The following is a 115,343-nucleotide window of genomic DNA, read 5'->3' as shown; positions in this document are numbered from 1 at the left end:
AGCATCGATACGTTTTTTATCATTTGGACCACGAGTGGCTTGTGACCTTATTTATCTATGTACACACAAACATTTTCCTATCACAACACATTTTTTTGAAAAAACATCATTTATATAATAAATTTATATATTTTAGCTTCGAAAAGTATAATAAGACATATTATATATTACGAAGCAACACGATTTATCAGTATTTTCATCTTTTAGAAAAGCTAACGTTAAATTTAAGTCAACAATGAAAACCATAAAATTATATTTCTTAATCATTTCGGGATTACTATCAGGAGCATTAAATTGTAAAGCGATATCACCGTTTTATACAAATCATATAAATTTTAAGCAATTGACCATTCAAGATGGCCTTAAAGACAACACAGTTTTATCTATTCATAAAGATGCTAAAGGGATAATGTGGTTAGGCACAAGCACCGGATTAAGCAAATATGACGGCAATCGTTTTACTAACTACGCACTAAGCCAACGCTTCAGCATGAATGTGATAAAAATAGAAGAGGATCATCGACATATACTATATTTACAGACTAATGATTGGATCACATACATGGATTGCAAAAGTGAAAGTACAGGAAAACTTCAGACTCTCGTAAAAAACAAGGATTATCAAGTGGCCGATTTTCTTCTTCTTAATGATTCCACGCTTTTGGCTTGTGATAATCAAACGTTTAGCAGTTTCAATATCTCATTAACCCCAAACGGTCAACCTTCATCAAAATTAAAAAAGATTTATTCGTTCAAAATGGCGGAAAAAGAGCGATTCATGAAATTTTGCCTAACCAATAATCATAAAGAGGTTTATTTAGTGACCAATAATGCACGCGTACTTTTATTAGACATCAGTACGGGACGTATTTTAAAGGAGAAACGTTTATTAACCACAAAGCAAGAGTTTGGAGCTTCTTCGATTATATATCATAATGAAAAACTATTCATTTCTTCCATGCTACATGGCATTTTCATTATGGATACTTCATTGGAGAACCTTAGCCATATTGTCAATCAACAAAATAGGATTCCCACCCATTTGTCTCATAACGATGTTTATAACATTACTCCCATTTCAAATTCTTCTATTCTCGCTACAACATGGAACGGATATACCACGCTTTCGGCGGACAATAATGTTCCGGGCGGATGGACTACGAAAATAAGCACCGGTGAACCTACCTGGCAGTCATTAAACTTTGAGCCACGTATGATATCTTCTTATTACGATCCCCATGGATTCTTATGGATTGGAACACATGGAGGAGGAGTATTGGTTGCCGACTGGAAATGGAACTTTATCAAACAATACAATTTCAATGAAGACAATGAAGTAGAAAGCATTATTATTGATAACGATGAAAGGAGCTATTGGTCCACTTATGAACAAGGTGTTTTCTATAGTAATCCATTACACGACCCGGAAAATTTTACTTTACGCGAATTACCTCAAACAGATAGAAAGACAGTGTTATGCAGCATGAAAGATGAGAATGGAAATATCTGGTTCGGTTATCAGAATGGAATGATAGTTTGTTATTCTCCACTAAAAAAGGAAGTGCAAAAGTATCATGTAACCGATACGCCTGTCAATGTACTGTTTACAGACTCCAAAAAGAATTTCTGGATTGGAACAAGTAAGGGACTGTTTCTATACGATTGTGATAAAAAGGAGAAAAAGGAAGTAGCGTTGAAACAAGCTGTGAACTGTGTATTTGATATAGATGAAGATAATGAAGGTTATTTGTGGATAGCTACCAGTTTAGGACTGCTGAAACTGAGCTATACTAATAACAAACAACACATACAACATTTTACGACAGACAAACATACCTATACGGCCCAAACAGTATTAACAGCTAAAGACGGAACTGTATACGTAGGCTATCAAAATGGTTTAGGCATCGTTTATCATAGAGATAAAACAATTAAACAAGTATTTACAACTACGGATGGTTTGGCCAGCAATTGGATAAATTGCTTATTAGAAGACAAACAAGGGTATATCTGGATCGGAACAAATTCGGGATTTAGCTGCTATGACAAATCCATAAACCAATTTTATAATTATTATGCTTCCGGAAGTAGCCATTCTGTGACTTTTTGGGGCGATATGCTGTGCTGGGGAGGCAATAGACATCTGATTTTTTTCTCACCTCAACAAGCTATCAACGCTTTCCAGGCAAATACCGAGAACCCAATAATCATTACTGGTATTGAAATTAATAATAAGCCTCTCATTCCGGGGAAACTCATTAATGGACAAATGATATTGACAAAAACCGCTGAATATACAGATTACATCTCTCTGCCATACAAAAGCAGGGACTTTTCATTATCATTCAGCAACAGTCCTTATCCTACCACGCAAAAATACGTATACAGGCTGATACCCTATCAGAATGAATGGATAGAATGTAATGGTAAAGACAAAATTTCTTACGCCAACTTGTTGCCGGGAAACTATACATTTCAAATAAAAAACCAAAAAGCAGTCAAAGAAGATGTAACCTCTTTAGAAATCAACATACAACCACACTGGAGTCAAACTTGGACTTTCCGTATTTTTGTATTCCTGGTAATCATTGGAGCTATTTATTACTCAATATTCACATTTAAAAGGAAACATCAGCGTGATCAACTGATTACTGAATTAGAGCACGGCATTGCCATCTATAAACTACAACATGAACAAGAAATAAAGTTGAAAGAAGAGCAAGAAACCTTTTTCACCAAAGCAACCCATGAGCTACGTCCTCTATTGGCCTTAATACTGTCACCACTCGAAGAACTTTTATACTCAATGAAGCCGTGTGATGATTCCTACAGCAAACTGACATTAATAAAGAGAAATGTCCATTCACTATGTCAGCAAGTAGACCAATTGTCGCATGTACAAGAAACCAAAATCAACTGTAGCAAAGAAGAAAAAACAGACAACAGCTCACCGGAAGAAAAGGAGGACCGACCTCTTTCTGATCATCCGGAACCATCTGTTTTACAACAATCTAACATCAATAACGAGTTTAAGCAGTCTGATCAATACATATTCATGCAAAAAGTGCTTGTCGTTATAGAAGATAATATAGCGAATGAACAATTCAATGTGAAAATATTGGCCGATATGCTTTGCATGAGTCAACCCACATTATATAGAAAAGTAAAAGAGCATTTCCACCTAACTGTTACAGAGTTAATTCGAAAGATACGCATGAACAAAGCGATTTCTTTATTGGCAATGCACAAATATTCAATTTTAGAGATCGCCGAAATGGTAGGATATAATGATTATGAAACTTTTAGGAAACATTTCAAGAGTCAATTTGGTATTTCAGCTTCAAAATATGTAAATGGTAAGTAAAAGCAACTTTTCACTATACGCAACCTATTCATTTACATCATTTAACATACTTTGCTTTGTTTAGTTACGACCGTTTCGTAGCTTTGTGATATAAACGTAATTAAACATACTCCATGGAAAAGTTGACAATGCAAGAAGAAGAAGTGATGATTTACATCTGGGAACTGGAAAGTTGCTATGTAAAAGACATCGTTGCTAAATTTGAGCAACCTACTCCTCCCTACACCACGGTGGCCTCCATCGTAAAGAATCTCGAACGGAAAAAATATGTAAAGGCACAACGCGTAGGAAATACGTACCTGTACACTCCAGCTATTAAAGAAAGCGAATATAAACGAAGTTTCATGAGTGGAGTCGTAAGGAACTACTTTGAGAACTCTTACAAAGAAATGGTTTCTTTCTTCGCCAAAGATCAGAAGATATCGACCAACGACCTGAAAGAAATCATCGACATGATCGAGAAAGGAAAAGAAAACTAATCGCTAATACCCTGAAAAACATGACTCCCGAACTGGCATACTTCCTGAAGATAAACATAGCAATTGCTTTATTCTACGCCTTCTATCGGTTGTTTTTCTACAGAGACACCTTTTTTCAGTGGCGAAGGATTGTTTTGCTTTGCTTCTTTATCATTTCTCCACTCTACCCGGTGCTGAATATTCAGGAGTGGATCAGATCGCACGAACCTATGGTAGCAATGGCCGATTTATACGCAACCATTGTATTGCCCGAAATTGAAATAACTCCTGAAGTTGCGACTACGGATTGGCAAAACATCATTTTATCTACAGTGAATATCATCTATTGGGCAGGAGTCGTATTACTTTTAATACGCTTCGTTGCCCAGTTTGCCAGTATTTTGCGGTTGCGTTTTCATTGTCAGAAAGATCAGATAGAAGGAATTCCTGTCTATTTGCTTGACAAAGAAAGTGGTCCGTTCTCTTTTTTTCATTGGATCTTCATTCATCCGCAAGCACATCCGCACAATGAGTTAAGCGAGATCCTTACTCACGAAGGAACGCATGCCCGACAAAAGCACTCCATAGATGTTATCATCAGCGAACTGATGTGTATCGCCTGTTGGTTCAACCCGTTTGCATGGTTGATGAAACGGGAAGTACGGAACAACCTGGAGTATATGGCCGACAACCGTGTACTGGAAGCCGGACATGATTCAAAATCTTATCAGTATCACTTATTGGGATTGGCTCATCAGAAAAGTACTATCACTCTCTCCAACAGTTTCAATGTGCTGCCATTGAAGAATCGCATCACCATGATGAACAAAAAAAGAACCAAAGAGATAGGACGGACCAAATATCTGTTATTTCTCCCGCTGGCTCTCGCCCTAATGATAGTCAGCAACATCGAAGCCGTGGCACGTACTACTAAAAGTATCGCGCAGGAAGTGATACAAACAGTAGAAGAACAGATTGAACCGAAATCTCCGATTGAAGAAAACGCCCCATCCCATACGGCAGATGCTCCGCAATCTCAAGCGGACAACGCAGCCCGACAAACAACCCAAAGAAATCCGGAAGAACAAACTGTTTTTGAAGTAGTTGAGAAGATGCCGGAGTTTCCAGGAGGATTGACAGAAATGAATAGGTTCATCAACAGTCACCTCCGCTACCCCCCTATCGCTCAGGAAAACGGAATACACGGACAAGTCGTTGTTCAGTTTATAATCCGGGCAAACGGAACGATTACCGACTGCACAGTAGTGAAAAGTGCACATCCAACGCTGGACGCCGAAGCATTACGTGTAATAAAAGAGATGCCTAAGTGGCATCCCGGAAGACAAAGAGGAATAGCCGTAGCAACCAGAATGACCGTCCCGGTACGGTTTCGACTGATAGGTGAAGCGTCCGAAACGACAAGTAGTTCCGATAAGAATCTTGAAAATAAAGTTTTTGATGTAGTTGAACAAGCTGCCGAATTCCCCGGTGGAATGAAAGCTTGCTTAGCATATATGTACAAAAATATAAAATATCCTACAGTCGCAATGGAAGCGGGAATACAAGGACAGGTTGTCATACAAATGGTTATTGATAAGAACGGAAAAATAAGCAATCCCAAAATAGTTCGGGGGGTATCACCGGAACTGAATGCCGAGGCACTCCGTATAGTAAACAGTATGCCCCAATGGATACCCGGGAAACAAAAAGGCAAGAACGTAGCGACCCGATTCACACTCCCCATCCGGTTCCGTCTGGCCTAACCGTACTCCCAACCTGAAAATCACTTTAATAAAAATAGTATGAGAAAAATCACATTTATTGCCATTCTCTTGTTGTGCATCTGCAACCTTGCCAAAACCAAAGAAAAAGTCATAGAACAGCCGCCATTCATAGCTTGGAGCAGTACCTCGATTCAAGTAGATAAAGTCGTCCTCAGCGACACGGCTACAGTACTTTATATCAAAGCATTCTATCAACCCAAACAATGGATCCGGATTTCCGGACAAAGTTTCCTGAAAGACAATAACGGGGAAACCTACGTTTTACGTTCGGGGATCGGTATTAAACCCGACACGGAATTCTGGATGCCCGAATCCGGTGAAGCAGAATTCCGTTTAGTTTTTCCGCCAGTACCGGCCTCAGCCACTTCTATCGATTTCTCCGAAGGGGACAATGTTCAAGGGGCATTCAAGATATGGGGCATTCAACTTAAAGGAAAAGCTCTCCCCGAACTTTTGTTACCCCAAGAAGCCATTGTGCAGAAAGTAGACATAAACAATACATTGCCCGAACCGAAATTCGAATACAAAGAAGCCACTTTCAAAGGAAAGATTCTGGATTATCGCCCGGGGCTCATCTCCAAAATAGCACCGATTGTATTTGACCCGGTAAAAGGTGCCTACGAAGGAGCGGAAGTAAAAATAAACAATGACGGCACATTTGCCACTCAAATAAAAGTACCTGCCACTACTTCGGTCGCCCTCCGTATTTTCGGTAAAATGATTTCTTCCTACGTGGTACCGGGCGAAGAGAGCAGTATCATTATCAATACCCGCGAACTATGCCGGCAACAATCCAGGTTCCATAAGGATGACAAACCTTATGGCGAAGCTGTTTACTTTGGCGGCGCATTAGCCGGGCTGTCACAGGAATCTTTTAAATGTAACCTAAATCCTTCCGTTATGGATAATTACCGTCAACTATTCCGTGACATAGCAGGAATGGACGCCCAAGCCTATAAAGACTTTATTTATGGCAAACGGGCTACTATTCTTGAATCCATACAGAAAGCCTCAATCAGTCAAGCGCTCAAAACGGTATTAATCAATCAGGTAGACGCCGGTACTGCCCAGGCTATCTCTTTAACGGAAATGGCCATCAAGCAGGCTTATGCCATGGAGCATAAAATGAAAAACGAAGAAGTTAGGGAATACTTTAAAACGACTCAAATAAAACTGCCTGAAAACTATTACGCGGATGCTTTCAGACCACTTGGCTCCCTCAACACCATGGCATTACTTTACAATCCCCGGTTGACCGAACTGGTTCCGTATTACCTGCGTCATTGGAGAGATGAACTGGTTAAAGCATGGGGAACCGACAAAGGGGTTTATTTCGATATTAATAAAGCAAACGAACTCTATTCATCTATCAAAGACTTTACACCCCTGACCGCCGAACAGGAAGTCCTGCTTGCCACTCTTCCACCCGCTTGCCAAAATGAACTGCGGGAGGGCAATGAACAACTTCTGAAAACCATTGAAGCCAATAAAAAGAAAACCGGATATACTATTCATGAAGTAGGAGAAGTCAGTGATGAAAACCTGTTTACATCCATTATCTCTAAATTCCGGGGTAAAGTAATCCTGGCCGATTTCTGGGCAACCTGGTGTGGCCCGTGTCGCATGGCCAATAAAGCAATGCTGCCGCTAAAGGAAGAGTTGAAAGGAAAGGATATCGTTTACCTTTACATTACCGGCGAAACTTCACCCCTGAAAACATGGGAGAACATGATTCCGGATATCCACGGTGAGCATTTCCGTTTAACGGATGCCCAATGGAGTTTCTTAGGTGATAAATTCGACATAAGGGGCGTACCCACCTATCTCATCATCGATCGGGAAGGAAATGTCAAACACCAAAAGACAGGATTCCCGGGTGTAGCCCAAATAAAAGAGGAATTGATGAAAGTATATGATTAACCCTCCGGACAACAAACAATAAACAAAGAACGATCGGCTCCTGCCTATGGGACAAGGAACCGATCGTTCATCATTTAAAAGCGCTTATCGTTACTTATGTAACTCTACAATCTTTGTGGGAGCCATTTCCACATTCCGTTTGTCCACCTGTCGTACTACACTGGCAGCCAACGAAAGAAATGCACGGCCGGTAACCGTATTTTCATCCAAAGCAACAGGGGTACCGTTATCGCCGCCCTCGCAGATACTCTGTACAATCGGAATCTGTCCCAACAACGGAACATTCATCTCTTCAGCCAGCTTCTTGGCACCTTCTTTCCCGAAAAGATAATACTTGTTCTCCGGAAGTTCTGCCGGAGTGAACCAAGCCATATTTTCCACCAGACCAAGAATAGGAACATTCACCTTATCATTAGTGAACATGTTGATCCCTTTACGTGCATCGGCCAAAGCCACAGCCTGCGGAGTACTAACCACAACGGCACCGGTCAAGGCCAATGTCTGAACTACGGTCAGGTGAATGTCACTTGTTCCCGGTGGCAGATCGATCAGGAAATAGTCCAGATCTCCCCAGGCAGCATCTCCGATCAACTGCTTCAGCGCATTGCTCGCCATCCCCCCACGCCATAAAGTAGCTTGGTCAGGATCGACAAAGAAACCGATAGAAAGTAATTTTACACCATACTTTTCAACAGGAATAATCATATCGCGTCCGTCTATTTTTTCAGCGTACGGACGGGCATCTTCTACCTGAAACATTTTCGGCATGGAAGGACCGAAAACGTCGGCATCCAGTAAACCGACTTTATAACCCAACTTAGCCAACGCTACAGCCAGATTGGCCGACACGGTAGATTTGCCCACCCCTCCTTTACCGGAAGAGATACCTATGATATTCTTTACCCGGGGTAACAATTTACCGACTTCGGGACGTGCAGCCTGTACTGTTTTCACACTGATATTTCCTGCTATCTCCACGTCTTTGCTCACATGGGTAAGAATAGCTGTTTCAGCAGCCTTTATCACCGACTTCATAAACGGATCGGTCGGTTTTTCAAAAATCAGGGAGAATGAAACCTTCATTCCCTCTATACGAATGTTATCCTCCACCATACCGGCCTCCACAAGATTCTTTCCGGTTCCGGGATAACGCACTGTAGCCAGTGCATCGAGTATCAATTTAGGATAGATTGTCATAGTTTGTATTATTTAGATGTCTGCAATCCGCTCCGCTTGCTACGGTTATAGCTCCGGTACGAATCGAGTTCAATTTCAATATCCGGTTCTCTCAATTCTCCTTCCTGCGGTAACAGGAATTTGATGTATTTAATGCTTAAACCACGATCGAGCCATTGTTGTTCATAATAGGTCTTGATGCCCAGAATGTCATCAACGAGATCGGAGTGATAAAGATCTTCGGTGATAAACTCCACCGGCAGTTTGTTCTCCTCAATCATATATTTGGTATAGGTGAACATAAAGTTACTGTCTGTCTTCAGATGGATAATACCGTTGGACACCAAAAACTTACGATAACGTTCCATAAAATAGGTAGAAGTCAGGCGTTTGGTCGCTTTCTTCATTTGCGGATCAGAGAAAGTCAGCCAGATCTCACTCACTTCGCCTTCCGCAAAAAAACGGTCGATGATCTCAATGTTGGTACGCAGAAAAGCAACATTCTTCATGCCTGCCTGAAGAGATTCGGTGGCTCCCGTCCACATGCGGGCTCCCTTAATGTCTACCGCAATAAAATTCTTATCAGGGAACATCCGTCCCAGTCCGACGGTATATTCGCCGCGCCCGCAACCCAACTCAAGTACAATCGGGTTATCGTTCTTAAAAAACTCTTTGTGCCATTTTCCCTTCATGTCAAAAGGCACATTGTCCACTGCCGAGTAAGGATACTCAAAAACATGCGGATAACTTGCCATATCGGCAAACTTCTCTAATTTATTTTTTCCCATTCAAAAAAGTTAAATCGTTTCTACCCAACCGGTATAGTTATAAAACACCCGGTCGTTAAATTGCTGGCGGAACAACGCATATTTGTCAATGCCCGTACAATGGCAGACTCCCAGACGTTTGGGAAGCTTCATGCCCAGAAAAGCGGAAATCACATTGAACTTTTCTATGCCTGCGTTATGGATATGAAAGCCTCCCATCACCAGTTTCAGTCCCAATCCCGGAAATGCAGTCTGCACGGCACGAATAATATTTGTAATCCCCCGGTGCGAACAGGCACTCAGCACTGAAAGGGATTTTTCACTCTTCAATATCAATGCCAGTTCATCTTCAAAGGTATCGGGACGCATCTCGCCTCCTATCTCCACGAAGAAATGCTCAAAGTGCGTGTCGTTCCTGTCTACTATCCTGACATCCGCAAACGCAAATACACCCGGTACAATCTCCGTAGTTTCGTCGATCAGCCAAAAGCGGGACTTATCCAATGCTTCGGGATGCAACATTCCGTTTTCACGTTCATTCTTGAACTTCCTGCGGAACACTTCTTGTTTACATACCACCTTTGCCCTGCTGTTCATTTTCAGGAAAGTATGCAATCCACCTGTATGGTCACGATGTCCGTGGGACAGTATTACAAATTCCACATCGGTCAGATCGACTCCCATCAAACGGGCATTCCGGATAAACAAATCCGAAGCACCGGTATCAAACAGCACCTTGTGTTCCCCCGCTTCAACAAGCAGGGAAAGCCCATGCTCTCCCTGTAATCCCTTACCGTAAACACTGTTTTCTGCGAGGGTTGTTATTTTGTAGTTCATTTATCGAACGTTTATTCTACAATGGTCACCCATCCGTGAGTGTCGGGCTCGTCACCGTACTGGATACCACGCAGCTTGTTGTAGAGTTTCTCACAAACAGGACCCGGCTTTCCGTCTTTCGAAATTACGTATGATTTACCATTCTCAAGGTCATCGATACGTTCGATCGGACTGATGACAGCAGCAGTACCGCAAGCTCCTGCTTCTTCGAAAGTGCTCAGTTCTTCTTCGGGTACCGGACGGCGCTCTACTTTCATGCCCATATCTTCTGCCAACTGCATCAGGCTCTTATTGGTGATGGAAGGAAGGATAGAAGTAGACTTCGGTGTGATGTATGTATTGTCTTTGATACCAAAGAAGTTGGCTGCTCCGCATTCATCAATGTATTTCTTTTCTTTGGCATCCAGGTAGAACTCACAGGAGTAGCCCAGATCGTGCGCTTTCTTGTTGGCACGCAGGCTGGCTGCATAGTTACCACCAACTTTGTAGATACCGGTTCCGTGAGGAGCGGCACGGTCGTACTCGCGGATAATGACATAAGGATTGGTAGAAAAACCACCTTTGAAATAAGGGCCTACCGGTGTGACAAACACGACAAACATGTATTCATCTGCCGGATGAACCCCTACCTGGGCACTGGTTCCGATAAGCAACGGGCGAATGTACAAGGACGCCCCACTCTCATAAGGCGGGATGAAGCGTTCGTTTAATTTCACTACTTTCAGAATAGCTTCCTTAAAACGTTCGGTCGGCAATTCTGCCATCATGATGCCCTGACAGGTGGATTGCAGACGTGCGGCATTCTCTTCCAGACGGAAAATACGTACCTTACCGTCTTTACCACGGAAAGCTTTCAAGCCCTCGAAAGCCTCCTGGCCATAGTGAAGACAAGTGGCAGCCATATGCAGATTCAGCACTTCGCTACTGCTTATCTCAAGTTCGCCCCATTTGCCGTTACGGAAATTGATTCTCACATTGTAATCTGTCTTCATATAGCCGAATGACAGATTGGCCCAGTCTATTTCTTTCATATCGTTAGTTATTAGTTATTTTCGATTGAGCAACAAAAATAACCTTTATTCTTCAGATAGCCTCCTTTCTTGCAGTAATTTTTCAATTTCCCGATCCGCCTTTGTCAGCTTTCCGGCGCAGAAAGCTATTATTTCATTGGCTTCTTTTATTTTTTCACTCAGTTCGTCAATCTCCAGTTCGTTACTGTCAATCTGGCGAACGATCTTTTCCAGACGTTCCATGGCCTGTGAATAGGTTTCTTTTTTCTTTGCTGGCATATTTATCATTATAAAGGAATACTTTCTACTTTCGATTTCACTTCACCTCCGTAAAGACGGGTAATCAACTCGTCTCCCGGTCGCAGACAGGCAGCATTCTTCACCGCCTTCCCCTCTTTCAGCGTTATGCTGTATCCCCGTTTCAGTAGTTTTTGTGGTGAAGCATCCGCAATGCGGTTTTGTAAAAGTTCCAACCGATGATGCTGACGGGCCAATAAGGTCTCAGCAGCATGAGAGAGGTTGCTCTTTGCCATTTGCAACTTTATCCGCGATTCCGAAAGCTTGCGCATCACTTGTGAAGGAATGCGCGACTGTAACAGTGAAAGTCTCTTTCGCTCTTGCTCCAGACGGTAATAGATGCGGGCATGCAATTCTCCGGCCAACTCTTCAAGCCGATCCGCGGCCTCTTCCATCCGGTTGATTAACAATTCGGCCGCAGCTGTCGGAGTTTTCACCCGGGTATGTGCTACGGAATCGAGCACGGTATCGTCCCGTTCGTGCCCGATTCCGGTTATAACAGGCAGTGGAAACTGGGCACAGGCAGCGGCCAGCAGGTAGGTGTCGAATCCGGAAAGGTCGGAAGTTGCCCCTCCTCCACGAATAATGACAACTACGTCGAACTCTTCCATCCGGGCATTTACTGCATCGAGAGCGGCCAATACGGACTCTTCCACCTGATTGCCCTGCATCAGAGCGGGGAAAAGTTCCGTATTGAAGTAAAATCCACGGGAGTTGTGCTGCAATTGATGGCAGAAGTCACCATACCCCGCAGCCGTAGCCGAAGAGATAACCGCAATGCGTTGCGGCAGCAAAGGCATTTCCAGTTCTTTGTTCAGCGTCAACACTCCTTCTTCTGCAAGTTGCCTGAGTATTTCCCGGCGCCGGCGTGCCATATCCCCCAATGTATAGGTAGGATCGATGTCCTGCACAGCCAGGCTGTAACCGTACAATTCATGGAAAGCAACGGTCACTTTAACCAACACCTTAATGCCGGAAGTAAACGACTGCCCGGTGGCTTCTTCGAAATAGGGCTTCAGCAGCCGGTAGATATTGGCCCAGATCGTTCCCCTCGCTTTGGCTATCAGATTATTGCTGCGGGGATCTTTCTGGACAAACTCCAGATAGCAATGTCCCGTACTATTTGTACGGACATCGCTCAACTCCGCCTGTACCCAGTATTCATCGGGCAGGCACTGTTCCAGGCTCCGCCGGACCAAAGCATTCAGTTCGTGAAGAGAAAGGGTGTCTTGCATACTTTATTTTTTCTTAGAAGCAGATTGATAGGCCTTCCACAGATCGGGCACTCCGTATCCATAGATGTTATCGGGGAAATCCACCCGGTCGCCGGATTGACGCACCAGTTCGATGATTTCCTTAGCAGTCAGTTGCGGACAAGCTTGCCACAGGCAAGCCACCATGCCGCACAGGATCGGTGAAGCAAACGAAGTTCCGCTTGCTTTGCGCAAATTACCGTTTGTCCCCATCACATCCGAGTTCAGTCCCACGGCAACCACATCGGGTTTCACGCGATTATCGGCTGTGTTGCCGATAGAAGAAAACGAAGCCAACGCACCTCTACGGTCAATAGCACCTACCGTCAGCACATTCTCCGCATCACCCGGTGCCGTGATCTTCTTCCAGGAGGAGGCGCCCGAGTTACCGGCACTGCATACCAGTACGATTCCTTTATCTGCCATTTTCGACGCCTGGCGGGACATCAGTGCATGGTGTCCGTCCAGGTCACGATATTTATAGTTCTTGGTAGAATCATCGAAAGTGAAATATCCCAGCGAAGTATTCACCACATCCACTCCCACACTATCGGCAAACTCTACGGCCGCCGCCCAATAGTCTTGCTCTACCAGATGTTCGGACGCTTCATCTTCACTGCGAAGCAGCCAGTAGGAAGCTTCGGGAGCCGTACCCACCATCACGTAAGGTTCGTTCATTGCCATGCAAGACAAAACGGCCATCCCATGCGAGCCTTTGGCATAGATATCGCTTCCCGGTTCGACAAAGTCCTTTGTACCCAGGATACGGATATTCTTCATCGGATCAATCTTGTCTACGTTATGGTATCCGGCATCGATCACGGCGATGGTCATGCCTTGCCCCTTGAATCCGGCTTCATGCAGTTTGTCGCCATTGCTGGTCTCTATTTGCCGGAAAGCGGGGCCATAATAAGCTTCGCTCCTGGCCGGACTGTTCACCAGAGAGTCCCGTTTATCTTCCGCAGCAGGTTTCGACGGGGCAACCCACACCTTCTCCGTAGCGCGCACAAAAGGCAGCGCAGCTATTTCGCTTATCACAGTACTGTCGTTGCAAGATACGGTGACGAAATTATCCCATTTTCCGGTGACTACGATTTTCACTCCCTTGTCGCGGATGGCATCCACATACTGGCGGCATACCGGCAAATCAGTCGAATCGATGGGCAACTGTTGACGTTGGCGGCGGGCAATCGCCTTTTCTGACAGAAACTTCTCGGGGTGCTTCAGTGAGTAGGTTGTGGCAGCCTTATCTTTCAGGCTGATGCGATACTTCAACGTATCCTGTTGTGCCGATGCCTCCAAGGCTACGAAGGCTAAGGCAATAAGTGCTAATTTTTTCATTTCGTATTTTTATTTTTCCGTTTTTATTCCCAGTTTTTGTTTTGTTCTATCACCAATCCGATGCCGCGTTGCGAAGCGATAAATGCTCCACCTATCACTCGCCGTCCGTCATAGAACACGGCCGACTGTCCCGGAGCAATCGCCGAGGCTTCTGCAAGAAAACGAACCAAAAGGCGTCCGTCTTCAAGCCTTTTCACCCGGCAAGGAATCGGACGGCTGCGGTAACGGATACGTACTGCGAGTTCCGGGCACGAAAACAGTTCGTCCTCATCCACAATATTATCTTGTTCCGCCACCATATATCCGGCTTTCAACTGTTCGGCATCCCCCAGCATGACAGTGTTCTTCTGCGGATTAATTTTCAAGACATAAGCCGGTTTGCCCAGTGCGATCTCGAGTCCTTTACGCTGACCGATGGTATAATAAGGGAAACCCCTATGTTGCCCCAGCTTCACGCCTTCGGAACTGACAAACCATCCCGGACCGATCTCCGCATCAAGTTCCGGGCACTGTTCACGAAGAAAGTCCCGATAATCACCTTTAATGAAGCAGACTTCCATGCTTTCCCCCTCTTTCGACTTGGCTTCGTAACCTTTCTCACGCAGATAGTCGCGCACAGTCTGCTTGGTGTAGTTGCCCAAAGGAAAAATACAGCGTCGCAGGACGTCCTGCCCCAATCGCCAGAGGAAATAGGACTGGTCTTTCTTTTCATCATCACCGGCAACAATATAGATGTACCCGTTCCGTTCTTCCAACCGGGAGTAATGTCCGGTGGCTATCCAATCGCAGCCCAGTTTGTCAGCCCATTCTATCAACATGCGGAACTTAAATAACGGATTGCACATCACGCAAGGGTTCGGCGTACGTCCCTGTCGGTACTCGTCTATAAAGTTTTTGACAATAGTATCTTTAAAAGGAACACGTTCGTCGGCCACATAATGTTCTATCCCCATACGTACCGCCAACTCTCTGGCGTCCTGCGGCTCATCGCCCCAGACACGCATGGTGACACCTACTATCTCGTATCCCTGCTCTTGCAGCATCAGGCAAGTGGCGGTACTGTCTATTCCCCCGCTCATGCCGACAAGAACACGTTTATTGGATTCTTTCATATTCATTCTCTTTTTACGAAGAATGCAAATGTACGAGATTCCCGGCAGAATACAATCAATTGGACAAGTTAGTATACAAACTTTAAAACTAAAGGATGTATGATCGATGCGATACCATGAGGGTGTGTCGAAACTTCTTTCACCACGGAGTAACACAGAGTATCACAGAGTCTTTTTATTGATAATCAACAACCTAAAATCGTCTCTGTGTTACTCTGTGTACTCTGTGGTGAGTTTTGACACAGTCCCCTTTTGTCTGTTTGTCAAATTGATAACAGAACCTCTCTACGTTTCAGTTTTTCGAAGCTCCGGCAAGGTTCATGGAGAAAAACGGCTTATTTCCGGTTAGGAGATTATCCTTTTGGCAGGGAATCAGGAAAGAGATAAGCCGTGAGACAGAAAAAGAAACAAAACCGGAACATAGAGACAGTGCAACAAGAGAGAGAGGTTCTTTTTATTACTTCAGCAAGCTCTCTTTTCCACTGACAACCAGAGGAAATTCAAACACTTCGGAGATCAGATTCCGGCACAATAGGAGTTATTAGGAAAAACATATAGAGATATTTGGAAAACATATAAGCATTTTCGGAAAATGTAACCGTCTTTTGGAAGAAATGCTTCCTTCTTTTTCGGAAAACCAACCGTCTTTTACCCCCAAACCCCGGCTCTAATCTTTCAAAACCCCGGCTTTCCGTCATCAAAAGCACCGTTCTTCTGCCGCATCCCCTCCAGTTTGCAGTTCCGGAAGGAAAGGGCTGTTAGCGAAAACAGTATTATCATTACTTTTTGCACACAAAACAGGCTGAGATATATCAAAATCACAATTTCATTTAATCAGCGCAGACAATGGTTCTCTTCTCCGTCATTTCCATCTGTCATTGCCGGGAAGCTCCAAAATGTTATTACATTATCTTCACTCTTTCCGCAATAATAAAAGAGATACAAGAAATACGAAGAATAAAAAAAACAGCTAAAACCATTTGCTTTCTTCAAAAAGAATCTGTATATTTGAGTAATAAGAAACTCAGATATGGCAAACCCAAAACTACCGGGAATACCCGAAGCTGAACAAGCTCTGTTGTATGCCAAACTGAATGAATACAACCGGGGCCGCATGTCCTACAAAGAGGCAGGAGCCTACTTTGTGGTTCTGCCGAGACCGGGACATCCCACCTATTCGGTTTGGGTTTACTCTCCCTCACTTGAAAAGAACAGACTTCTGTTTATCCACGAGCTTTCTGCCGACATCAACGAATCATTACGGATGGCAAGTACGCTGTTTTTCTTCTCCAGACGCTGTCTGCTGATTGTGGAATACAATGAAAAGAGAATGCAAAACAATGGAGACGACATTATATCGTTCGGCAAATATCACGGACATTATTTACACGAAATCCTGAAAATCGATCCGGCTTACCTGAGTTGGATAGCCTACAAATACACTCCTAAAATCCCGAAACAGGAGCGTTTTGTTGCAATCGCACAAGTATACCACTCGGTGCATCTGGACATCATGCAACGAAAAGCACGCCAAAAGTGCGAAACCAGCCGCTTCCTGGGTAACGAAGGGGAAAAGTTAGAGAGTCTGAATCTCAAAGTAGTGAAAGTACGGCTTGAAGACGATCCATATAAAACAAGAGTCGTGGAAAGCGCCGTTCAGTTCTTTGTACGGCAGATAGTGACACTGACCGACCCATCGGGAAATCTGGTGATCATGAAAATTTCCTCAAAGATGCCCAGTCCTGTATCTTGTCAGCTCCCGGCCCTGGAACATGAATTCCGTCCGGGTGAAATAGTCCACATCGCCTCGGCAAGGGTAGCGCGCACTTACGAAAGTTATGGCTCAAAGTATACACGTTTGAGCCATGTGAAGTTTCGTCAGGTAAGTTAACGCTTTGTCCAGTCGTCTTTTACATAACTGGACGGATAGGAAGTAGAGTCTACTATCCCGCCTTTCTGGCGAATCCAGGTATCAAACGTACGGCTACCTTCGTTCAACACAATAATGCGCGCGCCATTAGGCAAATGATTGTACTCTGTATTACCACCGGTAAAACGACCGTAAGCCAAAAGGATGTTCTTCCACATCACAGCATAATCGTTATCGTGATCGTGTCCTACGAAAACACCCATCACATCACCCGCCTCTTTCATGGCAGCAAACATACCGGTATTCAATTTCGGTGCGCAGGCTTTCTCCATACGGGTACCACGAAGAATGGCATTTTCATTGGCAGCAGCTTCATTATACTCCGGAAGGGGAATATGGAAAAAGGCCAGTGCCGGATAAGGTTTGCCACCGTTCTGCGCTGTATAAGCGGCGCTTTGATCACGATACCACGAGATCTGACCGAAAGTCAGGCATGCATATCCGTCTACATCCTTGAGTGAAGAGTAAGAATGTGAGTCCATACAATAGAGCAATGCGGCATCCTTTACGGCATCGGCAGAGGACTTCACTGTCAGTACATAGTCGGGCGAAGGAGAAGCGCCACGATCGGGCAACAAATTGCCGGGTACACCACGAATCAGGTCATAGAGTTCGGCACGGGTCTTTCCCTGTTCATTATCATGGTTGCCAAAAGTAACAACGAACGGAAGCTTACGGCGTTCCACTTGTTCAAGTACCTGAAGCATACCTTTATCGGCAGGAGAAGAATAAACAACATCACCGGTGAAAATTACGAGATCGGGATGTTCGGCATCCAACACTTCCCCTATACGCTCAAGGGCTATATCTGAGGCCGGGTTGCCATACTTAAAATGTACATCGGTAAACTGGACGATTTTAAATTTACCGTCTTTATTGAATCGTAAGACGGAACTCTGGGCAACACCATCATTTATTGCCATGAAAGAAAACAAAACGGCCAATAAGGTCCCAAGAATCTTTTTCATACTATATACGTTTAGGAGTTGAATTTAATCACACGCGATTGATCAGCACGGTTGCATAAGCGGAAATACCTTCTTCCCGCCCGGTAAAACCGAGCTTCTCGGTAGTAGTGGCTTTAATCGAGATATCATCCGCATCAATGCCCATCACTTCGGCAAGCACCTGCTGCATAGAAGGGATATGGGCTTTTAGTTTAGGACGCTCCGCACAGATCGTTGCGTCGATATTACCTATTCGGTACCCCTTGGTGGCGATCAGTTCCACCGTTTTTTTCAATAAAATCTTGCTGTCTATATTCTTATACTCACCGGCATTGTCGGGGAAGTGATAACCGATATCGCGCATATTGGCAGCACCCAGCAAGGCATCGCAAATAGCATGTACCAGTACATCGGCATCCGAGTGTCCTAACAACCCTTTTTCATGTTCCAAAAGAATGCCCCCCAACCAAAGTTCACGCCCTTCTACCAGTTGGTGGACATCGAAACCAAAACCTACTTTTATTTTCATAAGAGTTATTTTTATAGATGAATAAAGGAATTCCCGGATTTACCGGATATAGAAATCGAGCAACTTCTCTGCTTCAAGATACCCCTCCAAGTGCTGGCCGATACTGACCGGACCCACTCCCACAGGAGTCCCGGTAAAGAGCAAATCGCCGATTTTCAGGGTCACAAAACGACTGACATAAGCAATAATATCATCTATCTTAAACAGCATATCAGCCGTATCTCCTTGCTGCACGGTGTTTCCGTCTATATCCAGATGAAAACGGAGATTCTGCACATCGGCAAAGCGTTCTACCGGTACAAATGTACCAATCGCAGCGGAACTATCAAAACCTTTGCACAACTCCCAAGGATTGCCGGCTGCACGGAACTGACGCTGCAAATCCCTCGCAGTGAAGTCGATACCGACCGTTAGTGCATCGTAGTAACGATGAGCGAAGCGCGGAGCAACATTCTTCCCCAAGCGGTTGATACGTACCACCAGCTCGGTTTCATAATGCACTTCATTTGAGAAATCGGGAATAAAGAAAGGCTTTCCGTCTTTGAGGATAGCCGAATCGGGTTTCATGAAGATTACCGGCTCTTTATTCTCCAACGTATGTCCCAGCTCTTCGTTGTGCCGGGCATAATTCATTCCAACAGCTATAATCTTCATGATCTATTCTGTTTCATTAAAGTTCAAACGGTTAAACATGACAGCAAGGTGGGCATAAAGTGACGTATTCTGCACCACAATATCTTCCGGGACGCGAATACGGAAGGGAGTAAAATTCCAGACGGCTTTAATACCACCGGCTACCATCGTATCCGTAATGCATTGGGCAATCTCGATGGGCACAGTCAGCACACCGATGTGTACACCATACTCTTTCATCTTCTCCTGAAAATCATCGGAATGGAAAATCGGAATACCATTAAGCGTAGTACCTACCAATGTCGGGTTCACATCAAAAGCTGCCACAATCTCCAGACCGAAATGGCTAAGACCGGAGTCACGTAGCAACGCTCCTCCCAGACTACCCACACCGAAAAGAAAAGCCTTGTGCATATTCGTAAAGCCAAGAAAATCTTCCAGAACAGCAATCAGCGCATCTACCTCATAACCCACACGAGTACGGCCGGAAATATTAACATACGACAAATCTTTCGCAATCTGTGAAGCATCGATGTTTATTTCTTTAGATATCTGAGTGGAAGAGACATAGCGTTCGCCTTTCTGCTTCAGCAACTTTACATTCGAAAGATACCAAGGCAACCTACGTAAAGTAGGCTCCGGAACCTTTGTACTGTCTTTATGCTGTATCTGATTATTCATAGTCACTTCATTCTGCTTTTACATTAGCGATTGACAAAATTACACTATTTTTTCCGAAATGCCATAAGGATGTCATAGAAGCTTAACATAATTTCTACATACAAAAACGCCCGGGGACACTTAAGAGTTTGCAAGGTTCGGAACAATATATTATTTTTGAGCTTAATTAATAGACTGGAAAAATGAAGAACAGCGATTGGAAAGACCGGCTGAACGTGGTTTACTCCACTAACCCGGATTATAATTACGAAATGGATGATGACGAAGAGCAAGTAACCCTGGAACCGCCACAACAGAACTTACGGGTACAGTTGGACCGGAAGAACCGGGGCGGTAAAGTCGTAACCCTGATTACCGGCTTTGTCGGCACCGAGAACGACCTGAAAGATTTAGGAAAACTCCTCAAGACGAAATGCGGAGTAGGCGGATCGGCCAAAGATGGAGAGATGATCATACAGGGAGACTTCAAACAAAAAATAGTAGAACTGCTGAAGAAAGAAGGGTATACGAAAACAAAAGCAGTAGGAGGATAAATCCATTCACTTTATGCACAAAAGCACTGTCCCGGATTCTGTATAAACAGAGAACCGCAACATTATGGACAGCCACAAAAAACGGCCGCTACAGAGTTTCTGTGCGGCCGTTTCTATATACTTGATTCCTTAAGATTATTCAGCTCTCAAAGTGAAACGTTTGAAGTCAACGACCTTCAATTCAGGATCAGCTTCTTTCAACACTTCTCTCACTGTCTTCTTGGCATCCATGATGTCTTCCTGATTCAGCAAGCAAACTTCCTTTAAGAACTTGCCCAAACGTCCTTTAGCAATATTCTGAATCATTTGTTCAGGCATATTTGCAGCCTTTTCAGCAGAAACAGTAGCAATGATTTCTTTTGCCTTCGCAACATCTTCGGCTGTAATCCAGCCTTTAGCCATATTGCTTTCCATGTGGTCTTCGCTGTCCACATGAGCCGGATTGATATTGGCTTTCTTCAGAGCAGCTTCTACAGCCTTCTGTACCTGTTCAACTTTTGTCTTCTCAATGGCAACTTCGATTTCCTTCTGCTTCACTTCTTCAGAAACACCATCCTCGTCAACTGCAATCGGATTCATAGCAGCAACCTGCATAGCCACTTGCTTAGCCAGCTGTTCGTCAACATTCTTATTGAAAGCAACCATAGTGCAAAGGCCGTTTCTGTTCATATGGTTGTAAGCAGAAATTGTAGCACCTTCCAGAACCATGTAGCCATCCAATTCCATCTTTTCACCGGTAATACCGCTTCTGTCTGTTACAGCCTGAGCAACAGTAGCGTCACCCATCGGAAGAGCCAAAACTTCTTCCAGAGTTTTGCACTTGTTAGCTACAGCAGCGTCCAGAATATCCTGAGTGAGTTTCACGAAATCAGCATTCTGAGCAACGAAGTCGGTTTCGCACTTCAAAGCGATGATAGCACCAAAGCCATTTTCAACTTTTACCAGAACACAACCTTCAGAAGCTTCACGGTCAGAACGTTTTGCAGCAACTGCCTGTCCTTTTTCGCGAATAATCTTCATTGCTTTGTCGAAATCGCCTTCAGCTTCAGTCAATGCGTTCTTGCAGTCCATCATACCAGCACCGGTCATTTTACGGAGCTTGGTTATATCAGCCATTGTTACAGCCATAATATCTTTTATATTTTAAAATGAATAATCGTTTGAATAAACAAAATGTGCCAATCTGCCAATCAAAATGCCAACACCCTTACAGGCGCACCGGCACATTAGCAAATTGGCACATTATTATATTAAGCCTCTTCGTCTTCCTTCAGGAAAGCAGCAGCTTTAGCTGCATTGATTGCTTCTTCGTCAGATTTATCGAGTCTTGCCTTAGCTGATTTCTTCTTGCCTTTGTTAGCAGGAGCTTCACCGGCAGCTTCCATATCGATCTTCTCAGCTTTTCTTTCTTCCAGACCTTCGATCATTGCAGCGCAGCAAGCATCGAGAATAACTTCTACTGATTTAGTAGCGTCATCATTTGCCGGAATAACGAAGTCGATATTTGTAGGATCTGAGTTAGTATCAACGATACCAAATACAGGGATACCCAAACGGTTAGCTTCGCGAACAGCGATATTTTCTTTCATTACGTCGATAACGAACAGTGCAGACGGCAGACGAGTCAGGTCAGCGATAGAGCCCAAAGTCTTGTCCAATTTAGCACGCTGACGAGAAATCTGAAGAACTTCTCTCTTAGACAAGTTTGAGTAAGTACCATCAGCTGTCAGCTTGTCGATTGTAGTCATCTTCTTCACTGCCTTACGGATAGTAGGGAAGTTAGTCAACATACCACCCGGCCAACGTTCGATAACATAAGGCATGTTTACAGATGCAGCTTTTTCAGCAACCACCTGTTTAGCTTGTTTTTTAGTAGCAACAAAAAGGACTTTCTTGCCTGATTTTGCAATCTGTTTCAAAGCTTCTGCAGCTTCGTCAACTTTTGCAACAGTTTTGTGGAGGTCAATGATATGAATACCATTGCGTTCCATGAAAATATAAGGAGCCATTGCAGGGTTCCACTTTCTTTTAAGGTGTCCGAAGTGGCAACCGGCTTCCAGTAATGTATCAAAATTTGTTCTTGACATCTTGTTTTTTCTTTAAATCGTTTACTTTCTTTTTTGTTTTTTCTAAACCAACCGCCGGGTAGCCTGTTTAAGAGTCCCGGTAGTTTAGATACTAAACATATTCCGCCAGGCAGCCCATTAACGCTTGCTGAACTGGAATCTTCTACGAGCTTTCGGCTGACCCGGTTTCTTACGTTCAACAGAACGCGGATCACGTGTCATGAAGCCTTCAGAACGAAGAGCCGGCTTATCTTCAGCGTTGATCTTAACCAGTGCACGGGCAATAGCTAAACGCAAAGCCTGAGACTGACCTGTAAAACCACCACCACACAAATTTACTTTGATGTCATACTTCTCAGCAACACCAAGTTTGTTCAATGGTTGTTTAACAACATACTGAAGAATAGTTGATGGAAAGTACTCTGCAAGGTCTCTCTTGTTAATAGTAATCTTTCCTGTACCTTCGCTTACGAATACGCGTGCAATCGCACGTTTACGTCTGCCTAATGCATTTACTACTTCCATTATATCTTATTTAAGTGAGTTTATATCAATTGCTTTCGGGTTCTGGGCATCGTGTTTGTGTTCGCTACCTGCGTAAACATACATATTGCTCAGCAACTTAGCTCCCAGTCTGTTCTTCGGAAGCATGCCCTTCACTACTTTTCTCAGTAATCTGTCTTCACCGTTAGGTTTGGCAATCAAACGAGCAGGAGTCATTTCTCTCTGACCACCCGGGTAGCCAGTATAAGACAAATAAACTCTGTCATTCCATTTATTACCACTTAATTTAACTTTGTCTGCATTGATGACAATAACGTTATCACCGCAGTCTACATGAGGAGTAAAGTTTGGTTTATACTTTCCTCTCAACAGTTTCGCAACTTTTGCTCCCAGACGACCTAATGTTTGGTCTGTAGCATCAACGATAACCCATTCTTTGGTTACAGTTGCCTTGTTTGCAGAAATGGTCTTGTAACTTAAAGTATCCACTCTTAATTTGTTTTTTAAATGTTACTACTAAAAATTTTCTTCACCACTTATCAACCTTCCCCGGACAAAGGAAGATTAACTTGCTATGAATTAATCTCTTATCCTTTTGAGATAATAATCGGCTTGCAAAAGTACGGCTTTTCTTTGAAATGGCAAACTATTTCTGCCTTTTTTTGGATTTATCCGATTGATAACGAGCACCAAGCTATCGACTATGAACAGCAGCCGGCAGACAAAAAAAGAGACTGCAAGTAACAATTCACCACTCAATCAACGCCACAAGGCATAATCGGCAGCTTGCTACCTGCAGTCCGTAAATCCGTTGTTATAATCAGAATTATCTTACAATATCATCCGGGAATTTATCAGGCATCTCAATGCGTTTCCAGGTTTCATTATACCAGCAGTTCAATTCATTACCATTCAGGTCCTTCTCTATAAAATATTTAAGATGCAAGATCTTATCATCGATAAGTTCAAAAGTAAGAACGTTATCCTGATTATCGAGCATCGGCAAATGAATATTCTTTTCAATACTTTCAGCATAAGTATGATCCGACAACTGTTCATAGCTGCCATAGCCGGTTATAATAGCATCCGATCCCGGACGAATCGTAAAGTTCACAATTCTTCCATCATCACTCAGCACTTTGAAAGTGTTACTCGGTTTAAGCACTCCCGGAGCATCCGGACTCTCTGAAACATAATGGCACAATTGCCAGATTCCTTTCAGATTAGCAGGCTTAAAGTTACCCTTTTGTGCCATCACATTCGTTACCGCAAACAGCATTGCCGCCAGCATGGTAAAAAAATAAAGTTTTTTCATATCTGTACGATTTTAGTTAACACTTTAATTCGTCTGTCTGTCACAAATATAAAGATTTCTTTTATAAAATAAGCAATCTTAAGACATAAAAAAGAGGTTGTGTCAAAACGTTGGCACAACCTTTTTTCTGCACAAAGCCCAGACTTTCTCAAGCCCGGGCTTTGTTATTACCCAAAGTTTTTGTAACTTTAGGCATAAAGTTTTCGTTATGGCAAAGTTACATTTTCGTCCTTACATTCCCAACCAAACCGTTCTTTTTCCACAAAGAATTGATGAAAACATAGCTGCGAACGCCCCGGTGCGCATTGTCAATGCTATTGTAGATAATCTCAATCTTGATAATTTCAAGAAGCTTTATAAGGCAACCGGTCGTTGTCCTTATCATCCTAAAATGATGCTTAAGGTGATTATCTACGCCTATATGAACAATATCTATTCGTGCCGTAAAATAGAGAGTCTTCTTTTGCGTGATATTCATTATATCTGGCTTTCCGGCAACGAGCATCCGGATTTTATTACCATCAACCGTTTCCGTAATCGTGTAAAAGAGGAAATAAATACCGTATTCACGCAATTGGTTCTTGTCCTTGCCGATAAAGGTTTCATCAGTCTTAACGTGGAGTATATCGATGGCACCAAGATTGAGTCCAAAGCCAACAAATATACTTTTGTCTGGCGCAAGACTGTCGAAAGGAACCGTCCAAAGCTGATGGATAAGATTCGCATCCTTCTGGAGCAGGTGAATGAGGCCATTGCACAGGAGAACTCCGTACAAGACACGCCCGTTCAATTCACTCCCTCCATGCTCTCAGACATAGTGGATGAACTTAAAGAAGCCCTGGAACACCACCCGATAACAAAGGATAAGGAACAAAAGAAAGCCCTGCGCGAAAAGAAGAAACAGATCAGGGAACTCGAGGGGTACCGTGATAAGCTGCTAGAATACGATAATCACCTTGATACCCTGGGGGAACGTAATTCCTATTCTAAAACCGATCCTGATGCCACATTCATGCGCATGAAAGAAGACGCCATGAGGAACGGGCAGACCAAGCCCGGATATAATCTGCAAACAGGTACCCAGAACCAATTCATCATAGACTTCCGGCTGTTTCCCAACCCTACCGATACACTGACCCTCATACCTTTTTTCCACTCCTTCCGGCACCGCTATAACCGCTTACCCAGTATCGGTGTGGCAGACTCCGGTTACGGCTCGGAAGAAAATTACCGGTTCATGCAGGAGAATGGGATAGAAGCCTTTGTCAAGTACAACTACTTTCATAAAGAACAGCGTCCCCATTATACTCCCAATCCATTCCAGGCGGAAAGTCTCCATTACAATGCGGAAGAGGATTATTACGTTTGCCCTATGGGACAGCACATGAACCGTATAGGAACCAAATGTGACAAAACAGCGGGCGGATACATCACCGAAAGTGCCCGGTATAAAGCAAAAAGATGCGAAGGTTGCCCTTTGCGTGGCAGTTGTTTTAAAGCCCGGGGGAACCGTATTATAGAAGTCAACCACCGGTTAAATCAATACAAACGGCAGGCGCGGGAAAGGCTGCTCTCAGAAGAAGGTATCAAGCATAGAGGCAGGAGGTGTGTAGAACCGGAGGCTGTGTTTGGACAAATGAAATACAACATGGCATACCGACGCTTCCGGCATGTTGGAGAAGACAAGGTTACAATGGACTTTGCTTTCTTTGCTATAGCCTTTAATATCAAAAAAATGTGTGCTAAACTGCTAAAAGCAGGGAAGGGGCTCATTACAGTTGTCAAATATATGTTTATCGGACTATTTATAACCCGGTATAATTGGAATATAGCAACTTGTTGCCAAATGGATGAAAAAAAGCAGCATAGGCAAAAGAAAATATAGCAGAACTGTAAACTATAAAAAAAGGTTGTGCCAACGTTTTGACACAACCCCTTCTTATCATTTGTATAAATATTCAGGTATGATTCATCAAAAATCGGCATTACGCGGAGTGCGCGGGAATGGAATTACATCACGGATATTAGACATCCCGGTTACAAAGAGCAATAAGCGCTCAAATCCCAGTCCGAATCCGGAGTGCGGACAAGTACCGAACTTACGGGTATCCAGATACCACCACATATCCTTCATCGGAATATGCATCTCTTCGATACGTGTCATCAACTTATTGTAATCCGACTCACGTTCCGAACCACCGATAATCTCTCCTATCTTCGGGAAAAGCACATCCATGGCGCGTACAGTTTTGCCGTCTTCATTCTGTTTCATATAGAATGCCTTTATTTCCTTTGGATAATCGGTCAAGATCACCGGACGTTTAAAGTGGTCTTCCACCAGATAACGTTCATGTTCAGAAGCCAAGTCAACTCCCCAATAAACCGGGAACTCGAACTTATGTCCTTTGGCAACAGCTTCTTCCAGGATCTTGATACCTTCCGTATATGGCAAACGCACAAAGTCTTCTTTCAGTACACCTTCCAGACGTTCTATCAGCCCCTTGTCGAACATGTCGTTCAGGAACTTCACATCGTCGGCACAGTTATCCAAAGCCCACTTCACACAATATTTAATGAACTCTTCAGCCAAATCCATATTCTCCTGAATTTCGTTGAAAGCCACTTCCGGTTCGATCATCCAGAACTCAGCCAAATGGCGCGGAGTGTTAGAATTTTCTGCACGGAAAGTAGGACCGAACGTATAGATAGCTCCGAGAGCAGTGGCAGCCAATTCGCCTTCAAGCTGACCGGAAACAGTCAAGCTGGCCTGTTTGCCAAAGAAGTCGTCATCGTATATGATAGAGCCATTTTCATCTTTTTTCAGGTCATACAAGTTCATGGTAGTCACTTGGAACATCTGTCCTGCACCTTCACAGTCAGATCCCGTAATGATGGGGGTATGAAAATAGAAGAATCCCTTTTCATGAAAGAATTTATGGATGGCAATAGCCATATTATGACGAATACGGAATACTGCTCCAAAAGTATTCGTACGTGGACGCAAATGAGCAATCTCACGCAAGAACTCCATTGAGTGGCCTTTCTTCTGTAGCGGATATGTATTGTCACAAGCACCCAGCACTTCAATCTCACGAGCTTGCACTTCAGCCTTCTGACCGGAACCTACCGACTCCGTCAATACACCGTTCACGCTCAGACAAGCGCCGGTAGTGATTTGCTTCAGCATCTCTTCATTAAAGTTTGCCAGATCGACTACGACCTGCACATTATTTATTGTAGAACCGTCATTCAGTGCGATAAAGTTAACTTGTTTGCTACCTCTGCGGGTGCGAACCCATCCTTTCACATTGACCATAGCGCCAAAATCTTCACGCTTTATCAGGTCGACAATTTTTGTTCTACTAATCTTTTCCATAAAACTATTTTATATACATTATTATATATAGTAGTCAGAAGCCAGTAGCTGGAGAACAACAAACACCAGGCTATCGGCTTCCGACTACCATCTTTTAAATTCCTTTATTATTCAAAAGATCCCATCCGGAGGAAGTTTACTTCCTGTTCCGTAAGGTAACGCCATTCACCGCGACGCAATCCTTTCTTAGTCAGTCCGGCAAAGAATACACGATCGAGTTTCACCACCTTGTAGCCTAATGATTCAAATATACGGCGTACAATACGGTTCTTTCCCGAGTGGATCTCGATACCCACCTGATCGCGTTTCACTTCATCGGAATAGCTGATAGCATCTGCATGAATCTCGCCGTCTTCCAACTGGATACCGGCTGCAATCTGATCCATATCCGCCTTTGTCAGGTTCTTGTCCAGATATACATGATAAATCTTCTTCTTCAGGTATTTCGGATGTGTCAACTTCGATGCCAAATCACCGTCATTGGTCAGCAGCAATACACCTGTTGTGTTACGGTCCAAACGTCCTACCGGATAAATACGTTCAGCACAAGCTCCTTTCACCAGATCCATAACGGTCAGACGAGCCTGAGGATCATCCGAAGTAGTCACACAATCTTTCGGTTTGTTCAGCAACACATACACTTTGCGTTCAATGCTGACTGTTTCGTCATGGAACTTCACCACATCGGCACGCTTGATCTTTGTACCCAATTCTGTAACAACCTCACCATTAACAGAAACCACACCTGCTGTGATAAACTCATCTGCTTCACGACGAGAACAAACTCCCGCATTGGCCAGAAACTTATTCAGACGGATCGGCTCATTCGGATCAACAAATTGCTCTTTGTATTCAATCTGTTTCTTCTTACTGTATTTAGCATTCGGATCGTAATCTCCTGTACGACGTATCGGACGTGAGAACCCTTGCGATCTGTTATCGTTATTGAATCTCGGACGATAAGGACGGTCGCCACCTTCACGATTGTATGAAGGACGTTGCGGACGGTCTCCATAAGAACGCTGAGGACGGTCACCACCTTCGCTGTTAAAACGCGGACGATAGGGACGGTCGCCACCTTCACGATTGTATGAAGGACGTTGAGGGCGGTCACCATAAGAACGCTGAGGACGGTCACCACCTTCGCTGTTAAAACGCGGACGGTAGGGACGGTCGCCACCTTCACGATTGTATGAAGGACGTTGCGGACGGTCGCCATAAGAACGCTGAGGACGGTCACCACCTTCGCTGTTAAAGCGCGGACGGTAGGGACGGTCACCACCTTCACGGTTGTATGAAGGACGTTGAGGGCGGTCGCCATAAGAACGCTGAGGACGATCTTCACTATTACTATTAAATCTCGGACGATAAGGACGGTCGCCACCTTCACGATTGTATGAAGGACGATTGTATCCACCTTCTCTGTTATAACTTCTGTTACCATCACGGCCGGCGTCTGTATTCTCGCTCTTGGAGTCTTCGCGCCATTCTTCGTTTTCTGTGCTCATTTTCTTATTCGAATAAAAATTAAACTTTTGGCCTCACGGCCTGATTTCAAACACTTATATTATATATAACAATAATCACCCTTAAATTCCCGTATACGAATGGGGAGTAATTACTCTTAATTCTTTTTTTATTTCTTCACTGACATCCAGTCCTTCGATAAACTCCTTGATCGAAGCTTCTGTGATAGCCTGATTGGTACGAGTCAATGCCTTCAGGGCTTCGTACGGATGCGGATAAGCCTCACGACGAAGAATAGTCTGAATAGCCTCAGCCACTACACTCCAACAGTTATCGAGGTCACGGCAGATTGCAGTCTCGTTCAGCAACAGCTTGCGCAATCCCTTCAACGAACTCTGGATAGCGATCACAATATGTCCGAACGGAGTGCCTACATTACGCAACACGGTAGAATCCGTCAAGTCACGCTGCAAACGTGATACGGGAAGTTTCACTGCGAGGTGTTCCAGAATAGCATTAGCCATACCCAAGTTACCCTCCGCATTTTCAAAGTCAATCGGATTCACTTTATGCGGCATTGCGCTCGATCCTACCTCTCCGGCTTTGATTTTCTGCTTGAAATATTCCATTGAGATATATTGCCAGAAGTCACGGTTCATATCAATCATCACCGTATTAATACGTTTCATGGCATCGAAGATAGCCGACAGGTTATCATAATTTGAAATCTGTGTTGTATATTCTTCGCGTTCCAATCCCAGTTTCTCTGCAACAAAGCGATTTCCGAATGCTTTCCAATCATATTCGGGATAAGCTACATGGTGTGCATTATAATTTCCGGTTGCACCACCGAACTTAGCTGTTACAGGACATGCTTTCAGAGTTGCCAACTGGCGTTCCAGCCGGTAAACAAAGACCATGACTTCTTTACCCAAGCGTGTCGGAGATGCCGGCTGACCGTGAGTTTTGGCAAGCATCGGAATAGTTTCCCATTCGGCAGCATATGTCTTCAACTGAGCAATCAGTTCCTCAAGCAGCGGATAATAGACCTGCTCCAACGCCTCTTTGATAGAGAGAGGAATTGAAGTGTTGTTAATATCCTGCGAGGTCAGTCCGAAATGGATAAATTCCTTGTATTCGTCCAACCCGCCTAACTTATCAAACTCTTCTTTCAGGAAATACTCTACGGCCTTCACATCATGATTGGTCACGCTTTCAATATCTTTAATGCGCTGTGCATCGGCTTCCGTAAAATTACGATAGATATTACGTAATGACTCGAACACACTCTTATCAATTCCTTTCAGTTGCGGCAACGGAAGTTCACACAAAGTAATAAAATACTCTACTTCTACCTGCACGCGGTATTTAATCAACGCATATTCGGAAAAATATGCCGCTAAAGCTTCAGCCTTGCCTCTATATCGGCCGTCAATCGGAGATATGGCCGTAAGTAAATCAAGTTTCATATTGTCGTTTAGATAATTATCAGGTTGCAAAATTAACTCTTTTTCCTGAGTTATAAGGCATAAGGAGTGAGAAAGTTTGTATAAAAGAGACTAAAATAACGGTAAGTGATCTATGACAAACGGTGAACAGCCCGCATTATAATATTGCCGCAAGCAGTTCACCGTTCCTCATTTATCGCAGATCACTTATTATTTCGTGTCGATCACAGTCCGTCAATCATTCATCATCAATTATTCAGTTTCATCAGCACCGGTGTCTTCACCGTCTTCACCTCGGCCTGAGGAACTTCATTCAATTGTTCAAAAATAACAATCTTATTTGTTCCTTTCTTCAACCATACTCCCGGGATATAAAGGGTTTGCTGCGGTCCCACCTTCCAATAGCGCCCGATGTTGACACCATTTACAAAGATGATACCTTTTCCCCAATTTTCCATATCGATAAATGTATCTCCGACGTTATCCAACGTAAAGGTCCCTTCATAAAGCACCGGACAACCTTTCAGTTTTGCGGCCTCAGCAGGCACATTCGCATGTGCATCAGCTTTCAGTTTTGCCAGGTCGGGCATTTCGCTCATCGGCAACTGATACATATCCCACTCACCTGTAATTTCCTTACCCGCTATCTTGACCGGACTAATGATACCCTTGGTATTATGCACAATTTCACTACCATAATTAATACGTCCCATATTTTCAACCAGTATCTGCAAAGTAGCGTTAAACGGCACCTCAATCTCCATTGAATAAGTCTTGGTATTCCGGTTCAACACACCTACCTGCTCTCCATCCACATACACAACCGCATAGTCACGCAGTCCCGGTATCTCAAGCGTTCCACTGATAGGTTGATTAAAATGACGGGTATATAACACATATCCATACCCTTGATTCAACTGCTCAAAAGTCAAAGGAGTATCGGCCGACACCGGCTTTTGTTTTTCGGCGAATGCCAATACATCAGCAACTTTGGTCAATTTGATAGAGGGGATCTCAATAACCGGATTTGGAGCCGGAGCCTCGGGGACCGTGTATTTAACATATTTTCTGATCACGTTACGGATTGAATCATACTTCGGAGTCACCCAACCAGCTTCGCTGATAGGAGCATCATAATCATAACTGGTCAGATCCGGCTGAATATCACGTTTCTTATCATAATTGGCACCACTTGTAAAACCGAAATTAGTTCCCCCATGCACCATATAGAAGTTGAAAGATACGTCATTCTGCAGATATTTCTCGGTCTGACGAGCAATTCCGGAAGCACCCACCTGTGGAAACGGTTCTGCCCAATGCGACAACCAACCCGGATAGAACTCAGCAACCATATACGGTCCCTTACCATCATGGTATTGATTAACCACCTTTTTCAGGTTCTCAATATCACTTTCGCCATTCGCTGTAGGCAAAGCACCCGGTGTAGCTCCGCCTTCGAAAAGCCAGCTGCCATCAGAGGTAAACAAGGGTACATTAAATCCTGCGTCAGCCAATTGCTGTTTAATTTTGGCATTATAAGCACGATGCTCTTCCAAAGGTATATCTTTTCGTTGGGCAACGTACGAACCAAACTCGTTCTCACACTGCACCATCACGATCGGACCACCTTTTGTGCACTGTAAATCGCCCACTTCCTTATAAAGCCGGTCAATATATGCCTTTGTATATTTCAGAAACTCCGGATTATCTCTCCTGATTTCCATTCCTTTCACATTCTGCAACCACCAGGGATAGCCGCCAAACTCCCACTCGGCACAAACATAAGGGCCGGGGCGTAAAATAACCATCATTCCCTCTTCACCGGCTGTTTTTATAAACTCGGCCAAATTTTTGTCACCGGTAAAATCCCACTTCCCCGGCTCCGGTTCATGAAGATTCCAGAAAACATAAGTAGCAACCGTATTCAACCCCATACCTTTCATCATCTGTAAACGATGACGCCAATATTGATGAGGAATCCGGGCATAGTGCATTTCACCGGAAAGAACAGGTGTCACTTTTCCGTTACGATAGAAATGCCCGTCTTTAATTTCAAATGTCGACTTTGACTGCGAGAATACGCATAATGGCATGATAGCCAATAGTAAAAGTAAATAAATTGATTTTGTTCGCATGGTAACATTAATAGGTTTATTGATAAAGCAAAGTAAAGAAATAAATCACTTTTCTACCAACTTTCCCGTCGTTTTCTTATAAAAAATAACTTGAATTAATACACTGTATACCAGACCAGCCATAAAAAAAGAAAGTCCTCACAGAAATATTCTGCAAGGACTTCATATTGTGGGCGTTGACGGATTCGAACCGCCGACCCTCTGCTTGTAAGGCAGATGCTCTGAACCAGCTGAGCTAAACGCCCGATGTCTCTTTCTCAAAGAATATATAGCAAAATTGAATCTCTTTTCAATGTGGGCGTTGACGGATTCGAACCGCCGACCCTCTGCTTGTAAGGCAGATGCTCTGAACCAGCTGAGCTAAACGCCCATATATTCTTCTTCGAAAGTGTTCGGCTGTGGGCGTTGACGGATTCGAACCGCCGACCCTCTGCTTGTAAGGCAGATGCTCTGAACCAGCTGAGCTAAACGCCCGTACACTTTCCTTTTAAAAGCGATGCAAAGGTATCGCTTTTCTCGAAATCTACAAATTATTTACGATCTTTTTTTTCAAAAAGTTTCCAACAGCACCAGTAAGACCCTGTTTTTCAAACAATAGAAGCTATTTTGTTTTACTTCGTTTGTTTTCTCAGCAACTTAGGTTATCCGTCCGATGCCTACCGCCGAATAACACGTGCGGGATTGCCTACCGCCACACAATCATCCGGTATATCTTTTGTAACCACGCTACCGGCTCCAATCACACAACGGTCACCTATCGTCACCCCAGGGCAAATGACTGCTCCGCCCCCAATCCAGCAATCTTCACCAATAGTAACCGGATAAGCATATTCCTTGGGATTACGGCGCTCCAGATAGTCCATCGGATGATGTGGAGTATAGATTTGCACACACGGACCTATCAGTGTATGACTTCCGATAGTGATGAATGCTCCGTCAAGGAAGGTACAATTGGCATTAACAAATACATGTTCGCCCAGACGGATGCCGTCACCATGGTCACAATGAAAAGGCGGGCAAATAACAGAGGTAGCCGGAAGGTCGGGCACCAGCTCCTCAAGTAACTCCCTGTAAGTATCGTCATACGTACTCAGTCCCCGCATCCGTGCCAATAACTTTTTGGCATGCTCAAACCGTACCTGCAACTCGGGTGCTGACATATCAGCCAGTTCGCCACTACGCATTTTTTCTATTTCAGTCATTTGGATTATTCTGTTTTTCCGTTCGTAAATACATATTTCTTTTCATCCGAAAGCTGTTCGTTGAACTCAAATCCTTCCCAGGCAAATGTTTTCAACTGGTCAACGGATTCTATCCGGTTTTTCAGGATGTAACGGGTCATCTCTCCCCTCGACATTTTAGTGTAGACCACTACTGTAACCAGTTTCCCGTTTTTCCAGACGTGAAACTCAGGAGTCACCACACGGACCTCTCTCTCCACCCGTTTCCAATCAAAAAGTCCCCGCATCTCGTCACTCGCCAGATTACAAAGTATCCCACCGGCTTTTTTAATATCTTCTATAAACAAGTCGGTAAGAACCGGCTTCCAATACTCAAACATGGTTCGGGTACCGGGTTCGGGCAATCGGACATCTCCTTCGAGCCTGTAAGGTCGAATCACGTCGAGAGGACGCAGCAGCCCATAGCAAAACGAAGTCAACCTCAAATGGTCCTGAGCATATCGGAAATCTTCATCCGAAAAATCTTTGGGAGAAAGTCTTTTAAAAACAATCCCGGTATAAGCCAACAGCGCAGGCAGCTCCCGAGTCGCTTCGGAGTGAAAATCCTGGTAGCGCTTATAATTCTCAACAGCAATCTTAGGATTTACCCGCAACAGGCGCTCCAACTCTCCGACAGAGAATTGAGACATTTGCAAAGCTACCTCCGCTGCCTCCTTCCGGAAGCGGGGAAATGTGGTGAGAGGCGTTTTCACTTTCGAAACGTCACTCATGGTTTTGGCGCAAGATAAAAGTATCAGCATAGGCTTCTTTCCTTATTTCAATGTTTCAAAGGAACAAAATTAATAGAAAAACGGGAGTATACACTTTTTTTCTTACTTTTGTACTGTCACTAAAACCTGAAAAACTAACATTTTACCTAAAATGAAGATTAAACGACTCTACTTACTGGGAGCCTGGCTCCTTTTGGGCGTCAGTGCTTCGGCCCAGAACACAAGTATTCAACCACAACCACAACAGATTCTTTCGGAAACGCAGGCTCTGAGTCTGCCGGATACCTATCTGATTGTCGGAGAAACAGAAGCAAATCCGCATGCCGTCAGTGCACTGAAAGCCTTACTTGCCGGAAAAAAGACAGATAAGGACGGAATTCGCATCTATATCGGTGAAAAAGGGGACAAAGCTATCCGTAAATTCGCCCGGCAAATTCCCAATCAGAAAGAAGGGTATTATTTGGCTGTCAACGACAAAGAAATCGTATTGGCCGGACAAGACGAACGGGGAACCTTCTATGCTTTGCAAACCCTCTCACAACTGCTGAACAATAACCAATTGCCTGTAGTTGAAATCAAGGACTATCCTTCCATCCGCTTCCGCGGTGTAGTCGAAGGATTCTATGGAACTCCATGGAGCCACGAAGCCCGTCTCCGTCAGTTGAAATTCTACGGAGAAAATAAGATGAATACCTATATCTATGGTCCTAAAGACGACCCGTATCACAGTTCCCCCAACTGGCGTTTGCCTTATCCAGAAAAAGAGGCGCTTCAGTTACAGGAGTTGGTAAAAGTGGCCAATGAAAACGAAGTGGACTTTGTATGGGCCATTCACCCAGGACAAGATATCAAATGGAATCAGGAAGACCGTGATCTGCTGCTGGCTAAATTCGAGAAGATGTATGATCTGGGAGTACGTTCGTTCGCAGTATTCTTCGATGATATTTCGGGGGAAGGAACCAACCCGAACAAACAGGCTGAACTACTGAACTACATTGACGAGAAATTTGTAAAGGCCAAACCGGACGTTACCCCGCTGGTCATGTGCCCTACCGAATATAACAAAAGCTGGTCGAACCCGAAAGGTAATTACCTGACTACTTTGGGTGAGAAACTGAACCCTTCTATCCAGATTATGTGGACGGGCGACCGTGTGATTTCCGATATAACCAAAGATGGTATTGCCTGGATCAACAAGCGCATCAAGCGCCCGGCGTATATCTGGTGGAATTTTCCGGTATCCGATTACGTACGCGACCATTTGCTGCTCGGACCGGTTTACGGCAACGACACCCAGATTGCCGATCAGATGTCAGGCTTCGTCACCAACCCGATGGAACATGCCGAAGCATCTAAAATAGCAATTTACAGTGTAGCCAGTTATGCATGGAATCCGGAAAAATATGACAGCGAACAGACATGGAAAGATGCCATACGCACCATTTTGCCGAGTGCTGCGGAGGAACTGGAATTCTTCGCAGCACACAACTCTGACCTGGGTCCGAACGGACATAAATACCGCCGGGACGAATCGGTTGAATTACAGCCTGTAGCTAAGCATTTTCTCGACAGCTATCTGAAAAACGGCTCGTATACCGAAGCAGATCTCAACTCTTTGAAAGCAACCTTCGGCAAGATGACAGAGTCCGGTGATATTCTGATGACCAACACCGAAAACCAACCTTTGATTGCAGAAATGATGCCTTGGCTCCGTCAATTCAAATTATTGGGTGAAACCGGACAAGAAGTATTGTCTATGGTCAAAGCTTATAAAGAAGGCGACAACTCACTTTTTATCCGGAAGTACCGCCATGTGAAAGCACTGCAACAACAGATGTTCCAGGTGGACCAGATTTATAACCAAAACCCTTACCAGCCGGGTGTAAAAACAGCAACTAAAGTGATCAAGCCACTGATCGACCAAACGTTCACTACGGTGACCGAACGCTATAACAAGCAAAACGGTACACAGCTGGATGCCGCAACGGACTACATGCCTCACAAACTGACGAGTGACGTAGAGCAACTACGCAATCAGCCGTTACAGATCAAAACAAACCGTATATTGGTATCGCCTGCCAACGAAGTAATCAAATGGGGAGCGGGAGGTACGTTGACCATCGAACTGGATCAAGCTTATCCGGGACAGAGCCTGGATATAGATTTCGGCAAACCGGATGTAGCCGCCTGGGGACGACTTGAAGTTTCAGCCGATGGCAAAGAATGGCAAAAAACTGACTTCAAACAGGAAAAGAACCGGATCACGCTTAACCTGAAACAAGCTCCGGTGAAAGCTGTCCGTTTCAGCAATACCGGCAATACGGAACAAGAAGTTTATCTTCGCCGTTTTATCATTACTCTGGACAAATAAAAACTTATTCAATCTGTGTAAAAAGCCCCTTCCGGTATTTTCGCTAAAATACGGAAGGGGCGCACACAAACAAAACAAACAATAATTCATCAACAGCCTTCACAGGCTATACCGATGAATATCACTAAAGATAGCATACAAAGAGTATGCTCGTGAAAAAGCTGCCTTTTCAAGGCTACAGAGGATAAGATTAATCATTCAGCATGTTCATTTACCTTCGTACAAGAGCTTTCTCTTTCCTGTAATACACGAAATTTCATTTGCTGCTGTTCCCGCCAGTAGTAAAAACCTCCACACGAAATTTTGCATAAAACAACATATTCAGTTTTACGCTTCCGCATCAGACGCAATAGAGGTGTACATAAAAACTTATCCGGTTCGGAAACACGCACCCTGATTGTTTTTCGTCCGGAAGTAGTTCCGTCCGGACAGGGCAACCAGTCTATATCAAGTATGCCCAGAAGAGAATAACAATAAAAGGCAGAATGTTCATAGGCATACCATGCTCCTTCTTCCTGATACAGGAAAATACAATCAACATTCTGTGCTTCTATTTGCAATATCTCTTCCAGGGTCATACTACCGCAACGTTCTATTGAATAACTACTATCTTACGGGCTACAGTTTCCCCGCCGGAGGCGGAAGTCATCAGTACAGTCCCTCTCCTGTTCGCTCCGAAAGCTACGTGCAAATAAGCATGCGAACTATATTTGCTATTGAGTTCCGACACCATACCGTCTCCCGGAAATGCTTCGGGAGATGCGGCGGATGGGTGCAGAAAGAGCCAGCCGGCAGACGTCGGATTCAATACCCGGACCGTCCAGTTACGGTCGGTTGAACCAACCAAATCGAAAACAAACGAATCGGTATCTTTCTGGTCCGATATAATGGGATTCCAACTGACACGAACCGGCTGAGACAGATTATCACACGTCATAGTCAAGGTTGTAGATACGGCACTATTGGCCGGTGAGGTAAAATCCCCTGTTATTTTATACTTATTACTTCCTAAAGCTTGTACAGACAGATTGGTCAGCCAATTACAATCGGCAGGTAGGGTCAGAACCGGCTGAACACCACGGCTGGAATATACGGTACAAATATCTACGCCCGTCGCCGATGTAGTCACACCTGTTTTTCCATATAGGCTGAATACATTATTAGACGATGCCATACGGTATTCACCGTCGGCCACAATACAGGGCAGATCCGTGTCTTCATCCGTCAACTCCACTTTCAGAGCATTCGAAGGTGCAGAAGCCACAGCAATATCCGGATTTTCATATCCCGGACCATTGACGCCCACCACCGTAACAATATAACGGTGGTTACGTACAATGTTCAGGGGAGCTCCGTTGTTACCCGTCATTACTACCTTATAATAGCCTTTTTTGCCTTTATACCGGGCTGCAATCACTACTCCCATATAGTCGGAAGCCGAACAATTGCGCTCGTATATGTATAAAGAAGGTTCAGCACTATTAACCCACCCCTTACGATAATCCAGATAGGTTCCACCGGTAACCGGATTTGCGGTAACGGGAGTGTTAACTTCTCCTGTGCAATCGGTCGGAGCCAGGAAGCCATGACAGGCTCCCTGATGTACGGTAATTCCTTCGATGACAAAATCATCCAGTCCGGTATTTACACCCCCACTACCCTTCTTCACTTGTATACAGGCAGTGGAACGCAACAGTTTCACACCCTCTGCTTTCGTCACGATATTGATTCCGTTGAGAGCAAAACGTCCCCACATAACCAAAGGCATCACATGGTTTAACAATGTGCTCTCTCCTTCATTCACATGTTCGAGCGAGGCTGTCTGCAAAGAAGAGATAGCCGCATTTTCTGCCATACCCGGAGTTATATCACCAAAGTTCAAGCGATCCGAAGTGCCATCAGCACTCCGCCCGTTTGCAACCAGATGAATGATACGCCGTTCCGAAGTGGCATCCAAACGGACTGTGAAATTAATCCCCGTTCCGGTAACAACCAACCTGTCATTCTCTACTTTGACACGCTCCATAAACTTTGCGTCTTTGTCGAATATCAGCAAGTCTACGTTCTTAATATCGGTATCCGTATACGGGCCACCGGCACGAGTAAGCGTATTCACTGACTCCGGTTGCGGCAAGGTTACCGAAACAGCAACATCTATCTTCCCATAAGCGGGTTTCTGTTCCTCTTCCTCATGACTGCACGAGACAAACAGAAAGGCAACCAGTATACCTATTATATATTGTATTTTCATACTATAGCGCATTTTCATTGTTTACACTAAAATCTATTTCCTCTCTCCCCGATAATCATCGGAATAGGTATTCACTACTACGGGAGTCCAGAGAGGCTTCTCTTCCGGTCGGAACGGCACCTTAACCGAACGAGATGAGCGAGTATTGGCAGGGGCAGCAGCAAGTACTGTTACAGATGCCGAATGTTTAATACGGTCATATACAATTGTTGCAACTTTTGTATAACCTCCTTGATCATACGTTCCATTACCTCCAGTAGTAGTAATAAGTACCCGATAAGTATCATTATACAACCTTTCACCACCTTCATTATAATAATTATATTTATTATAATCCCCGGTTTCAGCAGTTCCTTTAGACATTGTTCCTCCTTTATAGGCAGTCATTTCAAAAGTCATAGGAGCAGGTGCTATCCCTGAACTATACCATGTTGCATAAACATCCAATTTTATTTTTCGGGGAGAGTTTACATCGCCTTCCAATACAGGGGCATTAAAAAATGCAGTTTCTCCCTGTCCTTGACGTGCATCACCACCCCACTGTAGCAGCAGTTTGCCATTATAATTAACAGTCTGATTCTTGCTCCATCCAACAGGCTTTTTATCATAAGAAGAATTATTACTTCCATCACCAGATACATTATTACCTTGGAATTCAACCGCAATATCCACATCAGCCCTATCCCACATAAATTTAACAACAAAATAGTCAAAAGGAGGAATTGTTACAATAATATCCTGGTGTACTTTAACCGTAACCTGATAATCCGGGCAATCGGCATGATGGAAAGTTAACGATCCGTCACGGGCCTCATCGGAAGGTTCACGGTCTGTTGTCATAGTCAGCACTTGCGTTAACGGATTCCATCTCAAATCACTATGAATCCAAGACTCCCATGAATCGAAAATAATATTTCTACTACCACCCAACACAGTCACATCTTGTGAATTAGTGACTGCAGTCTGCGCTGAACCTGTTGGAGCAAGTGCATTTATTACCCCATCATCCACATGGATGTAGCAGTTCACTAACGAAATCGTATCCGTATCAAGCGTTGTTTTATTCTTCACAACAATCTGACCATCTCCATAATAAGTATCAAAATCATCCGGCTTAATCGTCGAAGTACGTGTAAAGTTGACTGTGGTGTTTCCTTTCACCCCATTCTGTATGTCCGAAGTCGCTTTGGGACTACTACCTAAGAATATCCAGTCACCTCCAATACTCTTAACCTCCACCGAGCGATTTTCATGTGCTTTAGGACAAAATATAAGTTTATGTTCACTAACTTTGATAGTACCTCTATCCGGTCTTTGTGTAACCGGTATTTTCTTGGTCACATTATTTGCTTTAATGGTAATATAAGAGGTACGCGGATGATTATCCACATAGCTATCCAGATCAGCAGTAATTTCCACCGCATTCCCATCCAACTTTTTCACCGAAGTAATCCACGTGGCCTCAGGTGCCTTCTCCACTGTATATTCCCGGACATTTGTATTTACATGTATCGTGTCTTTGAATGCCAGCCCAACGGAAGCTTTATCCGTATAGAGTTGGGTCTGTGACAAATCGGCTTCCAACTGTGTATCTTGCCAGTTTAATATCTCAGTAGAGACATCGAGCTTTCCACCAAGGAAAATGCGTACCAACAAAATTCCGTTAACTCGTGGAACCCGAGGAATTACCACATCCGTCTTCTCGAAACGTGTACCTCCTTCACTGGCCAGATCGACACTCAGTTTAAGATGGCTGGTAGTCGTGTCGGTCGGAAGCGCATTCAGATAATCAGTTCCTTTATGGGCCGGCACAATAAACCGAAGCGTATCACTATACTGATGACCCGCCATTGCAGTATTATTATGTATAGTAAAGGTACCGGTCATAGGTTCCGCACTCACAGTAGGGTTGTTTTTATTGGGGTATAACCCTCCTTCCCAATTAAGAGTCGTAGGCACATTACTCAATTTCATCGTGTGGGTGCCATTAATATCCAGTCCTCCGGCATCAGCTATCACGACTTTGACCAATGCAACGTTCCGTGAAAGCAATGCTGTTTCGGAAGCGACATTATCCTGACCGGCAATAACCTGCTGTCCGGTAATATAAGCCGTACGCAACTCAGGCATAGACGGCAAACTCCCACCGGCAGAACGTGTTTCCCACATTTTCAGTGATGAACGCCCCTGTCCACGGACAGGCTGAACCAATTCACTGTTTATATCCCTGTCGGCACTGACCAACGTAATATCCCACGTACCTGCCGCAACCGGCATGGTAAGGCGGTCTGCAGCGTAAGCCACATCCGGCACTTTCTGCCTGAACTGTCCGGCAGCAGCCCCATCTCCATCAAACAGATAGACTTGCGTATTATTGATAATATCAGCAGAAGCTCTCGTCATCCTGAAAACCAATGAAGGATTACCATTGGTTCCCCCTGGCGATTCCCTGTCATCCGTACAAGCAAACGCCAGAAAAAGCAGCAAGCCCATCAATCCTGTATATATTCTTTTTCCTGTCATAGTTCTTTTTTCATCCATTTTCTTCTGAGCAGACAAGAAGACCTTGCATTTGAAATGCAAGGCACTCTTATCCCTAAGAATCATTTTATTTCCGGATCGTAAACTCTGCCATACGTTCTGCGTCAGACACACTGATCGGCTGTGCACCTGTAGGCTGGTTTACAGATTTGATCTTCAGTTTCACCTGTTTTTCCAAAGCATCCGTACTGAACAATACCACTCCATTCACATTAGCCGAACTATGGTTGCCGTCTCCACTGATGCGTAGGTCATGCAGGTTGGTAAAGACAAAGTCTTTTCCTTCTTTTGCCGTAGCATCGGGCAATGTCACACAGTTAACAATGATATCACTACCTGTGGCATTAGTCAGTAAGGCTCCGTCTGAAGCACGCAACAGCGAAACGGTGAAGAAGCCCGACACCACATTATTATTTACTCTGTGGTCGCCAAGTGAAGTTATGGCCAGGCGTGCCGGCTGATCAACAACAATTCCGCTGCAACTCAACAATTCGCCATCAAAAGCGACATTGGAACCACTCAGGCTATGTACTTTATTGAAATTCACCACCACGGTTTTAGGAAGTTCATAGCGGGTATCCTCCAATGTTCTGACATTAAAAGATGACTTTTGCGAACCATTGGCAAATATCACTCTCGGTGTCAATCCCATATCGAAATCAAGCGCATCGGCTGTGCCTTCTCCATAAATGCCATCTACTATAATATTGGCTCCCGTTGCATTAGTCAAAGGAGTTCCGTCAGTTTTGAACAACCCAAGTTCATATAAGATATCTTTTGAGCCTTCTTCGCCGCGCTCCGTACGTACCAACTTTACAACCGCCTGCTGATCTTCGATAACCGCTTTTCCTACAGGCTTCACCAGATAGCTCTGCTGAACATCCGACAATAGCAATTCAAAGTCCTTCACACCTTCGATCAGATCATTCGCCTTTACCGGAACCTCAATATCCTGTTTCACCAGATAGCGGTCAGCCGTTCCGCGTGAGGGAGTGAAAGAGAGCTTTCCCTTCACCGGAGTAAAGTTATTGGCCGTTGTAGCCGATGCTTCGCGAGTGGCATAACCTACACTCACAGGAACAGGCGCTCCCTCTTTCGTGGTGGCATATCCGGTCAGTGTCACAGTAAACACAGCGGTAGCTGTTCCGTTTACCGGCTTGGTTATTTTCACGTCCGAGACATAGAGTCCATGTCCGAGCTTGACAAGACGGCTACCACTACCCAGAAAAAGTAACTCCCCGGATGATGCAGTCAAGGCCTGACGGTAAATGGTAGGTTTATTATCCGTCACATAACGGTCAAACTCTTTCTCACCCGTAGCAGAATACATACAAACCCGGCCCTCATCCGAAGACAGCAGCAACACTTCACCGTTGTTAGTCACCTTAATCTTATCAAAGTTACCATCAATCGTTCGGTCAAACTCAGCTTTTCCTGTCGGCAATATACGGACAAATGTTCCTCTGCGTGCGTTGACGTCATAAGTGGTTACCACTGATTCGCCGGTAGTCCGGTTCATACCCACACCTCTCACACTTCCGTTCGAGGTACCCGAGTACAAAGCTGTTCCGTCATTTCGCAATAAAGCGTAATATCCTTTATTACCACTGCCTCCTACTAATATATTACCATTGCGGGCCACCCGTAGATGGTTGAGCGTTGCCAATCCCTGGTTGGCAGGTATCAGTGTTTTAGCAAAAACAATATCACCTTCCGGACGAATCTTATAAATAATACCTCCATCTGTCGATGAATTACCGGTAACAATCACCGAACCGTCATTGATATTGGCGTTCAGGCCTGTCACTATAAATCGTTTAGCCGGAATGGCAGTCACATAATAAGGTTTCCCTTTATCATCTAACCGGACCACCACCGTCTGTTCTTTTTCTCTGTCTCCGGAGAAAGCCGCACAGATATATTCAGTCGTGTTGCCCAACACCTCAAACTGGTCACAATAGCCACTTCCGGTGTTCTTATACTGATAAATCACTCTACCCGATTTATCTACTTTCAAGAGAATACCTTGCCGACCGCTTCCTCCTTTCGGCTCCATACCGGAAAGTATCAATGATCCGCTTCGTAGCAAGGCACCTTTCAGAAGCTCGCTTCCTTGTCCTCCCGCATAAATATTGGTAACAATATGACCACTACGGTCTAATATGACCGCCCGTCCGCTCAGCGTCACATTATCCTTTCTGCCTTTTGTATTCATCACAGCAGATTGTCCGACAAGCAGGATATGATTGTCCTCCAACTCTGTCAGCTCATTAACAGCAGTAAACCCGGCCAACGGTAACGAAAAGAGTACCTCACCTTCTCTTCCTATCCAGGTCAGATTGTACTTCTGTCCCTCTTTGCCTACCATAGCCACTTCGTCACCGGCCAACGGGCATACCAGTTGTATCTGGTTCTTATCGCCATATTTCTTATCGAAAACCACCGGCATATATTGGGCTCTCACCTGCAGACAGGCTATGACGCTCAGCAGGAACAGTATCCACACTCTATGAATTCTTGTCTTCTTCATATATCGTTTACTTTTTTATATTTCTACCTCTTATTATATATTTCGACACGCCTTGCCCGACGGTTCACTTGTATCCAGTCGATACCTTCCTCCGGCCAGCGATGATACTCAATTTCCTCTTTCACCTCTTCCGGAGAAAGTTTTATCCTACCATGGGCCTGTATACCGAAACGTACATTTAAACCATGATTGCGCAGGAACTCTGCAACACTCTCTGCCCTTCGTTCTGACAATGAATAGTTATAACTGTCACTTCCTATCTCATCGGCAAAACCATCGAACCTCAGTTCCGAAAACTGGTAGGTACCCATTTCATTGATAAACTGCTCAAGCCTCCGTACAGATTCATCGGTCAGTTCATCCGAATCGAAATCAAAATAAAGAGTCATCAGCAAACCTTCAGGTGCATATTGCTTCAATGCAACAGACTCCGGAGAAACTGTTTCCGTAGCTCCGTTCAACAACAAAGCGCCACCCAAAATCGCATTCTCCTCACTCATCCCGTAAAAGGGCATCCCCTGCTGAGTACCTAAATCTTCTACCGTACGGAGGTAATAAATATCATCTCTTGAAGCCATCTCACGATCGGATACGAAATAAGCTGTTCGCAAATCGAGCGGACACATATAATAATCGTTGAAGACGGAATTTACCGGATGGGGAAAATGACTGATACTGCCCGGCACTACCCCATCCTTATCATAATAAGCACTGAACAGGTCATAACCACCGAATCCCGGCAGCCCGTTAGACGAAAAGATGAGACGTCCTTTATAGATTACAGGAAAGATCTCATCACCTTCCGTGTTGACATCCGGTCCCAGATTTACAGGGGTTCCCCATGTCCGGGCCTCGTCATCCCAATGAACAACATACAAGTCGAACCCTCCGTATCCTCCCGGCATGTCGGAAGTGAACAACAATGATTTACCTTCATTGAATAAGTAAGGATGGGCATATGAAGACATCTCCTCCTGCGGAAAAGCCGGAACATACTTCGTAAATCGTTTCTTCTTATTCTTTAGCACAGAGTAAAACAACTTTGTACGGAAAGGACGTAGCTTCCGGTTTGCCATCTCTACGGTTGTCTTCTCTTTATCATACTCGATAACCGTAGCTACCATCGACTTCATATCCGGCGAAAAGGTCACCGGACCATTCTGCAAGTCAGCAGGTATCTTCCGGAAATATCCATAATATCTCGGAGGTTTCTGAACCTCGGTACCGGGTTCACCGGATTCATCAAGTGCATAATAGTGGGTACGATGAAAGAACAACTTTCCCGGATCATTGAATTTACTGTAGCTAATGGCATAAAACGGCTGCTCACCATAATTTCCAACCCAAAATTCAGCATTCGATGTATTCAGTGATAAGCGTTTTGCCGAAAATCCGGGGTCTTCCAGAACCGAATGGCGCATGGCAAGTGCCTCCAATGTATTCTGATAGCGCTGATAGCGGCTATATATATCTTTATAGGCATTATCCAGGCAAATGGCTTCTGCTTTGCGGGCTTGTCCCTGAAAACGCAAAGCATCCACATAATCACAGACATCATCTACCCCGAGCAAATCCGGATGCAAGCCCATTGCTTTATCATAATGCTCCGAGGCACGACCATATTCCCTTACCATGAAATACAAACGCGCTGTTTTGAGATGAAGCGCAGCCTGACCGGCCTCATCTTTTTCACGCCTGATAGCCGTTTCGTACTGGGCCATCGCTTTATCAAATTTTTGCCTGATAAAATTACGGTCTGCCCGCCGTTCTATCCGCCCTATCTTCCGCTCCTGCGCAACGGAAGGCATAGTTCCTCCCATTAAAAAAAGGAATGCGGCAGCCGACAGGAGAATCTGTATCTTCTTCTTTCTCATTTCAGCAACTTTTTATCAGTAACATTAGCGGAATATATTATAAGTAAGATTTATACCGAACTTAGTCGGACCGATCCATCTCTTGGTTTTCTTACGTTCCAAAGGGAAATTTACATACTCTCCGCCCAAATAATATTTATTATATTGGAGGTGCGCATATCCCAGCCCAATATTCAGATCCAGCCCCCAACGAGAGTTGAAAGCAAATTTATATCCGGTTGAGATACCACCTGACACTCCCCAGCCTTTACGACGATAACTCTGTAACGGATCATTATGCTTCAACAAACCAATATTAAAGTTACCGTACATGGCATAAGGACCTATGTAAAATCCATCCCACGAATCGTTAGTATAGAAGTTACGCGGATTCACATAATAGCGCAATTCAACACTGCTCTGGAGTGCCCGAAACACTTCTTCATGTTTCTTGAATAAATACGGCATCCATAGCACTTCACCGTTCACCGTGAGTTGCCTCGTCAATGTATACTCAAAGCCGACATTAGGCGAACCGGTCAGCCAAAAAGGAATATTCACTTTGACACTTTGTGCCTGTACTCCGCTGATTAAGCAAAATAAAACGGCGACACTCAAAATATGTCGTATAACTGATTTCATTCTAATTCTCTTTTATATGTATATATGTATCATTCCATGTCCGTATCTCCACTCTCGATATCTTCGTTCCATCCTACAACCGATATCTTAATAACGGTATAAGATTCGATCTCAATAATTATACGTTTACCATGCAATAGCCGTAACGGCAACCCTGTCTCCCTTTCCGTAACTTCCACGGGCAGATGGTTGACAACTGCTCCATTTTCATCGAGAAATGTATAATTCAACCTCATCGGTTCATTCTCCACAGAAGGAATAAAACGATGATCTACCTCTAATACATCGGCTTTCTCCTGTACGGGTAATGTTCCGAAATGAAACATTTTATCCTCAGGAGTCAATCGGCCGGTCAGAGTATCATTTTTGAGGTATTGCATCACAGGTGCTCCTTCCGCAAGCAATTGTACCTTCTTTATATGCGATACATCACCGGGAAATTTCTTAAACCGAACCGTTATACGTCCGGTATAGCGTTCCAGTGCTGCGGTATCGGTCTGTAAAATGCCTGGATGTACAATTGCGGGTAAGAACTTCTGGAATAATATAGCCGAAGGCTGTACATATCTGTTCGGTCCGGTAGAACTGCTTTTCAGAATAAAAGCAGAAGCATCCAGATGTTGCCCGTCCACAAACGTAAGACTGTCCGTATTGGTATAACAGTATACTTTATATTCGCCGGGAGTTAACCTAAAACTAAACAAGCCCGCCTCCATGCGCGGATCTTTATCCCATGGAGAGGTTGCATAACGTGCGCCGACCAATGTTCCGGCATCGTTATAGACCAGCACTCGACAATCACTGACAGTCTTGTTCAGAACCTCGGGTACAAAAACCTGATAATTCGTTTCATCTTCAAAATAATCATATGTACACGACGCAAGCGAAAGTAAGACTGCTACACCAGTAAATAATACTATGAGAAGTCTGTTTTTTCTCATGTTCTATAGTTTATTTCATTAATCACCCCCGAGGCCCTCGGGAGCAGCAAGCGTTTCTGCTTATTCTCTGCTCCCGGACCATGATTCCGAGGGGAGTAAAAAGAAAGTTTTTACATTATAATATCTGAACTTACAATATTGCTATCCCAAGGTGTAGGAGCACTCACAGTGATTTCTAAACCACCATATTCCGTAGGAGTTACAGGTACAATCGTGCTTCCGCCGGTACGTAAAGTCAGATTTACTTCACGAATCACATTCGGTACAAAATTCTCTTTAACCACTCCGGACCAATAAACGGTAGCATCACCGGGAAGTGCAGTACCATCTCCCAAAATATGTCCGGCTTTGCCACGTCCTGATACCACTATAAAATACTGACGCTGTCTGTCAGCCGTACCGGTAGTTGCAGAATCATTAACGCGTCCACCATTATTGGGGAATACAACCACATCTCTCCACATCGTGAAGTTTCCGTTTAAAATCGTTCCTCCAGGGTTATAACCGGATCCGGGCTCAGCCGTTTTAAAGACTTCACCATCCGAAATAGACAATATATTAGTAGCAGTCGAGGTAGCACTTACTCCTCCGTCATTCCCTGCCATCACTTTCAGATAATCCGGCAAGCGATAAATCATAATAGAAGCGTCTTGTGTAAAGTCAACCCCTTTGGCGGTATTCTCATTATTCGTATTTCCTTCTTTATCCTTTACGTTCAGACGGACACGCATCAAAGAGACTTCACGTTTCAAAGCAATCGGAGATGGAGTTGCAGTAGCATCCGAAGAAATGACTACACCCGAAACAGCTCCCATAAAGATCTCGGCCGGTTCCGTATAGGCTGTATTGCCAGCCAAGGCAGTAGCACAAAAAGCAGGGAATGTACCCGTTTTATACTTCATCACCATGTTCTGTACCTGTTTCTGACGTACGTTCCACATCCCCCACTCTACAGGAGTTGTGCCTCCATCCAAATAGGTATTGATAGCATCCGCCGAACTCTTCGCATTTGCTATAGCAACCATCGTATATGTACCAGCAGGCACATCTGTATAAGTAAAAGTAGTATTCCCGTCTGTTGGATTAACTACATCTGAAAACCGCACGATATTGCTTGCGTCATACAGCAAAATCTGCACCTGACGGATTTTACTCCACGAAGTTTCCGGTACTGCAGTAGATTGTGCGGCTCTCGTTTTACCGCCCTGTTCCATACTTGTTCCTTCAAAGTTCAACTTAACTATAAAGTTAGCCTTCGAGTTCCCCCCGGGAACTTCTCCTGAAGGCAGTTCATTGTGCTCCGAACAAGCACTCATAGTCATTGCAGCAAGCAAAGACCATAAAAACATAGATTTTTTTCTCATAAACAATTCACTTTAGTTTCTACTTAATTGTTGATTCAGACAGAATGTTAATTTCTGATCCATTTGGCCTGCCCGTTACTTCGTAGGTAACGGGACTACACAAATTCCAAGATAAAGAAGTGTCTTTAAAGGAGTTGTTTTTACTAAAATGAATCTTTACGGTCTTAAAAACGACAATAAAGTCCTTTCCCATCTTTCAACCTGAAAAATGGAATTATTTTTTGTTGCCCTTTCCGAAAGGCAACCCGCTAAAAATGTTCAGTTATTTAATATCTATTGCAAAAATAATTGTTTTATTATGCGTAATTCAAAAAATATATTTAAATTTGCCGCCGATATCATCTCCCGTTACCTACGAAGTAACGGATATTTTTTCAATTAGTAATCAAGCTATTAGCTTCTCAAATTTTTATCTACTCCCTTTTTCTTCTTCGATAAAATATATGTAATAAGAGAGCTATTCATCCGATTTACCTCATCGTCTCTGTAGGGTTGAAAATAGGTTTCGGTTACTTTAACCGAAGAATGCCCCATAGCGTCACAAATCAAGCTTGAATTATAATTCTGTCGGAGGGCCGTTGTCGCCCAGGTATGGCGTGCGGTATAAGTACTTAATCGGTCTCTGATTCCCAATATGTGTGCCACTTGTGTCAACCGATAGTTCTGAAGGCGTAACATTCGGGCATATTGTCCATATTCATCTTTACCAGGATTCTGTATAATAGGGAAAAGATAAGGTGAGTCCGGATTTGCATACATATATTTCTGTATAATTTCCATGGCTTCCTTACCCACCACCACAGTCAGTTTACGACTGGTCTTGCGCCGATGATACGTGATCACATTTCCTTGTAAATCACACCTGCGCAAGAAAGCAAGATCCACAAACGGCATCCCTCGAAGCAGGAACAAAAGCACAAACAGATCACGGCTGAAAGCCAATTTTCCAGGCAACGGTTTTCGGTCCGTCATCAGTCTGCATATAACTTCCGGCGAAACAGCTCTTTTCACCGGGCAATCAATACCGGTATGTACTTTATTGAAAAGACGTGGCACGTAAGTTGCCACACCCCGCTCCAATGCTTGATTATATACAGATCTCAACATACGCATGTAAGTAGAAATGGTATTCCACTTAAGCTGGTCAGCCAATAGTTTCTGTTCAAACAAAGCCAACCATTCCGGAGTCAACTGGCTAAAGGTGATTTCACGTCCATTCATAAAATTTTTCAGTCGATTCAAAGTACTCTGATATACATGGGCAGTACCATTGCGTTGTTCTTTTTTCAGTTCGACTATTCGCTTCTCCATAAATCGAGTCAAAAGTTCTTTTTTCATTTTAAGTCTGTTTAGATTACAAATTAAATTATCGCATGCTTTTGCTTATCATTTCATATATCGGACTGATATTTCAACAAATCGCAAAAAGCGTAGTGCCATAACAAACCAACTGCATAATTATCTCTTTTTTTTAGATAACTTTGCAGCCTTCGAAAAACTTTTAACCACAATTGGAATAGACCGAGCCGGCTCTTCTCAAAACACCGCTTCAATCATTTCTCAGTATCCACAGTCTCAGGCTTCACAACCTGACTTGTCACAAGTGTATCTTTCTCAGTAGTATTACAAGTACCATTAAACCTGGCTTTCGATTCTATTTCAAGTTTACATGTATAAACATCACCATTCATTGTACATCCCGATTTCATTATCAAATCTTCTGCCACCTGAATATCTCCCTGCAACATCCCGTGTAACACAGCACCGGTACACGTCACATTCCCTTTGATCCTTCCTTGAGGACCAATCACCACTTTCCCTCTACAAGAAACATTTCCCTCTATTATTCCATCTAAACGTAAATCCCCTTCCACCGTGATCGTTCCTTTCACGATTGTTCCCAATGCTATTGTAGTCAGTTTATCAACACCGACTTTCACAGTCTTTACAGAATAATCTTCATTCTTCTTTTTTCCAAACATATTAAAATCTGAATTATGTAAATTAAAAAAAGGACGAACATTCTTCTGATACCAAATATTAAGTAGATTACAAATATAAGTTAATTATAAGACAGGCGGAAAAAAAGGCGGGAAAATGATCGTATATAATCATAAAAAAGGGGAAAAACCGTTTATCGGTTTCTCCCCTCTCTCTCCTATTATTAAATTGTTGCAAACAGAATTATTTATATTCCTGCCAGCTCTTTATCTGAATATCTTCCAGTTTCAGATCGCAGAATGCCTCGATAAACGCACTTGCCAGACGAGCATTGGTGATCAATGGAATATTGTGATCGATCGCTCCACGACGGATGCGATAACCATTTGTTAACTCACGTTTCGAATGATTCTTCGGAATATTCACAATCAAGTCGAACTTATGGTCGGCAATCATCTTCATCACATTATTCTCAGCTCCCGGTTTTTCATCCGGCCAGTAAACCGGAGTAGTATCTACCCCATGTGCATTCAGGAAAGCAGCAGTACCGGCTGTTGCATAAATCTTATACCCTTGGTTGAACAACATGCGACTTGCCTCCAACAAATCGACTTTCGACTTCATTGCACCTGAAGAGAACATCACTCCCTTCTCAGGAATTTTAAAACCGGTAGCAATCATCGCATTCAGCAATGCTTCAGAAAAGTCGTCACCAATGCAGCCCACCTCACCGGTAGACGACATATCTACACCTAAAACCGGATCGGCTTTGTGCAAACGTGAGAAAGAGAATTGAGAAGCTTTCACTCCAATCCAGTCGATATCAAATGCCGACTTATCGGGACGACTGTATGGAGCGTCGAGCATAATGCGGGTAGCTGTTTCGATAAAGTTACGTTTCAACACCTTCGAGACAAACGGGAAACTGCGTGAAGCACGCAAGTTACATTCGATTACTTTGACTTCGTTGTTGCGAGCCAGGAATTGAATATTGAACGGTCCCGAAATATTAAGCTCTCTCGCAATCTGGCGGCTGATTTTCTTAATGCGGCGCGCTGTTGCAAAATAGATTTTCTGTGCCGGGAATACCAGCGTAGCGTCACCCGAGTGCACTCCGGCAAACTCGATATGTTCTGAGATAGCATATTCTACCACTTCTCCATTCTGTGCCACCGCGTCGAATTCAATTTCCTTGGTATTCTCAAGGAACTGAGAAACAACTACCGGATACTCTTTCGATACCTCAGCAGCCATCTTCAGGAAGTTCTCCAACTCCTCGTCATCATAGCAAACATTCATTGCAGCACCCGACAATACATAAGACGGACGAACCAGCACCGGATAACCTACTTTCTCCACAAACCCTTTCACATCTTCCAAGCTGGTCAGCTCCTGCCATGCCGGCTGGTCGATACCCAACTGATCAAGCATTGCAGAGAACTTATTACGGTTTTCTGCCCGGTCGATAGAAACAGGAGAAGTACCCAATACCGGAACAGACTGACGATACAGTTTCATGGCAAGATTATTCGGAATCTGTCCACCTACGGATACGATCACACCGCGAGGTTGTTCCAGATCGATCACATCGAGCACACGTTCGAACGAAAGTTCATCAAAGTACAGACGGTCACACATATCATAGTCAGTAGACACCGTTTCGGGATTATAATTAATCATAATCGATTTATATCCCAGCTTGCGGGCAGTCTGCACAGCATTTACCGAGCACCAGTCAAACTCAACCGAGCTACCAATGCGATAAGCGCCCGATCCTAACACAACTACTGACTTTTCATTTTTATAATAGTTCACATCATATCCCTGAACCGCATAAGTCATATAAAGGTAGTTTGTCAGTTCCGGATGTTCGGAAGCAATGGTATTGATGCGTTTCACGGCCGGAAGGATACCCAGTTCTTTACGACGGGCACGTACCATCAGGTTCTCTTTCTCCATATTTCCTGCCGGATTCAACACAAAGCGCGCAATCTGGAAGTCAGAGAAGCCCAGCACTTTGGCTTCCCTCAATACGTCTGCAGGAATATCCTCTACCTTATCATAAGCAGACAACTTCGCTTTATAGTCAACGATATTTTTCAGTTTGCCCAAGAACCACGGGTCAATCTTTGTCAGTTCATGGATACGCTCTATCGTATAGCCATCTTCCATGGCCTGAGCCAGAGCGAAAACACGTAAATCCGTCGGGTGAGAAAGCTCCTTATCCAGATCCTCAAAATGCACATCGTCGTTACCGACAAACCCATGCATACCTTGACCGATCATGCGGAGACCTTTCTGGATAATCTCTTCAAACGAACGGCCTATCGACATAATCTCACCAACCGATTTCATGCTCGATCCGATCTCACGGGATACACCGGCAAATTTAGTCAAGTCCCAACGAGGAATTTTACAAATATAGTAATCGAGTTGCGGAGCCACATAAGCGGAATTCGGAGTTCCCATCTCACCAATCTGGTCGAGTGTGTAGCCCAATGCCACTTTCGCAGCCACAAATGCCAACGGATAGCCGGTTGCCTTCGAAGCCAAGGCCGACGAACGGCTCAAACGTGCATTCACCTCAATCACACGATAATCATCCGTATCCGAATTGAATGCATACTGAATGTTACATTCACCTACAATACCCAGATGGCGGATACATTTAGTTGAAAGTTCCTGCAACATTTTCAATTCTTTGTCGTCCAATGAGCAAGTCGGAGCTACCACGATCGATTCGCCGGTATGAATGCCCAGCGGATCAAAGTTTTCCATGCTTGCTACCGTAAAACAGTGGTCATTCGCATCACGGATCACCTCAAACTCAATTTCTTTCCATCCTTTCAACGACTCTTCCACCAGAATCTGTTTAGAGAAAGCAAATGAACTCTCAGCCAATTTGAGAAATTCCTCTTCATTGGCACAAATACCACTTCCGAGTCCTCCCAGCGCGTAAGCCGAACGAACCATCACCGGATAACCAATGCGACGTGCAGCAGCAATAGCATCTTCCATGCTTTCTACAGCCTGGCTGACCGGAGTTTTCATATTAATCTCGTTGAGTTTCTTCACAAACAGATCACGGTCTTCCGTATACATGATGGCCTCAACCGAAGTACCCAATACTTTCACGCCATATTTATCCAGAACACCTTGTGTATAAAGTTCTGCACCGCAGTTCAGGGCAGTCTGTCCGCCGAACGCAAGCAAAATGCCGTCGGGGCGTTCTTTCTTGATAATTTCCTCTACAAAATAAGTAGTCACGGGAAGGAAATACACCTTATCAGCAATTCCCTCGGAAGTCTGAATGGTTGCGATGTTCGGGTTAACCAATACCGAATTGATACCTTCTTCTTTCAAGGCCTTCAATGCCTGTGAACCGGAATAATCAAACTCTCCGGCTTGTCCGATTTTGAGTGCGCCTGAACCCAAAACAAGGACCTTTTTCATTTCCTTTTCCATTTCTTTTATTGTCATTATAAGTTGTTATTTCTAAGTGTCCGCATAAAAAAAATGCGTTGCCCTCAAAAAAGGACTAACGCATTACCAAAGAACTAAATATCGTTTTTGGAGAAAAGAGAAGAAGTAGACCGATTCCGGGTGAAATACACTCGAATGGAGATAATACTTACTTCTGATTTCCTGTTGATTCATTGTTGTTTCAAAGTTTGTGCAAAGTAACGACTTATTTCTATAATTACAAAGGAATCTGGTAAGAATATTCGTTTTATTTGTTACTTCAGCTGATTCTGACTATCTTTGTCCTTCGATTAAAAATAAAAATAATGGGAAAAGAAAAAATCATATTGACAGGTGACCGTCCTACCGGGAAACTCCATATCGGACACTACGTAGGCTCACTGAAACGAAGAGTCGAACTACAGAACTCCGGCTTGTTTGACAAAACTTTCATCTTCATCGCTGATGCACAGGCATTGACCGATAACATTGACAATCCCGAAAAAGTACGCCAAAACGTAATTGAAGTAGCCCTCGATTATCTGGCTTGCGGACTCGATCCGGAAAAGTCGACCATCTTCATCCAGTCCCAGATTCCGGAACTGTGTGAACTGACATTCTATTATATGGACCTCGTCACTGTATCACGCCTGCAACGTAACCCTACCGTGAAGACGGAAATACAGATGCGCAACTTCGAAACCAGCATTCCCGTAGGCTTCTTTACCTATCCCATCAGCCAAGCTGCCGATATCACTGCCTTCCGTGCCACAACCGTACCGGTAGGTGAAGATCAGGAGCCCATGATCGAGCAGGCCAGAGAAATTGTCCGCCGTTTCAATTATATCTATGGAGAAACATTAGTCGAGCCGGAAATCCTTCTACCGGACAACGCAGCCTGCCTGCGCCTACCGGGTACCGATGGAAAAGCCAAAATGAGTAAATCGTTAGGCAACTGCATTTACCTTTCCGAAGAAGCGGACGAGGTACAGAAGAAAGTAATGAGCATGTTCACCGACCCCGATCACTTACGGGTGCAAGACCCGGGCAAAATCGAAGGTAATACCGTATTTACATATTTGGATGCCTTCTGCCGTCCCGAACATTTCGAACGTTATCTGCCCGACTATCCGAGCCTCGATGAACTGAAAGCTCATTATCAACGCGGCGGCCTGGGAGATGTAAAGGTGAAACGCTTCCTCAACGCTATTATGCAAGAAGAACTGGAACCTATCCGTAATCGCCGGAAAGAATTTGAGAAAGACATTCCTGCCATCTACGAAATGTTGAGAAAAGGCTGTGAAGTGGCAAGAACTGCCGCTGCCGATACGTTATCCGATGTTCGTAAAGCCATGAAAATAAACTATTTCGATGATGCCGAGCTGATCAACGAACAAATTAAGCGATTCAATAAATAGAAATTAGATACATTAGTAAAATAAGAGATGCCCTGCTACCAGTCCGGTAACAGGGCGATTTCTTTTAAAGTAGTTTGAGTCTGAATTTATTTAGCAGACTCTACTAATACAACGCGGTTTAGGTAAATAGGTTTACCGAATTTATCCACACCACCTCCTGCATCAACTTTCAAGCGGCTGGAGTCTACTCCGTATTTCTTAATCAATGCATTGACAACAGCCTGAGCACGTTTCTGGCTCAACTCCTTATTGAATGCAGGAGTACCGGTTGCCGAGTCAGCATATCCGTATACGGTATATTGTGTATCCGGGAATTCTTTCATCTTAGCAGCCAGATAAGACAAGTTCATCTCTTCACGCGGAGACAGTTCAGAAGAACCTATTGTGAAGAATACAGTACGTGGAGCAATATTAGCGTCCGTAACGACTACCTGTTCGGCAACTTCTGCCACCGGCTGATTCTGTGCATCAACCAACTGCTGTTGCAGTGACTGGTTGGCAGCAGCCATTTCATTCATCTGGCGACGCATATTGGCCAATTCTATTTCAGAGATAATCTGTGGCATCGGACGGGCAAATCCACGGGCCGGGAAGCGGTAAGTCAGACCTGCAGTCAGGCTGGCAACGCCATCATACCCATGTTTTCCACCAATTTCTCCGTCAAACTTATCTTCAGCCAGCATACCACCGATTTCGATATTGATATCTACCGCACTCGATACGCGGAAACGGTTAATAATACCTGCGTTCATAGCAAATGCCTCACGATGAGGTTTAGAGTATGAATGAGTAAAACCGGCTCCCAAGTAAGGGATAATTTCATATATACGGTGAGAGTTGTATCCGCCAAACAGAGCATTCAAATTGAACATCACGTCACCGTGAAGATTCATATAGTTGAATTTCTGTTTATAATACCCATTGGCCAGTTTACCACTCTTCACGAAATCGGCTGTTTCCGAATGGGCAAAGCCACGTCCTTGCAAGCCGCTGTACTGCAATCGCAATCCCAACCCGGGAGTAAACCATTTACCGACAGCCACATTCAATGTCGGACTGATACGATCCCTGAACTTTCCGGCATGGTCATTGTCACCAAACATGGCTTCGGCACCACCACCGATAGAAAAGAACCAATTATCCCAAAAAGGGTTAGTGATCACTTGATATTTGTCTTGTACCTGGATAACTTCGTATCCCGTAATCGTAGTTTGTTGCGCTGAAGCAACAGATGTAACGCCGGCTAAAGCCAGCAGCATTAGAATCTTTTTCATATACCTTAATAGTTAAAGTGGTTATTACAAATCTTCCTATTTATTATTGAAACTATTTAAATAACACCAACGAAACTAAAAGGTTTTGGATAAATGAAAATTTCCGAAGCATTTTCTACAAAGATTCAAAGATACACCTTATTATATATAGCTCCAAAGCCACTTTAACCTATTTTTGTTCCATGAAAATTTTTCGTAACGGCATAATCAATCTTTCCAGCAGACGAAGATCGTCCGTGATAATTTCCGCACTTCCCTTCATCTCACGAGTCAAGGGCAGTATCTTTCCATAATTGGTTGTCAGCCCATCCGGCAAAGCAATATCGACCACATACATGCCTTCCGCCGTCGGCAGAGGCGAAACACTTCTCACCTCCCCCCTTACATAACCAAACTCCTGGTCCGGATAATTATTCAGACGCAAATTCACACGCTGTCCGGCCTTTACTTTACCCGATCCCTGTAAGGGCAGCAATGCCGTCCCTACAGGCAAGGATTCCTCTTTCGGGGCAACCACAAAAACGGTAGCCCCCGACTCCACATACTGATTCACGCTCCACACATTCAGGAAAGTAACTTTTCCTCCGACCGGACTTCGAAGCAGATAATGTTGTTCCCACGCCGCAAGCTGCCCCAACAACTGATCCGTAGCATTTCTCAGATTTACCTCCTGTGTCTGCTGTTCTTCAAACGCCTGTTTTTCCAGATCAAGCAATGTCTCTTCCGATTGCTCTATCTGCATATCTACCTGAGTCAACTGCATACGGGCCGATTCCTTTGACTGAAGGCTTTGCAAGTAGCGACTGCCGGACTGTTCAAACTCCGTAATAATCATCGCCTTACGATGATAAAGAATCGAATCTCTTGCATATGAGGCATGAGCTAAAGCATATTCTTTCTCTATCAGAAAATATTGCCTCCGAACCTGATCATAATATTTCTTCTGTGTAGCCAGCAATTCTTTCTGTGATTGCAACTTCTTTGCATAATATCCCAACTCCTTCATACGAACCACCTCGGAGAGGGTACTCACAAATCCTGCATAAGCCGACTGTATCTCACCCAGCCGCCAGCGGTCGGTCTCCGAAAGCAGAAAAAGGTTTTTCCCCGATTCCGGGGTATATCCTTCCAGCTTCCACTTCTGCATCTTCTCCTTCAAAGAAAACACATCCACCGCACGAGCCGTATTCTCTATTACACCCAGATTCATATCCGGCTTCACCTCCTGGCCGTTCTGTACATACAGGTCCGCCAATCTACCGGCCGAACGTGCCATTACATAAGATGGAGGCTCCTGTGTACTCACCGTCACCTCCGCAGTTATCACATCCGGATATTTAAACCAATAGCTGCCTGCCACCAACACCACTACGATGATAAACAATACCGTAATGCCACTACGCAGAATCCACGCCGGAACACGGTTCATCACCTCCTGTACCTCTTCACTGCGAAGCTCGATTTCTTTATGTGTGTGCTCCTTTTCCATACCTAACTTCCTAACTCCAGCTGATTCTTCACCAACTGATAATACAATCCTTTCTTCTCCGTCAGTTCACGGTGAGTGCCCTCTTCAGCCACAGCACCTTTATCCAGCACTACGATCTTATCCGCATCACGAACCGTACTCAAACGATGCGCCACCACTACGACCGTCTTACCCCGATAGAATGTATGGAGGTGCTCCATAATCTCACGCTCGTTATTGGCATCCAGTGCATTCGTCGCCTCATCGAAAAACAGGAACTCCGGATTCTTATAAACCGCACGGGCTATCAGCAGACGTTGACGTTGTCCCTGACTGATGCCGTTCCCTTCCATTCCGATCTTCGTATTATAGCCCAAAGGAAGAGAATCGATAAAATCACGGATATTGGCAACCGTCACAGCATGGCGCAAACGTTCCACATCCACCTGCTCCTCACCAACAGCAATGTTGTTCGCAATCGTATCAGAGAAAATAAAGCCATCCTGCATCACCGAACCACTCTTCGCACGCCAGAGATGCGGATTCACCACATCCAGAGGAGTCTCACCTATTTTGATATCCCCCTTATTCGGAGTATAAAAACCGAGCATCAACTTAATCAGTGTAGTCTTACCACTACCACTCGCCCCTACGATCGCTGTCACTTTATGTTCGGGTATATCCAGATTCACATCTTTCAGCACATAGTCACGGTCCGCCCCGTCATAGCTAAACGACAGATTTTCAATACGAATATCACGCCGATCCGGAAGAACCGTCAGTTTTGAAGTGATATCCTGTTCTTCATCTTTCTGACCGTGAATCTCGTTCAAGCGTTCCAGACTGATCTTTGCATCCTGAAGTTGTTGGGCAAAGCCGATAAAAGAGCCGATGGGGCCACTCAGCTGACCGATGATATACGTCAAAGACATCATCATACCCAGAGTCATATCCCCTTCCACAACCGATTTGGCAGCAATAAAGGAAATTACGATATTCGTTGTCTGATTAAAAAAGACAGAACCCACTTGCTGAACCTGTCCCAATGCCAGTCCCTTCACGCTGATCTTGAAAAGCTTCACCTGAATGCGTTCCCACTGCCAGCGCTTTTGCTTCTCGCAGTTATTCAGCTTGATTTCCTGCATGGCAGTCACCAGCTGAATCAAACTGCTCTGTTCGCCCGCCGCCTGGGCAAAACGCCGGATATCCAGTTCACGCCGGTACTTCATGAACACAAGAATCCAGCAGATATAGAGTGAATTGCCTACCAGAAAGATGGCAAGAATACCCAGATTATAATAAGCCAATACAAAAGCAAAAATAAAGAAGTTTACGAAAGAGAAAAGCGTACTGATGGACGAGCCTGTCAGAAAGCTCTCGATGCGTCCGTGGTCACCGATACGCTGCATAATGTCACCGATCATCTTCGTATCGAAATAATGGAGCGGTAGTTTCATCAACTTTGCCAGGAAGTCAGAGATCAGCGAGATGTTGATACGTGTGTTCATGTGAAGCATGATCCAGCTACGGATAAACTCAACCGAAAGTTGCGAAACGGAGATTACCAGCTGTGCGATCAGGATCAGAGTGATAAAGTTCAGGTTACCGTCACGGATACCCACATCCACCAACGACTGTGTCAGAAATGGGAAGATAAGTTGCAGCAAGCTCGCTGTCAGCATTCCCAGAACGAGCTGTATCAACTGTTTACGGTAAGGCGACAAATACTTAAGAAAAAAACGAAGGCTGCGACTGCCGGATTCTTCTTCGTCCCCCTGCCCTTGGAATTCCGGACCCGGTTCAAGCGCAAGTGCAGCCCCTTTCTCCTCTCCGTTCACCTTGGTAGACAACCAGCACTTTTTAAATTCCTCTTCACTGTACGAAATCAACTGACGGGCGGGGTCGGCGATATAGAAACGGTAGCCACTGCGCTTCTTCTTTATATCATAACAGACCACAAAGTGATTCTGGTTCCAATGCAGAATGCAAGGTAACGGTACATCCTTCTTCAGTTGCTCCAAAGAGATGCGCACCCCCGAAGTACGGAAACCGATGGATTCCGCCGCGTCACTGATGCCCAGCATGGAAACTCCTTCACGGGTAATAAAAGAACGTGCACGGAGGGTTTGCAGAGAATAACTCTTACCATAGTACTTCGCAATCATGCGAAGGCAGGAAGGGCCGCAATCCATAGCGTCCAACTGGAGATAGTGAGGAAAAGAGCTTAACTTCATTTATTCATAATATTAGTCTACGTCACAAAAATACATCACATATCCGGAATATAATGCGCTTCCCCCGGAATTTGTGAAAAAAATTCCCTGAAAGGATAATTTATCTGTTTCCCGTTCAGAAAATCCAGCAGCAAAAGCATGCCCTTATACTGCCTTTTCTTTAAAACTCTTTCGCAAGCATTGCTCAAATCAAACAAATAGGTTTCTTCTCTGATCCGTACACTTTTATCCCCCGAAGACAATCGAAGCAGGACATACCATGCAATGCCCTCCAGTCCCGTAACTAAAGAGTAGTCATCCAAACGCCTGACATCATATTCCATCACTTTCTTATCAATCTTATTCCGTTCTTCATTGCCGACATCTTCCACAAATCCCCTCCGGACAAGATATTCTACCCCCCAACCTATGCCAGCCCATCCGAAAGACAAACCGACCGGCATCCCTAAGCGGACACTCTCCACCACTTCATCCAGCAATTCTCCGGCCATTTCCTCAAACGCCCTCAATTCAGTGACACGTGAATAATCAAAAAAGAAAAGGCAACGTCCCATCTTTCCATAAAACAACCCCATGTCAGTTTGTCTGTGAGAGAAATAAAGCGATTTTGCGATCTGTTCTATATGTGCATCCATAACATTTCTTTTTTAATAACCGGCAGGTATTTCATAATCGAGGCGATAAAGTTCTTTTATCCTTGCTATCTGTTTTTCATCCTTCAGTTCAAACCGGACAGATGTTGCATTTGCCTTTTCCTCGGGCATATCTACCCCCCTTTCGGCTAAAAAACGGTTCAATTTACTGAGTGGTACGATACAGTCCACATCAGCAGAAGTATAAAAATCAGATTGCCTGCGTATATGTTCATCCTGCCACAACGGATTTGTCTTCCCCAATTCAAACTCAACAAACGAAAGAAAGCGTTCAAAAGAATGATCCTGATAAAGATTACACATATACATATAACGGTTAAAAGTGCGTTCAAGTATAAAATATTTATAAGCAGAAACCAATCTTTCCACCGGATCCCTCCAAACCGCTACCTTCAAATACGATTTATGCTCCCTTTCATAACCGGACATCTCAGAAACCGGTACCAAAAAACGTTCGGGTTTTACCCGGGCGATATAAAAATGAGTCTGATCTTCCGTATCAGGAATCATACCTATAGACGCATAGATAGCTATATTCTCCAAAAAAGTGAGTCCACATTTCGAGATAAGGACAAAAGCCATACGCTGCTTCTCTACAAGACAAAAATTACATCCGAAGAAGTCTAATGGTGGTTTGTTTAGCATTGCAATATCTTTCATGATATACTACGATTTTCGATGTCCAACATACATACAATAAAGTGATTCAGTTCCCTGCCATAGCCCCTTATCCTTCCATCGTCTGGAGCCGGTCATAGTACAGTTTCATCCTGTTCAGTATCTCCTCACTATACCATCTTCCAAGAGACTCTTGCCGACTGAGTTCCTCACAAACACGCAGCATTTCTCCCGCCCTATCGTACAAAGTAGTATAAGTTCCGTCCGGATGCAATGTACAGGCGGTAGAATATATTTGCAGCAACCTTACATAGAGCGCTTCTTTTGCCTCTCTATGTTTTTTCTCAAACAAATGTTTACGGCTATACTCCAGTAATTTTTCAATAATCAATTGAATGGAAGCAATCCGCCTACCCGCTGCTGTCGCTGTCATAATCGATCCTTCCCGTTGCCGGTAATAATAAAAATCAATATCGGCAACCGTCATTTTCTGAGCGGTTGTCAGCACCTGCGGAGTCCATAATTCATCCTCATGAATCAGCCCCGGCTCAAAGCGAAAACCGTTTTGCTCAATAAAATCTCTCCGATATAAATAGTTGTACACCATAGGGACATAACATCTGCAATCCATCACTCTTGAGAAATACGTACTTCCGGACACCACGGTTCCTGCTGCAAATAACTCCCTGCTCCTTCTTTCCCAACTTCGCACCTGCCCATCCGGATGTACCGCCAATGTATTTCCTGAGACAATGTCCGTCCGGGTCTTCATCGCTATAGCACAAAGCACCTGCAAAGCATCTTCCGCCAACCAGTCGTCACTATCCAGAAATGCCAGATAATGCCCGGATGCATGTTCTATTCCGGTATTCCGTGCAGCAGAAAGTCCTTGATTCGCCTGTTCCACATAAACGCAACGAGCATCCTTACCCGCATACTCCCGCAGCAACTCTCCGGAATTATCCGTCGATCCGTCGTTCACCAGAATGATCTCAATATCCGTCAAAGTCTGCTTCTCCAAAGAGTACAGACATTCCTCCAGAAAAAGTTCCGTATTATAGACCGGAACCACCACCGAAACTACCGGTCTTTTTACCTCCTTCATATCCCTCTCAATTTTAGTTCGTGTATTTTTGGGGAATCAATAAATCCACCATCTATCTTTTATCAAGCTGCGAAACACATTTATCTGCCACTATTCATTCTATCTCTTTCAACTTTTTCCACGGAATCCTTCCTTTACCCGCCATAAAGAAATAAGCGAATACCGGTTCCGCCCAACGTACGGCAACAAAAGGTTTATATCTCTGTTGTAAACTCCTGTACGACAGCTTCACAAAGGTCCCCAAAGGTATAAACCGCTCCGGATGTTTCCGGTAAGACTGCCGATAGCCCTCTTCATGCTCCTTCATCAGGGCACGCAAATGAAACCAACAAAAGCCGGCATCCAATATTTCATTCGGACAGCGCATCACTTCCAGTCCCCGATGACGGCCATCCGGCTTCGTTTCCGTCATATACCTGAATATCCGGTCCGCAGACACCTCAAAAAAGAAAGTATCACGCACGCCATTAAACGGAGGGAGTATCTCTTTGCAGTCAGGCTCCGGATGTTCCTGCCCCAACCCTACCATCCACTCCCGGTCTTTCCGGAACAAGTTAATGCCCGACATCGAGACAGGCACTTTATACCGGATGATCATCTTCTCCAGATAAGAAGCATACAACGCATGCGTCCACAACGCAATTCGTTCCAGCCACCTGAACGGTCGCATCTCTATACGGTTGAAAGAGTCCAGATAAGCCCGATACAGGTTGTAAGAGATACATTCCGCCACGTTGAACCGCACTTTTTTATCAGAACGGTAAGCATCACAGATATGTTTCAGCCGATCCGTAAAATAAACCTGATCGGCATCGATCTTCACTGCGTACCGATAGCTTGCTTTCGACAATGCATAGTTGCAATAGCCTGCCAGCGTATGGATAGAGTCGGGCGGCAACAGCTTTGCCTTCTCAAACTCCTCCTCATCCAGATCGATCGGATATACAGACGGCTGATACTCAAAGACCCTGATTTTATCCGGATATTGTGCCGCCTTCTGCCTGAGAATCTCCGGCGTACGATCCGTACAATCATGATAGACAGCTATCAACTCATCCAATCCGTCGATACACGAATCAATGCACATCTCCAAAAAATCCTCACAATTCTTACAGCGCAATAACCCCGATACCCCGACGGGCCGTTCGCGTGTCAACGTATCCGTATCAACCACATAAATCTCCTTCAACGTAACAGGAGGCATTTTTTCTTTAATAAACCCTACCATATTCCGGAGAGTTTCTTCTCCTGTTGCCTGAAACCACAGAGGTTGTTCCTTCTCTATCCTCTGTTTAAAATCTTCATAATTCCCCAATATCCGGGACAAACCGCCGGTCAACTCCTCTTTCGTTTTCGCTATCATCCCCAGTTCCTCGGCTTCCACATCCGGAGAATACCGCGATCCCTCGGTCGGATCGTACACCAACGGGACAGCACCGTGCGCCACTCCCTCCATCAAAGAAGAAGAATAGTGTGCCACCCCTACCCGTGTGCGGGCAAATACCTCTGCCAGCTTTTCATCCGTTACCATTTCTATATTGGGAATCTGCTCCCATTCCATGCGTACCTCCTCACCTATCCTGAACTCAGGATGTTCACGCACCAGAAACCGCCGGACGGGAAATTCCGCGGCTACCGTCCCTATCAGGCGGATCATCTCTTGAAGATACCTTTTGTCACTCAGAAAAAAAGGTCCCTGCAAGAAAAAAGTAACACACTCCTTTTTCGTCTCATTACGCGGTTCCACCTGATACATATAGCCCGTCGGGACAAAGTCCGGCAGAGGATTATGCTTCTCCCACAAAGTCCGGAAACCTTCCCCCCACATCAGATAGTACCGGTAAGGCATCCTCCTGAAAGCAGTGTGCATCAATGACGGCCATCCCTGCTGGATACACAAGGTCGGTATTCCATAATCACGCCCTATGGTGGCAAGCAATAACTGCTGGTAATGGCAGCCTTCCAGAAAAATCAATCCTTTAGGTTGCAAGATCCTCATCAATATATCAAATGTATTCGCATATTGAAAAATCAAGGGAAACCACTCTTTCAGGAATGGATTAACCAATGGAACTGTTTTGGTAAATTCAAGAGTAATGGCTGTTACAAAGTCCGGCAACTCCGTTTCATCCGGAATCTCATATTCCGACAAGAGCAACACCGGTTCTTCCAGACGTTCAATTAACGGAGTCAGATAAGCCAATTGACGGGCATTATAAATATAAATCACCAACTGCCCGCCATAAGGTGCCAGTGCTTCATACCATTCATGGTCGTAGATTTTGTATTCCTCTTCCTGTCGCTCCCATTCTTCCACCTGCTTATCGGCCAGTATCTCCTTTACGCTACCCAATGCTTCCCCACAGCTCTTTCCTTCTTTACGTAACCGGTCGTACTCCTCTCTATGCCATGTGAACTGCCAGAATAGTAAATTGATCAAAGGCACGCCCACATCATGCCTCCCCATTTTCAGCCAATACTCTTTCTCTTCCCTCAAATGGTTCACGTAGTCAGACAGCCCCCTATCCAGTACTTCATAATACTCCACATAATAATCCCGTCTATCCATATCTTTTTTTATTAAAGCCCAGTTTCAATATAATGTTCAGCCTGTCTCCAGTCCGCTTCTTCATCGATATCTATCATCCCTGCGGGACCGATCTCCACCACCTTCACAACTCCCGAAAGAAGCTGCCCGGAGTCCAGTATTCTCCCCACCGTAGAAGCATAGAAAGCTCCCGACTCTATCAGAAAACCTTTGTACTCCTGCCGGCGAGGTTTGGTTTCGAATGAATAGTCCAAAGGTCTCCCCTCATCACTCCAACGAAACTTCTTCAAACGGCAACAGGCAACATAGGAATCCGCCTCACCCCTTCCCATCTCTTCTGCAAGCCCCCTTAGTTCTTGTGCAGTCGTAAAAGGAGAAGTAGCCTGTAACAAAATAAAATCATCATTCCGGTCCGGCTTACAAAAATGGAAAAATTCCTGTACAACTTCCAGACTGGGAGCCTCATCCCTTGCACTCCACTCACTGCGCCTGAATATCCGTACAACTTCTTTGTAACGGCCTCGTATCAGACTCTCCATTTCATCACAATTTGTCGCTACACATACCTCGTCCGCTATGCCGGAAGCAAGGATGGTATCGATAATCCAACATACCAGAGGTTTGTCTCCCAGCATACGCAGGTTCTTACCGGGAATACCTCTACTCCCTTTGCGAACCGGAACAAAACAGAAAGTACGATTCATAAGCTATCATCATTTATGGTTTCACATGACAGAGGTTCGGTTTTCCAATAGCCAATTCATAATTAGAGGGCGAAGGACACAGCCATTGGTAAATGCAGTCACAGCAAGGATAATCATTTCGTATTTTCCGCCATGCTGTATTATCAAGCATTTCTTTGTTAACAATATCAATCAAACTATCTTTATAGATATTTCCCAAAACTAAACTATTCAAATTAGCATATACGTCTCCATTAACAGAGATTGATAACGAACCGAAAAAATGTGAATTCATTTTTTGATGAGCAAAAATTTGGCTCATTGAGTATTGAGATTGCAGGATATCCCCTTTATCCATATAAACATATTTTTCAAAATAATCCAAATTACATCCTACATAGGTAGAATGTATTGAATAGTCATTAATAGCATATTTATGTACAATCTCCTCCGCCTTAGCATATTCATCTATTTGCGTAACATAAAAATGAATCTTTATTTGTAAATCTCCTAATAAAAAGATACAATTTCGCAGTAATTCTTCTTCCATGGGAAAAGGAACAATTACATCATAAAAAAAATCTGAATCTAAGATTTTATTACCCACAAAATCAGCATAATGACTCCAAATATGAATTTGACCTTTAAAACCTGATAATAAAAAAGGAATATCATTATAATTAGGATACTTCCAAATATTTCCACCAAATAAATTCAACCGACCTACCACTCCATATCGAATTTGTGCTATAATAGACTTCAAAGCAGAGATATCAAGAACTTGAGACGTCTCTGTTTCTGCTACGCGACAGCACAAATTTTGCTGTGAATATTTACTGCAATATAAACAATGATGATCACAAACATTATAAAGAAAAACATTTATTTCTAACAAATTAAACAAAATATCTTCTCCTATACCCCTATCTTCTATTTGCTGTAATTTATCCACATCACATTGTAAATTAAGAATAGGCATCATTTGTATCGGTTTATCGGGAAAAGATACCACATCTATAACACCTCCCATTTCCTTTGACACAAAATCAGATATAAAATTTGAGTAACATGGCTCTGTCAACATTTTCCCTTCACAAAACACCGCACCAAGATTATCTCTTTTATGTAACTGTCGTAATAGCCCTATTACATTCTCATTTTCCACCTCTAAATACTCCCAATTCTTAGTATTATATAATAGAGCCTTCTTACCCTTTATACAACAATATACATAAGGCGCAATTACCAGCCAATAATTCTTATCTACTTGAAACATATTATACCCTTATTTTATTCAACCATCACATTTTCCATAATTCGATAATATTCTTCCGGATGCTTTCTTAGAAAATCTATTTGTTTTGTTTTATAGATTTCAAAAGCTTGTTTACTAGTAAATCCATAGCAAACAGGACAAGTATCCAAGTTATTAAGATTGAAAATACATTGTATACAAGATTCTGCTTTGTAACATTTACTACATTGATTTTCCATTTTAGCATAATAAGTATTATACTTATCTGCAATTGCTTCTAAATCAAGTTCAACACCGCTATCTGCCGTTACCTTTCCCAATGCAAATTGTTGTCCTATGCGTTCGCAAGGTAAAATCTTACCAGTAACAGTGACAAACATTCTTTTACCAAAAGGGATACAAGTACCGGTAGGAATTGTTTTTTTAGGTTTACCATATTGCAAATCAACATAACTTCGAAAAACAAACCCACTATACTGATGGAGAAAATTGGTAAGAGTCTGATAAGTAGCTGATTTTAGAAACATATCCTGCTCTATTTTTTCATAATTCTCTGCTTGGTGTAAACTTTCTTGTGAATTACGATACGTTTTTTGGAAAAGTTCTACCTTATCCGGTCGAATCCCCATATTATTCAACTCTCCAATACTGGGTACTTTATTGTAACGAGTTTTAAAGAAGTGATAAATAGAAGTAACCGAATTACGATTATGCAATACAGCATTAAAATTCACTTTTCTTTCAAAGAACTCAGGGTATTTATTTCGTAAAACATCTATATTTCTGATAATATTGGGATATGCAGGATCACCCACCTTATTCACTCTATAGGAAGTGCCATATTCATCACCATCCAAACTGATAAGCAAATTGAAATCATGTGCCACCAAAAAATCCATATGACGTTCAAGCAACAAAGCATTCGTTGTCATTGAAAAAGTAAAATTGCGATATTGGCAATGCAGTTTTTCAATATACGTCACCACCGATTCAATAAATGGCATATTTAATAAAGGTTCTCCCCCATAGAAACTGATATATACGTTACGTTTAGCTGACGTATTATATTCTGAACCCCATAAATCAACTAAATAATCAATTAATTTCAAAGAAGCGGGCAAACTAATTGTGCTATTTTCACGCTTATCATAATCATTATAAAATTCACCATACGCACAATACTTACAACACAGATTACAAGCATCTGTCACTTCAAAAGTCAGCTGACGCAGGTTAGCTAATTGATACTTAATATCATCAACTGTAATATATTTTTTTTTCATCGATTATATTAAATTTCTTTGTTTTGCCATTTCTATTACAAAAGAAGACAAACTGTATTCAACGTTATCATATACACAAGTAAGCTGTTTACAATTTATAAGTGCATCGTAATTTTTTTGTATACATGGTCCCATACACAAAGGTAAAACTCGACAATTTTCACAACGTTCATTCTCAAATGTAGCCTTTACAAACATCTTACTCAATATTCCATCGTTCCAATCAATTTCTCCAGATTTTAACAAATGGCCAAGAGTTAGTTCTTCCCCATAATCACGTGCTGTACATTTAAAAATTCTACCATCGTAATTGACAACATAATGATTGATACTATCCGCATAACAACACTTATATCTAAATGGCCTATATGCCCAAAAACGCGAACGAAAACCAGCCTTCTCAAATTCAACTTTTGCCTTCTCTAATAACTTTCGCATTTCTTCTGTACATGAAATCTGCCACACTCTCTGAAAATCTACAGTAATGCACTTTATACTTTTTTCCGTAAAATCATTTATTATATCTTTTATATTCTTCAAAGTTTGTTTATCATAATTAACACGCAAACAAATTGAAACATCTGGAATCACCTCAGAAAGCAAATTAATATTGTCAACCACATCTCTATAAGTACCATGTTTATCAGAATAACGTTTAATCAGGTTCTGGCGGCACTCATTACCATCAATAGATATCTGAAAGAAATCAAAGTTCATGTCCTTCATATATCGAATTCTATCTTCACTCAATAAAGTAGCATTAGTAGTAATTTGTTGCCTAAATTTCACATTATTCTGTAATAAAATTGGGAATACTGAATCTGATATCTTTTTGATTACTTCATCAAAATACATTAGGGGCTCTCCACCAAACCAATCCAATAAAATTGAATTTGCTTTTTTTTGTGTCACTAATAAATTAATGTGCTTAATCAAATTATCAACTATTTCATCGCTCATTCGTTCTCTATCATATTTTGCCCCAGCATAGGCAACAGAACAATACCAGCACTTTAAATTACAATCTAAAGTCGGATTTATTGTAAGATGATAATCCCGATTCATAAATATACATCGCTTATTTTGTAATTTCAAATACGCCAACTCATCAAAATCTGGACTTATAATAAATCCTGACCTCTGAAAAGCAGAATACAATTCAGGAAATTTCTGTCGAAATGTAGGCAAATGTTCCATCAAAGTCTCAATTATAGAATAATCCTTAAGACTAATTGGTAGTATCCTGTTAGTAAGCGAATTATAGAGCAGGATTCCATTATAGTATTCTATTTCAATATTGTATCTACTAGCTTTATCATTCATATCATTACCTATCTAATATTATTATTTCATTCAATCACCTTGAACCTCTTTTTTATCAATAACCACCGGTATCTTATAAGATTTACCTTGACGGACAATATCGTATATCAATGTGTCTTGCCGGCTTAGCTCCGCATCCTCTTCCAAAGAGATCATTTTAATAGGAATTTCATTTATAGCAATAATTTCATCACCTTCTAACAAACCAGATTCTTTAACATAATTCCCCTCATAATCGGCAATTTTAGTAATAATAATTTTTCCATGGCTATTCATACGGGATGACATGTGAAATCGTTTCTTCCGAGGGTTGACCACTCGTTCGTAGTTCTTTATTGGCTGCAAACCTAATCTTTGTGATTTCATGTCGAAAAAAACATTAAATCTTTTAAGTAAATTCAGACCAATAAGATAATCACAAGGTACTTGATTAGGTTGATCAAATATATAAATCCGCAAGGAATCGAGTTGTATGCCACCAAACAAAGTAGCATTTACATTATGATGACTATAATATCCAGATGGTGCCTGCGTCCAAACGGCATTCTTTTTCTTAGAAAAAAAGGACAATTCAGAAGCTTGAGCCATCAGAGCTATGTCTTGTGGCATACCTGTATCTACAAGATAAGTATGAGTAAGCATCAGTGTGTCTCCATCAGCACATCTAATATTTAAAGGCAGATTAACATAAAAAAGTGAGCTTTTATCATTTCCTCTTACAAAAGGAATCAGAATACAATTCTTAGGCATAATAAAATCTTGAAATGAATGGATAGCCATATAATTATGTTCAAAGTTAAACTCCCATATATTAACAGTATCATTTTGTGGAATATTAAACAAACCATCTGATTGAGTACCTCCCATGTAATCTCTCCAATTATAAACTAACATTTTATCATATATCAAATTGGAATTCCCTACTTTTATAGTCGGAACAATTGTATACATAGATGCGGGCATACGTAATACAGACCATGCACACCCATATGGAGCAATAGTGTCAGGAGACAAATTCGATAAGATAGAAGGGTGAGCTGAACAAAAAGTAGAGTCAACAATAAAAGCTCCCAAAGAAGCCCCACTATCAAATGCCAAATTTGAAACAATGCTATCATTAAATAACACGGGAAGCACTATCTTTCTATCTAAAGAATCAATTGTAAAGTAAGTTCTTGCATCTCTTTTATTCCCTTTGGATATTTTCGTACAACTACCTAAAACAGTAGCTTGCAAAAAAAGAAAAACAATACACTTTATCAGCCCATTGCCTATAATTAACTTCATATTCTTTAATTTAGCTTTCCACAAGAGTAATACTGCTGAAAGTTAATTTCAGCAGTATTACAAAATAAAGGACTACGCTCAATTGTTCATACAAACAAATATAAACGCCCAATCAATTATTTTCATATACCACACGAGTGTCCTTGAGTCGCCCCACAAAGAGCATCTTGAGGCATAACAGGAAAATCCGGAAATTTCGGAAATTCCGGTTTGGGGTCAGTAGTAGAACAACATGGATGAGAACCATCTGATGTATACCCATGAGCATTATTGGCACTATCATTAGCACTAGTACTAGAGCCACCGGGTTTACCTTCATAATTGCAACCACATTGGCAGCACCCAGGAGTACCACCTCCCAAAACACGACACATCTCACGCTCATTCAATTCAGCTTTTGAAGCTTCATTCAGTTTCAGTTTTCTTAATTTCATACTTTAATCATTTTAAAATCAATATTTAATGTTCTTCGTAAAAATCACATAGATTTCCAACGTTACAGGTATTTGTTAGAACGAAGAAAAAGAGCCAAACAAATACCTTAGTAACTCAAATTATTTTTCCCCAACATCCAGATTGTGATGGGAAAAATAAAGCGTAAAACATAAGTCAACTCTCTCATATACATTCTTTTTTAATTTCTATTTTGAATCTTCACAAGATCACCACATAATAGTATTCAAAAAACTAAATCAAAGACATCAATTTATTCTTAACTATAAAAAGACTCAAATGCCATCCTCATTTTTTCTAATGAAAAAGCATCTTTATATCGACACCTATTTAACTTACCAACCTCTCTCGCCCAACAATCATCCGTTACCATTTTCAATAAACATTTCGAAAGTTCTTCAACTGATAACCTTAATTCATTTTGATCTTCCTTTAATATCAATCTGCACTCTACATTTTGATGATGAATCATTTCACTCAATCCTGTGGTATTAGTGATAATTAATGGTAATCCATGCATCATCATTTCTATGGCTACATAACTGCATTGCTCATGAAAAGACGGCATCACTCCAACATCTGCAATTTGATAAAATTCATATAATTTCTGTTTACTAATTTTCCCTATAAAAGTAATCCTACTCCAAATGTCTGCAGACATCTGTAAATACCTACTATAATTCCCGTCTCCCACTATTAACAAACGAGTGTTCGAACTCTTTTTTATCACCTTTGCGAAGGCTTCTATCAAATAGTCAATCCCTTTTATATCATCCAAACGCCCTACAAATAGAATTAATTTCTCCCCTTCTCCAAAAAATAAATCTCTTTTTCTTTGCATTCTCTCCACTTCACCCAAGAAGATAGCCTGATCAATTAAACCGTTGTATATCAACGTTAGTTTACATTCTTCAATTCCATAAAATTCATTCAGCAACATTTTAGTATATTGAGCCAAGCATATTATTCTATCTACTTTTCTGTAAAGAGATACTTCTTGCTTATATTCGTCATATATGTATTTTTCTTCCTCAGTTCTATCGTTCTCAGCTTTATCCAAAACGGTTTGTAACCTCTTTATATTCCCTTTCAAAGTGAAGCACCAGTTCAAATAATGTAAAGTCAACACAAATTGGCTGGTAGGATATATTTTCTTCAACAAGTCAACCAATGGTTCATGATGTAAATAATTAAAATGAAATACATTATCTTCACTTGAATCAACATACAATGCCAACAAGAAAGCAACACTTCTATAATATCGTTGAATTTCTTTCTCACTCCTCCAATCATACACTTTAGGAAAAGTTAGATAACGAACATTATTATCTTTTTTTTCAGTCAGTATCCCATCCTCTGAGTTCATACTAACTACAGTCAAACGCAAAGAATCAATACTGCTAAGACAGTTTATAACTTGAATTATATATGTCCCAATACCATATTGTGCCGCACGGCTATCACTATTTATCAAATATATATGCCTCATCGCAATAAGTATTTTAATCCTTCAACCCACAACAAGGCTTCTTTCTTCTCTCCGTCAGTTCTCTGTGACGTTATCTTTCCCAGAACAACGAGATACCAATCATCTATTTGTTTACCCACTAAATAGTCTAACAATAAAGAAATTCCAGGATGGCAGACTTTATTCGGAACATTCTCACAAACACCTCTTAAATCATCCAAATACATCTTATCGAATGGTTTCTGCAAATATCTCTCAGATGACAATAAGCGTATTAACACGTACCACGCCAACCCTTCTATCCCCGTATCAAATGAATAGTCTTTTACACGTCGTAAGTCACGTTCAATTATTTTATTATCAAGTTCTGTTAAGATATCATTAGAATCGCATTCAACAAATCCTTTCTGCATAAAATACTCTAATCCCCATCCAATTCCTAATAAGCCATTTTGAATTCCCCATGGAGTATCTATTCTAATATCATCATACACATCCCCAATCAGTTCATTTGCATAGTCACTATAAAGCGAATCTCCACAAAAATGAGCATAATGAAAAAAGAAAAGTGAAATGCCTATTTTGCCACGCAATAGCCCTAAATCCTTACAACAGGCACTATGTAGTATCTGATAATTAGCTATTTGTCTCAATAATTGTCCATTCATCTCAACTATATTTTTACCAAGATTTAACATATGCACGTAATTCATTCTGACCCATGCTACAGACTTTTATAAATTCCATTCGATTAATAAAAGCTAACTTTTCTATAGAATATCTGGAGTTCTCTCCCCTAGGATGCCATAAGTGGTATAATGGTCCTCCATTTGTCCAATGTACAGATTCTCCCAATATTTCCATCCTTCGAATACGCTCAGCATCTTCAGGTCCCCAACTGATAAAACGTTCATTATCTCCCCCAGATCTCAAATACTTTTCACGATCTACAACAAAAACTCCCCCACAGGAAGGACGCCACATCAAACGAGCATACATATCATCATGCGAAACTAAATGATCATACCTTTGTCCAGAAAGTATATATGCTTCACTTTGTTTTTTTGAAAGCATTTTTACCACTCCATTATATGGTATACTCATCACATATTTTCGTTCTATAATTGCTTGTATTGAGACCTCCAACTGCGACAAAGAAAATATAATATCAGCATCCCAAATAGCAACTATAGGAGTAGAAATTTCTCTTAATAATAAGTTAACATACCTCGTTTTGTGATAAACTAAATTTTCATCACGTTCATAAGTATAAGTAATTTTACTACAGATATCATCAGGGAACTGACACTCTTCACTTCCTGCATCCCAAACATGTACCCTCATCCCAGACGAGGATATATAGTGTAATAAGGCTAAAAGATTTCTCTTCCTCTCCCAACTGTCTATCCTCACAGGAATTCCAATAGTAATTTGCTCCAAATAACTCATAGATTGTACCTATTCATACATTTTTCGATTAGAACTGATACTTTTGTCCGATAAAAACCTGTAGGGTATAAGTCAAACAAAAAATCAAGTAAATCATCAATAGATTCGTTTGTATATTCCAATCTTTCCTCCAACCAATCAATCAAATAAATAAGATACTCTTTCAGGAAAGCACTTGAAACCGTATCACCTTTCAAAAATGTTGGAATAATCCTAATTAGAATATATCGTCCTAAACCTACAATTCCGTTATTTAATGAAAGTCCCGACATACCATAGGCATGTATACAGCGTGCAGCACATTGATCTATATCCTTTAAGACTTCATCAGCATCACCTTCCATATAACCATTTTGAATCAGATATTCAATCCCCCAACCAATCCCCCATAAACCACTACCAAAAGAAATAGGTATAGACGAATCAAGATGTTCATAAATCTCATCAAGGAGTTCACAACCAACATCTCCACATGTCAACTCGCCGGAAAGGCGTGCATAGCGAAAAAGAGCAATGGCGATCCCCATTTTTCCGTTAATAAGTCCGAGGCAGGACGTTCTACGTCCTACCTGAATAAGATCCTCTATAGGTAAATACCCTTGACCAGATATAAATATCTGATTTTGCATATTTATATAGAGTTACTTAGGAGAATCTATGGGATCTTCTTCAGAAGCTTTTATACTAGCAATCCAAATCCATTCACCATTTATTTCAACCCATACTCCTCCACCTTTAATAACCTGCATTTCATCTGTTGTTAATTTATCCATAATATTTGTTTTTAAGATTTTTTCAAAGGTCACAAAAAGCAGACATATTTACATCACGTATCTCACGAAAAACAAACCATTATGTTAATAAATATAAATTTAAAAACAATTACTTAAAGTTTACAATAATTCTTTCCATAAAAATCAAATGCAAAAACTATCTTTACAATATGAGAAAAGCAAATATAAGATGAAGCAAAAAATAGTAATCTGCGTCGTAACCATTGGCACCTTGGCTATCCTAATATTACAAGGATTTTGGCTTATGAATATGTACACACAATATCGCAAAGATGTAAGCGAACAAATGCTATCAAAATACCAATTAGCTATAGAATTGGAACTAGGAATGCGTTCCTCTGCCAAAGCCAAAGAACAAATGTATGAATTTACTCCTAAAAAAGTAATTCCTACAAAAAAGCTACATGAATATACAGGGGATACCATTAAGCTAACAGATGCAATTCAGCAAAACGTCGGTAATAACTTTGCCGAAATATTCAGCCAAATTTATCAAACCGTATTAATAACAAAAGGAAAATTCATCAATATCAACGATTTAGATTCAATTTACGAACAAGAACTTAAAAAACAGAAGTTACAAACGCAACATGTATTCATACTTTACAATAACGAAGGACGCTGCATCTCCTTTTCAGGAGACACTTTACAATTTGCAGAAAATACCCATATCCTAAGCGCAATACAACCTATTGGAGCAAAATCACTACAGAGCCTAAAACTATTGGTAAACTTACCCCCCAACTTAATATTAGACCGAATGGCCAGTGCACTCATTATTTCTTTTCTATTGGCTATCCTTATTATAGCATGTCTACTATACCAATTAATTATCATTAGAAGAAGAGACAATTTATTATATAAACGCGCTGCCGCCATTAATGGGGTTATTCACGATTTAAAGTCACCTTTAAATGCCACTTACGCTATATTGCTTTACTTTGCACAAGTTGAAGAAAATAAAGATAAACTAGAATTATTAAAAAGCGGAAAAGCACGCATTAAGCGATTAGGAAATATTATTGAATCATTACTATTAGTGGCCAAAAGCCAGAAACAAGAGATAGTTATAAATAGAAAGGAAATAAATATAATCCAAATTATTTATAAGGTTATCGAAGATATCAAATTGTGCTTTATCAACAAACAATTCAATATCAAAGTCAACAATCACCTAAAAGAAACTAATATTTATGTCGATGAAATTGGAATTAGTAGTGTGTTTACCAATTTGATCGAAAATGCATTAAAATACTCCGATAATAATACTCAAATAGATATAACTCTATCAGCATCACTCAGCGAATTATACATTGACATTAGTGATGACGGATATGGAATACCCGCAAAAGAGCATAAAAAAATATTCAATCAATTCTATCAAACTCCGAATTCGCGGAAAAATGATGGTTATGGAATTGGCTTAGCATACGTAAAAAAGATAATTGAAGCACACCATGGAAGCATCAGTTTAAAGAATAATCCTCAGAAAGGAACTACTTTTCTAATCAAATTACCAATCAATTAATAATTAATATATGAAAAAGAAAATTCTATTAGTAGATGACGATGGACTTATAACCCAAACATATACTTATATACTGAAACAAAATGGATATGAGGCAGAATCTTTGAACTCTTTAAAAGAAATAAAGAGTTTAATAAATGAATGGACACCTGATATTATAATATTAGATGTGAAAATTGGCAATAAGAATAGCATCGACTTTTTGCCTGAACTTAAAAAGATACTTCCACAAGTCCCGGTGATATTCATTTCATCACATACACAAGGATCTGAAATAAAAAGAGCCATAGAAGCAGGAGGAGAATATTATATCAAGAAACCTCTCGATATTGATGAATTAGAAGCCTATATAAACAAACTACTACCAAATCCACAAGAATGGTTTCTGACCAAAGAAGGGTATAGACTAAATTTAATCACACGAGACTTTTTTTTCAAAACAGCAAAAATCGCCAGGTTCTCAAACAAAGAAGTTATCCTATTTAAGCTATTATACTTAAATAAAGGAAGAGTGCTAAGCCGTAATCAAATAATGGACGAACTATGGCCCAATGGTAACGGTGGTATAGACGGTAGCCTCAATAATCTAATCTCAAGTATTCGTAAGTATTTAACAACATACGGGTATCTTACAATAGAAACAATACCCAACGAAGGGTATTATATAAAATAATTCTAATATTATTATTTCATTCAATCACCTTGAAGCTCATTTCTATCAATCACCACCGGTATTTTATAAGATTTACCTTGACGGACAATATCGTATATCAATGTGTCTTGCCGGCTTAGCTCCGCATCCTCTTCCAAAGAGATCATTTTAATAGGAATTTCATTTATAGCAATAATTTCATCACCTTCTAACAAACCAGATTCTTTAACATAATTCCCCTCATAATCGGCAATTTTAGTAATAATAATTTTTCCATGGCTATTTATACGGGATGACATGTGGAATCGTTTCTTCCGAGGGTTGACCACTCGTTCGTAGTTCTTTATTGGCTGCAAACCTAATCTTTGTGATTTCATGTCGAAAAAGACATTAAATCTTTTAAGAAAAAGCATTAGTTTTTCAGTGGTTCTGCCAAAGGGCTATACTATAAATATTATTCCTTAAACTTAGCGATAAGCAACACCGGATTATCTTCGTCATTCAATTTTGAAGCAATCTCTTTCAACTCTCCTTTCAACTTTCCTTGCCCGTTAAGTTCGATGAGCTCCTCAGCCGGATAACATTGTATGGCATAGTTTTCAGGCACTACATGATAATTGGCGGACAATCGCATTTGGAATGCCGGAATATTGGTAGCGGACACTACATCCCTGTTTACCAGATCGACCCGGCAATATTCATTAGTAAACCTGTCATACAAATAAGTTACCGGATCAGACACATGATTATTTTTCACATCTATATCCTTTACTATCGTGTACCAAAGCAGATAACGGCCGGTCATCACATCAACCGTCGCTAAAATCGGAATATTGTTTTCGCTTGTATGGTTCCGCCGGACAGTCAATGGAATCAAATGGTCATCACGATATACATATGCCGTATCCAAAGAATAATCGGCAATCAGAATATCCGAACCCAAACGGGCTACGGGAGACATGAATAAACCTACATAGCCGCCAGACTCACCGTCCCCTACCGTATAAAGTCCATCCCTTATTCTCTCCTTGACCGTGATGGAAACCGACGTTAATTTCCCGTCTTTCTTGGAAATCTTGTAATAAGGCGTTTTATTGACAGGATACCTCTCATCCTGAGAGTCGACAAAGCGATAATCTTCGCCAAACAGGAAATTTTCATCATACTCAAATATCGAAAAAACAAACATGCGGTTTTTCGGCAGTTTAAGCGTGCGCCTGTATGCGCCGCCATAACCATACACCTGAATCCTGCTTTGTAACCCGTCATAGATGAATATCTCCCGGGCTTTTTCATCGATGCAATAACCGCTGACAATATCCCCATATTCTTCCCCGCTCATGCCTGTATGGTTAAAAGAATGAAGGTATTTTCCTGACTTGTCAAAGAAGATAACATCACTTTTCTTGTTTACGGTAACAAGAAAGCTGTCCGTCATAAGGATGGGACGGGTACCGACCAATGAGCTGTCGCCGGTTTCCAGCACGGCATATCTTACATCGGCGAGATCCTGAAGAATGATTTCTTTCTTGGGGTATTGCCCCTGCAAATCAAAAACAGGCAATCCGGTGAACGGCTCGACAGGAGTATTTACACATGCCGGCTTCTCTTTTTGAGAACTACCGGTACAGGCCACCAACGCACTAAGCACTAAAATCAAATATAGGTTTTTCATTATAAATCTATTAAAAAATGTATAAAGTATTTCTCAGATAGAATCTGCATGAACAGCTTTTTCCTCCTTCTCCACCTTCACTCCGACCTGCGGCAGATTTGTGCATGAATCCAAAAATATCCCAACAAACAGATAACTTGATTTCATTTATACTAATTTATAAGAATTAAATAGTATCACATGTCAGACCCCCGTAAATTAGAAGCAGGCAATCTAACAAATGGTTTAACACTATCAACACCATGAACCCATCCTCAAAAATACAATTATATTTTTAAAAATCAACAATAAGTCGAATAATTCCTGTTGGTGAAATTCAAAAAATATATCAAAATCTTTATTCAAATCAAGTTTTAATTGCAAAAGTCTAGTTAGTTCCACCTTTTGCGATAATAACAGCCCTTTCATACGCAACATCAATTCTATCTTTAATACTTTGAATACTAGGTTCTGCAATGCAATCAATACGTACTCCAACTCGTTGAGTTGGAGAAAAATCCGGATAATAAATCCCTATCCCAGAATAAGCAGTTAGCACCTTTCCAGGAAATGTAAAAAGTGAAACATTGCCATCAGACCCCGAAGTTGAATTGCCAACCGTTATTGAACGCGGATTAACTTGTAAAGCCATCGTTAAATATTCAGAGAAACTTCGTGTCCATTCATTGACTAAAATTATAATTCGACCTTTATAATAGTTCTCACTACCTATTTTGCTGGAAGAAGATCGGTGATACCTCAACATACCTGGAAAACGAGTATCCGAATATGTTGAATAAGCAAAAAATGAGTTGGGAGGAACAAACATTTTAGTTAATGACGAAATTATATCGGTATAAGGATAAGATCTCAAATCTAGAATAATGGCAGATGCAGTTTTAATGGCATCATAATTATCATAAATATTATCAACAGAAGCGGAACGTAAATTCAAATATGCAATACTATCATTTACCCAATGATACAATGGAAGCTTTTCATTATTCCTATCAATTAGTCTTTCTTTTTGAAATAAATCGTATGCAGAATAGTTGTCTGATTTAGTTCTTAAAGTCTCCCCATCTCTAAGCAACGTGAATACAGTAGCAGAATCATATTGAGACAAAATAGCATTACAAATAAACATTTGGTCAGGCCAATAGTTTCCTCCACAAACAAATTCCTTTAGGCTATCAGCTAACTGATGAATATCCCGTCCGTCAACTTTCAAAACAATATCACCGATTTCAAAAGCACCTTTATCGTAAGCCGGAATCCGGATTTGATTGATTACAAATGTATCATTAATCAAACTCATTCTGAAATTAGGTCGATATGGGCCAAATACAAGTCCATCAATTGTTGCCGGGTAAGAAGCATGGGTGTCACGTAGCCGATTGGTTAATCGATATATTTCCAAATGATATTTCTTGGGCAAATCCGCTTTTTCGAAAAGTGGTATAGACTCATATAAGATTCGGTCCCAGTCACCCTCAATACTATTTTTATAAACATAAAAATAGTTTATCAAATTCCAATATTGAAAGAGTCCAACCAAACGCATATCTCTTTTAGGGAAAGAGGCATATTCCAATTCATCAATTAGGGCAATGTTACCGATAGATTTATTAAAAACAAAGCGATTTCTACGTCCGGAGTGAGAATAAAACATGGCTTCAAGTTTTTTCTTAATTCTATAATCGAGACATATAGTATCATCCATCCATTCGTTATTTATTAAGACATAATCATTTAAATCAGGATATGGATTTTTATTTTTCGATTGAGAAATCGCTGGGTATTCAATCAGACTATCCAATATTGCACAATATTTATCCTTAGAATCCGCCCTTTTCACCCTGGAAATATTAGCAAGTAACAGGCTATCCATTTGACTAACAGAAAGACGGGCATCTTCACGGTAATACTTTATAAATCCCCAAACTTTACACAAATAAAACAAGCGGGCATTAGCATCAAAGACTGTTGGCACAAAGCTATCTATTCTTTTTTTTTCTTTAAATATAGAATCAGTATATAAATTTATTTCCGAGCTAAACCTATAATAAAAATTTAACCATCGAACATATTTATAAATAGGAATAGCAAGTAAACCTACCAATATCAGAATAAATACATATCTTTTCTTTATGTTTTTCATAAGTAAACAATACAAAATTACTCTTACTCTTTTAGCTTTTCAGATTCCGCTTCTATATCGTTTCATATCATAATAGACCCTTTCAATACTCGTAAAGATAATATTTAATTCTATGTTTTAACACAAAATAGTATAGTTATTCAAAAATCTAATGTATATATTTTCGTTCTCAAAGATATATTACAATTATCGACCAAATAAAAGTCATTAATATCATACATATCATTAAAAGCAAAGCCAAAAGTTAAAATAGCACAATAAGGCATATTTAAACGCTTTCCAGAAAAGAATAGAAAACAGCCATCAGTAATAATCAAATAAACAGATTTCATATAGTCCCAGACTGTCATCCCAATTAACATTGTTAATGCTATTTTTTAGAGCATTCTATTCTTGGATGCAAAGAACAAGTCTTTTGCATTTAAAAGAGCTGTTCCTTATCATCAAAAGACTTGCTTTAACAGTGTGTTAAAACAGCCCTTCTAATCGCCCAAAACAAATAGAGAAAACTAACTGATTCTTAATACAATAGAATTTTAAAAAACTCTATATTCTAATAAATTCGCAAACAGGACATAAAAGAGATACTCGCCAATTTAACAACTAAGAAAGGTGCTTAATCTGATGTATCTATTCGCAATACATGCCTATTTACTGCTATCTCATAATTAAGTAGTCTTTTGCCAGACCAGCCCATCATAGCTCCCCTTCAATTTTTTAACTTGTAAATGGCAATAATCGGATTGTCATCTTCTCCCATTTCATCAAGAAGACGCATTAATTCGGCTTTCTTCTTCGGGAGTTTAACTTTGGCATCTTTTATCGTTGTCTTCAATTTATCTGCCTGAACTGCATCAATAATCGAATAAACATGTCGATTATCAATATAGCGGAATCCGCCTATATTAACACCACCGTCTATGTCATTTGTTATCCCGGGAGTACCTAATGCAAACCAACCACCTATCTTATCAGAAGATTGACTCCAACTCTTCACACCTCCCGTTTGCTTATTGAAGAAACTATACCACCACCTTTTTCCATAAACATAAGTAAGCAACAAAAAGTCTTTGGTCTCTGCGATAGACATCATTAAGATATAGTTTTCTCGCCTGCTTTGCCGACTTATTTGATACTCGGAAACAGGCAACTTATACCGTCCCAGATTTAAATGATAACGGGGAAAGATAGAGTCCAGACTTACTCCATAGATTGTATCGTTAATTACAGAATAAGCATTATAGGAATTATCATAAAACCAATGCCGTGGTCTATCAATCATCACAAACTGAGGACAATTCGCATAAAAACTGGATCCGAGATAAGGGCTTTGATTTGTCACAACAGTACCGTCAGCTCCTACAATACAAACAGTAGAAACATATTGAGGAAAGAGTTGACCTTCCGGTATAAAACCAGGATAACAAACAATGTTATTATTCAAAAGATCAAAATCAGCAGATGCACTCATCAATGCTTCAAAATCTTTGGACGGAACTATCTTTTGAATAAATTGATTATCATGTACCCGATATACAAAAAAACCACTACGATAAGCAGCTTTTACATATACAAGACTATCCGTAGCTGAAAAACCAAGTATTGTATTGGTTTCTCCCGGCCCTTGTCCCAACTTTCCGAGTGAACGAATATAAGCTCCATCTCTACTAAACATTTTTATTAAAGAATTCTCTCCATCACTCTTTACAAAAAGGAAGTGAGGAGTTAATTGTATCTTAGAAATATAGCCTATCAACGACTGATCGGTTGTTTCAGGTTTAATATATTCCACATCCTCTATAAACAGACTCATCAACAGCTCTTCACCACAGTCGGAAAGATGATCAGCTAAATTGATTTCACGAAAGGCCTCTACGTGGAACTGCGTATCACTGGCAACAGATGATTGATCATTGTTCTTCCTGCTCTGGCAAGCAATAAAGATACAAAACAGACCTAATATACAACTCAAAGACTTATACATATCATTAATTCATATCGTTTATGAAAAATCACTAATTAACATCGTAATCTAATCCTTCAAAACATGAACGCCCCAAACAGTACATTCTGCATCTTTATAAAAGAAATTTCTTCCAAGGTGTAAAATCCTTATCTCTCAAGAATCGATTTTAGCCTTTCTTTATCATAACGGCCAAACCATATTCTCTAACTTTGCATTGATTTCACTTATTTATATTTACATATCATTAATATATCATTGTCATCTATACTCAATCGGGATGCAATATCCTTCAGCTCCCCCTTCAACCCGCCCGCTTGATATTGTTCAATAAGCCTTTCCGCCCCAAACATACTTATACCATAATTTTCTCTATCAGCAGACTGAAGTATCATAGTCGGCACAGGCCTTTCTATATCGGAGGAATAATTATAATCATACATTTTCCATTCCGCAATCTTGCCTGTATGCCTGTTTAACACAAGCTCAGGAACATCCGCCATAGGAGACATGGGAGCAGAAGGATTATAATACATCGGAATTATTCTAAAATACAAGTATGAATCGGTGTATAATTCACAAGCGACAATGACCGGTGGATCTGACGCATATACCGAAGGAGTCTGCACGGCGATAGGAACCAGCTTGTGATGACGATAGCTGTAAATAGTATCCAAAGCATAGTCGGCAATCAAGAAAGCATCGCCATTTTTTATCAGCGCGGTTATGAGAAAGAGGACCTGATCTTTATAAGCCCCTCCGGGAAACTTGACGATCTCTGTATGCACCTTCTCACTGATAGGTTTATCCACAGCAATCCCGATGGAAGACATCTCTCCGCTCTGTTTATCGATCAGATAGTAAGGATGCGTATCCACCTTTTTCTTTTTGCGAAAGTCATAAAACCGATTATAACCTATCAGATAATCCTTATCATAATTATACAGATCGATAAATGTGCAATCCTTCATAGGCAAAGCATGGCTACGTTTATACCGTCCATCAAAAAAATAAATATATATCTTTTTCCTGAACGAATCATAGATGTATATTTCTTGCATGCCAAAATCGGCATCCCATGCGGTTATAGAACTGTACTCTTCAGCAGATCCTCCTCGCCGGTTAAAAGTCCACAAGTACCTCCCTTTTCTATTAAAGAAAAAGATATTGCCATTATCAACACCACTTGCGACAGTTATATAATCATCTGAAATCCGAAAAGCGGAACAATCCGACGCAAGCAGTGAATTTCGTGTCGTTTCTAAAGGAACATACTCTACATCGGCAACATCATGTATATTCACTTTCTCAACAGGATATTCACAAGTAACATCTATGACACACAAAGAGGAATCCATGTCATTAGAAACCTTTTCTTTAGTATGAGAGCAACTCCATGAAATGAGAAGCAGAAGCCATAAATAGATTTTATCCATAAACCTAAATTTTACAAGTATTATTATACTTACTGATTACGTTCAAAGAATCTCAGGTTACATACCGTTATACCAGGTCTTTCGTCTAAAATATATTCCGTTTCAGTCTTTCAATTTATAGAAAGCAATAATCGGATTGTCATCCTCGCCCATTTCATCAAGAAGCTCCAGCAGTTCGGCCTGTTTCTCAGGAAACTTGACCTTAGCTTCAGCGACGTTGCGCTTTATCTGATCCAAATTATCCGGAGTGATTGCGAAGTGAAAACAGTTTTCACCTACATTATAGAAGTCTTTGAACGATTGAGAGCCGTCAATATCATTCGTTATACCCGGTGCATCGAGTATCACCCAATGATGAGCTTTAAAAGGAGTTTGCTCCCAAGAGTCGATCCTCTCCGTTTTTTTATCATATCGGCTGAACCACAACTTTTTATCAAACCAAAATTTAAAAAAAAGAAACTCTTTAGTTTCATAAACACTTTGCATCAGAACAAAATCTCCCCAACCATAATCATGAGTAGGATCATATCTTCCGGAAGGCAATTTATATTTTCCAAGAAAAAGATGGTAACGGGGAAAAATAGAATCACAAGTAATGCCGTAGATCGTATCATTAATAAACGAATAAACGTTACTTCTTCCACGATAGAGCCAAGAAGGATCAGAAGACAATTGTAATATTTTCTTATCACCAGAAGATAAGTAAGGGATTTGCTCCATCAATGTCTCTCCTTCTCCATTCGCAACACAAGCGCTTATGAATGTCTTGCTATTATCAGGCGAATAAACAGTACCGGGATAATAAATCAAACAATCTCCCATCACATCGATGGCCCTACTAAAAAAAATAGGCCATTTTAAAGGAATTTCCTTGACGAAGCTGTTATCCCGCATATCATAGACTGTCAGGCTGCCATTACGGCTGAACGGATAAATAAATACCAAATTGTCACTGACTGTGAAAAAGTCAATATTAGCTATCTCTCCAGGACCCTGACCTACACGACCGATTTTACGGATAAACTTCCCGGTAATATCAAACATCATGACATGGTTCTGATTTCTTGAATAAATAAAGACAAACTTCTCCGTCCGCTTTAGCTGCTTTATATCACCGACTAATATATTATCCTGCGTTTCCAGCTTCACATACTCCACATCTTTTACGATGTCACTCAACAGTAAAGGCTTGCCACAATCTTTCAGATTGTTAGCAAGATCAATGTCTTTAAAGGTTTCCTCAGCCGATAAAGCGTTATCATCCACCATATCCGGAGAAGAAGGCTTGCTGCCACAAGCAGCAAGAAAAAACAATACCAAAAACAATGCGATATAATCTAACTTCATAGGACGATAATTTATAGGTTATTACTAATAGTTGGATTTAAGTTTCCCAATCATAAGAATGTCATTATCATTTTCATGCAGACTATTTCGTAAATCGGTGGCCCGCTTACATATTTCAGGCTTTAAATCAGTTTGGGCAAGGACTTTATCTAAAGCATCCATCAGTCCAAGAGGTTCGAAAGTAATACAAACATAACCATTCTGCATTACCAAATAAGGATAAGATAAACCTAAAAGAGGATCAGTAAAGCGATCAATGCGACTTACACTGCCATCCTTTTTCGAAACACAAACATTAAATGTAGTCAGACGGACAGGAGAAGCACTTGAAGAAGTATTATTAGGATATAATGTAACACGTGCCCAATAGCTTTGGGATGTTTCATATAAAATAGTCGCAACTCTTCGATTTGCAGCAACAACATAATCTAATGTAAAACAAGGTATTATTATATTCCTTTTAGTATCATAATGATACAAGGTATCAGGACGAGTACGTAACCCCGGATCTTCAAATATGGAGAAAGAAAACGCATCCACATTTCGAACCACAACCAAATCATTACTATAATCTCCACTTAAACCATAATTTTTCGCTGAAACCTTATGTACGATATCACCTTTCAAATTTTGAACCCAACACAAATTGCTGCTAATTTCAAAGTTCGAATTCTCATTCTCAGAAAATGGCAAACCAACTACAGCTATGTTCTTTTTATTATCATCAACCCAAATCCAAGGTTTATGTACTATTTCCTCAAAATGAATAACCTCTTCAGGTAAATAATTACCCTTCAAATCATAAATAAGCACTTTATTCGAATTCCCCGAACCTAAATAAATACGACTTAGCTTTTCGTCCAGCATCCATGAATACATTGTTTTATATTCTCCAGGTCCCTGCCCTATGCCTCCAATGTCTGCTACATATTCTCCCTTACGCGTAAATAATTTAACAGGGGATATAGCATCAGGCTTTAACAAAATATAATTGTCCGTCACAAAGATACCAAATGAATAGGTTTTAATAAGTGCCTCATCCTTATTCTCCAACTTAATAATATCGTATGTCTCCACTAAATCACCCAAAGACATTACTATCCCTTCTGCTTTCTCCACCATGTGCAAATCAACAGAACGAAAAGTGGAATCTTCTATTATATCCCCCTCTTTAGATACAGATGAAGAGCAGGAAGCAAACATTGCAACCGAAAAAAGAAAGAGAAACGGATAAAAAGAACGTCTTGTTTCCATATAAAATAGATCTTAGTTTAAAGCAAAATGCATACTGTTCAAGAAGCATACTGCAATATACGAATTATTCGTAGAATGTCATTCTTTCAGGGATATGTTTATTAGCACTATTAACAAGATTACCAAAAAGCAAATGGTTCTTCAGAAGTATTAGTAATCAATTATAACGCTTACATTCAGGAATCTTTCCAATCAGCATTATCAAGAATATCTTATTTCCATATATAAGAGATTCTATCTATCACCTATATTTATAGAAGATACAAACACAATACTAAACTATTTCTCACTTTCACAAGAATCACTCAAAAGTAATAAATATGTTCACGTTATAAATGTACCAATCATCAATACAACGAAATCTACTTTTCTTGTTTCGCAATGATAATTGCCTCCTCATATGTGGTATCTATTTTTTTCTTTATATCATTAATTTTAGGTTCCATGGTATAATCTACACGCACCCCTACTCGTTGGGTAGGAGTAAAACCAGGATAATAGATTCCTATTCCCAAATAGATTGTCCTGACTTCTCCAGGAAATGTAAAAAGTGAAATATTCCCATCTGCTCCTGAAGTGGAGCTATCTACAGTCATCGTTCGTGGATTCATCTGTAGGACCATAGTTGCATATTCAGAAAAACTTCGCGTCCATTCATTGACCCAAACTATGATTCTACCTTTAAAATGTTTTTTTCATCACCAATCTTATTTCCTCAATTTAAGTAATACTAATATGGGATTATCTTCTTCATCAGCATTTGTTACAATTGCTCTCAGCTCATCTTGCTTTTTTTTGTTCAGAATATCAGGGTGGGCAGCAAAATATTCTTCTGTCAGAATCTCTTTCATATCGGAAGGATTCACGTATGCAAGCCAATAAGTTCCGCTACTACTCACAGATTGTGGATAGAAAGGAAGTCCCCCATCAATATCATTCTCAAAACCTTGGGCTAACGGAGTCCCTCTTTCATTCAAACAGATAGTCATTGGTATTGAAAACCCCTTACCTATATACTTGTCATAGCAAATAATGTAACACTTCCCCTGGAAACGAATTTCAATAAAAAAGAAACGTTCTGTCTCAAAAGCCTGGTTCATAGAAATATATGAATGATTAAAACTACTTCCACCACCTTGCGACCAAATTTTACTTATATCAGGACGATGAGAGCCATAATTCAAGAAATAACGTGGAACGAATTGCTTATTCCGGATAGTATAAACTGTATCCGAGGGGGCACCTCCACTGTGAGTTAATAAAACTACATCCTTATAGATACTTATACCGGGTTGTGAAATACCGGATTCAAGTCCTTCCAAATCTCCATACGGTTCTATCGGGTTAGCTGTTTGCAAGGAAGTACGCCGACAAAGGCTGTCTAAAAGTACATATCCATAGAATAAACGCTTTTCCTTTCTCACTCGCAATGCACGGGATGTATATGGTATCCCTATCCCCCAAAGAGCATGATCATAATAAAAAACAGTCTCGGTAAACAAATCGATACCCATAGGAGAAGATTCACGAATCACATGTCCATTGTAATCATACGTAATTACATTGTGTTTATAAACTGTCTTAATATAAATCAGCTTATCCTCGCTGTTTACACTAATATTGGCAATCTGTTTGTACTCTCCGGGACCCTGCCCTATTCGTCCGATCTGATTCACAAAATGGCCTAACGTATCTACTGTAAACGCATAAAAGGGATCATTCAGAATAAATAAGCAACTTTGTTCATCGTACTCCAAGCCACTTAAATAGCGTATATAGATATCTTCGCTTTGATTTTTTATAGGAATATAGAAAACATCTTCCACAAAGGAACTCAATTTTATGCTTAATGACTGGTTACGCATACAGGCCTCCAGATCAATAGTAAGCGGATAGTCTACTTCTTCAGAGGAAGTTATTTCTTCATTAAAAACAATTTCTTGTCTTTTAGGAGAAGAACAGGAAAGTAGAAGAAAAAAATAGAAAATAAAACTATATCTTATCTTCATATAAAATAGATTTTAGTTTAAAGCAAAATGCATACTGTTCAAGAAGTATATCGCAATATACGAATCATCCGTAGAATGTCATTCTTTTAGGGATATGTTTATCAGCACTATTAACAAGATTTTCAGGTGATGAATGGGGTACGAGGTTATTAATTTCTTATATGTACGTGTAGTTAATATCCTTCCTGCACGAGTTAACTTTATTTGCTCGTACAGGGAGGATACTAATAGAGTATTCTACTGGTTATTAACCTATTAGGAAAGAGATGTAATAAACAGATAAAATCTGTCGATCGTGTGAGACAGAGTGGAGTCGACGTAATACTTACTCTGATAAGTACAGAAGAATGATGATCACCGGAAAAGTTTATCGATCTCTTCTTCTTTTATGGTAGTCAACACCACACGACCATCCGGCGTATAGTTAGGCGAAGGACAGGCAAACAGATTATCGACCAAACTGACCATCTCTTCATTACTCAGCACCTGCCCATAGACAATGGCAGCCGCGCGGGCAAGGGTCAACGCAAGGATATCCTGAATTTCTTCTTTGACATCGTTGCCTTTCTCCATAGCGGTATGCAACATGCTGCGCACCAAATCGACCGGATTCAGTCCGTCGATGCCTGAAGGTACTCCGTTAATGGCATAACTGCCTCCACCAAGATCGCTGAGATCGAAACCTACCGCAGATAAATCGTCCATAATGTCTTGCAATACGGCTGCCTCAGAAGCCGGAAGTTGCAGAATTTCGGGGAAGAGAACGCCTTGTGAGAATCCCTGCTTCTGCTGAATCTGGGCACGATAACGGTCAAAGAGCACCCGAACATGGGCCCGGTGCTGATCGATCAGCATCAATCCGGACTTTACAGAAGTAAGAATGAAACGTCCCTTGAACTGCAAGTGCTGGGTCCCCTTCTCCATTATGGCCGGCTCACCGGCATAAAGAGTTGCAGGAGCGGCTGTAACAATACTTTCCTCTTCAATTACCGCAAATTCTTCCGGTTCGGGATCGGGTTCGGCGAAAGGCTGATTCATCTTACTGGCTTTCTCAAGACCACCGTACAAATCTTCCCAGTCCACTTTCGGACGGGAGTAATTGCCTCCACCGGAAGAAGAGGAGGACTTAAACGGATTGAAATCGGAATTGAAATGTACCTTAGGCGGCGCAGGAGGCAAGTTCTGTTCAAATGCAGGGATATCAGGCATGTCTTCCGTATCGAAATCGATAGAAGGGACGGCATTGAACTTGCCCAACGACTCTTTTACTGAAGCAGAAAGAATCTGCCAGATAGCCTGTTCGTTCTCAAATTTGATCTCTGTTTTGGTAGGATGGATATTGACATCGATGTTGGCAGGATCGACTTCAAAATAGATGAAATAAGAAATCTGTTCGCCTGCAGGGATCAACTGTTCGTAAGCATCCATCACCGCTTTATGAAAGTAAGGATGGCGCATGTAACGGCCATTCACAAAGAAATACTGATGGGCACCTTTCTTACGAGCTGTTTCGGGCTTGGCCACATAGCCTGAAACCTTCACCATCGTAGTGTTCACTTCCACACTGAGCAATTGCTGATTGAGCTTCTTGCCAAAAATAGAAAGAATACGTTGCCGCAAATGGCAGGCGGGAAGATTGAACAGTTCGGAGTCATTGCTATACAATGAGAAAGCAACCTCAGGATGTACCAGGGCAATACGTTCAAATTCGGCCAGAATATTACTCAACTCGGTGGAGTTGGCCTTCAGGAACTTACGCCGGGCAGGAATATTGAAAAAAAGGTTCTTAATGGAAAAGTTGCTTCCTTTGGGACAAGACACTGCTTCCTGACTCTCCACTTTGGAGCCCGCAATGATAATCCTGGTCCCTAACTCTTCGGATTCGGGACGTGTCTTCAGCTCAACCTGAGCAACGGCGGCAATGGAAGCCAGCGCTTCACCACGAAAACCCATCGTGCGAAGGGCAAACAGATCGGATGCCTCGCGGATCTTTGAGGTGGCATGCCGCTCGAAGGAGAGGCGTGCATCGGTTTCGGACATTCCCTTACCGTCATCAATCACCTGTATACAGGTCTTACCCGCATCGGTAACCAATACATGAATATTTTGTGCCTCAGCATCGATGGCATTCTCGACTAACTCTTTGATGACAGATGCCGGACGTTGTATCACCTCTCCGGCAGCTATCTGATTGGCAACCGAATCGGGTAATAAATGAATGATATCGCTCATAATAGATTTAGCTTTGACTGATTAATTTATAGGACTTAGAAAGACCAGCTACCGGTCTGCAAATAATGCCATAGAAAAATAAGCAGGGCAATGATAGCCAGAATGACACCCAAATGAGCAGGCTTACGCCCACTCTCCTTACGACGCTTCAGATGTGTGGTGCCTTCGATGAACTTTCCTCGAATATCTTCCGGAGAAAATTCTTTTTCGGGTAACATTCCCAAATCACGCTTGGCATCTTCTTCCATTTTCGTCAATTTTTCTTTCCGCTCGTCCACATAGATATATTGATGATTGAATCCACGCGGCTTTCGTACATTGAACATTCTCATAGCTATTTCATATTAATTATTTCACGTTTAGGACCACTGATGACCTTGCGCTCTGTTTTACGTAAAGCCTCACCTGCCTTTTTCCCTCTCCAGTTGAAAATGTCTTCCTTATTCAAAGGACGGACGTAATCAAACCAACTGAAGGTGGGCAATTTCATTTTGTCGGGCGGAATCTGATCCATTGGATAAAGCACGCAATTAGACTGAGGACTCATAATCATTTTTTTCATTTTCCTATCTCTAAGAAACAAATTAAGCAAACTTGTTTCAGAGGTATTCATACCAATCATCGTACTGTCCTTTTCCTCGGGATAATAAATTAATAGTACATTCCCTATCACATCTATTTTGCGTGCCTCACCCTCGGCAAAGTAGGCTTTGATCTCTTTTCCTGAGATCTGATTAAAATGAATGGAGTCTTTCTGTTCCACCGTGAGCGCCTGATTGATGATATGAGCCCAATCAATCGTACTGTCGTTCATATATATCTTAACCTCTTCTCCCAGCAGTTGTTGCCCTTCGTTCCAAATAATAGGATCGCGATACATGGTGAGGCAAGAGTCTTTCGTATTAAAGACCAATGAATCGCAAACGCCTTGCAGATCAATGCTGTACATACGTACCTTATGAAAAGCGCGCATCTCACGGAAAAGGGAGTCGGTGTCGAGATTATAACTATTCATCAGTAACGTATCGGCATGCATAAAGAGGCTGTCACCCCGTGAATAATCCACGGCAACAGCTCGCTTGGTGGCAAGAGCATTCTGCTTCAACTCGTCATAATAACAATAATCACCGGTAAGCATGTTCTTATTGACAGTGTCGTTCATCTGGACATTATCGAACGCCTCACCATAACCCGCTTTACGGTCATAGAAAAGGCTGTCACCGGTCAACTTCTTACCTTCATTGGTCAAAACCGAGCGATCCAGCAGTTCGGCTTGTCCGGAAACGGTATTGTAAATGCCTCGCTCGGAATAGATGTGATTTTGCTCACTTACAATATTGGAAGGGCCCAGAATGGTGGCAATCTTCGTATCCGTGCTATACTTCAGGGTATCGGAAGTAAGCACGAAACGGGGGTTCACGAGCTTGACATCATGGTTGAAAACAGAAAGTTTAGTGGCAGGGCTGTACTCGCCCCAGTCGGAAGTCAACACATTTTCTTCATCCATCAATGTACCCCCATCAAAATAGTAACCCAAATTGTACAAACGGTCATAATTCAGGCTATCTGTCAACAAGGTAGTATTCCGGTTGATCATTTTCACATTCTCGCGCAGTTGCGCTATCTGAGTCATGCCGTCATAAAACAAATAGTCACCATAGATGAAAAGAGTATCTCCCTGCTCCATACGCACATTGCTGAATGCTTCGAATGAATTCGTTTTTTCGTAAATCAAGGCACTGTCACAATACATGTACATGCTGTCGTGACGCAACTTGACCGAGCCAATCAACACCTGTACATCAGGGCGGGCCAGTTTATCAGCTTGTCCCTGATCGGCATGGAGCAAGTCGACACGGGTCTTTTTATTTCCCGTTGGCTTTTCCGGTTCAGCCTTCTTCTCCTGTTGTGGCTTCCTGTCGTGCTGCGGTTTCTTGTCCTGGGCCACCAGAAAACATACGGCAAGCAGGCATAGAATACCCGCTAAGAGAAATCTATGCCTGCTGTGGAATTTATGTTCTTTGTCTAATCTAAACATATCAAATCAGGATCAGTCTTTTTTAATCCAGCCCGGATATTTAAAGTCGCAACGCTGCCATGCCGGATTAATACGCACGTAGGTATGCTTTTGCTTTTCAACAATCCATTTTTGCAGCGCTTCTTCACGACGTTTGTCGAGCACAATTTCTTTCAGGTTCTGGTAGTCATCGGTGATCGTGGCCTTGTGTCCATTGATACGTGCCTTCAGCTTAACGATGACACAAACTTCCTTACCATCTTTGGGGTTGACCATAGTAAAGGCTTTGGAGATCTCACCGATATTCATCTTATCTACCACCTTGGCTATCTCCTGCGGCAAATCCTGCATCTCGAATTTTGCAGTCTGATTCACCGGATTCTGCATCAGACCGTGATTGTTGCGTGTGTCTTTATCCTGAGACAAAGCAGCGGCTGCCTGATCGAATGTAAACTTATCGCTACGAATATCGTTGGCTATGGAGTCAAGGCGCGCATTGGCTTCATCCAATTCCTTATCCGATACTTTGGGCTTCAACAGGATATGACGGGTATTGATACGATCGCCACGTTTCTCGATCAACTGGATGATATGGAAACCATACTCGGACTCTACGATCTTAGATATCTTCTTGGTGTCCTGCAAGTTGAAAGCGACATTAGCGTATTCGGGCACCATCTGGCCTTTACCCATAAAACCGGTTTCACCACCTTTGATGGCAGAACCGCGGTCCTCGGAATACAACAAGGCAAGCGTAGAAAAATCACTTTCGCCCTTATTGATACGGTCGGTATATTCACGCAAGCGCCTTTTCACATCCTCTATTTCAGAAATGGGCACTTTAGGTTGCTGCGTGATGATCTGTACTTCTACCTGAGTAGGTACATAAGGAATACTGTCCTGAGGAAGATCTTTAAAATAGCGGCGTACTTCCGCCGGAGTCACTTTGATATCACCTACCAGCTTCTGCTGCATCCTCTGTACAATCAATCCGTCACGGGCATTCTCGCGCAAGGCTTCGCGGATCTGCGTAGAAGTCTTATTAAACTCCGCTTCCATTCTTTCTCTGCTACCCAAAGCCTGAATATAATTACTGATCTGGTAGTCGACACGCTGTATCACTTCCGATTCAGGTACTTCGATACTATCGAGCACAGCCTGGTGCATATAAAGTTTCTGTACGGCCAACTCTTCGGGAATCACACAATAAGGATCACCATCAAACTTACGCCCCTCATACAAAGCGGCCAGTCGTGCTTCTTCCACATCGGACTTCAGGATAGCTTCGTCACCAACGACCCAAACCACTTCGTCAATCACATTGTCCTGCGCATAGGATGCCACGTTAGCAACCAGTGCCAGGGCAAACATAACAACAAATTTAAAGTTCACAAACTTCTTCATTCTGTGTATTTAATAATTTATAATCTTCTTTCTTTTTACTGCACGTTCGTACAAGTCGTCCTTTACTTGTTTCATAAAATCAACCCGCTTGATATTGACAAGCATATCTTTAACTTTCGGTTGGGCAAATTCGTAAGGCTCCTGTTCGCCTGCCACACGAAAATCGCTGATATTCAGAAAATAGTAGAATGCCGTATCTTTCAGTTCGATATGGCGGTTCTTATCCATATAGGCTTCCGGGGATTCCGCTTTCAACGGGATCATATCCAGCACATCGGCCACCCGCACCCATTTATCATAAAAATACTCATACTTCACAGCATTCTGCAAACTGTACTTCTCCAAATGCTCAACGGCATCCTGAGTTTCCGTCTTATACCACTTACGGACATTTCCCAGTTGGGGAGCGGTAAGGGGAACCTTGATAAACAGACCTTTCATCAACGGACGGTCCAGTTTAAACAGTTCTTTGTTCTTTTCGTAATAGTCTGCTATTTCCTGTTCGGGGATCTCGCCCGACAATTTCTGGCTGATTAGTTCTTGTTGATAAGTATGCATGATCAATGCTTTCCGGTAATTCTCGACCAACTTATCGATCTCACCGTTGTCGGGAATATTGCTTTGCGCCTGGTTAAACAACAAAACATCTTCAACCCAGCTACGAATGTAGTGCTCGGCGAAAAGAAGACTGTCATCTTTCGACAAACCGGCGGGGAACACGGCCTGAAGGTCCTCTTTGTACAAAAAGTTTCCATCGACCTCTACCAAAGGAGTCTGTCCTTTGTGGTCATGCTTGTCGGCACACGACACACAGAAAAGGAGAGAGATTAGCAGAAGGCCCGTTTTTCGCATTGTCAACTGAATTATACTTAATTTAAGGTACGAAGATAATACAATAATTCGTTGCTTCAGTGATTATTAACCGTTTTTAAAACCTCTTGGTTAATTTCAACCTTAGCGGAAGCTCTGAGACGTTCTGTCCAAAGTGCATCCAGATGATTCTGATAATCTTCGATCAAACGGGAAACAATCTCTTTGTAGGACTCCGGACCTTTCTTTTTCTCACCCAAAACAACGGTAAAAGGATAGGACTTTAATGGTTCGAAATTTCCTTTTTTAAACACTAACTTATCAACAAAAACATTGTCACCTTCGGCAAAAGTTCCTTGCTCTATCCGGATAATGGCAGGCGAAGCAGGAGTATTAAACGTCAGGCGGATGGCATCTTTCCACTCTTCCTCGGGAAGTTTCTTCAAGAATTTACGTGCACTTTTCAGAGTCTTTTTATGTGTTCCATGCAACACAGCCCCTCTGTAACGGGGCGAATCCCAGTCGTAATCGGTCCGGTGCTCCTTGAAGAAGTTCTTCAGCGCAACAGAATCTGCCAGGCTGACCTGATGGGTTTCCCGGCGGGTAATAGCGGCCAACAGCAAATGATCACGATGTTCTTGCAGTGTCCTGCGGAACTCAGGATGTTTCTGCTCAAGGTGACTGTTCTCATAATCGAGAATTGATTTTACCACAAAAGCATCCAACTGCCTCTTTATCCCCATGGGATGGGCAGCGGCAAACCGTTCAAAGTCCTTCCCTGTAAAGTTTTTACCGTCCAGTGTAAAAAGAGTACGGGAGGTCTTGCCTTGAAAAAGCAACTCTTCCATCGCCACTTTGTCCGGAGTATACCGATAGCTCTCCTTCAGTTTGTTTACCAGGATTTCGGTCCCTTTATCCGCACCCGGACGATGGGACAGTTTACGGATTAACCTGTCCCGTATCTGTTCAAATGGAGGGAGTTCGCGTCTGCCCGTCACTTTAACGATATGAAGTCCTTTAGGAGTAAAAAACGGCTGGGAATATTCGCCATCCTTCAAAGAGAAAGCGACCTCCTCAAATTCCTGTGGTGTCTGCAACCAACTGATCCAGGATTCTGCTTTATCATCAGAATATTGGTTTACCAAAGTTTTGAAATCGGTATCGGGATTTGTCCTCAATACATTGTAAAGAGAATCCATTAAAGCCTGCGCCTCCCGCAAATGATGGGGCAGGGCCGTCTGGGGAAGATAACGGAAAATATGCATAACCCGAACCTCGCCGGCTATGGAGCGGCTCTTCATCTGATCGTAAAGTTTTCTGGCACAGGCTTCCTCTGCGGACGAATCTGTAAGATAGGATTTAGATAATGAACGATGGTAGTTGTCCATCTCCGCACGAAAGGCAGAGAGAGTATCCAACCCGGCTCTCTGTGCCGCATGCAGTTTCAACTTCTTATCGACAAAGAGATCAACACAAACCTTCAAGGCTTCTTTCCCGGATACTCCCGAAGGCTTATTCCGATGATAGAAAGACTCAAACTCCGAGCGGGAAATGTCTTGCCCATCGATCCGCATCAACACAGGATCTTGCCGGGCATAGCCGGCAATAAACCCAAACAAACAGGTCAGTGCACCAACCAGAATCTTCTTCATACCATTCTACGTTGAGATATTCATATCGGAATAAAATAAATCGAGTTCACTACAAAGGACACGGATTAACACAGATTGATAATTTATCTCTTTGATATTGAAGATTAAAAGTTCTGTGTTAATCCGTGTAATCTGTGGTGGAAAACAGCGACCAGACGGCAACGGCCAAACGCCCGATAAACAGGCTGTTATTCCGGACGGCTGTAATTAGGCGATTCGCTTGTAATCGTCACATCGTGTGGATGGCTTTCCATTACTCCGGCATTGGTGATGCGAGTAAACTTGGCATCATGTAATCTCTCGATGTCAGGAGCACCACAATATCCCATCCCGGCACGCAGACCACCGGTCAATTGATAAATCACTTCATATAAAGTTCCTTTATAAGGCACGCGAGCGGCAATGCCTTCCGGAACCAATTTCTTCACGTCCATCTCGCCACTCTGGAAATAGCGGTCTTTCGAACCATTCTCCATCGCTTCGAGCGAACCCATACCACGGTATGACTTAAACTTACGTCCATTAAATATAATCGTCTCGCCCGGACTTTCTTCTGTACCGGCAACCAATGAACCGATCATCACACAGTATCCTCCGGCAGCCAGAGCTTTCACCACATCACCCGAATAGCGAAGTCCGCCATCGGCAATCAAAGGAATACCTGTACCTTTCAGAGCTTTGGCAACATCATAAACAGCCGAAAGTTGGGGCACGCCTACACCGGCAACCACACGTGTCGTACAAATGGAACCCGGACCGATACCTACTTTTACACCGTCAGCTCCGGCTTCCACCAAGGCCTTGGCTGCATCGCCCGTAGCAATGTTACCAACCACAATATCAATATTGGGATAACGTTTTTTCGCTTCGCGCAAAGTATCGATCACTCCCTTTGAATGTCCGTGGGCCGTATCGATCACGATGGCATCCGCACCGGCATCCACCAACGCCTGCATGCGGTCGAAAGTATCGGCAGTCACACCTACACCGGCAGCTACACGCAGACGGCCTTTCGAATCTTTGCAAGCCATAGGTTTATCTTTGGCTTTTGTAATATCTTTGTAAGTAACCAGCCCTATCAGTTTTCCTTCTTTATCGACTACCGGCAGTTTCTCAATCTTATGGTACTGCAAAATTTGCGCAGCTGCTTCCAGGTCGGTAGACTGATTGGTAGTAACCAGATTGTCTTTTGTCATCACCTCATCGATACGTTTATCCATATTACGCTCGAAACGAAGGTCACGATTCGTTACAATACCAACTAAATATCTATTGTCATCCACTACCGGGATACCACCGATTTTATATTCGGCCATCAATGCAAGAGCATCGCGTACGGTAGATCCTTGCTTAATAGTGACAGGATCGTAGATCATACCGTTCTCGGCACGCTTCACTGTAGCCACTTGCTTAGCCTGCTCCTTAATGGACATATTCTTATGGATCACACCAATTCCTCCTTCGCGCGCAATGGCAATCGCCATTTTGGCTTCGGTAACCGTGTCCATAGCGGCAGTTACAAACGGAATCTTTAACTCAATGTTTTTTGAAAACTTTGTCGAGAGATCGACAGTGCGTGGTAAAACTTCAGAATAAGCGGGGATCAACAATACGTCGTCATAAGTTAATCCATCCATTACAATCTTATCGGCAATAAATGACATAGGGCTATGCGTTTAAAAATTATTGCGTGCAAATATACAGTTTTTATTCAAGACTGCATAAGTGCACGCAATTTTTTTCGCTTTTTTTAATTAGCCATTTCAGAGATAAACTTGATACGAACCAAACGAACTTCTTCTTCGGTAAATTCGTCGCCGAGCTCCTCAAGCGCATCGTCAATCTTATCTGTTGTCGACTCCTTGAAATAATCATAGATGTCGAGCATGTGGTCTTCGTCCATAATCTCATCCAGGAAGTAGTCGATATTCAGCTTAGTACCCGAATAAACGATCGCTTCTACTTCATCCAGTAATTCACTGAACTCAATGCCTTTGGAAAGCGCAATATCATCCAGGGCTACTTTACGGTCGATGGCCTGAATAATGGCCACTTTCATCTTCGACTTATTGGCAACAGTGCGTACCCGTAAGTCCTCCGGACGTTCAATCTCATTCTCTTCGCAGTGTCTCTTAATCAGCTTGCAGAATTCTTCGCCGTAACGTTTGGCTTTTCCGGCACCTACGCCCGGGATATTCTGAAGTTCTTCGAGCGTCACAGGATAGATAGTAGCCATCGCTTCAAGAGAGGGATCCTGGAAAATCACGTAAGGAGGCACTTCCAGTTTCTTCGATAACTTTTTCCGGAGATCTTTCAGCATAGAATAAAGAACCGGATCGACTGCACACGAACCTCCACCTCTTGCCGGTGTTTCTTCTTCCACTTCTTCAAAGTCATTGTCCTCGGTAATCTTGAATGACTTGGGATGTTTAAGGAATTTCTTTCCTGCATCGGTCACTTTCAGCAAACCGTAGTTTTCTACATCCTTACTCAGATAACCGGCTATCAACGCCTGACGAATCACGGCATTCCAGGTTTTGTCTTCTTCTCCCATTCCTGATCCGAACACTTCCAGATCTTCATGTAAGTGTGCCTGAACTTCAGACGTTTCGCGTCCCTGCAGGACATCAATAATATAATCTGCCTTAAAATTTTCTTTTACCGCTATGATTGTTTCGATCACAGCACACAATAATTCTTGAGCCTCCACTTGTTTTTTAGGGTTTAAACAGTTGTCACAATTTCCACAATTTTCTTCCGTGTACTCTTCGCCGAAATAATGTAGTAATGTCTTACGGCGGCAAACGGAAGATTCAGCATACGCAGCAGTTTCCAACAGAAGCTGCTTGCCAATTTCTTGTTCTGCCACAGGTTTGCCTTGCATGAACTTCTCGAGTTTCTGCAAGTCTTTGTTTGTATAAAAGGTAATGCACTGGCCTTCTCCGCCGTCTCTTCCGGCGCGGCCTGTTTCCTGGTAATACCCCTCCAGGCTCTTTGGTATATCATAGTGGATGACGTATCGCACATCAGGCTTATCAATTCCCATTCCAAATGCGATAGTAGCTACAATTACGTCGATCTTTTCCATCAGGAAATTGTCCTGATTCTGCGTTCGCGTTGCCGAATCCATACCTGCATGATAAGCACGGGCATTGATCCCGTTGGCTTGAAGTATCTCAGCAAGCTCTTCTACCTTCTTCCGGCTCAGGCAATAAATGATGCCCGACTTTTCCGGATTGTTCTTGATGAACTTTATGATGTCCTTATCTACATTCTGAGTTTTAGGACGTACCTCGTAATACAGATTCGGACGGTTGAACGAAGACTTGAAGACGTGTGCATCCACCATTCCCAAGTTCTTCTGAATATCGTGCTGCACCTTCGGCGTGGCCGTTGCGGTCAGCGCAATAAGAGGTGCTTTTCCTATTTCATTAATAATCGGACGTATCCTGCGATATTCCGGGCGGAAGTCGTGTCCCCATTCGGAAATACAATGCGCTTCGTCGACAGCATAGAACGAAATCTTTACTGACCGCAGAAACTCTACGTTCTCTTCCTTCGTCAATGATTCGGGAGCAACGTATAGCAATTTTGTTTTTCCGGCAAGAATGTCAGACCTCACCTGATCAATCGCACCCTTGTTCAAAGAAGAGTTAATGAAATGAGCCACACCGTCTTCTTCACTGAAGTTGCGCATCGCATCTACCTGATTCTTCATCAGCGCGATCAGCGGAGAAATCACAATGGCCGTACCTTCCATTAATAAAGAAGGCAACTGATAGCACAGAGATTTTCCACCGCCGGTAGGCATCAGCACAAAGGTATCATTACCATCAAGCAAATTCTGGATGATCGGCTCCTGGTTCCCCTTGAAATTATCAAATCCGAAATACTTTTTCAGTTGGTCTGTCAAATTAATCTTCCCTGCCATCTTAATATAGGTTGTTTTATTCAGTTCATGGTTTAACTTAAAAACACTCGCTTTGCTTGGAAAGCGCTCTAACAAAGTTATAAACAACTTCTTAAATATCAAGCATAATCAGACTAATATTTTTCAAGAAAAAACGGAACTCACCTCCATTATTGCCCTTACCTTTTGATTTTAAGCAGTTTGCAATCTCGCAAGATTTGCTTTTTCGAGCTGATGCTTCGCATAATCCAGTGTCACTTCATATTCTTTCTGGTTTTCAGAAGGAATCTCGAACATGACATCCATCATAATTGTCTCCACGATAGAGCGCAATCCGCGGGCACCCAGTTTATACTCCACTGCCTTGTCGACGATATATTCGAAGACTTCGGGCTGGAAGGTCAACTGTACACCATCCATCTCGAACAATTTAATGTATTGTTTGATAATGGAATTCTTGGGTTCGGTCAAAATGGCACGAAGCGCGTTCCGGTCGAGCGGATTCAGATAGGTCAGAACCGGCAAACGGCCAATAATCTCCGGAATCAGTCCGAATGACTTCAAATCCTGCGGTGCGATATATTGCATCATGTTGTTTTTGTCGATAGTAGCCGTCTTACGGGAAGCGTTGTATCCTACGACATGGGTATTGAGACGCTGGGCAATCTTTTTCTCGATGCCGTCAAACGCTCCTCCACAGATAAAAAGGATGTTTTTCGTGTTTACGGGAATCATCTTCTGGTCGGGATGCTTACGTCCTCCCTGAGGCGGAACGTTGACCACAGAACCTTCGAGCAGTTTAAGCAATCCCTGCTGTACGCCTTCACCGCTGACATCACGCGTGATGGAGGGGTTGTCTCCCTTACGGGCAATCTTGTCTATCTCGTCGATGAAGACAATGCCTTGTTCTGCCTCGGGCACATTGTAATCGGCTACCTGAAGCAGACGGGTGAGGATACTCTCGATATCTTCGCCTACATAACCGGCTTCGGTCAACACGGTCGCATCCACTATCGTAAAGGGTACATGCAACAGTTTGGCTATGGTACGCGCCAAAAGGGTTTTACCGGTTCCGGTGCTGCCCACCATAATGATGTTCGATTTTTCAATCTCCACATCATCACCGCTATCTTTCTGCAACAGACGTTTGTAGTGGTTATATACCGATACGGCAAGAAAACGTTTGGCATCGTCCTGGCCAATCACGTACTGGTCGAGGAAATTCTTTATTTCTACCGGTTTGGGTAGTTCCTTTAAGTTGAGTCGGGTAGCTCCCGCGCTCTGTTTGCCGGCTCCCATGGCTTCCTGAGTAATCTCATAAGCCTGGGTCGCACAGCTGTCGCAAATGTAGCCGTTCATCCCTGTAATCAGGAATCCGACTTCATTCTCCGAACGGCCGCAAAAGCTACACCTTTTTTTATTATTCTTTGATTCAGCCATGTTTATTTCTTAATCAACACTTCGTCAATCATACCATATTCTTTTGCTTCCTGGGCAGTCATCCAGTAATCACGGTCCGAATCGGCCCATACCTTGTCAAAAGAAGTACCCGAATGATCGGCAATAATGGTATAAAGTTCTTTCTTCAATTTTTGTATCTCGCGGGCAGTGATTTCAATATCCGAGGCTTGTCCCTGCGCGCCACCCATCGGCTGATGAATCATCACACGTGAGTGAGGCAGCGCCGAACGTTTGCCTTTGGCACCGGCCACCAACAGTACGGAAGCCATAGAAGCTGCCATACCGGTACAGATTGTAGCCACATCACTCGAAATGAACTGCATCGTATCATAAATACCCAGTCCGGCATAAACCGATCCGCCCGGAGAGTTGATATAGATTGAGATATCTTTACCCGGATCTACCGAATCAAGATACAGCAACTGTGCTTGCAGCGTATTGGCTGTATAGTCGTCAATCTGTGTACCGAGGAAGATAATACGGTCCATCATCAGGCGTGAGAACACGTCGAGCTGAGTGACATTCAGTTGTCTTTCTTCCAAAATATAGGGATTCAAATACCCGGCTTGCGATTTAATCACATCGTCCAGCACCATTGCATTCATACCTAAATGCTTGGTTGCGTATTTTCTAAAATCATCCATTGTTTTACGTTCCTTTCTATTATTAATAATGTAACTGCAAAGAAACAAAAAAGAACACAGAGACACAAAAAAACACAGAGTTATAATTCTATAAAAACTCTGTGTTTCTGTGACTTTATGTCCTGTTCAAAAGAAGAGCTTATTCAAACATCTTATTGAATTCTTCCATTGAAACGGTTTTGTTCTCCAATGTAACCTTGCCTTTCAGTGCAGCGGCCAATTTGGTTTCTACTACGCGGTTCACCAAACCGTCGATGCTTTCTTTCTTTTTCAGCATCTCTTTTGCGTAGTTTTCGAGGATATCATCGGGTATAGTCAGCATACCGTACTGGGCAAACTGAGCTTTGGTAGCTTCTTTCGCCATGTTGATCACGTCGTCCTGCTCTACCTTGATATCGTTTTCTTTCACCAACTGTTCCTTGATCAAGTGCCATGTCAGCTCTTCGATGCTCTTATCGTAGTTTTCGTTTACGAATTCTTCGCCTTTATCTTTGTTGTTCATCAACATGACACGCTTCAGCAGCGCATCGGGGAATTCCAGTTTGCCTACTTTATCGGTCAATACCTTGCGAACGTCGATCAGGAATTTATAGTCGCTGTCGGCAACAAACTGAGCTGCGATGCTTTCTTTTACTTTAGCACGGAATTCTTCTTCTGTCTTCACTGCGTCTTTGCCGAATACCTGATCGAAGAGTTCCTGATTCAGTTCACCGTTTACGAAACGGGTAACTTCTTCTACCTGGAAGCTGAAGTTGGATTTTACTTCGGCAGCAGCTTCTTTGTCAATCTTCAGCAGTGATGCGATTTCAACAGCATTGCCTTCGTAAGCAGCATCCGGATTGAATACCAATACGTCGTTTACTTTAGCGTTTGCGAAGATAGCCTTCTGCTCGTCGTTCTTCATGTACGAAGGCATCATTACAGCACCTTCTACCTGAATACCGCCTTCTTTCGTGTTGCCTTCTTCATCAAGTTCGGCCAACAGACCTTTCAGCATATCGTTTTCTTCGTATGCCTCTACCTGTTCGTATTTTCCGTTACGTTGAGTATAAGCTTTAATCTGGTTTTCTACCATTTCGTCAGTTACCTCGATTGTATAGTAGTCTACCTTGTCCTGGCTGCTAACCTCAGCTTTGAACTCCGGAGCTAAAGCGATATCGAATACAAATTCAAATTCTTCCATTGTATCGAAATCGATATCCGGCTGCTTTTCTTCGTTAGGCATCGGTTCGCCAAGGATGTTTACGTTATTCTCCTTAATGTATTCGTATACTTTCTCAGAAAGCAATTTGTTCACCTCGTCGGCAATGACTGACTTACCATACATCTTCTTCACCAAGCTCATAGGAACCATGCCCGGACGGAATCCCGGAACCTGAGCTTTCTGACGGATGTTCTTCAACGATTTGTCTACCTGAGGCTGGTAGTCAGCTTTTTCAAGCTTCACGGTAAGCAATGCGCTTACTTTGTCAATGTTTTGTAATGAAACGTTCATTCTGACAATTATTTATTTGATTTATACTTTATTCTATACTCAAACGAGGGTGCAAAATTAGTGCTAATCTTTCAAATTTCAAAAAACATTGCAGAATTATTTCATTTGCAGAGAATCACTATCCCGAGCGAAAGCAGCCGGACATACGGCAGAAAAGACATTAATACGTTTCCCCAAGAACCCGTTTTACTTTTTATTAACCAAAAAAGAAGAAAACAAACAGACAGATTCAGACGGAAAGGCCCGGAATAAAGATCGGCAAAACAGTGAAGTTCAACACGACCGGACGCGGATAAGGAGGTCAGAGACCGGATCATTGTTTATGGAGCGCTGCCGTAAATATCAATTATAGCAACAATCGGAGATTATACTGACAAAAGGAGCAAAAATCCCTCTTTTCGCTGACTCAGCTTTTCGTTTTTCTGCTCCATCCGGAGGAAATAGAACTCAGGAAAGTCACTTTTTGCCTTCCAAAGCCTAACTTTTCGATGAACAAAACCTGCGTTTCACTGAAAAGCAAGCTTCTTTTAGAGAAAAAGACGGGTACATTTGCCCCGAAAGACGTTAGCATTTTCAGGAAACGCTTACTTCTTTTCCGGATTTCTTTAAATGTTTTCCCCGATTACATATATTGTTCCGGCAAACGAAGCCTCCGGTCTCTTTTTCCACTCTGGTTGCTCTCCGCAAAATGACAAGACCGGACTATCGTAAGAGCAAGCATTTGACACCAAAAAGTACATAATGGATCAAGAAGACATGTTTCTCTTTCAGTCTGCCCCGAAACCGACCATCCGGCAAGCAAAAAGATAATAGCGAAACCATCAGGAAGACGTTTTTTCTGACTTTGACGAATTGTCCTCCGAAATAAACAAATATGAGAGAATACGATTGTCATTTTGACAAAATGCTATCAAACTTCCGACACCTTCACCCTAACGCCGGAAAGTCTGTATCTTCTTTACAACTTATGTTTTCCGATTTCATCCCCCAATAGCTCCAATCCGTTAAAATTCATAGGTTTCGTATACAAAAAAAGAGAAAAAGTTATTGCAATTCCGGATTTTATGCGTTTCTTTGCTGCGGAAAGATGATCGATTAGTTTCTCGATTTCAATTACAAGGTTTTTACTCCCGGCGCAACGACGCTTTTGTAAACTCTCTGTTTCTTTAATCCTTTTATTATTAAATCATCTTCCGGAGAGTTTTATTTCATTTATTTCATTTTTTATCATTTTCACTATGAACATTTATGTTGGAAACCTTAGCTACCGTGTTAAGGAAGCAGATCTGCAACAAGTTATGGAAGACTACGGAACAGTAACTTCTTGTAAAGTAATCATGGATCGCGAAACAGGCAAATCAAAAGGTTTCGGTTTCGTAGAAATCGCTGACGATGCAGCCGGCGCAAAGGCTATCGCCGAATTGAACGGAGCTGAATACGAAGGTCGTACCATGGTGGTTAAAGAAGCCAGACCAAGAGAGTAACGACAGAAAAACGAAATTAAAAAGAAACCTTTTACCCAAAGAGCCGGTAAAAGGTTTTTTTATGTATCCTATGTCCGGTGACTATTCTCCGGCAGAACGGAAAACGGAAACGCTTGATTAATCTTTCAGTTGGAAGTCTTTGCGACGCAACACGAAACTGTTACTCAGGTATTTCTCACGCACAATTTTATTTTCTGCCAACTCCTCGGGAGTGCCTTGGAACAGAATCTTTCCTTCGAACAGCAGATAGGCGCGATCGGTAATACTCAACGTTTCCTGCACATTATGGTCCGTTATCAGGATACCTATATTCTTATCCTTCAATTTCCAGACAATCTGCTGAATATCTTCTACGGCAATCGGGTCTACACCGGCAAACGGTTCATCGAGCATGATGAATTTGGGGTCGATAGCCAGGCAACGTGCTATCTCCGTACGGCGACGCTCGCCACCGGACAACTGGGTACCCTTGTTCTTACGCACTTTCTGTAAACGGAACTCGGCTATCAGACTCTCAAGCTTATCTTTCTGATAATCGAGAGGCTTATTAGTCATTTCAAGCACGGAAGCAATGTTGTCCTCCACTGTCATCTGCCGGAAAACCGAAGCTTCCTGGGCCAAATATCCGATACCGGTCTGGGCACGTTTATAAACAGGATATTTTGTTATTTCAAGATCATCCAGGAAAATACGGCCTTCATTCGGGGTAATCAATCCTACGGTCATATAGAACGAAGTAGTTTTCCCGGCACCGTTCGGCCCGAGCAAACCAACAATCTCGCCCTGCTTCACATTGATGGAAACATGGCTCACCACCGTACGCTTACCGTACTTTTTCACCAAGTCTTCAGTACGAAGCACCATCTTGCTTTCTTCCATATCCTTTGTTATTTTGCGGCAAATGTAGCAAAAATAAGCCGAAAAAACGTACATTTGCAAACAAATATACGAGTTATGATTAAAGCATTAAGAACCGTCGGCAGATACATCATGCTTATGGGGCGGACTTTTTCACGTCCCGAGCGTATGCGTATGTTCTTCCGGCAATATATCAAAGAGATAGAGCAACTGGGAGTAAACTCTATCGGCATCGTGCTGTTGATTTCATTCTTCATCGGAGCGGTGATCACCATCCAGATAAAATTAAACATCGAAAGCCCATGGATGCCCCGCTGGACGGTGGGATATGTCACCCGGGAGATTCTTCTGCTTGAATTCTCCTCCTCCATCATGTGTCTGATCCTGGCCGGTAAAGTAGGATCGAACATAGCTTCCGAACTGGGCACCATGCGCGTGACACAGCAGATTGATGCACTCGAAATCATGGGAGTCAACTCCGCCAACTATCTGATATTACCCAAAATTACGGCAATGGTCACCATGATTCCTATTTTAGTGACTTTCAGTATCTTTGCAGGTATCATCGGAGCATTCGCCACCTGCTGGTTCGGTGGCATCATGACGGCTACCGACCTTGAGTACGGACTTCAGTACATGTTTGTGGAATGGTTTGTGTGGTGCGGCATCATCAAATCCCTGTTTTTTGCCTTTATCATTGCCAGCGTCTCCTCTTTCTTCGGCTATACCGTAGAAGGCGGTTCGATAGAAGTGGGAAAGGCATCTACCGATTCGGTGGTTTCCAGCAGCGTACTGATTTTGTTTGCCGACCTGGTATTAACTAAACTTTTAATGGGATGATCGAAGTAAAAGGACTCTATAAATCATTCGAAGGCAAAACGGTATTGCATAATATCGATGCCACTTTCGAAAATGGAAAAACCAGCCTGATTATTGGACAGAGCGGTTCGGGAAAGACTGTACTGATGAAATGTATCGTCGGATTGCTGACACCGGAAAAAGGAGAAGTGCTCTATGACGGACGCAATTTCCTGGCTATGGGGAAAAAAGAAAAGAAACACCTGCGACGCGAGATGGGAATGATTTTTCAAAGCGCGGCGTTGTTCGACTCCATGTCTGTTTTGGATAATGTTATGTTTCCGCTCAACATGTTCGGCACCGACACCCTGCGCGAACAAACCAAACGGGCTATGTTCTGCCTCGACCGCGTCAACCTCACGGAAGCTAAAGATAAATTTCCCGGCGAAATCAGTGGAGGTATGCAGAAGCGTGTAGCCATTGCACGGGCCATTGCACTGAACCCGCAGTATCTCTTTTGCGATGAACCGAACTCCGGACTCGACCCTAAAACTTCTTTAGTGATAGACGACCTGATTCATGACATCACACAGGAATACAACATGACTACCATCATCAACACCCACGACATGAACTCGGTAATGGGAATCGGTGAAAAGATTATCTATATTTATCAGGGCACTAAAGAATGGGAAGGTACAAAAAATGACATTTTCACATCCACTAATGAACAGTTGAACAACTTCATTTTCGCCTCCGACCTGCTGCGTAAAGTAAAGGATGTGGAAATCCAAAATCTCGAAGGCTGATCTTCTCAACCTATTAAAATAGAAGGGCTCATGAATCATCGCAATTCATGAGCCCACTTTTTGTTATAAAAAAACCAGTTAATAGAATCGACATATATCATCACGACATATTGACTGTCCTAAAGTTCTCAATAAAACTTAAAAAGAGAATAATTCCAATTACACTTCAAAGATAGCAAAAAAAATGCAGCAAAACATCACCGAAAACCGTGACAAATCAAAATAAATAGAATTATTCGAGTTCTATCCATCCTTTTGCCATAGCTTTCACTACCATATCAATGGCATTCTTTGCACAAAATTTCTGAATCAGTCTCTTACGAAAAGTTTCGACAGTATTTTCCGAGATCTTTAATTCTGTAGCTACTTCATGCGTATTACACCCCCTTGCGACAGCTTTCAGTACATCGAGCTCTCGCTTTGTAGGTATATCTTTCGAGTGAATTTGTGCAGGACTCAGACTTAGCTTTTGGCGAATGGATTGAAACCGCGGACAAGTATAGGAGTTTCCTTCAAGCACGCTTTTCACGGCATTTTCAAACTCTACGGCTTCGGATGATTTAAGGATCACAGCATTCACTTTCTGGCGAATCAAACGATTGATAATCCAGATTTCCTCATGCATTGTACTAATAATAATACGTGCACTTTCGTTAATTTCACGAATCATAGCAACCAAATCGAATCCTGATATATCAGGAAGATTCACATCCAATACATAGATGTCATAATCTCGCTCTCCAATCAGTTCGGCAGCTTTTGTCCCCGAAGTCACCGCATCGGCAACTCTCACATCAGGAACCGACTCTAACATACGCCGCATTCCTTCAAGAACCAGGGCATGATCGTCAACCAATAGTATTTCTGCCTTTACTTCCATGTAGCTTTCGTCTGTATTTATTGTTTGTTTCTTTTTGATCTGTACAAATATAAATAAAAAGCATTAGATAAGAAACAAAAAGAATCAATTATTTCAGTAGTTATAGGCAAAAAGAAAGCCGGAAGCATGATTATCCGGCTTTTATATTCATATATCAATAAGATTCGACGCGAAAATCACTTTTGTCTGATATAAATATTGATGGGGGTTCCGCTCAGATCCCACTTCTCACGCATCTTGTTCTCCAGAAATCTTCTATAAGGTTCCTTTACATACTGTGGAAGATTGGCAAAGAAAACGAACGAGGGCACTTGTGTGTTAGGCAACTGAGTGACATATTTAATTTTAATATATTTTCCCTTAGTCGCAGGTGGCGGATAAGCTTCGATCAACGGAAGCATCTCCTCATTCAAGCGGGCTGTAGGGATTTTAATCATACGATTCTCATAAACCTTACGTGCTTCTTCAAGCACCTTGAGGATTCTCTGCTTTGTCAATGCCGACGCAAATACTATAGGAAAATCAACAAAAGGAGCAAAACGCGAACGAATAGCTTCTTCAAAAGTCTTCATTACTTTATCAGTCTTATTTTCTACAAGATCCCATTTGTTGACGACTACCACCAATCCTTTCGAGTTTTTCTGAATCAACGAAAAGATATTCAAGTCTTGACTTTCTATACCACGGGTCGCATCCACCATCAAAATACATACATCAGCTCCCTCGATAGCACGAATGGAACGGACCACAGAGTAATATTCCAGGTCCTCGTTCACTTTATTCTTTTTACGAATACCGGCTGTATCTACCAGGTAGAAATCGAAACCGAATTTATTGTAACGAGTATAAATTGAGTCACGGGTTGTTCCGGCTATTTCCGTAACAATATTACGCTCTTCACCGATAAAAGCATTCACGATAGATGACTTTCCGGCATTGGGACGTCCTACCACTGCAAAACGTGGGATATCTTCATCCAGAATTTCATCAGATTCTTTCTTGAATTTACTAACAATCAAATCCATCAGATCACCCGTACCACTACCACTAATTGCAGAAATACAATACGGATCGCCCAGTCCTAACCGATAAAACTCAGGAGCATTGTATCGTAGCTCATGGTTATCAGTCTTATTGGCTACCATAATAACCGGACTCTTGGCCCGGCGCAATATAGCGGCTACCTGCATATCCAAATCTGTCACTCCGTTTGTCACATCCACTACAAACAGAATTACGTCCGCCTCGTCCACTGCCATCAACACCTGTTTGCGTATTTCCTCTTCGAATATATCGTCAGAGTTCACTACCCATCCACCGGTATCAACAACAGAAAACTCCCGTCCTAACCATTCGGATTTACCATACTGCCTATCACGGGTAGTACCCGCTTCATCGTTCACAATTGCCTGACGGGTCTTCGTCAAACGATTAAATAAGGTAGACTTGCCCACATTGGGTCGTCCTACGATTGCAACTAAATTTCCCATAGTTTACACACTTTATTTTTGCGACTATCACAGTCGTATGAATTTTCTTTTTTTAATCTAACTGATAGCCAAAATTCCGCAACTCCTTATCTGAACTGCGCCAATCTTTGTCTACTTTCACATACGTTTCCAGGAAAACAGTTTTTCCGAAAAAACGTTCCAGATCGCGTCGCGCCTCAGTAGCCACCTTCTTCAGGGCCTTACCCTGTTTTCCGATAATAATGCCTTTCTGAGAATCACGTTCTACATAAATCACAGCATGAATATGTATCTTCTTTGCATCTTCCTTAAATTCCTCCACTACTACTTCTACCGAATAGGGAATCTCCTTATCATAATACAACAAGATCTTTTCACGGATTATCTCGTTGACAAAAAAACGGGCCGGCTTATCAGTCCATTGATCCTTATCAAAATAAGGGGGGGAGTCAGGCAAGAGGTCTTTAATCCGCTTCATCACATAGTCTACATTAAACTTCGTAGCTGCCGAAATCGGAATAATTTCAGCTTGCGGAAGCAACTCTTTCCACTCTTCTACCAGTTTCACAAGCTTTTCCTGGTCAGTCAGGTCTATTTTATTAATCAACAACAAAATAGGTGCTGACTGCTGACGTACTTTCTGAATAAATTCGTTATTCTTATCAAGAGTTTCAATCACGTCTGTCACATAAAGCAAGACATCTGCATCAGCCAATGCTGAAGTAGAGAAGTTCAGCATAGATTCCTGTAACTTATAATTAGGTTTCAATACTCCCGGAGTATCCGAAAAAACAATCTGCATATCATCCGTATTATAGATACCCATAATCCGGTGACGAGTAGTCTGCGCCTTAAACGTAGCAATCGAGATACGTTCGCCTACCAACACATTCATCAGTGTCGATTTACCCACATTGGGATTTCCTACTATATTTACAAAACCAGCTTTATGCATCGTCTTCCATTTATTGATTGAGACAAAAAAACGCATCGAATCGAAATAAGATGCGTTTTATGTGATTTATATTAGCAACTGTCGTCACTATTCTTTTTTCCCGTCGTAACCCCATTTCACATACACGGCTCCCCAGGTAAATCCTGCACCAAACGCAGTGAAAATGATGTTATCGCCTTTCTTAAGTTTCTCTTCAAAATCCCAGATACACAAAGGCAGAGTACCTGCACTCGTGTTGCCGTAATGCTGAATATCTACCAGAACCTTCTCCATCGGAACTTCCATGCGATGAGCTACCGCTTCGATGATGCGCATATTGGCTTGATGGGGAACAATCCAGTCGATGTTATCTTTCGTCAGACCATTTTTTTCTGCTATAGCTGCACTCACATCAGACATGTTTGAAACAGCATATTTAAATACTGTTCTACCTTCTTGGTGAATGTAATGCATCTTATTGTCAACAGTGAAATAGGAAGGAGGACAAACCGAACCGCCCGCTTTCATGTGGAGGAAAGGCAATCCCTTACCATCAGTTCTCAATATAGCATCCATGATTCCCAGATCTTCTGTAGTCGGTTCAACCATAAAAGCTGCCGCTCCATCGCCAAAGATGGGACATGTTGCGCGCTCTGTGTAATCTACCATTGATGACATCTTATCTGCACCAACAATGATTATCTTTTTATATCGTCCCGAACGGATAAAGTTAGCGGCTGTTTCCATCAAAAACAAAAATCCGCTACAAGCGGCTTGCAGATCGAAAGCGAAAGCATTTTTCAGTCCGAGTTTATCACAAAGAATAGAAGCTGTTGAGGGGAAATGATAGTCAGGAGTAGTAGTTGCAACGATAACTAAATCAATATCATCAGGATTCGAACCCGTTTTTTTCATCAACTGTTTAGCCGCCTTGCGGGCCATGTACGAAGTACCTAATCCTTCTTCGTTTAGTATTCGTCTTTCTTTTACTCCAATACGAGTCATAATCCACTCGTCATTGGTATCCACCATCTTAGATATCTCGTCATTTGTCAAGACATAATCAGGTACATATCCTCCGACTCCTGTGATTACTGCATTTATTTTTTCCATCAATTCTGTTTTAATTTAGCAATACATCTAATACTTAAAGCAGCCGGAGAGCAATGCCCTCTGGCTGTTTGATAAGTATAAGCTTATTCAGACTGCATTATACAGCAGCTTCTTTTTCAATTGCCAGCTTACCTCTATAGTATCCGCAAGCGCCGCATACTGTGTGGTAAACATGCCATTCACCGCAGTTCGGGCAAATAGCCAATGTAGGAGCTACTGCTTTATCATGAGTTCTTCTCTTTGCAGTTCTTGTTTTTGATTGTCTTCTCTTAGGATGTGCCATTTTCTTTTAAACTTTAATTATTATCTAATATTTTTTTTAATTCATTCCAGCGCGGATCAATCTGTTCCTCCGCTTCATCTTCCACAACGATATCCTCACCAGCGCCAAAAGATTCTTCAGCATCGTCACCACCACTTGTTCTCAGGTGTTTATTCAACTTACTGGTCACAGCTTTATTACACTTGCCCGGGGCATGTACATGCTTCATCGGGATAGCCAAAGCTATAAACTCATACATAAACCAAGCTACATTGATCTCCCCTTCTTCTTCAGGAATCACAATCAGGTTATCTCCCTCTTCAGCATATTCATGGCCAAATTTTACCATCAACTTATCAGAAGAAGTAACCGGTTGTTCCATTTCATCCAGACAACGGTCACATGGTACCCATACGATACCTTCAGTCTGAAAACTCAACTCAAAAGCACGAGAGGTCTTTTTAACGGTCAACTCTACATTGACTTTACCTTTCTGAACTTCAGGACCATCAATATGAGCGAAAAAAAGATTGTCAAGTAGAAACTCATATTTGCATGAGTCTGCTTGCATTCCTTTCAAATCAATTTTGTATTTATCAAACTTTCCCAAAGCTTCTCTTTTTTAATCGTTGCAAAGGTACAAAAAAAGCCCAAACGTTATGTACTACTTAACTAATTTTCATCTGAATCTTAAGTAAGTAGACATAATTCGGGCGACAAAGATACGAATAATAATCCTCATAACATACAAATTATCAGTAAATATTCATATTTTAAATAGTATTTTATTTATAATCCGCTTTCTCCTCTTCCAGAACCAGTCAAGAAACAAAAGAGGTTACCAAAACCTCTTTCATACGTTCTTCCACTCCTTCTTTTCCTACGTCTAAAACAAGTCATCCCCTCGTGTCTTTCGACCCAAGGGGATGAACTCTCTAAAAACGGCGACTACCTACTCTCCCACTGTTACGCAGTACCATCGGCGTGATCAGGCTTAACTTCTCTGTTCGGAATGGGAAGAGGTGGAACCCTGATGCTATAGTCACCTGAATAAGGCAGACATA

General features: G+C 42.1%; 93 protein-coding genes, 3 tRNA genes and 1 rRNA gene. 14 read left to right on the top strand and 83 right to left on the bottom strand.

The window, feature by feature from the left end; all coding sequences use genetic code 11:
* The first annotated feature begins 235 nt into the window (after positions 1 to 235).
* The 4 genes from FDF36_RS18935 to FDF36_RS18920 all read left to right on the top strand — a co-directional run bounded on the left by FDF36_RS18935 (position 236) and on the right by FDF36_RS18920 (position 7,526).
* Positions 236 to 3,364 carry a two-component regulator propeller domain-containing protein gene (locus FDF36_RS18935; protein ID WP_220392375.1) on the top strand — a complete coding sequence of 1,043 codons (3,129 nt, stop codon included), beginning with the start codon at positions 236 to 238 and terminating at the stop codon, positions 3,362 to 3,364.
* A 113-nt stretch (positions 3,365 to 3,477) separates the two neighbouring features.
* Positions 3,478 to 3,843, top strand: coding sequence for a BlaI/MecI/CopY family transcriptional regulator (locus FDF36_RS18930; RefSeq protein ID WP_032536202.1), 366 nt, complete (start codon positions 3,478 to 3,480; stop codon positions 3,841 to 3,843).
* A gap of 20 nt (positions 3,844 to 3,863) precedes the next feature.
* Positions 3,864 to 5,585 carry a M56 family metallopeptidase gene (locus tag FDF36_RS18925; RefSeq protein ID WP_122130751.1) on the top strand — a complete coding sequence of 574 codons (1,722 nt, stop codon included), beginning with the start codon at positions 3,864 to 3,866 and terminating at the stop codon, positions 5,583 to 5,585.
* A 39-nt stretch (positions 5,586 to 5,624) separates the two neighbouring features.
* Positions 5,625 to 7,526: a thioredoxin domain-containing protein gene (locus tag FDF36_RS18920; protein ID WP_220392374.1), complete on the top strand. Its 1,902-nt coding sequence runs from the start codon at positions 5,625 to 5,627 to the stop codon at positions 7,524 to 7,526.
* A 90-nt stretch (positions 7,527 to 7,616) separates the two neighbouring features.
* Here FDF36_RS18920 and FDF36_RS18915 read toward each other — a convergent pair whose 3' ends face one another.
* From FDF36_RS18915 to mnmA, 8 genes are read right to left on the bottom strand one after another with little or no spacing between them, the layout of a single operon-like run.
* On the bottom strand, positions 7,617 to 8,723 hold the full coding sequence (locus FDF36_RS18915) for an Mrp/NBP35 family ATP-binding protein (RefSeq protein ID WP_005782459.1): 1,107 nt from the start codon (positions 8,721 to 8,723) through the stop codon (positions 7,617 to 7,619).
* Between the two features lie 8 nt (positions 8,724 to 8,731).
* On the bottom strand, positions 8,732 to 9,490 hold the full coding sequence (gene trmB / locus FDF36_RS18910) for a tRNA (guanosine(46)-N7)-methyltransferase TrmB (protein ID WP_005782457.1): 759 nt from the start codon (positions 9,488 to 9,490) through the stop codon (positions 8,732 to 8,734).
* Positions 9,491 to 9,499: 9 nt separating this feature from the next.
* Entirely contained in the window at positions 9,500 to 10,306 is an 807-nt protein-coding gene (locus FDF36_RS18905; RefSeq protein ID WP_005811144.1) for an MBL fold metallo-hydrolase, read from the bottom strand.
* 11 nt (positions 10,307 to 10,317) lie between these two features.
* Entirely contained in the window at positions 10,318 to 11,337 is a 1,020-nt protein-coding gene (locus tag FDF36_RS18900; protein WP_005782453.1) for a branched-chain amino acid aminotransferase, read from the bottom strand.
* Positions 11,338 to 11,382: 45 nt separating this feature from the next.
* Entirely contained in the window at positions 11,383 to 11,595 is a 213-nt protein-coding gene (gene xseB / locus FDF36_RS18895) for an exodeoxyribonuclease VII small subunit (RefSeq protein ID WP_005782452.1), read from the bottom strand.
* An 8-nt stretch (positions 11,596 to 11,603) separates the two neighbouring features.
* Positions 11,604 to 12,848: an exodeoxyribonuclease VII large subunit gene (gene xseA, locus FDF36_RS18890; protein WP_220392373.1), complete on the bottom strand. Its 1,245-nt coding sequence runs from the start codon at positions 12,846 to 12,848 to the stop codon at positions 11,604 to 11,606.
* A 3-nt stretch (positions 12,849 to 12,851) separates the two neighbouring features.
* Positions 12,852 to 14,207 (bottom strand): S8 family peptidase, encoded by a 1,356-nt coding sequence (locus FDF36_RS18885; RefSeq protein WP_220392372.1) that lies wholly within the window; start codon positions 14,205 to 14,207, stop codon positions 12,852 to 12,854.
* Between the two features lie 23 nt (positions 14,208 to 14,230).
* Entirely contained in the window at positions 14,231 to 15,319 is a 1,089-nt protein-coding gene (gene mnmA / locus FDF36_RS18880) for a tRNA 2-thiouridine(34) synthase MnmA (protein ID WP_005782449.1), read from the bottom strand.
* A gap of 1,030 nt (positions 15,320 to 16,349) precedes the next feature.
* Here mnmA and FDF36_RS18875 point away from each other — a divergent pair.
* Complete coding sequence (locus FDF36_RS18875; protein ID WP_220392371.1) at positions 16,350 to 17,210, top strand: exodeoxyribonuclease X C-terminal domain-containing protein; 861 nt, start codon at positions 16,350 to 16,352, stop codon at positions 17,208 to 17,210.
* Here FDF36_RS18875 and FDF36_RS18870 read toward each other — a convergent pair.
* From FDF36_RS18870 to FDF36_RS18855, 4 genes are all read right to left on the bottom strand, one after another.
* A complete protein-coding gene (locus tag FDF36_RS18870) occupies positions 17,207 to 18,172 on the bottom strand; it encodes a metallophosphoesterase family protein (RefSeq protein ID WP_220392401.1) in 966 nt (321 codons plus the stop codon). The genes FDF36_RS18875 and FDF36_RS18870 overlap by 4 nt on opposite strands.
* A 73-nt stretch (positions 18,173 to 18,245) precedes the next feature.
* On the bottom strand, positions 18,246 to 18,725 hold the full coding sequence (gene ispF / locus FDF36_RS18865) for a 2-C-methyl-D-erythritol 2,4-cyclodiphosphate synthase (RefSeq protein WP_022011325.1): 480 nt from the start codon (positions 18,723 to 18,725) through the stop codon (positions 18,246 to 18,248).
* 39 nt (positions 18,726 to 18,764) lie between these two features.
* Positions 18,765 to 19,379 carry a fumarylacetoacetate hydrolase family protein gene (locus FDF36_RS18860; protein ID WP_220392370.1) on the bottom strand — a complete coding sequence of 205 codons (615 nt, stop codon included), beginning with the start codon at positions 19,377 to 19,379 and terminating at the stop codon, positions 18,765 to 18,767.
* A 3-nt stretch (positions 19,380 to 19,382) separates the two neighbouring features.
* On the bottom strand, positions 19,383 to 20,045 hold the full coding sequence (locus tag FDF36_RS18855) for a redox-sensing transcriptional repressor Rex (RefSeq protein WP_005782443.1): 663 nt from the start codon (positions 20,043 to 20,045) through the stop codon (positions 19,383 to 19,385).
* A 176-nt stretch (positions 20,046 to 20,221) separates the two neighbouring features.
* Between FDF36_RS18855 and FDF36_RS18850 the strand changes: the two genes are divergently transcribed.
* Positions 20,222 to 20,572: a translation initiation factor gene (locus tag FDF36_RS18850; RefSeq protein WP_005782442.1), complete on the top strand. Its 351-nt coding sequence runs from the start codon at positions 20,222 to 20,224 to the stop codon at positions 20,570 to 20,572.
* A gap of 135 nt (positions 20,573 to 20,707) precedes the next feature.
* Here the strand turns inward: FDF36_RS18850 and tsf are convergent, their stop codons facing one another.
* The 5 genes from tsf to FDF36_RS18825 form a co-directional block, all read right to left on the bottom strand.
* The gene (gene tsf / locus FDF36_RS18845; RefSeq protein ID WP_005811164.1) at positions 20,708 to 21,700 is read right to left on the bottom strand and encodes a translation elongation factor Ts; all 993 of its coding nucleotides are present in this window, start codon (positions 21,698 to 21,700) and stop codon (positions 20,708 to 20,710) included.
* 122 nt (positions 21,701 to 21,822) lie between these two features.
* Entirely contained in the window at positions 21,823 to 22,659 is an 837-nt protein-coding gene (gene rpsB, locus FDF36_RS18840) for a 30S ribosomal protein S2 (RefSeq protein ID WP_005782438.1), read from the bottom strand.
* 117 nt (positions 22,660 to 22,776) lie between these two features.
* Positions 22,777 to 23,163, bottom strand: a complete 387-nt coding sequence (rpsI, locus tag FDF36_RS18835; RefSeq protein WP_005791749.1) for a 30S ribosomal protein S9 — start codon at positions 23,161 to 23,163, stop codon at positions 22,777 to 22,779.
* A 6-nt stretch (positions 23,164 to 23,169) separates the two neighbouring features.
* Positions 23,170 to 23,631: a 50S ribosomal protein L13 gene (gene rplM, locus FDF36_RS18830; protein WP_005811166.1), complete on the bottom strand. Its 462-nt coding sequence runs from the start codon at positions 23,629 to 23,631 to the stop codon at positions 23,170 to 23,172.
* Between the two features lie 337 nt (positions 23,632 to 23,968).
* Positions 23,969 to 24,457, bottom strand: coding sequence for a DUF4488 domain-containing protein (locus FDF36_RS18825; RefSeq protein WP_022011590.1), 489 nt, complete (start codon positions 24,455 to 24,457; stop codon positions 23,969 to 23,971).
* A 208-nt stretch (positions 24,458 to 24,665) separates the two neighbouring features.
* Between FDF36_RS18825 and FDF36_RS18820 the strand changes: the two genes are divergently transcribed.
* Positions 24,666 to 26,342 carry an IS1182 family transposase gene (locus FDF36_RS18820; RefSeq protein ID WP_220392235.1) on the top strand — a complete coding sequence of 559 codons (1,677 nt, stop codon included), beginning with the start codon at positions 24,666 to 24,668 and terminating at the stop codon, positions 26,340 to 26,342.
* An 87-nt stretch (positions 26,343 to 26,429) separates the two neighbouring features.
* On the opposite strand, the gene asnS is transcribed toward FDF36_RS18820, so the two are convergent.
* The 9 genes from asnS to yaaA all read right to left on the bottom strand — a co-directional run bounded on the left by asnS (position 26,430) and on the right by yaaA (position 34,864).
* Positions 26,430 to 27,833 carry an asparagine--tRNA ligase gene (gene asnS / locus FDF36_RS18815; protein ID WP_005782430.1) on the bottom strand — a complete coding sequence of 468 codons (1,404 nt, stop codon included), beginning with the start codon at positions 27,831 to 27,833 and terminating at the stop codon, positions 26,430 to 26,432.
* 107 nt (positions 27,834 to 27,940) lie between these two features.
* Positions 27,941 to 29,341: a pseudouridine synthase gene (locus FDF36_RS18810; protein ID WP_193683509.1), complete on the bottom strand. Its 1,401-nt coding sequence runs from the start codon at positions 29,339 to 29,341 to the stop codon at positions 27,941 to 27,943.
* An 81-nt stretch (positions 29,342 to 29,422) separates the two neighbouring features.
* On the bottom strand, positions 29,423 to 30,769 hold the full coding sequence (gene purB, locus FDF36_RS18805; protein WP_220392369.1) for an adenylosuccinate lyase: 1,347 nt from the start codon (positions 30,767 to 30,769) through the stop codon (positions 29,423 to 29,425).
* Between the two features lie 227 nt (positions 30,770 to 30,996).
* Complete coding sequence (locus tag FDF36_RS18800; RefSeq protein ID WP_220392368.1) at positions 30,997 to 32,883, bottom strand: glycoside hydrolase family 35 protein; 1,887 nt, start codon at positions 32,881 to 32,883, stop codon at positions 30,997 to 30,999.
* A gap of 170 nt (positions 32,884 to 33,053) precedes the next feature.
* Positions 33,054 to 33,128: transfer RNA gene (locus FDF36_RS18795), tRNA-Val, on the bottom strand.
* Positions 33,129 to 33,178: 50 nt separating this feature from the next.
* Positions 33,179 to 33,253: transfer RNA gene (locus FDF36_RS18790), tRNA-Val, on the bottom strand.
* Positions 33,254 to 33,282: 29 nt separating this feature from the next.
* Positions 33,283 to 33,357, bottom strand: a tRNA-Val gene (locus FDF36_RS18785).
* A 182-nt stretch (positions 33,358 to 33,539) separates the two neighbouring features.
* Complete coding sequence (locus tag FDF36_RS18780; RefSeq protein ID WP_220392367.1) at positions 33,540 to 34,085, bottom strand: sugar O-acetyltransferase; 546 nt, start codon at positions 34,083 to 34,085, stop codon at positions 33,540 to 33,542.
* A 5-nt stretch (positions 34,086 to 34,090) separates the two neighbouring features.
* A complete protein-coding gene (gene yaaA / locus FDF36_RS18775; protein WP_220392366.1) occupies positions 34,091 to 34,864 on the bottom strand; it encodes a peroxide stress protein YaaA in 774 nt (257 codons plus the stop codon).
* A 121-nt stretch (positions 34,865 to 34,985) separates the two neighbouring features.
* Here yaaA and FDF36_RS18770 point away from each other — a divergent pair, with 121 nt between their 5' ends.
* The gene (locus FDF36_RS18770) at positions 34,986 to 37,205 is read left to right on the top strand and encodes a beta-N-acetylglucosaminidase (RefSeq protein ID WP_220392365.1); all 2,220 of its coding nucleotides are present in this window, start codon (positions 34,986 to 34,988) and stop codon (positions 37,203 to 37,205) included.
* Positions 37,206 to 37,399: 194 nt separating this feature from the next.
* Here the strand turns inward: FDF36_RS18770 and FDF36_RS18765 are convergent, their stop codons facing one another.
* From FDF36_RS18765 to carB, 11 genes are all read right to left on the bottom strand, one after another.
* Entirely contained in the window at positions 37,400 to 37,783 is a 384-nt protein-coding gene (locus tag FDF36_RS18765) for a hypothetical protein (protein ID WP_005782415.1), read from the bottom strand.
* A 14-nt stretch (positions 37,784 to 37,797) separates the two neighbouring features.
* Positions 37,798 to 39,456 (bottom strand): FimB/Mfa2 family fimbrial subunit, encoded by a 1,659-nt coding sequence (locus FDF36_RS18760; protein ID WP_220392364.1) that lies wholly within the window; start codon positions 39,454 to 39,456, stop codon positions 37,798 to 37,800.
* 33 nt (positions 39,457 to 39,489) lie between these two features.
* Positions 39,490 to 42,126, bottom strand: a complete 2,637-nt coding sequence (locus tag FDF36_RS18755) for a BACON domain-containing protein (RefSeq protein WP_220392363.1) — start codon at positions 42,124 to 42,126, stop codon at positions 39,490 to 39,492.
* Positions 42,065 to 44,527 carry a Calx-beta domain-containing protein gene (locus tag FDF36_RS18750; RefSeq protein WP_220392362.1) on the bottom strand — a complete coding sequence of 821 codons (2,463 nt, stop codon included), beginning with the start codon at positions 44,525 to 44,527 and terminating at the stop codon, positions 42,065 to 42,067. The genes FDF36_RS18755 and FDF36_RS18750 overlap by 62 nt, the downstream gene beginning before the upstream one ends.
* A 23-nt stretch (positions 44,528 to 44,550) precedes the next feature.
* On the bottom strand, positions 44,551 to 46,401 hold the full coding sequence (locus FDF36_RS18745; RefSeq protein ID WP_220392361.1) for an OmpA family protein: 1,851 nt from the start codon (positions 46,399 to 46,401) through the stop codon (positions 44,551 to 44,553).
* Positions 46,402 to 46,425: 24 nt separating this feature from the next.
* Positions 46,426 to 47,022, bottom strand: coding sequence for a DUF3575 domain-containing protein (locus FDF36_RS18740; RefSeq protein ID WP_005799113.1), 597 nt, complete (start codon positions 47,020 to 47,022; stop codon positions 46,426 to 46,428).
* Between the two features lie 29 nt (positions 47,023 to 47,051).
* The gene (locus FDF36_RS18735; RefSeq protein WP_220392360.1) at positions 47,052 to 47,963 is read right to left on the bottom strand and encodes a FimB/Mfa2 family fimbrial subunit; all 912 of its coding nucleotides are present in this window, start codon (positions 47,961 to 47,963) and stop codon (positions 47,052 to 47,054) included.
* Positions 47,964 to 48,073: 110 nt separating this feature from the next.
* Positions 48,074 to 49,327 carry a FimB/Mfa2 family fimbrial subunit gene (locus FDF36_RS18730; RefSeq protein WP_220392359.1) on the bottom strand — a complete coding sequence of 418 codons (1,254 nt, stop codon included), beginning with the start codon at positions 49,325 to 49,327 and terminating at the stop codon, positions 48,074 to 48,076.
* A gap of 393 nt (positions 49,328 to 49,720) precedes the next feature.
* Positions 49,721 to 50,665 carry a Tsr15 family tyrosine-type DNA invertase gene (locus tag FDF36_RS18725; protein ID WP_220392358.1) on the bottom strand — a complete coding sequence of 315 codons (945 nt, stop codon included), beginning with the start codon at positions 50,663 to 50,665 and terminating at the stop codon, positions 49,721 to 49,723.
* A 215-nt stretch (positions 50,666 to 50,880) separates the two neighbouring features.
* Positions 50,881 to 51,309, bottom strand: a complete 429-nt coding sequence (locus FDF36_RS18720) for a bactofilin family protein (protein WP_032541896.1) — start codon at positions 51,307 to 51,309, stop codon at positions 50,881 to 50,883.
* 202 nt (positions 51,310 to 51,511) lie between these two features.
* Positions 51,512 to 54,733 (bottom strand): carbamoyl-phosphate synthase (glutamine-hydrolyzing) large subunit, encoded by a 3,222-nt coding sequence (carB, locus tag FDF36_RS18715; RefSeq protein WP_220392400.1) that lies wholly within the window; start codon positions 54,731 to 54,733, stop codon positions 51,512 to 51,514.
* A gap of 323 nt (positions 54,734 to 55,056) precedes the next feature.
* Between carB and trpS the strand changes: the two genes are divergently transcribed.
* Positions 55,057 to 56,148 carry a tryptophan--tRNA ligase gene (trpS, locus tag FDF36_RS18710; protein ID WP_220392357.1) on the top strand — a complete coding sequence of 364 codons (1,092 nt, stop codon included), beginning with the start codon at positions 55,057 to 55,059 and terminating at the stop codon, positions 56,146 to 56,148.
* 86 nt (positions 56,149 to 56,234) lie between these two features.
* On the opposite strand, the gene FDF36_RS18705 is transcribed toward trpS, so the two are convergent.
* The 18 genes from FDF36_RS18705 to FDF36_RS21350 form a co-directional block, all read right to left on the bottom strand.
* On the bottom strand, positions 56,235 to 57,422 hold the full coding sequence (locus tag FDF36_RS18705) for an OmpA family protein (RefSeq protein WP_220392356.1): 1,188 nt from the start codon (positions 57,420 to 57,422) through the stop codon (positions 56,235 to 56,237).
* A 169-nt stretch (positions 57,423 to 57,591) separates the two neighbouring features.
* Positions 57,592 to 58,911 (bottom strand): HlyD family secretion protein, encoded by a 1,320-nt coding sequence (locus FDF36_RS18700; protein ID WP_220392355.1) that lies wholly within the window; start codon positions 58,909 to 58,911, stop codon positions 57,592 to 57,594.
* Between the two features lie 2 nt (positions 58,912 to 58,913).
* Positions 58,914 to 61,124: a peptidase domain-containing ABC transporter gene (locus FDF36_RS18695; protein WP_005822002.1), complete on the bottom strand. Its 2,211-nt coding sequence runs from the start codon at positions 61,122 to 61,124 to the stop codon at positions 58,914 to 58,916.
* Positions 61,125 to 61,159: 35 nt separating this feature from the next.
* Entirely contained in the window at positions 61,160 to 61,759 is a 600-nt protein-coding gene (locus tag FDF36_RS18690) for a glycoside hydrolase family protein (RefSeq protein WP_220392354.1), read from the bottom strand.
* Between the two features lie 12 nt (positions 61,760 to 61,771).
* Entirely contained in the window at positions 61,772 to 62,437 is a 666-nt protein-coding gene (locus FDF36_RS18685) for a sulfotransferase family 2 domain-containing protein (protein ID WP_220392353.1), read from the bottom strand.
* Between the two features lie 67 nt (positions 62,438 to 62,504).
* Complete coding sequence (locus FDF36_RS18680) at positions 62,505 to 63,500, bottom strand: glycosyltransferase (RefSeq protein ID WP_220392352.1); 996 nt, start codon at positions 63,498 to 63,500, stop codon at positions 62,505 to 62,507.
* A 94-nt stretch (positions 63,501 to 63,594) separates the two neighbouring features.
* Positions 63,595 to 66,069: a glycosyltransferase family protein gene (locus FDF36_RS18675; protein ID WP_220392351.1), complete on the bottom strand. Its 2,475-nt coding sequence runs from the start codon at positions 66,067 to 66,069 to the stop codon at positions 63,595 to 63,597.
* A gap of 11 nt (positions 66,070 to 66,080) precedes the next feature.
* Complete coding sequence (locus FDF36_RS18670; RefSeq protein WP_220392350.1) at positions 66,081 to 66,752, bottom strand: acylneuraminate cytidylyltransferase family protein; 672 nt, start codon at positions 66,750 to 66,752, stop codon at positions 66,081 to 66,083.
* Between the two features lie 13 nt (positions 66,753 to 66,765).
* On the bottom strand, positions 66,766 to 68,007 hold the full coding sequence (locus FDF36_RS18665) for a TIGR04150 pseudo-rSAM protein (RefSeq protein WP_101603889.1): 1,242 nt from the start codon (positions 68,005 to 68,007) through the stop codon (positions 66,766 to 66,768).
* A gap of 14 nt (positions 68,008 to 68,021) precedes the next feature.
* Positions 68,022 to 69,269 carry a radical SAM peptide maturase gene (locus tag FDF36_RS18660; protein ID WP_220392349.1) on the bottom strand — a complete coding sequence of 416 codons (1,248 nt, stop codon included), beginning with the start codon at positions 69,267 to 69,269 and terminating at the stop codon, positions 68,022 to 68,024.
* A 3-nt stretch (positions 69,270 to 69,272) separates the two neighbouring features.
* Entirely contained in the window at positions 69,273 to 70,592 is a 1,320-nt protein-coding gene (locus tag FDF36_RS18655; RefSeq protein WP_010993585.1) for a radical SAM/SPASM domain-containing protein, read from the bottom strand.
* Positions 70,593 to 70,622: 30 nt separating this feature from the next.
* Positions 70,623 to 71,879 (bottom strand): PDZ domain-containing protein, encoded by a 1,257-nt coding sequence (locus FDF36_RS21355; RefSeq protein WP_101603890.1) that lies wholly within the window; start codon positions 71,877 to 71,879, stop codon positions 70,623 to 70,625.
* 122 nt (positions 71,880 to 72,001) lie between these two features.
* Positions 72,002 to 72,313: a TIGR04149 family rSAM-modified RiPP gene (locus tag FDF36_RS18645; RefSeq protein WP_081113263.1), complete on the bottom strand. Its 312-nt coding sequence runs from the start codon at positions 72,311 to 72,313 to the stop codon at positions 72,002 to 72,004.
* A 278-nt stretch (positions 72,314 to 72,591) separates the two neighbouring features.
* Complete coding sequence (locus tag FDF36_RS18640) at positions 72,592 to 73,821, bottom strand: TIGR04157 family glycosyltransferase (protein ID WP_101603893.1); 1,230 nt, start codon at positions 73,819 to 73,821, stop codon at positions 72,592 to 72,594.
* The gene (locus FDF36_RS18635; RefSeq protein ID WP_229080874.1) at positions 73,818 to 74,468 is read right to left on the bottom strand and encodes a glycoside hydrolase family protein; all 651 of its coding nucleotides are present in this window, start codon (positions 74,466 to 74,468) and stop codon (positions 73,818 to 73,820) included. The genes FDF36_RS18640 and FDF36_RS18635 overlap by 4 nt, the downstream gene beginning before the upstream one ends.
* Before the next feature lie 13 nt (positions 74,469 to 74,481).
* Positions 74,482 to 75,249, bottom strand: a complete 768-nt coding sequence (locus FDF36_RS18630; RefSeq protein WP_101603897.1) for a galactosyltransferase-related protein — start codon at positions 75,247 to 75,249, stop codon at positions 74,482 to 74,484.
* Entirely contained in the window at positions 75,246 to 75,878 is a 633-nt protein-coding gene (locus FDF36_RS18625) for a glycoside hydrolase family protein (RefSeq protein WP_101603899.1), read from the bottom strand. The genes FDF36_RS18630 and FDF36_RS18625 overlap by 4 nt, the downstream gene beginning before the upstream one ends.
* A gap of 12 nt (positions 75,879 to 75,890) precedes the next feature.
* Positions 75,891 to 76,022: a hypothetical protein gene (locus tag FDF36_RS21350; protein WP_255469918.1), complete on the bottom strand. Its 132-nt coding sequence runs from the start codon at positions 76,020 to 76,022 to the stop codon at positions 75,891 to 75,893.
* A 190-nt stretch (positions 76,023 to 76,212) separates the two neighbouring features.
* On the opposite strand from FDF36_RS21350, the gene FDF36_RS18620 reads away from it, so the two are divergent.
* Positions 76,213 to 77,571, top strand: a complete 1,359-nt coding sequence (locus FDF36_RS18620; protein ID WP_220392348.1) for a sensor histidine kinase — start codon at positions 76,213 to 76,215, stop codon at positions 77,569 to 77,571.
* A gap of 10 nt (positions 77,572 to 77,581) precedes the next feature.
* Positions 77,582 to 78,244, top strand: a complete 663-nt coding sequence (locus tag FDF36_RS18615) for a response regulator transcription factor (RefSeq protein ID WP_137568978.1) — start codon at positions 77,582 to 77,584, stop codon at positions 78,242 to 78,244.
* Between the two features lie 20 nt (positions 78,245 to 78,264).
* Here FDF36_RS18615 and FDF36_RS18610 read toward each other — a convergent pair whose 3' ends face one another.
* From FDF36_RS18610 to tig, 20 genes are all read right to left on the bottom strand, one after another.
* Positions 78,265 to 78,600 carry a PDZ domain-containing protein gene (locus FDF36_RS18610; protein WP_032537702.1) on the bottom strand — a complete coding sequence of 112 codons (336 nt, stop codon included), beginning with the start codon at positions 78,598 to 78,600 and terminating at the stop codon, positions 78,265 to 78,267.
* Between the two features lie 77 nt (positions 78,601 to 78,677).
* Positions 78,678 to 79,898 (bottom strand): 6-bladed beta-propeller, encoded by a 1,221-nt coding sequence (locus FDF36_RS18605; RefSeq protein WP_220392347.1) that lies wholly within the window; start codon positions 79,896 to 79,898, stop codon positions 78,678 to 78,680.
* A 367-nt stretch (positions 79,899 to 80,265) separates the two neighbouring features.
* A complete protein-coding gene (locus FDF36_RS18600; protein WP_220392346.1) occupies positions 80,266 to 82,038 on the bottom strand; it encodes a S41 family peptidase in 1,773 nt (590 codons plus the stop codon).
* A gap of 709 nt (positions 82,039 to 82,747) precedes the next feature.
* A complete protein-coding gene (locus tag FDF36_RS18595) occupies positions 82,748 to 84,022 on the bottom strand; it encodes a 6-bladed beta-propeller (RefSeq protein ID WP_220392345.1) in 1,275 nt (424 codons plus the stop codon).
* A 206-nt stretch (positions 84,023 to 84,228) separates the two neighbouring features.
* Positions 84,229 to 85,437 carry a 6-bladed beta-propeller gene (locus FDF36_RS18590; protein ID WP_220392344.1) on the bottom strand — a complete coding sequence of 403 codons (1,209 nt, stop codon included), beginning with the start codon at positions 85,435 to 85,437 and terminating at the stop codon, positions 84,229 to 84,231.
* 102 nt (positions 85,438 to 85,539) lie between these two features.
* Positions 85,540 to 86,784 (bottom strand): 6-bladed beta-propeller, encoded by a 1,245-nt coding sequence (locus FDF36_RS18585; RefSeq protein WP_220392343.1) that lies wholly within the window; start codon positions 86,782 to 86,784, stop codon positions 85,540 to 85,542.
* A 24-nt stretch (positions 86,785 to 86,808) separates the two neighbouring features.
* Positions 86,809 to 88,038: a 6-bladed beta-propeller gene (locus tag FDF36_RS18580; protein WP_220392342.1), complete on the bottom strand. Its 1,230-nt coding sequence runs from the start codon at positions 88,036 to 88,038 to the stop codon at positions 86,809 to 86,811.
* 362 nt (positions 88,039 to 88,400) lie between these two features.
* Positions 88,401 to 88,634: a hypothetical protein gene (locus FDF36_RS18575; RefSeq protein ID WP_250703334.1), complete on the bottom strand. Its 234-nt coding sequence runs from the start codon at positions 88,632 to 88,634 to the stop codon at positions 88,401 to 88,403.
* 111 nt (positions 88,635 to 88,745) lie between these two features.
* The gene (locus FDF36_RS18570) at positions 88,746 to 90,047 is read right to left on the bottom strand and encodes a 6-bladed beta-propeller (RefSeq protein ID WP_220392340.1); all 1,302 of its coding nucleotides are present in this window, start codon (positions 90,045 to 90,047) and stop codon (positions 88,746 to 88,748) included.
* Between the two features lie 354 nt (positions 90,048 to 90,401).
* Positions 90,402 to 92,279 carry a DNA mismatch repair endonuclease MutL gene (gene mutL / locus FDF36_RS18565; RefSeq protein WP_220392339.1) on the bottom strand — a complete coding sequence of 626 codons (1,878 nt, stop codon included), beginning with the start codon at positions 92,277 to 92,279 and terminating at the stop codon, positions 90,402 to 90,404.
* A 35-nt stretch (positions 92,280 to 92,314) separates the two neighbouring features.
* The gene (locus FDF36_RS18560; RefSeq protein WP_220392338.1) at positions 92,315 to 92,611 is read right to left on the bottom strand and encodes a hypothetical protein; all 297 of its coding nucleotides are present in this window, start codon (positions 92,609 to 92,611) and stop codon (positions 92,315 to 92,317) included.
* 2 nt (positions 92,612 to 92,613) lie between these two features.
* On the bottom strand, positions 92,614 to 94,317 hold the full coding sequence (locus FDF36_RS18555; protein ID WP_220392337.1) for an OstA-like protein: 1,704 nt from the start codon (positions 94,315 to 94,317) through the stop codon (positions 92,614 to 92,616).
* A 12-nt stretch (positions 94,318 to 94,329) separates the two neighbouring features.
* Positions 94,330 to 95,700, bottom strand: a complete 1,371-nt coding sequence (locus FDF36_RS18550) for a peptidylprolyl isomerase (RefSeq protein WP_220392336.1) — start codon at positions 95,698 to 95,700, stop codon at positions 94,330 to 94,332.
* 9 nt (positions 95,701 to 95,709) lie between these two features.
* Positions 95,710 to 96,552 carry a peptidylprolyl isomerase gene (locus tag FDF36_RS18545; RefSeq protein WP_220392335.1) on the bottom strand — a complete coding sequence of 281 codons (843 nt, stop codon included), beginning with the start codon at positions 96,550 to 96,552 and terminating at the stop codon, positions 95,710 to 95,712.
* Positions 96,553 to 96,608: 56 nt separating this feature from the next.
* Entirely contained in the window at positions 96,609 to 98,162 is a 1,554-nt protein-coding gene (locus FDF36_RS18540) for a peptidylprolyl isomerase (RefSeq protein WP_220392334.1), read from the bottom strand.
* Positions 98,163 to 98,350: 188 nt separating this feature from the next.
* Positions 98,351 to 99,826, bottom strand: a complete 1,476-nt coding sequence (gene guaB, locus FDF36_RS18535) for an IMP dehydrogenase (protein ID WP_220392333.1) — start codon at positions 99,824 to 99,826, stop codon at positions 98,351 to 98,353.
* Between the two features lie 86 nt (positions 99,827 to 99,912).
* A complete protein-coding gene (recQ, locus tag FDF36_RS18530; protein ID WP_220392332.1) occupies positions 99,913 to 102,093 on the bottom strand; it encodes a DNA helicase RecQ in 2,181 nt (726 codons plus the stop codon).
* A 171-nt stretch (positions 102,094 to 102,264) separates the two neighbouring features.
* Entirely contained in the window at positions 102,265 to 103,512 is a 1,248-nt protein-coding gene (gene clpX, locus FDF36_RS18525) for an ATP-dependent Clp protease ATP-binding subunit ClpX (protein ID WP_005782309.1), read from the bottom strand.
* 2 nt (positions 103,513 to 103,514) lie between these two features.
* On the bottom strand, positions 103,515 to 104,177 hold the full coding sequence (gene clpP / locus FDF36_RS18520; RefSeq protein WP_005782306.1) for an ATP-dependent Clp endopeptidase proteolytic subunit ClpP: 663 nt from the start codon (positions 104,175 to 104,177) through the stop codon (positions 103,515 to 103,517).
* Between the two features lie 139 nt (positions 104,178 to 104,316).
* On the bottom strand, positions 104,317 to 105,672 hold the full coding sequence (gene tig / locus FDF36_RS18515; RefSeq protein WP_220392331.1) for a trigger factor: 1,356 nt from the start codon (positions 105,670 to 105,672) through the stop codon (positions 104,317 to 104,319).
* A gap of 1,238 nt (positions 105,673 to 106,910) precedes the next feature.
* Here tig and FDF36_RS18510 point away from each other — a divergent pair.
* Positions 106,911 to 107,156 carry an RNA recognition motif domain-containing protein gene (locus tag FDF36_RS18510; protein ID WP_005791868.1) on the top strand — a complete coding sequence of 82 codons (246 nt, stop codon included), beginning with the start codon at positions 106,911 to 106,913 and terminating at the stop codon, positions 107,154 to 107,156.
* A 117-nt stretch (positions 107,157 to 107,273) separates the two neighbouring features.
* Here FDF36_RS18510 and lptB read toward each other — a convergent pair whose 3' ends face one another.
* Positions 107,274 to 108,035, bottom strand: a complete 762-nt coding sequence (gene lptB / locus FDF36_RS18505; protein WP_005782293.1) for an LPS export ABC transporter ATP-binding protein — start codon at positions 108,033 to 108,035, stop codon at positions 107,274 to 107,276.
* Between the two features lie 75 nt (positions 108,036 to 108,110).
* On the opposite strand from lptB, the gene FDF36_RS18500 reads away from it, so the two are divergent.
* Positions 108,111 to 108,854, top strand: a complete 744-nt coding sequence (locus FDF36_RS18500) for an MlaE family ABC transporter permease (RefSeq protein ID WP_005791870.1) — start codon at positions 108,111 to 108,113, stop codon at positions 108,852 to 108,854.
* Positions 108,851 to 109,621, top strand: coding sequence for an ABC transporter ATP-binding protein (locus tag FDF36_RS18495; RefSeq protein ID WP_220392330.1), 771 nt, complete (start codon positions 108,851 to 108,853; stop codon positions 109,619 to 109,621). Before FDF36_RS18500 ends, FDF36_RS18495 begins: the two co-directional genes overlap by 4 nt.
* 232 nt (positions 109,622 to 109,853) lie before the next feature.
* Here the strand turns inward: FDF36_RS18495 and FDF36_RS18490 are convergent, their stop codons facing one another.
* The 7 genes from FDF36_RS18490 to rrf form a co-directional block, all read right to left on the bottom strand.
* A complete protein-coding gene (locus FDF36_RS18490; RefSeq protein WP_220392329.1) occupies positions 109,854 to 110,501 on the bottom strand; it encodes a response regulator in 648 nt (215 codons plus the stop codon).
* A 176-nt stretch (positions 110,502 to 110,677) separates the two neighbouring features.
* Complete coding sequence (gene der, locus FDF36_RS18485) at positions 110,678 to 111,991, bottom strand: ribosome biogenesis GTPase Der (RefSeq protein ID WP_005782289.1); 1,314 nt, start codon at positions 111,989 to 111,991, stop codon at positions 110,678 to 110,680.
* 52 nt (positions 111,992 to 112,043) lie between these two features.
* Positions 112,044 to 112,925: a GTPase Era gene (era, locus tag FDF36_RS18480; RefSeq protein WP_220392328.1), complete on the bottom strand. Its 882-nt coding sequence runs from the start codon at positions 112,923 to 112,925 to the stop codon at positions 112,044 to 112,046.
* Between the two features lie 87 nt (positions 112,926 to 113,012).
* The gene (locus tag FDF36_RS18475; protein WP_005791878.1) at positions 113,013 to 114,017 is read right to left on the bottom strand and encodes a beta-ketoacyl-ACP synthase III; all 1,005 of its coding nucleotides are present in this window, start codon (positions 114,015 to 114,017) and stop codon (positions 113,013 to 113,015) included.
* Positions 114,018 to 114,114: 97 nt separating this feature from the next.
* Complete coding sequence (rpmF, locus tag FDF36_RS18470; RefSeq protein ID WP_002562387.1) at positions 114,115 to 114,300, bottom strand: 50S ribosomal protein L32; 186 nt, start codon at positions 114,298 to 114,300, stop codon at positions 114,115 to 114,117.
* A gap of 13 nt (positions 114,301 to 114,313) precedes the next feature.
* Positions 114,314 to 114,889 carry a YceD family protein gene (locus FDF36_RS18465; RefSeq protein WP_220392327.1) on the bottom strand — a complete coding sequence of 192 codons (576 nt, stop codon included), beginning with the start codon at positions 114,887 to 114,889 and terminating at the stop codon, positions 114,314 to 114,316.
* Between the two features lie 329 nt (positions 114,890 to 115,218).
* Positions 115,219 to 115,329: ribosomal RNA gene (rrf, locus tag FDF36_RS18460) — 5S ribosomal RNA — on the bottom strand.
* Positions 115,330 to 115,343 lie beyond the last annotated feature (14 nt).

The organism is Bacteroides fragilis, assembly GCF_019583405.1.
GTDB classification, from domain to species: Bacteria; Bacteroidota; Bacteroidia; order Bacteroidales; family Bacteroidaceae; genus Bacteroides; species Bacteroides fragilis_B.
The sequence above is the reverse complement of the archived record's forward strand: the minus strand, read 5'-3'. Positions and strand labels throughout refer to the sequence as shown.

What these genes read in the sequence shown, in the direction of transcription:
- FDF36_RS18475 (WP_005791878.1), bottom strand. Translation starts at nt 114,017, where the DNA reads ATGGAAAAAATAAATGCAGTAATCACAGGAGTCGGAGGATATGTACCT.
- FDF36_RS18585 (WP_220392343.1), bottom strand. Translation starts at nt 86,784, where the DNA reads ATGAAGTTAGATTATATCGCATTGTTTTTGGTATTGTTTTTTCTTGCT.
- FDF36_RS18615 (WP_137568978.1), top strand. Translation starts at nt 77,582, where the DNA reads ATGAAAAAGAAAATTCTATTAGTAGATGACGATGGACTTATAACCCAA.
- FDF36_RS18495 (WP_220392330.1), top strand. Translation starts at nt 108,851, where the DNA reads ATGATCGAAGTAAAAGGACTCTATAAATCATTCGAAGGCAAAACGGTA.
- mutL (WP_220392339.1), bottom strand. Translation starts at nt 92,279, where the DNA reads ATGAGCGATATCATTCATTTATTACCCGATTCGGTTGCCAATCAGATA.
- FDF36_RS18740 (WP_005799113.1), bottom strand. Translation starts at nt 47,022, where the DNA reads ATGAAATCAGTTATACGACATATTTTGAGTGTCGCCGTTTTATTTTGC.
- FDF36_RS18640 (WP_101603893.1), bottom strand. Translation starts at nt 73,821, where the DNA reads ATGAGGCATATATATTTGATAAATAGTGATAGCCGTGCGGCACAATAT.
- FDF36_RS18760 (WP_220392364.1), bottom strand. Translation starts at nt 39,456, where the DNA reads ATGAAAATACAATATATAATAGGTATACTGGTTGCCTTTCTGTTTGTC.
- FDF36_RS18690 (WP_220392354.1), bottom strand. Translation starts at nt 61,759, where the DNA reads ATGGATGCACATATAGAACAGATCGCAAAATCGCTTTATTTCTCTCAC.
- tsf (WP_005811164.1), bottom strand. Translation starts at nt 21,700, where the DNA reads ATGGCTGTAACAATGGCTGATATAACCAAGCTCCGTAAAATGACCGGT.
- mnmA (WP_005782449.1), bottom strand. Translation starts at nt 15,319, where the DNA reads ATGAAAGAATCCAATAAACGTGTTCTTGTCGGCATGAGCGGGGGAATA.
- FDF36_RS18575 (WP_250703334.1), bottom strand. Translation starts at nt 88,634, where the DNA reads ATGACTGTAGATAGCTCCACTTCAGGAGCAGATGGGAATATTTCACTT.
- FDF36_RS18540 (WP_220392334.1), bottom strand. Translation starts at nt 98,162, where the DNA reads ATGAAGAAGATTCTGGTTGGTGCACTGACCTGTTTGTTTGGGTTTATT.
- FDF36_RS18670 (WP_220392350.1), bottom strand. Translation starts at nt 66,752, where the DNA reads ATGAATCGTACTTTCTGTTTTGTTCCGGTTCGCAAAGGGAGTAGAGGT.
- FDF36_RS18705 (WP_220392356.1), bottom strand. Translation starts at nt 57,422, where the DNA reads ATGAAAAAGATTCTAATGCTGCTGGCTTTAGCCGGCGTTACATCTGTT.
- xseA (WP_220392373.1), bottom strand. Translation starts at nt 12,848, where the DNA reads ATGCAAGACACCCTTTCTCTTCACGAACTGAATGCTTTGGTCCGGCGG.
- FDF36_RS18780 (WP_220392367.1), bottom strand. Translation starts at nt 34,085, where the DNA reads ATGACTGAAATAGAAAAAATGCGTAGTGGCGAACTGGCTGATATGTCA.
- xseB (WP_005782452.1), bottom strand. Translation starts at nt 11,595, where the DNA reads ATGCCAGCAAAGAAAAAAGAAACCTATTCACAGGCCATGGAACGTCTG.
- FDF36_RS18730 (WP_220392359.1), bottom strand. Translation starts at nt 49,327, where the DNA reads ATGAGAAAAAAATCTATGTTTTTATGGTCTTTGCTTGCTGCAATGACT.
- FDF36_RS18680 (WP_220392352.1), bottom strand. Translation starts at nt 63,500, where the DNA reads ATGAAGGAGGTAAAAAGACCGGTAGTTTCGGTGGTGGTTCCGGTCTAT.
- FDF36_RS18825 (WP_022011590.1), bottom strand. Translation starts at nt 24,457, where the DNA reads ATGAAAAAACTTTATTTTTTTACCATGCTGGCGGCAATGCTGTTTGCG.
- FDF36_RS18765 (WP_005782415.1), bottom strand. Translation starts at nt 37,783, where the DNA reads ATGACCCTGGAAGAGATATTGCAAATAGAAGCACAGAATGTTGATTGT.
- FDF36_RS18620 (WP_220392348.1), top strand. Translation starts at nt 76,213, where the DNA reads ATGAAGCAAAAAATAGTAATCTGCGTCGTAACCATTGGCACCTTGGCT.
- FDF36_RS18745 (WP_220392361.1), bottom strand. Translation starts at nt 46,401, where the DNA reads ATGAGAAAGAAGAAGATACAGATTCTCCTGTCGGCTGCCGCATTCCTT.
- der (WP_005782289.1), bottom strand. Translation starts at nt 111,991, where the DNA reads ATGGGAAATTTAGTTGCAATCGTAGGACGACCCAATGTGGGCAAGTCT.
- FDF36_RS18935 (WP_220392375.1), top strand. Translation starts at nt 236, where the DNA reads ATGAAAACCATAAAATTATATTTCTTAATCATTTCGGGATTACTATCA.
- FDF36_RS18925 (WP_122130751.1), top strand. Translation starts at nt 3,864, where the DNA reads ATGACTCCCGAACTGGCATACTTCCTGAAGATAAACATAGCAATTGCT.
- FDF36_RS18820 (WP_220392235.1), top strand. Translation starts at nt 24,666, where the DNA reads ATGGCAAAGTTACATTTTCGTCCTTACATTCCCAACCAAACCGTTCTT.
- FDF36_RS18510 (WP_005791868.1), top strand. Translation starts at nt 106,911, where the DNA reads ATGAACATTTATGTTGGAAACCTTAGCTACCGTGTTAAGGAAGCAGAT.
- FDF36_RS18885 (WP_220392372.1), bottom strand. Translation starts at nt 14,207, where the DNA reads ATGAAAAAATTAGCACTTATTGCCTTAGCCTTCGTAGCCTTGGAGGCA.
- FDF36_RS18875 (WP_220392371.1), top strand. Translation starts at nt 16,350, where the DNA reads ATGGCAAACCCAAAACTACCGGGAATACCCGAAGCTGAACAAGCTCTG.
- FDF36_RS18720 (WP_032541896.1), bottom strand. Translation starts at nt 51,309, where the DNA reads ATGTTTGGAAAAAAGAAGAATGAAGATTATTCTGTAAAGACTGTGAAA.
- yaaA (WP_220392366.1), bottom strand. Translation starts at nt 34,864, where the DNA reads ATGCTGATACTTTTATCTTGCGCCAAAACCATGAGTGACGTTTCGAAA.
- FDF36_RS18695 (WP_005822002.1), bottom strand. Translation starts at nt 61,124, where the DNA reads ATGAAGTTAAGCTCTTTTCCTCACTATCTCCAGTTGGACGCTATGGAT.
- FDF36_RS18580 (WP_220392342.1), bottom strand. Translation starts at nt 88,038, where the DNA reads ATGGAAACAAGACGTTCTTTTTATCCGTTTCTCTTTCTTTTTTCGGTT.
- FDF36_RS18930 (WP_032536202.1), top strand. Translation starts at nt 3,478, where the DNA reads ATGGAAAAGTTGACAATGCAAGAAGAAGAAGTGATGATTTACATCTGG.
- recQ (WP_220392332.1), bottom strand. Translation starts at nt 102,093, where the DNA reads ATGGCAGGGAAGATTAATTTGACAGACCAACTGAAAAAGTATTTCGGA.
- clpX (WP_005782309.1), bottom strand. Translation starts at nt 103,512, where the DNA reads ATGGCTGAATCAAAGAATAATAAAAAAAGGTGTAGCTTTTGCGGCCGT.
- tig (WP_220392331.1), bottom strand. Translation starts at nt 105,672, where the DNA reads ATGAACGTTTCATTACAAAACATTGACAAAGTAAGCGCATTGCTTACC.
- FDF36_RS18800 (WP_220392368.1), bottom strand. Translation starts at nt 32,883, where the DNA reads ATGCGAACAAAATCAATTTATTTACTTTTACTATTGGCTATCATGCCA.
- FDF36_RS18675 (WP_220392351.1), bottom strand. Translation starts at nt 66,069, where the DNA reads ATGGATAGACGGGATTATTATGTGGAGTATTATGAAGTACTGGATAGG.
- FDF36_RS18725 (WP_220392358.1), bottom strand. Translation starts at nt 50,665, where the DNA reads ATGAAAAAAGAACTTTTGACTCGATTTATGGAGAAGCGAATAGTCGAA.
- FDF36_RS18900 (WP_005782453.1), bottom strand. Translation starts at nt 11,337, where the DNA reads ATGAAAGAAATAGACTGGGCCAATCTGTCATTCGGCTATATGAAGACA.
- FDF36_RS18595 (WP_220392345.1), bottom strand. Translation starts at nt 84,022, where the DNA reads ATGTATAAGTCTTTGAGTTGTATATTAGGTCTGTTTTGTATCTTTATT.
- FDF36_RS18770 (WP_220392365.1), top strand. Translation starts at nt 34,986, where the DNA reads ATGAAGATTAAACGACTCTACTTACTGGGAGCCTGGCTCCTTTTGGGC.
- FDF36_RS18560 (WP_220392338.1), bottom strand. Translation starts at nt 92,611, where the DNA reads ATGAGAATGTTCAATGTACGAAAGCCGCGTGGATTCAATCATCAATAT.
- FDF36_RS18645 (WP_081113263.1), bottom strand. Translation starts at nt 72,313, where the DNA reads ATGAAATTAAGAAAACTGAAACTGAATGAAGCTTCAAAAGCTGAATTG.
- FDF36_RS18555 (WP_220392337.1), bottom strand. Translation starts at nt 94,317, where the DNA reads ATGTTTAGATTAGACAAAGAACATAAATTCCACAGCAGGCATAGATTT.
- FDF36_RS18860 (WP_220392370.1), bottom strand. Translation starts at nt 19,379, where the DNA reads ATGAAGATTATAGCTGTTGGAATGAATTATGCCCGGCACAACGAAGAG.
- FDF36_RS18545 (WP_220392335.1), bottom strand. Translation starts at nt 96,552, where the DNA reads ATGCGAAAAACGGGCCTTCTGCTAATCTCTCTCCTTTTCTGTGTGTCG.
- ispF (WP_022011325.1), bottom strand. Translation starts at nt 18,725, where the DNA reads ATGAAAATAAAAGTAGGTTTTGGTTTCGATGTCCACCAACTGGTAGAA.
- FDF36_RS18630 (WP_101603897.1), bottom strand. Translation starts at nt 75,249, where the DNA reads ATGAGTTATTTGGAGCAAATTACTATTGGAATTCCTGTGAGGATAGAC.
- trpS (WP_220392357.1), top strand. Translation starts at nt 55,057, where the DNA reads ATGGGAAAAGAAAAAATCATATTGACAGGTGACCGTCCTACCGGGAAA.
- guaB (WP_220392333.1), bottom strand. Translation starts at nt 99,826, where the DNA reads ATGTCATTTATTGCCGATAAGATTGTAATGGATGGATTAACTTATGAC.
- rpsI (WP_005791749.1), bottom strand. Translation starts at nt 23,163, where the DNA reads ATGGAAGTAGTAAATGCATTAGGCAGACGTAAACGTGCGATTGCACGC.
- FDF36_RS18550 (WP_220392336.1), bottom strand. Translation starts at nt 95,700, where the DNA reads ATGAAGAAGTTTGTGAACTTTAAATTTGTTGTTATGTTTGCCCTGGCA.
- FDF36_RS18600 (WP_220392346.1), bottom strand. Translation starts at nt 82,038, where the DNA reads ATGAAAAACATAAAGAAAAGATATGTATTTATTCTGATATTGGTAGGT.
- FDF36_RS18810 (WP_193683509.1), bottom strand. Translation starts at nt 29,341, where the DNA reads ATGAGCACAGAAAACGAAGAATGGCGCGAAGACTCCAAGAGCGAGAAT.
- FDF36_RS18915 (WP_005782459.1), bottom strand. Translation starts at nt 8,723, where the DNA reads ATGACAATCTATCCTAAATTGATACTCGATGCACTGGCTACAGTGCGT.
- FDF36_RS18610 (WP_032537702.1), bottom strand. Translation starts at nt 78,600, where the DNA reads ATGAAATCACAAAGATTAGGTTTGCAGCCAATAAAGAACTACGAACGA.
- FDF36_RS18655 (WP_010993585.1), bottom strand. Translation starts at nt 70,592, where the DNA reads ATGAATGATAAAGCTAGTAGATACAATATTGAAATAGAATACTATAAT.
- FDF36_RS21350 (WP_255469918.1), bottom strand. Translation starts at nt 76,022, where the DNA reads ATGGATAAATTAACAACAGATGAAATGCAGGTTATTAAAGGTGGAGGA.
- FDF36_RS18635 (WP_229080874.1), bottom strand. Translation starts at nt 74,468, where the DNA reads ATGAATGGACAATTATTGAGACAAATAGCTAATTATCAGATACTACAT.
- FDF36_RS18850 (WP_005782442.1), top strand. Translation starts at nt 20,222, where the DNA reads ATGAAGAACAGCGATTGGAAAGACCGGCTGAACGTGGTTTACTCCACT.
- FDF36_RS18665 (WP_101603889.1), bottom strand. Translation starts at nt 68,007, where the DNA reads ATGTTTCAAGTAGATAAGAATTATTGGCTGGTAATTGCGCCTTATGTA.
- FDF36_RS18920 (WP_220392374.1), top strand. Translation starts at nt 5,625, where the DNA reads ATGAGAAAAATCACATTTATTGCCATTCTCTTGTTGTGCATCTGCAAC.
- clpP (WP_005782306.1), bottom strand. Translation starts at nt 104,177, where the DNA reads ATGGATGATTTTAGAAAATACGCAACCAAGCATTTAGGTATGAATGCA.
- FDF36_RS18685 (WP_220392353.1), bottom strand. Translation starts at nt 62,437, where the DNA reads ATGAAAGATATTGCAATGCTAAACAAACCACCATTAGACTTCTTCGGA.
- lptB (WP_005782293.1), bottom strand. Translation starts at nt 108,035, where the DNA reads ATGGAAGAAAGCAAGATGGTGCTTCGTACTGAAGACTTGGTGAAAAAG.
- rpmF (WP_002562387.1), bottom strand. Translation starts at nt 114,300, where the DNA reads ATGGCACATCCTAAGAGAAGACAATCAAAAACAAGAACTGCAAAGAGA.
- FDF36_RS18750 (WP_220392362.1), bottom strand. Translation starts at nt 44,527, where the DNA reads ATGAAGAAGACAAGAATTCATAGAGTGTGGATACTGTTCCTGCTGAGC.
- asnS (WP_005782430.1), bottom strand. Translation starts at nt 27,833, where the DNA reads ATGGAAAAGATTAGTAGAACAAAAATTGTCGACCTGATAAAGCGTGAA.
- FDF36_RS18625 (WP_101603899.1), bottom strand. Translation starts at nt 75,878, where the DNA reads ATGCAAAATCAGATATTTATATCTGGTCAAGGGTATTTACCTATAGAG.
- FDF36_RS18500 (WP_005791870.1), top strand. Translation starts at nt 108,111, where the DNA reads ATGATTAAAGCATTAAGAACCGTCGGCAGATACATCATGCTTATGGGG.
- FDF36_RS18660 (WP_220392349.1), bottom strand. Translation starts at nt 69,269, where the DNA reads ATGAAAAAAAAATATATTACAGTTGATGATATTAAGTATCAATTAGCT.
- FDF36_RS18870 (WP_220392401.1), bottom strand. Translation starts at nt 18,172, where the DNA reads ATGGCAATAAATGATGGTGTTGCCCAGAGTTCCGTCTTACGATTCAAT.
- trmB (WP_005782457.1), bottom strand. Translation starts at nt 9,490, where the DNA reads ATGGGAAAAAATAAATTAGAGAAGTTTGCCGATATGGCAAGTTATCCG.
- FDF36_RS18570 (WP_220392340.1), bottom strand. Translation starts at nt 90,047, where the DNA reads ATGAAGATAAGATATAGTTTTATTTTCTATTTTTTTCTTCTACTTTCC.
- FDF36_RS21355 (WP_101603890.1), bottom strand. Translation starts at nt 71,879, where the DNA reads ATGAAGTTAATTATAGGCAATGGGCTGATAAAGTGTATTGTTTTTCTT.
- FDF36_RS18590 (WP_220392344.1), bottom strand. Translation starts at nt 85,437, where the DNA reads ATGGATAAAATCTATTTATGGCTTCTGCTTCTCATTTCATGGAGTTGC.
- purB (WP_220392369.1), bottom strand. Translation starts at nt 30,769, where the DNA reads ATGAAACTTGATTTACTTACGGCCATATCTCCGATTGACGGCCGATAT.
- carB (WP_220392400.1), bottom strand. Translation starts at nt 54,733, where the DNA reads ATGGAAAAGGAAATGAAAAAGGTCCTTGTTTTGGGTTCAGGCGCACTC.
- FDF36_RS18605 (WP_220392347.1), bottom strand. Translation starts at nt 79,898, where the DNA reads ATGAAAAACCTATATTTGATTTTAGTGCTTAGTGCGTTGGTGGCCTGT.
- FDF36_RS18735 (WP_220392360.1), bottom strand. Translation starts at nt 47,963, where the DNA reads ATGAGAAAAAACAGACTTCTCATAGTATTATTTACTGGTGTAGCAGTC.
- FDF36_RS18700 (WP_220392355.1), bottom strand. Translation starts at nt 58,911, where the DNA reads ATGGAAAAGGAGCACACACATAAAGAAATCGAGCTTCGCAGTGAAGAG.
- FDF36_RS18905 (WP_005811144.1), bottom strand. Translation starts at nt 10,306, where the DNA reads ATGAACTACAAAATAACAACCCTCGCAGAAAACAGTGTTTACGGTAAG.
- era (WP_220392328.1), bottom strand. Translation starts at nt 112,925, where the DNA reads ATGCATAAAGCTGGTTTTGTAAATATAGTAGGAAATCCCAATGTGGGT.
- rpsB (WP_005782438.1), bottom strand. Translation starts at nt 22,659, where the DNA reads ATGTCAAGAACAAATTTTGATACATTACTGGAAGCCGGTTGCCACTTC.
- FDF36_RS18490 (WP_220392329.1), bottom strand. Translation starts at nt 110,501, where the DNA reads ATGGAAGTAAAGGCAGAAATACTATTGGTTGACGATCATGCCCTGGTT.